The sequence below is a fragment of the Rhizobium croatiense genome (genome assembly GCF_019793465.1).
In the GTDB taxonomy this organism is placed as follows: Bacteria; Pseudomonadota; Alphaproteobacteria; order Rhizobiales; family Rhizobiaceae; genus Rhizobium; species Rhizobium croatiense.
Map to the genome: position 1 here is coordinate 1 of NZ_JAILYJ010000001.1, position 115,343 is coordinate 115,343.

General features: G+C 61.8%; 103 protein-coding genes and 5 pseudogenes (1 of these 108 running past the window's edge). 41 read left to right on the forward strand and 67 right to left on the reverse strand.

Annotation, left to right across the window (positions count from 1 at the left end; all coding sequences use genetic code 11):
- The 5 genes and pseudogenes from K6M89_RS00005 to K6M89_RS00025 form a co-directional block, all read right to left on the reverse strand.
- Positions 1 to 292 (reverse strand): annotated as a pseudogene (locus tag K6M89_RS00005) (ThuA domain-containing protein); the annotation flags it as partial.
- Positions 293 to 354: 62 nt separating this feature from the next.
- The gene (locus K6M89_RS00010; RefSeq protein ID WP_222137958.1) at positions 355 to 1,380 is read right to left on the reverse strand and encodes an ABC transporter ATP-binding protein; all 1,026 of its coding nucleotides are present in this window, start codon (positions 1,378 to 1,380) and stop codon (positions 355 to 357) included.
- A gap of 11 nt (positions 1,381 to 1,391) precedes the next feature.
- A complete protein-coding gene (locus K6M89_RS00015; RefSeq protein ID WP_097580898.1) occupies positions 1,392 to 2,222 on the reverse strand; it encodes a carbohydrate ABC transporter permease in 831 nt (276 codons plus the stop codon).
- A complete protein-coding gene (locus K6M89_RS00020; RefSeq protein WP_222137959.1) occupies positions 2,222 to 3,208 on the reverse strand; it encodes a carbohydrate ABC transporter permease in 987 nt (328 codons plus the stop codon). The genes K6M89_RS00015 and K6M89_RS00020 overlap by 1 nt, the downstream gene beginning before the upstream one ends.
- A 67-nt stretch (positions 3,209 to 3,275) precedes the next feature.
- Entirely contained in the window at positions 3,276 to 4,541 is a 1,266-nt protein-coding gene (locus K6M89_RS00025; protein WP_222137960.1) for an ABC transporter substrate-binding protein, read from the reverse strand.
- 268 nt (positions 4,542 to 4,809) lie between these two features.
- Between K6M89_RS00025 and K6M89_RS00030 the strand changes: the two genes are divergently transcribed.
- Positions 4,810 to 5,823: a substrate-binding domain-containing protein gene (locus K6M89_RS00030; protein ID WP_097580901.1), complete on the forward strand. Its 1,014-nt coding sequence runs from the start codon at positions 4,810 to 4,812 to the stop codon at positions 5,821 to 5,823.
- 132 nt (positions 5,824 to 5,955) lie between these two features.
- Here the strand turns inward: K6M89_RS00030 and repC are convergent, their stop codons facing one another.
- The 7 genes and pseudogenes from repC to K6M89_RS00065 form a co-directional block, all read right to left on the reverse strand.
- Positions 5,956 to 7,260: a plasmid replication protein RepC gene (gene repC / locus K6M89_RS00035; protein ID WP_222137961.1), complete on the reverse strand. Its 1,305-nt coding sequence runs from the start codon at positions 7,258 to 7,260 to the stop codon at positions 5,956 to 5,958.
- Between the two features lie 154 nt (positions 7,261 to 7,414).
- Positions 7,415 to 8,416: a plasmid partitioning protein RepB gene (gene repB, locus K6M89_RS00040; RefSeq protein ID WP_222137962.1), complete on the reverse strand. Its 1,002-nt coding sequence runs from the start codon at positions 8,414 to 8,416 to the stop codon at positions 7,415 to 7,417.
- A gap of 2 nt (positions 8,417 to 8,418) precedes the next feature.
- Positions 8,419 to 9,612, reverse strand: coding sequence for a plasmid partitioning protein RepA (gene repA / locus K6M89_RS00045; RefSeq protein ID WP_097580904.1), 1,194 nt, complete (start codon positions 9,610 to 9,612; stop codon positions 8,419 to 8,421).
- Between the two features lie 276 nt (positions 9,613 to 9,888).
- The gene (locus K6M89_RS00050) at positions 9,889 to 11,202 is read right to left on the reverse strand and encodes a hypothetical protein (protein ID WP_222137963.1); all 1,314 of its coding nucleotides are present in this window, start codon (positions 11,200 to 11,202) and stop codon (positions 9,889 to 9,891) included.
- Positions 11,203 to 11,319: 117 nt separating this feature from the next.
- Entirely contained in the window at positions 11,320 to 11,724 is a 405-nt protein-coding gene (locus K6M89_RS00055; protein WP_222137964.1) for a type II toxin-antitoxin system VapC family toxin, read from the reverse strand.
- Positions 11,721 to 11,954 carry an AbrB/MazE/SpoVT family DNA-binding domain-containing protein gene (locus tag K6M89_RS00060; protein ID WP_097580907.1) on the reverse strand — a complete coding sequence of 78 codons (234 nt, stop codon included), beginning with the start codon at positions 11,952 to 11,954 and terminating at the stop codon, positions 11,721 to 11,723. Before K6M89_RS00060 ends, K6M89_RS00055 begins: the two co-directional genes overlap by 4 nt.
- A 67-nt stretch (positions 11,955 to 12,021) precedes the next feature.
- Positions 12,022 to 12,772 (reverse strand): annotated as a pseudogene (locus tag K6M89_RS00065) (SDR family oxidoreductase).
- Positions 12,773 to 13,112: 340 nt separating this feature from the next.
- Between K6M89_RS00065 and K6M89_RS00070 the strand changes: the two are divergent.
- The 4 genes from K6M89_RS00070 to K6M89_RS00085 are packed head-to-tail and all read left to right on the forward strand — an operon-like array spanning position 13,113 to position 17,662.
- Positions 13,113 to 15,950: an MASE1 domain-containing protein gene (locus K6M89_RS00070; protein WP_222137965.1), complete on the forward strand. Its 2,838-nt coding sequence runs from the start codon at positions 13,113 to 13,115 to the stop codon at positions 15,948 to 15,950.
- Positions 15,947 to 16,588 carry a response regulator transcription factor gene (locus K6M89_RS00075; protein ID WP_222137966.1) on the forward strand — a complete coding sequence of 214 codons (642 nt, stop codon included), beginning with the start codon at positions 15,947 to 15,949 and terminating at the stop codon, positions 16,586 to 16,588. The genes K6M89_RS00070 and K6M89_RS00075 overlap by 4 nt, the downstream gene beginning before the upstream one ends.
- Positions 16,589 to 16,590: 2 nt before the next feature.
- Positions 16,591 to 16,968, forward strand: a complete 378-nt coding sequence (locus tag K6M89_RS00080; protein WP_097580910.1) for a response regulator transcription factor — start codon at positions 16,591 to 16,593, stop codon at positions 16,966 to 16,968.
- Position 16,969: 1 nt separating this feature from the next.
- Positions 16,970 to 17,662, forward strand: coding sequence for a response regulator transcription factor (locus K6M89_RS00085; RefSeq protein ID WP_097580911.1), 693 nt, complete (start codon positions 16,970 to 16,972; stop codon positions 17,660 to 17,662).
- 22 nt (positions 17,663 to 17,684) lie between these two features.
- On the opposite strand, the gene K6M89_RS00090 is transcribed toward K6M89_RS00085, so the two are convergent.
- On the reverse strand, positions 17,685 to 17,906 hold the full coding sequence (locus tag K6M89_RS00090) for a hypothetical protein (RefSeq protein ID WP_222137967.1): 222 nt from the start codon (positions 17,904 to 17,906) through the stop codon (positions 17,685 to 17,687).
- Positions 17,907 to 17,975: 69 nt separating this feature from the next.
- Between K6M89_RS00090 and K6M89_RS00095 the strand changes: the two genes are divergently transcribed.
- The 3 genes from K6M89_RS00095 (at position 17,976) to K6M89_RS00105 (ending at position 19,789) form a co-directional block, all read left to right on the forward strand.
- Positions 17,976 to 18,335: an ArsR/SmtB family transcription factor gene (locus K6M89_RS00095; protein WP_222138351.1), complete on the forward strand. Its 360-nt coding sequence runs from the start codon at positions 17,976 to 17,978 to the stop codon at positions 18,333 to 18,335.
- Between the two features lie 133 nt (positions 18,336 to 18,468).
- Positions 18,469 to 19,134 (forward strand): nitroreductase, encoded by a 666-nt coding sequence (locus K6M89_RS00100; protein ID WP_097580913.1) that lies wholly within the window; start codon positions 18,469 to 18,471, stop codon positions 19,132 to 19,134.
- Positions 19,135 to 19,216: 82 nt separating this feature from the next.
- Positions 19,217 to 19,789, forward strand: a complete 573-nt coding sequence (locus tag K6M89_RS00105; protein WP_096769936.1) for an NADPH-dependent FMN reductase — start codon at positions 19,217 to 19,219, stop codon at positions 19,787 to 19,789.
- Between the two features lie 295 nt (positions 19,790 to 20,084).
- On the opposite strand, the gene K6M89_RS00110 is transcribed toward K6M89_RS00105, so the two are convergent.
- The 12 genes from K6M89_RS00110 to K6M89_RS00165 form a co-directional block, all read right to left on the reverse strand.
- Positions 20,085 to 21,026, reverse strand: a complete 942-nt coding sequence (locus tag K6M89_RS00110) for an ABC transporter ATP-binding protein (protein WP_222137968.1) — start codon at positions 21,024 to 21,026, stop codon at positions 20,085 to 20,087.
- Positions 21,027 to 21,048: 22 nt separating this feature from the next.
- Positions 21,049 to 21,684 (reverse strand): ABC transporter permease, encoded by a 636-nt coding sequence (locus K6M89_RS00115; RefSeq protein WP_222137969.1) that lies wholly within the window; start codon positions 21,682 to 21,684, stop codon positions 21,049 to 21,051.
- Positions 21,681 to 22,313, reverse strand: a complete 633-nt coding sequence (locus K6M89_RS00120; protein WP_222137970.1) for an ABC transporter permease — start codon at positions 22,311 to 22,313, stop codon at positions 21,681 to 21,683. The genes K6M89_RS00115 and K6M89_RS00120 overlap by 4 nt, the downstream gene beginning before the upstream one ends.
- A 37-nt stretch (positions 22,314 to 22,350) precedes the next feature.
- Positions 22,351 to 23,169, reverse strand: coding sequence for a phosphate/phosphite/phosphonate ABC transporter substrate-binding protein (locus K6M89_RS00125; RefSeq protein ID WP_222137971.1), 819 nt, complete (start codon positions 23,167 to 23,169; stop codon positions 22,351 to 22,353).
- A gap of 5 nt (positions 23,170 to 23,174) precedes the next feature.
- On the reverse strand, positions 23,175 to 24,179 hold the full coding sequence (locus K6M89_RS00130; RefSeq protein ID WP_222137972.1) for an ornithine cyclodeaminase family protein: 1,005 nt from the start codon (positions 24,177 to 24,179) through the stop codon (positions 23,175 to 23,177).
- A 118-nt stretch (positions 24,180 to 24,297) separates the two neighbouring features.
- Entirely contained in the window at positions 24,298 to 25,185 is an 888-nt protein-coding gene (locus K6M89_RS00135) for a glycine betaine ABC transporter substrate-binding protein (protein WP_376744685.1), read from the reverse strand.
- Positions 25,186 to 25,299: 114 nt separating this feature from the next.
- Entirely contained in the window at positions 25,300 to 26,805 is a 1,506-nt protein-coding gene (locus tag K6M89_RS00140; protein WP_222137974.1) for an HAL/PAL/TAL family ammonia-lyase, read from the reverse strand.
- Positions 26,802 to 27,569 carry a histidine utilization transcriptional repressor HutC gene (hutC, locus tag K6M89_RS00145; RefSeq protein WP_222137975.1) on the reverse strand — a complete coding sequence of 256 codons (768 nt, stop codon included), beginning with the start codon at positions 27,567 to 27,569 and terminating at the stop codon, positions 26,802 to 26,804. Before hutC ends, K6M89_RS00140 begins: the two co-directional genes overlap by 4 nt.
- Positions 27,566 to 28,417: a MaoC family dehydratase gene (locus K6M89_RS00150; RefSeq protein WP_097580923.1), complete on the reverse strand. Its 852-nt coding sequence runs from the start codon at positions 28,415 to 28,417 to the stop codon at positions 27,566 to 27,568. The genes hutC and K6M89_RS00150 overlap by 4 nt, the downstream gene beginning before the upstream one ends.
- Positions 28,414 to 29,220: an SDR family NAD(P)-dependent oxidoreductase gene (locus K6M89_RS00155; protein WP_222137976.1), complete on the reverse strand. Its 807-nt coding sequence runs from the start codon at positions 29,218 to 29,220 to the stop codon at positions 28,414 to 28,416. The genes K6M89_RS00150 and K6M89_RS00155 overlap by 4 nt, the downstream gene beginning before the upstream one ends.
- A complete protein-coding gene (locus K6M89_RS00160; RefSeq protein ID WP_222137977.1) occupies positions 29,217 to 30,767 on the reverse strand; it encodes an acyl CoA:acetate/3-ketoacid CoA transferase in 1,551 nt (516 codons plus the stop codon). Before K6M89_RS00160 ends, K6M89_RS00155 begins: the two co-directional genes overlap by 4 nt.
- A gap of 98 nt (positions 30,768 to 30,865) precedes the next feature.
- Positions 30,866 to 31,891, reverse strand: a complete 1,026-nt coding sequence (locus K6M89_RS00165; protein WP_222137978.1) for a YeiH family protein — start codon at positions 31,889 to 31,891, stop codon at positions 30,866 to 30,868.
- 101 nt (positions 31,892 to 31,992) lie between these two features.
- Between K6M89_RS00165 and K6M89_RS00170 the strand changes: the two genes are divergently transcribed.
- Positions 31,993 to 32,916 carry a LysR family transcriptional regulator gene (locus tag K6M89_RS00170; RefSeq protein ID WP_097580926.1) on the forward strand — a complete coding sequence of 308 codons (924 nt, stop codon included), beginning with the start codon at positions 31,993 to 31,995 and terminating at the stop codon, positions 32,914 to 32,916.
- 106 nt (positions 32,917 to 33,022) lie between these two features.
- On the opposite strand, the pseudogene K6M89_RS00175 reads toward K6M89_RS00170, so the two are convergent.
- The 7 genes and pseudogenes from K6M89_RS00175 to K6M89_RS00205 form a co-directional block, all read right to left on the reverse strand.
- A pseudogene (locus tag K6M89_RS00175) lies at positions 33,023 to 33,410 on the reverse strand (GMC oxidoreductase); the annotation flags it as partial.
- 213 nt (positions 33,411 to 33,623) lie between these two features.
- Positions 33,624 to 34,811 carry a galactarate dehydratase gene (locus tag K6M89_RS00180; protein ID WP_097581057.1) on the reverse strand — a complete coding sequence of 396 codons (1,188 nt, stop codon included), beginning with the start codon at positions 34,809 to 34,811 and terminating at the stop codon, positions 33,624 to 33,626.
- A gap of 12 nt (positions 34,812 to 34,823) precedes the next feature.
- Positions 34,824 to 35,020: pseudogene (locus K6M89_RS00185) on the reverse strand (mandelate racemase/muconate lactonizing enzyme family protein); the annotation flags it as partial.
- A gap of 32 nt (positions 35,021 to 35,052) precedes the next feature.
- Entirely contained in the window at positions 35,053 to 36,774 is a 1,722-nt protein-coding gene (locus tag K6M89_RS00190) for an ABC transporter ATP-binding protein (RefSeq protein ID WP_097580927.1), read from the reverse strand.
- Between the two features lie 7 nt (positions 36,775 to 36,781).
- Positions 36,782 to 37,903 carry an ABC transporter permease gene (locus tag K6M89_RS00195; RefSeq protein ID WP_097580928.1) on the reverse strand — a complete coding sequence of 374 codons (1,122 nt, stop codon included), beginning with the start codon at positions 37,901 to 37,903 and terminating at the stop codon, positions 36,782 to 36,784.
- Positions 37,904 to 37,912: 9 nt separating this feature from the next.
- Complete coding sequence (locus K6M89_RS00200) at positions 37,913 to 38,899, reverse strand: ABC transporter permease (protein WP_097581058.1); 987 nt, start codon at positions 38,897 to 38,899, stop codon at positions 37,913 to 37,915.
- A gap of 114 nt (positions 38,900 to 39,013) precedes the next feature.
- Positions 39,014 to 40,954: an ABC transporter substrate-binding protein gene (locus K6M89_RS00205; RefSeq protein ID WP_222137979.1), complete on the reverse strand. Its 1,941-nt coding sequence runs from the start codon at positions 40,952 to 40,954 to the stop codon at positions 39,014 to 39,016.
- A 371-nt stretch (positions 40,955 to 41,325) separates the two neighbouring features.
- Between K6M89_RS00205 and K6M89_RS00210 the strand changes: the two genes are divergently transcribed.
- From K6M89_RS00210 to K6M89_RS00255, 10 genes are all read left to right on the forward strand, one after another.
- A complete protein-coding gene (locus tag K6M89_RS00210) occupies positions 41,326 to 42,033 on the forward strand; it encodes a FadR/GntR family transcriptional regulator (protein ID WP_222137980.1) in 708 nt (235 codons plus the stop codon).
- 20 nt (positions 42,034 to 42,053) lie between these two features.
- Positions 42,054 to 42,884, forward strand: a complete 831-nt coding sequence (locus K6M89_RS00215) for an NAD-dependent epimerase/dehydratase family protein (protein ID WP_222137981.1) — start codon at positions 42,054 to 42,056, stop codon at positions 42,882 to 42,884.
- On the forward strand, positions 42,881 to 43,768 hold the full coding sequence (locus K6M89_RS00220) for an SMP-30/gluconolactonase/LRE family protein (protein ID WP_222137982.1): 888 nt from the start codon (positions 42,881 to 42,883) through the stop codon (positions 43,766 to 43,768). The genes K6M89_RS00215 and K6M89_RS00220 overlap by 4 nt, the downstream gene beginning before the upstream one ends.
- A gap of 22 nt (positions 43,769 to 43,790) precedes the next feature.
- Positions 43,791 to 44,741: a dihydrodipicolinate synthase family protein gene (locus K6M89_RS00225; protein WP_097580933.1), complete on the forward strand. Its 951-nt coding sequence runs from the start codon at positions 43,791 to 43,793 to the stop codon at positions 44,739 to 44,741.
- Between the two features lie 143 nt (positions 44,742 to 44,884).
- Positions 44,885 to 46,471 (forward strand): ABC transporter substrate-binding protein, encoded by a 1,587-nt coding sequence (locus K6M89_RS00230; protein WP_222137983.1) that lies wholly within the window; start codon positions 44,885 to 44,887, stop codon positions 46,469 to 46,471.
- A 5-nt stretch (positions 46,472 to 46,476) separates the two neighbouring features.
- Entirely contained in the window at positions 46,477 to 47,571 is a 1,095-nt protein-coding gene (locus K6M89_RS00235) for an ABC transporter permease (RefSeq protein ID WP_222137984.1), read from the forward strand.
- Between the two features lie 4 nt (positions 47,572 to 47,575).
- Positions 47,576 to 48,511, forward strand: coding sequence for an ABC transporter permease (locus K6M89_RS00240; RefSeq protein ID WP_222137985.1), 936 nt, complete (start codon positions 47,576 to 47,578; stop codon positions 48,509 to 48,511).
- Positions 48,508 to 49,362 carry an ABC transporter ATP-binding protein gene (locus K6M89_RS00245; protein WP_222137986.1) on the forward strand — a complete coding sequence of 285 codons (855 nt, stop codon included), beginning with the start codon at positions 48,508 to 48,510 and terminating at the stop codon, positions 49,360 to 49,362. The genes K6M89_RS00240 and K6M89_RS00245 overlap by 4 nt, the downstream gene beginning before the upstream one ends.
- Positions 49,359 to 50,102, forward strand: coding sequence for an ABC transporter ATP-binding protein (locus K6M89_RS00250; RefSeq protein ID WP_222137987.1), 744 nt, complete (start codon positions 49,359 to 49,361; stop codon positions 50,100 to 50,102). The genes K6M89_RS00245 and K6M89_RS00250 overlap by 4 nt, the downstream gene beginning before the upstream one ends.
- Before the next feature lie 167 nt (positions 50,103 to 50,269).
- The gene (locus K6M89_RS00255) at positions 50,270 to 51,187 is read left to right on the forward strand and encodes a DMT family transporter (protein WP_222137988.1); all 918 of its coding nucleotides are present in this window, start codon (positions 50,270 to 50,272) and stop codon (positions 51,185 to 51,187) included.
- Between the two features lie 2 nt (positions 51,188 to 51,189).
- Here the strand turns inward: K6M89_RS00255 and K6M89_RS00260 are convergent, their stop codons facing one another.
- Positions 51,190 to 52,440 (reverse strand): DUF763 domain-containing protein, encoded by a 1,251-nt coding sequence (locus K6M89_RS00260; RefSeq protein ID WP_222137989.1) that lies wholly within the window; start codon positions 52,438 to 52,440, stop codon positions 51,190 to 51,192.
- A 90-nt stretch (positions 52,441 to 52,530) separates the two neighbouring features.
- Between K6M89_RS00260 and K6M89_RS00265 the strand changes: the two genes are divergently transcribed.
- Positions 52,531 to 54,048: a phospholipase D-like domain-containing protein gene (locus K6M89_RS00265; protein ID WP_097580941.1), complete on the forward strand. Its 1,518-nt coding sequence runs from the start codon at positions 52,531 to 52,533 to the stop codon at positions 54,046 to 54,048.
- Here K6M89_RS00265 and K6M89_RS00270 read toward each other — a convergent pair.
- Positions 53,995 to 54,957, reverse strand: a complete 963-nt coding sequence (locus K6M89_RS00270) for a lysylphosphatidylglycerol synthase domain-containing protein (RefSeq protein ID WP_222137990.1) — start codon at positions 54,955 to 54,957, stop codon at positions 53,995 to 53,997. The genes K6M89_RS00265 and K6M89_RS00270 overlap by 54 nt on opposite strands.
- Before the next feature lie 123 nt (positions 54,958 to 55,080).
- On the opposite strand from K6M89_RS00270, the gene K6M89_RS00275 reads away from it, so the two are divergent.
- Positions 55,081 to 55,809, forward strand: coding sequence for an endonuclease/exonuclease/phosphatase family protein (locus tag K6M89_RS00275; RefSeq protein ID WP_222137991.1), 729 nt, complete (start codon positions 55,081 to 55,083; stop codon positions 55,807 to 55,809).
- A 78-nt stretch (positions 55,810 to 55,887) separates the two neighbouring features.
- On the opposite strand, the gene K6M89_RS00280 is transcribed toward K6M89_RS00275, so the two are convergent.
- The 13 genes and pseudogenes from K6M89_RS00280 to treZ form a co-directional block, all read right to left on the reverse strand.
- Positions 55,888 to 56,139 carry a hypothetical protein gene (locus K6M89_RS00280; RefSeq protein WP_097664542.1) on the reverse strand — a complete coding sequence of 84 codons (252 nt, stop codon included), beginning with the start codon at positions 56,137 to 56,139 and terminating at the stop codon, positions 55,888 to 55,890.
- Positions 56,140 to 56,221: 82 nt separating this feature from the next.
- Positions 56,222 to 56,725, reverse strand: coding sequence for a hypothetical protein (locus tag K6M89_RS00285; RefSeq protein WP_222137992.1), 504 nt, complete (start codon positions 56,723 to 56,725; stop codon positions 56,222 to 56,224).
- Between the two features lie 130 nt (positions 56,726 to 56,855).
- Positions 56,856 to 57,119, reverse strand: coding sequence for a hypothetical protein (locus tag K6M89_RS00290; RefSeq protein WP_010026897.1), 264 nt, complete (start codon positions 57,117 to 57,119; stop codon positions 56,856 to 56,858).
- 100 nt (positions 57,120 to 57,219) lie between these two features.
- Positions 57,220 to 57,450 (reverse strand): hypothetical protein, encoded by a 231-nt coding sequence (locus tag K6M89_RS00295; protein WP_097581059.1) that lies wholly within the window; start codon positions 57,448 to 57,450, stop codon positions 57,220 to 57,222.
- Positions 57,451 to 57,661: 211 nt separating this feature from the next.
- A pseudogene (locus tag K6M89_RS00300) lies at positions 57,662 to 57,909 on the reverse strand (hypothetical protein).
- 67 nt (positions 57,910 to 57,976) lie between these two features.
- A complete protein-coding gene (locus K6M89_RS00305) occupies positions 57,977 to 58,378 on the reverse strand; it encodes a hypothetical protein (RefSeq protein WP_222138352.1) in 402 nt (133 codons plus the stop codon).
- Between the two features lie 135 nt (positions 58,379 to 58,513).
- Positions 58,514 to 58,675 (reverse strand): hypothetical protein, encoded by a 162-nt coding sequence (locus K6M89_RS00310; RefSeq protein WP_170964797.1) that lies wholly within the window; start codon positions 58,673 to 58,675, stop codon positions 58,514 to 58,516.
- Positions 58,676 to 58,755: 80 nt separating this feature from the next.
- The gene (locus tag K6M89_RS00315) at positions 58,756 to 58,944 is read right to left on the reverse strand and encodes a hypothetical protein (protein ID WP_222137993.1); all 189 of its coding nucleotides are present in this window, start codon (positions 58,942 to 58,944) and stop codon (positions 58,756 to 58,758) included.
- Between the two features lie 9 nt (positions 58,945 to 58,953).
- Entirely contained in the window at positions 58,954 to 59,136 is a 183-nt protein-coding gene (locus K6M89_RS00320) for a hypothetical protein (protein WP_222137994.1), read from the reverse strand.
- An 11-nt stretch (positions 59,137 to 59,147) separates the two neighbouring features.
- On the reverse strand, positions 59,148 to 59,363 hold the full coding sequence (locus K6M89_RS00325) for a hypothetical protein (RefSeq protein WP_222137995.1): 216 nt from the start codon (positions 59,361 to 59,363) through the stop codon (positions 59,148 to 59,150).
- Between the two features lie 89 nt (positions 59,364 to 59,452).
- On the reverse strand, positions 59,453 to 59,653 hold the full coding sequence (locus tag K6M89_RS00330) for a hypothetical protein (RefSeq protein ID WP_064685548.1): 201 nt from the start codon (positions 59,651 to 59,653) through the stop codon (positions 59,453 to 59,455).
- A gap of 15 nt (positions 59,654 to 59,668) precedes the next feature.
- Positions 59,669 to 61,576: a 4-alpha-glucanotransferase gene (gene malQ / locus K6M89_RS00335; RefSeq protein ID WP_222137996.1), complete on the reverse strand. Its 1,908-nt coding sequence runs from the start codon at positions 61,574 to 61,576 to the stop codon at positions 59,669 to 59,671.
- 26 nt (positions 61,577 to 61,602) lie between these two features.
- The gene (gene treZ, locus K6M89_RS00340; RefSeq protein ID WP_246642289.1) at positions 61,603 to 63,360 is read right to left on the reverse strand and encodes a malto-oligosyltrehalose trehalohydrolase; all 1,758 of its coding nucleotides are present in this window, start codon (positions 63,358 to 63,360) and stop codon (positions 61,603 to 61,605) included.
- A 181-nt stretch (positions 63,361 to 63,541) separates the two neighbouring features.
- Between treZ and K6M89_RS00345 the strand changes: the two genes are divergently transcribed.
- Positions 63,542 to 63,823 carry a type II toxin-antitoxin system ParD family antitoxin gene (locus K6M89_RS00345; RefSeq protein WP_010028205.1) on the forward strand — a complete coding sequence of 94 codons (282 nt, stop codon included), beginning with the start codon at positions 63,542 to 63,544 and terminating at the stop codon, positions 63,821 to 63,823.
- Positions 63,823 to 64,128, forward strand: a complete 306-nt coding sequence (locus tag K6M89_RS00350) for a type II toxin-antitoxin system RelE/ParE family toxin (RefSeq protein ID WP_222137998.1) — start codon at positions 63,823 to 63,825, stop codon at positions 64,126 to 64,128. The genes K6M89_RS00345 and K6M89_RS00350 overlap by 1 nt, the downstream gene beginning before the upstream one ends.
- A 74-nt stretch (positions 64,129 to 64,202) precedes the next feature.
- Here K6M89_RS00350 and K6M89_RS00355 read toward each other — a convergent pair whose 3' ends face one another.
- Together K6M89_RS00355 and K6M89_RS00360 are read right to left on the reverse strand one after the other, a co-directional pair.
- Positions 64,203 to 65,876: a response regulator gene (locus K6M89_RS00355; protein ID WP_222137999.1), complete on the reverse strand. Its 1,674-nt coding sequence runs from the start codon at positions 65,874 to 65,876 to the stop codon at positions 64,203 to 64,205.
- A 10-nt stretch (positions 65,877 to 65,886) separates the two neighbouring features.
- Positions 65,887 to 72,189, reverse strand: coding sequence for a HAMP domain-containing protein (locus K6M89_RS00360; protein WP_222138000.1), 6,303 nt, complete (start codon positions 72,187 to 72,189; stop codon positions 65,887 to 65,889).
- 202 nt (positions 72,190 to 72,391) lie between these two features.
- Here K6M89_RS00360 and K6M89_RS00365 point away from each other — a divergent pair, with 202 nt between their 5' ends.
- A complete protein-coding gene (locus tag K6M89_RS00365; protein WP_222138001.1) occupies positions 72,392 to 72,856 on the forward strand; it encodes a hypothetical protein in 465 nt (154 codons plus the stop codon).
- A 26-nt stretch (positions 72,857 to 72,882) separates the two neighbouring features.
- The gene (locus tag K6M89_RS00370; RefSeq protein WP_222138002.1) at positions 72,883 to 73,164 is read left to right on the forward strand and encodes a hypothetical protein; all 282 of its coding nucleotides are present in this window, start codon (positions 72,883 to 72,885) and stop codon (positions 73,162 to 73,164) included.
- Between the two features lie 114 nt (positions 73,165 to 73,278).
- On the opposite strand, the gene K6M89_RS00375 is transcribed toward K6M89_RS00370, so the two are convergent.
- Positions 73,279 to 73,533 carry a hypothetical protein gene (locus K6M89_RS00375; protein WP_222138003.1) on the reverse strand — a complete coding sequence of 85 codons (255 nt, stop codon included), beginning with the start codon at positions 73,531 to 73,533 and terminating at the stop codon, positions 73,279 to 73,281.
- Here K6M89_RS00375 and K6M89_RS00380 point away from each other — a divergent pair.
- From K6M89_RS00380 to K6M89_RS00410, 7 genes are all read left to right on the forward strand, one after another.
- On the forward strand, positions 73,532 to 74,449 hold the full coding sequence (locus K6M89_RS00380) for a metal ABC transporter substrate-binding protein (RefSeq protein ID WP_222138004.1): 918 nt from the start codon (positions 73,532 to 73,534) through the stop codon (positions 74,447 to 74,449). The genes K6M89_RS00375 and K6M89_RS00380 overlap by 2 nt on opposite strands.
- Entirely contained in the window at positions 74,446 to 75,345 is a 900-nt protein-coding gene (locus K6M89_RS00385; protein WP_222138005.1) for a manganese/iron ABC transporter ATP-binding protein, read from the forward strand. The genes K6M89_RS00380 and K6M89_RS00385 overlap by 4 nt, the downstream gene beginning before the upstream one ends.
- Positions 75,345 to 76,202: an iron/manganese ABC transporter permease subunit SitC gene (sitC, locus tag K6M89_RS00390; RefSeq protein WP_141507425.1), complete on the forward strand. Its 858-nt coding sequence runs from the start codon at positions 75,345 to 75,347 to the stop codon at positions 76,200 to 76,202. Before K6M89_RS00385 ends, sitC begins: the two co-directional genes overlap by 1 nt.
- On the forward strand, positions 76,199 to 77,044 hold the full coding sequence (locus K6M89_RS00395) for a metal ABC transporter permease (protein WP_222138006.1): 846 nt from the start codon (positions 76,199 to 76,201) through the stop codon (positions 77,042 to 77,044). The genes sitC and K6M89_RS00395 overlap by 4 nt, the downstream gene beginning before the upstream one ends.
- Positions 77,045 to 77,199: 155 nt before the next feature.
- Entirely contained in the window at positions 77,200 to 78,225 is a 1,026-nt protein-coding gene (locus tag K6M89_RS00400) for an ABC transporter substrate-binding protein (protein ID WP_222138007.1), read from the forward strand.
- Complete coding sequence (locus K6M89_RS00405) at positions 78,222 to 79,262, forward strand: FecCD family ABC transporter permease (protein WP_097580959.1); 1,041 nt, start codon at positions 78,222 to 78,224, stop codon at positions 79,260 to 79,262. Before K6M89_RS00400 ends, K6M89_RS00405 begins: the two co-directional genes overlap by 4 nt.
- Positions 79,259 to 80,020, forward strand: a complete 762-nt coding sequence (locus tag K6M89_RS00410) for an ABC transporter ATP-binding protein (RefSeq protein WP_222138008.1) — start codon at positions 79,259 to 79,261, stop codon at positions 80,018 to 80,020. Before K6M89_RS00405 ends, K6M89_RS00410 begins: the two co-directional genes overlap by 4 nt.
- Positions 80,021 to 80,038: 18 nt before the next feature.
- On the opposite strand, the gene K6M89_RS00415 is transcribed toward K6M89_RS00410, so the two are convergent.
- Complete coding sequence (locus K6M89_RS00415) at positions 80,039 to 80,506, reverse strand: Lrp/AsnC family transcriptional regulator (RefSeq protein ID WP_097581061.1); 468 nt, start codon at positions 80,504 to 80,506, stop codon at positions 80,039 to 80,041.
- 155 nt (positions 80,507 to 80,661) lie between these two features.
- Here K6M89_RS00415 and K6M89_RS00420 point away from each other — a divergent pair, with 155 nt between their 5' ends.
- Positions 80,662 to 81,837, forward strand: a complete 1,176-nt coding sequence (locus K6M89_RS00420; RefSeq protein ID WP_222138009.1) for an amino acid aminotransferase — start codon at positions 80,662 to 80,664, stop codon at positions 81,835 to 81,837.
- Positions 81,834 to 83,462, forward strand: a complete 1,629-nt coding sequence (locus K6M89_RS00425; RefSeq protein WP_222138010.1) for a thiamine pyrophosphate-dependent enzyme — start codon at positions 81,834 to 81,836, stop codon at positions 83,460 to 83,462. Before K6M89_RS00420 ends, K6M89_RS00425 begins: the two co-directional genes overlap by 4 nt.
- A gap of 7 nt (positions 83,463 to 83,469) precedes the next feature.
- On the opposite strand, the gene glgB is transcribed toward K6M89_RS00425, so the two are convergent.
- The 4 genes from glgB to K6M89_RS00445 form a co-directional block, all read right to left on the reverse strand.
- Positions 83,470 to 85,680 (reverse strand): 1,4-alpha-glucan branching protein GlgB, encoded by a 2,211-nt coding sequence (gene glgB / locus K6M89_RS00430; protein WP_222138011.1) that lies wholly within the window; start codon positions 85,678 to 85,680, stop codon positions 83,470 to 83,472.
- Positions 85,677 to 88,958: a maltose alpha-D-glucosyltransferase gene (gene treS / locus K6M89_RS00435; protein ID WP_097580964.1), complete on the reverse strand. Its 3,282-nt coding sequence runs from the start codon at positions 88,956 to 88,958 to the stop codon at positions 85,677 to 85,679. Before treS ends, glgB begins: the two co-directional genes overlap by 4 nt.
- Positions 88,959 to 92,186, reverse strand: a complete 3,228-nt coding sequence (locus K6M89_RS00440) for an alpha-1,4-glucan--maltose-1-phosphate maltosyltransferase (RefSeq protein WP_222138012.1) — start codon at positions 92,184 to 92,186, stop codon at positions 88,959 to 88,961.
- Positions 92,187 to 92,303: 117 nt separating this feature from the next.
- Positions 92,304 to 92,540, reverse strand: coding sequence for a hypothetical protein (locus K6M89_RS00445; protein ID WP_222138013.1), 237 nt, complete (start codon positions 92,538 to 92,540; stop codon positions 92,304 to 92,306).
- A 64-nt stretch (positions 92,541 to 92,604) separates the two neighbouring features.
- Between K6M89_RS00445 and K6M89_RS00450 the strand changes: the two genes are divergently transcribed.
- The 3 genes from K6M89_RS00450 to K6M89_RS00460 all read left to right on the forward strand — a co-directional run bounded on the left by K6M89_RS00450 (position 92,605) and on the right by K6M89_RS00460 (position 94,709).
- Positions 92,605 to 92,967 (forward strand): hypothetical protein, encoded by a 363-nt coding sequence (locus tag K6M89_RS00450; protein WP_222138014.1) that lies wholly within the window; start codon positions 92,605 to 92,607, stop codon positions 92,965 to 92,967.
- A gap of 63 nt (positions 92,968 to 93,030) precedes the next feature.
- Positions 93,031 to 93,912 (forward strand): MBL fold metallo-hydrolase, encoded by an 882-nt coding sequence (locus K6M89_RS00455; RefSeq protein ID WP_222138015.1) that lies wholly within the window; start codon positions 93,031 to 93,033, stop codon positions 93,910 to 93,912.
- 23 nt (positions 93,913 to 93,935) lie between these two features.
- The gene (locus tag K6M89_RS00460; protein WP_222138016.1) at positions 93,936 to 94,709 is read left to right on the forward strand and encodes a phosphotransferase enzyme family protein; all 774 of its coding nucleotides are present in this window, start codon (positions 93,936 to 93,938) and stop codon (positions 94,707 to 94,709) included.
- Here K6M89_RS00460 and K6M89_RS00465 read toward each other — a convergent pair whose 3' ends face one another.
- Positions 94,710 to 95,753 (reverse strand): magnesium and cobalt transport protein CorA, encoded by a 1,044-nt coding sequence (locus tag K6M89_RS00465; protein ID WP_222138353.1) that lies wholly within the window; start codon positions 95,751 to 95,753, stop codon positions 94,710 to 94,712. It abuts the gene before it with no gap.
- A gap of 132 nt (positions 95,754 to 95,885) precedes the next feature.
- Positions 95,886 to 96,596, reverse strand: a complete 711-nt coding sequence (locus K6M89_RS00470) for a DUF4272 domain-containing protein (RefSeq protein ID WP_222138017.1) — start codon at positions 96,594 to 96,596, stop codon at positions 95,886 to 95,888.
- A 200-nt stretch (positions 96,597 to 96,796) separates the two neighbouring features.
- Between K6M89_RS00470 and K6M89_RS00475 the strand changes: the two genes are divergently transcribed.
- Complete coding sequence (locus K6M89_RS00475; protein ID WP_222138018.1) at positions 96,797 to 98,680, forward strand: methyl-accepting chemotaxis protein; 1,884 nt, start codon at positions 96,797 to 96,799, stop codon at positions 98,678 to 98,680.
- Positions 98,681 to 98,770: 90 nt separating this feature from the next.
- On the opposite strand, the gene K6M89_RS00480 is transcribed toward K6M89_RS00475, so the two are convergent.
- From K6M89_RS00480 to K6M89_RS00500, 5 genes are all read right to left on the reverse strand, one after another.
- The gene (locus tag K6M89_RS00480; RefSeq protein WP_222138019.1) at positions 98,771 to 100,222 is read right to left on the reverse strand and encodes an NCS1 family nucleobase:cation symporter-1; all 1,452 of its coding nucleotides are present in this window, start codon (positions 100,220 to 100,222) and stop codon (positions 98,771 to 98,773) included.
- A 157-nt stretch (positions 100,223 to 100,379) separates the two neighbouring features.
- Positions 100,380 to 101,534, reverse strand: a complete 1,155-nt coding sequence (locus K6M89_RS00485) for an alpha/beta hydrolase (RefSeq protein ID WP_222138020.1) — start codon at positions 101,532 to 101,534, stop codon at positions 100,380 to 100,382.
- Positions 101,535 to 101,610: 76 nt separating this feature from the next.
- Positions 101,611 to 104,682, reverse strand: coding sequence for an efflux RND transporter permease subunit (locus K6M89_RS00490; RefSeq protein WP_222138021.1), 3,072 nt, complete (start codon positions 104,680 to 104,682; stop codon positions 101,611 to 101,613).
- Positions 104,679 to 105,764: an efflux RND transporter periplasmic adaptor subunit gene (locus K6M89_RS00495; RefSeq protein WP_222138022.1), complete on the reverse strand. Its 1,086-nt coding sequence runs from the start codon at positions 105,762 to 105,764 to the stop codon at positions 104,679 to 104,681. The genes K6M89_RS00490 and K6M89_RS00495 overlap by 4 nt, the downstream gene beginning before the upstream one ends.
- Positions 105,761 to 106,834 carry an efflux RND transporter periplasmic adaptor subunit gene (locus K6M89_RS00500; protein WP_222138023.1) on the reverse strand — a complete coding sequence of 358 codons (1,074 nt, stop codon included), beginning with the start codon at positions 106,832 to 106,834 and terminating at the stop codon, positions 105,761 to 105,763. The genes K6M89_RS00495 and K6M89_RS00500 overlap by 4 nt, the downstream gene beginning before the upstream one ends.
- Positions 106,835 to 106,944: 110 nt before the next feature.
- Here K6M89_RS00500 and K6M89_RS00505 point away from each other — a divergent pair, with 110 nt between their 5' ends.
- Entirely contained in the window at positions 106,945 to 107,577 is a 633-nt protein-coding gene (locus K6M89_RS00505; protein WP_222138024.1) for a TetR/AcrR family transcriptional regulator, read from the forward strand.
- Positions 107,578 to 107,754: 177 nt separating this feature from the next.
- Positions 107,755 to 108,792, forward strand: a complete 1,038-nt coding sequence (locus K6M89_RS00510; protein WP_222138025.1) for a LacI family DNA-binding transcriptional regulator — start codon at positions 107,755 to 107,757, stop codon at positions 108,790 to 108,792.
- A 143-nt stretch (positions 108,793 to 108,935) separates the two neighbouring features.
- Here the strand turns inward: K6M89_RS00510 and K6M89_RS00515 are convergent, their stop codons facing one another.
- Complete coding sequence (locus K6M89_RS00515; RefSeq protein ID WP_498072960.1) at positions 108,936 to 109,958, reverse strand: AraC family transcriptional regulator; 1,023 nt, start codon at positions 109,956 to 109,958, stop codon at positions 108,936 to 108,938.
- A gap of 177 nt (positions 109,959 to 110,135) precedes the next feature.
- Here K6M89_RS00515 and K6M89_RS00520 point away from each other — a divergent pair, with 177 nt between their 5' ends.
- Positions 110,136 to 111,287: an ROK family transcriptional regulator gene (locus K6M89_RS00520; protein ID WP_222138354.1), complete on the forward strand. Its 1,152-nt coding sequence runs from the start codon at positions 110,136 to 110,138 to the stop codon at positions 111,285 to 111,287.
- A gap of 204 nt (positions 111,288 to 111,491) precedes the next feature.
- On the opposite strand, the gene K6M89_RS00525 is transcribed toward K6M89_RS00520, so the two are convergent.
- The 4 genes in view from K6M89_RS00525 to pglB are tightly spaced (at most 13 nt apart) and all read right to left on the reverse strand, a layout consistent with a single transcriptional unit that may run on beyond the window.
- Complete coding sequence (locus K6M89_RS00525) at positions 111,492 to 112,538, reverse strand: carbohydrate ABC transporter permease (protein WP_438826577.1); 1,047 nt, start codon at positions 112,536 to 112,538, stop codon at positions 111,492 to 111,494.
- A 13-nt stretch (positions 112,539 to 112,551) separates the two neighbouring features.
- The gene (locus K6M89_RS00530) at positions 112,552 to 113,538 is read right to left on the reverse strand and encodes a carbohydrate ABC transporter permease (RefSeq protein ID WP_222138028.1); all 987 of its coding nucleotides are present in this window, start codon (positions 113,536 to 113,538) and stop codon (positions 112,552 to 112,554) included.
- A gap of 2 nt (positions 113,539 to 113,540) precedes the next feature.
- Positions 113,541 to 114,647, reverse strand: a complete 1,107-nt coding sequence (locus K6M89_RS00535; protein WP_222138029.1) for an ABC transporter ATP-binding protein — start codon at positions 114,645 to 114,647, stop codon at positions 113,541 to 113,543.
- Positions 114,635 to 115,343: the 3' portion of a polygalacturonase PglB gene (gene pglB, locus K6M89_RS00540; protein ID WP_222138030.1), read on the reverse strand. 656 nt of this gene lie beyond the right edge of the window; 709 of the gene's 1,365 nt are visible here — the last part of the coding sequence; its start codon lies beyond the right edge, outside the window; its stop codon occupies positions 114,635 to 114,637. Before pglB ends, K6M89_RS00535 begins: the two co-directional genes overlap by 13 nt.

Consider the following 115,343-nt stretch of genomic DNA (forward strand, 5'->3'; position numbering starts at 1 on the left):
CCAGCAGGCCCATGCCCTCCCAGACGCGCCTGGCGACACGCTCGACGACGACGTCGGAGACCGCCCCATGATCCTTGTGGCCCCACCAGGTCAGCACATCGGTTTCGGCAAGCCGGGCTTCGCTGAGGCCATGTTCCGGCTCCTGCAGCGTCGCAGTCGTCGCCGAGATGGCGGGATCGGCATTCAGCGCATTCGCGATCGTCGTATGCATGCCCTCGGGATAGATGCCGCGGACGATCTCATTGGTATTCTCGTGGATGTTTTCACCCCACACAACGGTGCGTATGGTCACGTCGTTTTCTCCTTGTCGTTAAAACGGATCGAGTCTTGGGAGGAACATCGATCCTGGGAAGCTCAGGCAGCCTGCATGGATTGACGCTCGAGCGCCCGGCCCGAACGATCGAAACGGTGGATGTGGCCGGCAAGCGGGGCAAGGCCAAGCACCTGGCCCGGCTCGTGACGGGAGACACCGGCCTCGCGCACTATGAGCGGCTCGTCTGCCCCGATATCCACATAGACGAAGCTATCGGAGCCGAGGATTTCCGAATGGATGACCGTGCCGCTCCAAACCGGCGACTCGGGCGCGATGCGAACATGCTCCGCGCGCACGCCGATCGTATGGCTGCCATAGGGCTCTGCCAGTTCACCCGACAGGAAATTCATTTTCGGCGAGCCGATGAAGCCGGCCACGAAGAGCGAATTGGGGCTTTCATAAAGCTCCAGCGGCGTGCCGATCTGCTCTACGACGCCGTCCCGCAACACGCAGATCCGATCGGCGAGCGTCATGGCCTCGACCTGATCATGCGTCACATAGATCATCGTCGTGTTGTGCATGCTGCGATGAAGCTTCGCGATTTCGAGCCTCGTCGCGACGCGAAGCGCCGCATCGAGATTGGACAGCGGCTCATCGAAGAGAAAGACCTTGGGATCGCGGACGATCGCCCGGCCGATTGCAACGCGCTGACGCTGTCCGCCGGAAAGCTGCCGCGGCAAGCGCTCGAGGTACGATGAGAGCTGCAGCATGCCGGCCGCCTGTTCGACGCGCTGGCGGCACTCGTCCTTGGTACGTCCTGACAGTTTCATGCCGAAAGCCATATTGTCGAAAACCGTCATATGCGGATAGAGCGCGTAGGACTGGAACACCATGGCGATCCCTCTCTTCGAGGGCGCGTGCTGGTTCACCATCTTGCTGTCGAAGGAGAGGGTCCCCGACGTAATGTCCTCAAGGCCGGAGATAAGCCTGAGCAGCGTGGATTTGCCACATCCCGACGGCCCCACGAAGACCATGAACTCGCCACGGCGGATGTCCATCGTCACGCCCTTGATCACCTCGAAAGCGCCGAAGCTCTTGCGGATGTTCTCCAGTCGTATCTCTGCCATGTCCTACTCCCTCAACCCTTGACGCCGCCGGCGGTCAGCCCCGAAATGATCCGGCGCTGGAATATCAAAACGAGCACCACGACCGGCACGGTGACGATCACCGAGGCCGCCATGATGTTGCCCCAGGGGATTTCGAATTCGCTGTTGCCCGAAAGCAGGGCGATGGCGACCGGAACGGTACGCTGTGTATCCGACGACGTGAAGGTCAGCGCAAAAAGGAACTCGTTCCACGCGGTGATGAAGGCGAGCAGCCCTGTTGTCACCAGCGCCGGCCACATCAAGGGCATGAACACCTGGGTAACAATGACCCATGGCGAAGCGCCATCGACGATCGCCGCCTCCTCGATCTCGATCGGCAATTCGCGCATGAAGGTCGTCAGCACCCAGACGGTGAAGGGCAGCGTAAAGATCATGTAGGAAAAGATCAGCGCGAAGGGCGTGTTGAAGATGCCGATCCAGCGAATGAGTTCGAAGAGGCCCGCAAGGACGGCAATCTGCGGAAACATCGACACCGAAAGGATCGTCAGCATCAACAGCGCCCGTCCGCGGAAATGCACCCGTGCCAAGGCGAAGGAAGCGGTGATCGAAAGCAGGAGCGACGCTGAAACCACAACGCAGGCGATCATCGCGGAATTTGCAAGACTGCGGACGAACCCGCCCTGGCCCATCACGGACGTATAGTTGCCGAACGAGATCGAGGTCGGCCAATAATCGACTTTGAAGAGGGCCGTGCCGGTCTTCAGGCTCGTGAGGATGGCATAGTAGAACGGAAAGACCGCGATGATGACGATGAGCGTGACGAGCAGGTAGAAGAGTGTATTTCTGGCGATCGACAGCAGCATCAGCGTTCCTCCCCGCCGAGCCTGACGCGGCCGAGCCAGATATAGAAGACGGTAACGGAGGCAATGATCAGGAAGAGCACCGTTGACGCAGTGGCGCCATAGGCGAACTTGTCGAAGTCGAACAGGTTCTCGCGTGCCATCACCGACATGGTCTTCGTCTGTGCATTGTTCGGCGTCAGGACATAGATCAAATCGAAGATGCGCATCGCATCCAGCATCCGGAAGATCACGGCAACCATGATGGCCGGCCGGATCAGCGGCAGCGTCAGACGCCAGAACACCTTGACCGGATTGACGCCATCGATCTTGGCAGCTTCATAGATGTCGCCGGGAACCATCTGCAGTCCGGCAAGGATCAGCAGCGCCATGAAGGGCGTCGTCTTCCAGACGTCGACGATCAGCACCGCGACCATCGCTGTCTCAGGATTGGCGGTCCAGGCAATCTTCTCAGTGATAAGGCCGAAGCCGAGCAGGATCTCGTTCAGGATACCGAACTGGTCGTTGAGCATCCAGGCCCACATCTTGGCCGAGACGATCGTTGGGATCGCCCAGGGAATGAGGATTGCGGCTCTTACAATGCCGCGCCCGACGAACCGTGCGTTCAACACCAGCGCGACGATCAGCCCGAGCACGGTCTCGAGCACCACCGAAAGTAAGGTGAACTTGGCGGTGTTCCAGACCGCCTTCCACCAGACCGGATCGGCAAGCAGCCCGCGAAAGACGGTCCTTCCGCTCTTCAGCGTCACCCACGACAGATAATTGTCAAAGCCGACGAACCGCGCGTTACCAAGATCGTTGAGCGACGCATTCGTAAAGCTGAAATAGATCGTTCTGAACAGCGGCCATCCGGCGACGATTGCCAGGATCAGCAGCGTCGGCGCCAGAAACACCCAGGCCGATCGAATGCGCTCGGATCGCAGCTCCGTAGAGGCTCTCAGAATGGAAACCCTCGGTTCAACTGCTTGCGGAACTACGATTTCGGTCATGAAACGCCTATCCCCGTTCGCTCGTCCGAAGTCTGGACCGGCGGCCTGAGGCCGCCGGTCGGAAACCTCACCAGGCGTCGCCCTTGAGGGTCGTCAGGTCGGCTTCGAGAAGTTCGAGGTTCTCGGCAGCCGAGCCGCTGCCGGACAGCGTGTTGTGCACCGCCGTCCAGAACTTCGAAGACACCTCGTTGTACTTCACCTTGGCCGTCGCCGAAGGACGCGGCACAGCGTTCTGGAATATCGGCTTCCAGTTCGGCATGAAGGGCTGCGCGACGGCAACATCCTTGTCGTCATAAAGGTCGGTCAATGTCGGCAGATTGGACAGCTCGACGGCACGCGCCTTCTGAACCTCTTTCGATGCCAGGAATTTTACGAGCGCGATGGCCGCTTCCTGCTTTTCGGAATATTTCGAAACCGCCAGGTTCCAGCCGCCGAGCGTCGAGGACGGCTTGTCGCCGGCGGTCGCTACCGGCAGCGTCATCACGTCGAATTTGCCCTTCACGGCGCTGTCGGCACCATTGCCGAGGGAATAGGCATAGGGCCAGTTGCGCATGAAGACGGCGTTGCCGGTCTGCCAGACGCCGCGCGATTCTTCTTCCTGATAGGCGAGCACGCCGGGCGGCGAGATCGTGCCGATCCAGCTCTTGGCGCGGTCAAGCGCTGCTGCCGCCTTGTCGTTGTTGATCGAGATCGTCCCGTCCGGCTCGACGATCTGGCCGCCACCCGACGACTTTACCCATTCCAGCGCGTTGCAGGTCAGCCCTTCATAGGAATTGCCCTGGAAGACGTAGCCCCAGAGATCCTTCTGTCCGGCCTGGCGTTCCTTGTCCTGAACCTCTTTGGCGGTTGCGGCCATCTCGTCCCAGGTCTTCGGCGGCTGCTTGCCGTATTTCTCGAGCAGGTCCTTTCGGTAAAACAGCGCCGGAGCATCGGTAAACAACGGCAGCGCCACAAGCCGGTCGTTGACTGTCTGCGAGGCGACGATCGACGGGAAAAACTGGTCGACCACGTCCTTGGTGGCATCCTTGAGATCGATGAATTGATCGGCAAGCTGCGGCGCCCAGATGACGTCGGTCTGATAGACATCGATGTCCTTGTTTCCAGCGGCAAGCCACAAGCGATATTGGGAGAACTGCTCGCTGCTCGATGACGGCATGGTGACGATCTTCACCTGATTGCCGGTCTCCTTCTCGAAAATTGCGAGCTGCTTATTCAGGAATTCTATGCTTTTTCCCGTGGTGTTAGCGGCAACTGAAATTTCGGCGGCCCGGATCGGGCCGGCGGCCGCGATAGCGACGCCGAGCGCCGACAAGCCTAATGCAAACTTTTTCATAATCTCCTCCCAGAAATTGAAATCGATTTGGCCAACAGAACATTGCAGAAGGCCACCACGGCGTCAAGCCGCAAATAGAGCACTTTTCAGTTGTTACAAATGGCAATTCTGGCGCTATATACAGCTTAAAAGGCAAGTTCTGACGTCTACGGGCGACATGTTGAGACATCAGTATTGAAATCGATTTCAATTGCCGCCGAATTAGGCGCTTGCCCGTTGCGTATCGCCAGCGCATCGTCCATTGATTGCCGGGACAAAGAAGACACCGATGAAACTTCGTGAATTTGCAAAGCAGCTTGGACTTTCTCCGACGACGGTCAGCCGTGCGCTCAGCGGCTACCCGGAGGTGAGCGAAGCCACGCGTGCCCGGGTTGCGAGCGAAGCAATGCGGCTTGGCTATCGCCCCGATATCAATGCCGTGCGGCTAAAGACCGGGAGAGCCGGAGCGATCGGCGTCATGATGGCGCGCTCGGGAGAAATCCATTTCGCTGAATTCATGTCGGGCATGGCGCAGCGCCTGGAAACCGCCGATACGGATATTCTGATCACGCCTATTACCGCGCATAACGACGACGACGAGATGCAGGCCTACCGACGTCTGGTCGAAAGCCGCCGCGTGGACGCGATCATCATTCATTCGCCTCGTCCGAAAGACCCGCGGATCGAGCTACTGAACAGTCTAGGCCTGCCTTTCCTGGTTCACGGCCGCTCCGAGACGGAACAGGTTCACGCCTGGCTCGATATCGATAATGAAAGCGCGGTGCGGAGGTCCACCGATCACCTGTTCGACCTCGGGCACCGCCGCATCGCCATGATCAATGGCCTCAGGGGCAAAACCTATTCGATCCATCGCGAACAGGGTTTTCGGACCGCCCATCAAGAGCGCGGGCTCATCGCCGATCCCAACATGATGGTCTGCGATAAATTCTCCGACGAGAGCGGTTTTCGTCATGCCCGCTCTTTCCTGGAGAGCGCCAATGCGCCGACCGCCATCGTTGCCGGCTCTACGATGACGGCGCTTGGCGTTTACCGCGCCGTCCGCTCGCTTGGAATGACGGTCGGGCGGGACGTCTCCGTGATCGCCCATGACGACGTCTTCCCTTATCTGACGGCCGAAAATATGGTGCCGTCACTCTCGACAACACGATCTTCCATGCGTGCTGCGGGCACACGTTGCGCCGAGCTGACGCTGCAGCTTATTGCGGGGCGCGCTGCCGAGGAGATCCACGAATTATGGCCGGTCGAGCTGATCCTGCGAGAAAGCACTGCGGCCCCGCGCTGACAGGTGCAGAACTCTGCTTCAGCGGGAGATGGCAACGCCCGCGGCACCTCTCGCACCAGATCTGCGAACCAGCTGGCGATCGGAGTAGGATTTCCCGATCGCAACACCCAACTGCGTTGCGGCCGAAGTCCACTAACCGGCATGGCGTTTCGTTCCACCATTGGCCCTGACGAGCGCCATCAGCATCGGACCGATCGCAAATTCGCCTCTCTCGGTCCTGCGGGTGAGATCGCGGAGATAACCGCCGGGCGAGTTGATATGGCCTCCTCGTTCCAGGATGCAGGCGATCACGGTGGCGGCGTTTTCCGGCCCCATGCCGGCGCAGGCATCCTCATAAGCCGAGGGGCTGACGCCGAGCATCGAGCGCACGACGACGGCGGCCGACATCAGGTCGCGCCAATTGCCGATCGTTCCGCCGGGACCGTAGTCCAGAATGGCGGGGCAGGCCTGCAGGACAAGGCCGAGCGGGAAGGATTTCAGGCTGTGGCCGGCGATAGGATTGGCCGCACTAGGCATTTTGCCACCCGGTCGGGCGTAAGGCCTCGGCGGTTTCAGCCTTTGCTCATCTGACGGCTCGGCCATCCCGTCATTGGTTGTCCCTGCCTTTTCGCCCTGCTTCGTGTCGAAGCTTGGTTCAAGTTCATAAGTGGAGTCGGGGTTTGAATTCTGTTTGTGACGCTCAATTTGAGACTCATTGGCGTCTATTTTTTCTCTTTTAATGTGCCTTTCCAGCAGGTTGACGGCTTCGTCGCGCAGCAGCTCCATCTCGTCGAGCAACGTAGCCAGTTCTTCGACGCCTCCTACCCGCGGAATCCTGGCGACAAGATCGCGAAACATCATCGTCATCTGCTCCCAGTCGCCGGGAACCGCTTCGTCGATAGCCGCCGACACCAGCTTGGAGATATCGCGCCGGCAGACCGTCAGGCGTTCTTTTGTCGCCCGGAGCAGCTCCCGCTCGGCGATCGCCTGCGCCGCGAGGTTTTCAATTTCGACTGCGCGGGCCAGAAGCGGCGCAACGCTGAAACCGAAGGCCTCGCCGATCGCCCCTGCCCTGTCGCGGCGGGCGTAGCGCTTTCCATTCGGGCTGTCCTTGCGCAGGATCAGGCCGGCCTCGACCAGGACGGCAAGGTGACGTCGCAGCGTCGCCGGCGTCATGCCGCGGGCGCGCAGCGAAAGCTGTGCATTCGAGGGAAAGACGATCAGACCTTTCTCCTCGGAGATTTCATCGTCGGGATAGAAGGTCAGCAGCGCATCGAGCACCGTCAGCGCCCGATCGGTTACGCCGAGCGCCGGGCGCGCCTCGCAGATCGCCCGGAACAGCTTCCACTTGCTGCGCTTCATCCCCGGCTCGATGGTCTCGGCCAGCTGCTGGCTTGCCAGCATGCCAAGCGACATCGGCCGCCGCCCAAAGGGCGTCGTCACATATCCACTCTCCATTTGCCTTCACCTTCGTTCAGGCAAAAGAAAACCATCCACCAATTTGGTGCCTAAGACGCTTGACTGTGATTCGTGGAAATGCGATTCTCGATGTGCTTAAGATCTGAGAAGGGCTTCCACGACGGCGTCGTTGGGGGCCTTTTTCTTTTGCGCGCTACGCTCCTCTGTGCTTTTTGAACTCCTGGAACAGGCCTTGCAGCCTTTCCTGGACGAATTGATCGAAACCGGGCGCCGTCTTGCCGTCGAAGACGAAAGTAGCGCCGGATGCTGTCTTCTTGATCATCACAGGCACGCCGCTGACTTCGGATTTGACCGACGCCGGCTTTGGCGCCGGCGTCTTCTTCGTCGCCAAAGCGAATGCCTGGTGAAACCGCTCGTCGCTTGAAATCTTGCGCGCGTCGTCCGCGGACAACTCAGCGATGATCCCGCTGATATCGGCGCCCTCGAGCCGCTCTCCGAACTCCCGCCACCGCCGGCGACCGATATCGGGTGCAGCGCCAATGGCGTTGATCAGCTCCAAGGGCACCTGCCGCAAGACAATCAGCATTCTCGACAGCGCCGCCTTATCCACGCTGAGAGCGGCCATGATGGTGTCGCGCCCGAAGCCGCGTTCCTCGAGCCGCCACGCGAAGAGCGCGCGCTCGATATAGGAAAGGTTGGTCCGGGCGCTGTTTTCCTGTCCCTGGCTTACAACCAGCTGGCCGTCGGTGAGATCGCGAACGACAGCGCGCACGCGGATGCCGATCTCTCGGGTGGCTGCCAGACGGCGATGGCCGTAGGCAACCTGATAGCGCCCCTTTGTCTCGGGATGCGGACGCACCAGGATCGGAACCTGTTGCCCATGTTCGCGGATCTGCTCGACAAGCTCGGCCAGTTCAGCTGCGTCGATCGCCAGGCGGTCGCTGACGAAGGAGGCGTCGATCAGGCCGGGATCAAGCTCGACGATCATCTGGCCCGCCGCAAGCTGCCGTTCCAGCTCGCTCGCCCGTTCCATTTTCTCGGTGATGTTGCCGAGCGTCTTGGTAATGCCGCCGACCGGCCCCCCGACACGCTCCTGCGGCACGAAGCCGGCGATCGGACGTTTGTCGCGCGGCGCGATCGATTCCACCCTTGCCGGGCTCGGAGCGGAGATTTCGATGAGATTCTTGCGCGCCATTTCTATCTCCTTCCCCAGGTGGAGCGAATATGCGCTTCGATCTCACCATTCACGAGATTCAGCGACTCCAGCGCCCGGTCATAGGTTCCGCGCGTGAATTGCGACCGCTCGACCTCATAGAGGGTCTGCTTGGTGACGCCGGCATCGGCGACGGCCGTCGATTTCACCATGGCGTTATGGAGCATGCGATTGCCGAAGATCGCCCGCATGAAGCCGGTCATCTGGCTCTGCGGTCCGTCATTCGGCTCGAACCGCGTCACGAGATAGCGCATCCAGTCGTAGCTGGTGCGCCCGCCGGCCTTCTCGACGACCGACATCAGCTCGCTCGTCATCGTCAGGAACTGCGACATCGACATGACGTCGAGCATCTGCGGGTGGACCGTGATCAAAACGGAAGTTGCGGCGCAGAGCGCCGACATCGTCAGGAATCCCAGCTGCGGCGGGCAGTCGATGACGACGACATCATAAAGGCTTTCTATCTCCGTCAACACCTCGCCGATACGGGCAAAGAACATCGTCTCCGCCGTCCCCGACGCCATCGCCTTCGGCGTCTCGTGCTCGAATTCCATCAATTCGAGATTTCCCGGAATGAGATGCAGATTGGGCGTGTATGTGGCGCGCACGATATCCGCGATCGGGCGTGGTGCCTCGTATCGGATCGCCCCGTAAATCGTCTCGCCTTCGCCGACGTCGAACTCCGGCTGATGACCGAAAAGGGCAGATAAGGACGCCTGCGGATCGAGATCGACGGCAAGCACGCGATAGCCGCGGAGAGCCATGAACTGCGCCAGATGTGCCGCCGTGGTGGTCTTGCCCGAGCCGCCCTTGAAATTCATGACGGAGACGATCTGGAGCTTTTCTCCGGGCCTGCGGACCGGCACATATTTCGGCGTTCCGTTTCGCTCGTCGAGAACTCGGCGGATCCGGTCCATGTCGATTGCGCTGTAAAGCCGACGTCCGTTTGCAAGCGGATCGGGCCCGTGGCCATCCGCAGCGACCTGCCTGAGATAACCTTCACCGATGCCGATGAAGGCTGCGGCTTCCGCAGGCGAGAAGGTCCTGATCGTCTTCTGGGAAAGCGGCGGAAAGATTTTCGCCTGATGCTGCTGAAGTTGATAGGACAACTCCTTCGCATCTGTTGCCAGAAGCGACGGGAGATGCTCTTGATCGTCTTGAAGAGCAAGACTCGGCTGCATGATCGTTTTCCCAGGTAACTGCGCAATTTTGAACGAAAGCGCTTCAGTTGCGCAGTTACTATATGCCGCGATTCGTGACCGAATTACAAATGCTTAACCAAACCACGCCGCGACGCACACCAAACAGGTTCCGGAATCTGGCAAATTCGCGAACGGATCGGCGGGTGATTCGCATCCGCGCGGGGGCTGAAGAGCAAGGCCTAGGCCATCGGTTATGCACATGAAATTCATGAAATTTTTGCGAGGCCGCGGGCGGAATGGAAAGGCCCGAGCCGACTATTGCCCGTCATCCTTCAGATAGTTGTTGCCGTTGATCACCAGAAGCCCATCCGAACCCTTGTCCGGCCCGAAAATGCTCAGGCTCTCCGTCTTACCGCTCGCGTCAGTCAGATCGAGGCGATAGCCGGAAAGCCTATAGCGTCCGCTGGAGCCGGGCCGATCGCCTGACGCGGTCACACCCGTCCGCGACTCGCCGATTTCGTTCGTCATTGAGACGCCGGACCAGCGGCTGCGTTCGAAGGTGCCGTTTTTATGCAGCGTCAGCGTATTGCTGGAGGCAACCGATCCCGACGAGGTCGCAGTCATGCCGCTCGAAGCGAAGTTGTAGACCCATTCGCCGTCGAGCTTGGCGCCATCCTCGAACGGCGGCACCGCACGATACTCTTCTTCGTCGATCACCAGGTCGTCGCCTTTTTTGGAAAACGGCTTCGTCTCGATCTCGATCGTGCCGTAGGCAGAGGTGACGCTGCGCGTTTCGATCGATCCGCCGGAGGAGAAGAAACCACCGCCGATGAGTTTATAAAGGCCGCAGTCGGAGGGGTTTTCCGTGCAGTGCTCGGTCATGCTGCGGCCGCCCTTCGGCAGCTCCGTGCTGAACAGGCCCTTCGGATCGAACATGGTGATCTCGCTATCGGAATAGAAATCCACGCCGCCGAAGAGATTCGGGCGGACACCGGTATCGAGATGAGTGAAAACGCCATCGAGCCCGCCGTCGTCGCTCGCGGGAGCGAGATCGAAATCCGTGTCCGAAGGGTCAAGCTTCACCGAACGCACGAGAGCCTCGAACTCGGCCTTGGCGCTTTGGCTTCTGTCGCCTTTAAGGTTCAAGAGCACGAGCTGCAGATAGGCCTGCCGCTCGCCACTGGCGATGCCGACGACGATCTGGCTGATGCTGACATTCTTCTGGTGGACGCAGCAGCGTTCCTCCACTCGGATATCGTGGCCGTTTATCGTGACGCCATAATATTTAATCAGGATATCTTCCTTGGCCATGTCGGGCAGCGTTGCGACAAAGGTCTTCACTCCGGCCGAAAGGGAATTGCGCCCTCTCGCAAGCGGCTTGGTTATCTGGATCAGAGCGCTGCCGCGCTTGTCATCCCCGGTTTCGGGAAAATCCTTCTGCAGCATGAAAAGATCGCCTTTGCCGGCCTTCCTCCAGCCGGAAGCGGCATCGGGCAGCGTCACCGTCAGCCCGCCAATATCGGCGGGCGCGGCAAACGCCTGCGGGCAGGATAAAAGGCAGAAGAGGACAACAACGAGTTCCAAGACCGATCTGATCCCACGGGTCCGCTCGATGTCCCTATTGCCCATGCGCCCCTCCCCTGCCGTTTCGGCGACCGCCGGCGGGATTTGGAGCTGGACCGGAGCTTTTCAACCCTGGGCTTCATGAAGATTTATTGAATGTGCCGCACGCCGCAAAGCGCCGGCTTAAAAATCGGGCGATATCAATATCAGCGAGGGGAAATAAGTGCGGTAGCGCCCGACATCCCGCGTCAAGAGCGGCAGTTGCTGCACGGCTGCATGAGCGCCGATGAAGAAATCGGGCAGCACACCGGTGCGTGATCCACCTGCCTGGCGATATTGCGTGAAGACTTTACCGGCAAGGAACAGGGCGGCCTTCGGCATCGGCGCCATATCGAGGCCGGCTTCCTCGATAAAAGCTTCCAAAGCTTCGATCCTGTCGTATCGCACCGCAAGTTCGGCGTAGATGACGTCGTTGACCAGCAAGGGGCCTTCTATGCTCGCCGTCTCGAGCTGGGCAATCGACCAGTCTGCCCATTCCGGGTCGTCCGTCACGAGATCCAGAAGAACATTGGTATCTATAAGCGTCACGGTTCGCCGCGCGTCAAAGCCATGATGGCATCTGTATCGAGGCCTTGTCCGGCATGGCCGCGCAGCCTCTCGAAGCGGCTGGCCGGGCGTTTCTTGTCGGCGCGCACGAGAACCACGCTGCCATCGGCAGCGCGATGAAAATCGACCTTGCTACCGGGAACGATGCCGAGCATGTCTCGGACCGGCTTCGGAATGGTTACCTGCCCCTTCGCAGTAACGGTCGTGGCCATTCTGGCACCTTTGTAATACTCTCCTTTCGAAGGGTATTACCTCGCGCTGCAAATTTCAAGCCGGCCGTTAGGCGGCCATCGATTGGAAGAGCCAGTCGGAGAAGGTCTGGCTCGCCGTGCGTGCGCCAGCACCGGGAAGCAGTACATCGCCGGTCAATTCGACGTCGAAATAGGAAACAGCTGGATCGGTCGTCACCGGCCGTTGGTCTTCGTTTGCGGCGAGATATATTCGCGCGATTTCGTCGATGCCGAACTGTTCCGGGCCGCCGATCTCGACAATATCGCCGACGGGAGCTCCCGCTGCCAGCTCCATCAGAAACGCGGCGACGTCACCGGCCGCGACCGGCCTCATCGCCGCCGGTGGCAACCGAAGGACGTCGCCATCGGCACCGATGTCGATCAATCCGCTGATGAGTTCGTAAAATTGCGTCGAGCGGAGGATCGTATAGGGTCGGCCGGACGCACGGATGAGATTTTCCTGCACCATTTTGGCGCGGAAATAATCGCTTTCGACGAGGTAAGGCGTGCCGACGACGGAGAGCGCGAGATAATGCCTGACGTTGGCACCGGCCGCAACGGCGAGCAGGTTCTTCGTCGATGTCCTGAAAAAATCACGCCGAACTGTCGCCGAATGATGCGGCATTGGTGACATCGATGACGATTTCGTTTCCCGCTATCGCCGCTTCGAGGCCCCTGCCCGTCACCGTATCGACGCCAAGCGATAAGGATGCGGCGGTGACATCGTGGCCCGCCCGGCGCAACTTCGCCGTGAGTTGCGTTCCGGCAACGCCGCTTGCTCCCGCTACCATGATCTTCATATCGGCACCCTCTCCATCTCTGCCCAATGCCCGCGGTTGGGCCGACAATGACCGTAAAGTTGGAGACCTTCCATCGTGCCTGAGGTCCGGCGTCCTACCCCTTGAGCATAGTGGAGCCAGCCTCCGGTATAGGGTGCGCCATCGGATAAAGCGGTCCCCCGCATCCCTCTTCGCTCCAATATCCGGCTACATCCCCGCGCAATGCATGGGTTTCCATGAGTTGCGGTTGTGGTGAGGCAGGATTACGGTTCGTAACATGAGCTCGCCGGCCCCAAAATCAAAAACCATCGCAGAAAATGCTGACGACCCCCCGGTTATTTCCGTCCGGCAGGAGCAGTTGATGATGAGCGTCTGGTCGCACCGTCCGAAGCTTTTGCATCTGGGCTTCTTTGTTGCGGCTTATGTGCTTGCCTGCGGCTTTGCTCAGTCTCTTGCGATCGTGCCTGGAACCGGCATTTCCATCTGGCCGGCGAGCGGACTTTTCATCGCGACGCTTATTCTCAGCTCCGGCTACAGCTGGCCGTGGTGGGTACTGGGTGGCTGCCTGGCAGAGATGTTCAGCAATGTCCTTTGGTTTCACAGCCCACCCATCGCCGCCTTCCTGATTTATGTCGGCAACGCCCTGGAAGCGCTGGTGGGAGCCTGGCTCGTCAACCGCGCCCTGACACGGCCGGTGCGGCTGGAAAGCCTGCAGGAAGTCCTTGCTTTCGTCGCGCTGGGCGCCGGGGTTGCCCCGATCGTCAGCGCGACTCTGGGAAGTGCGACGCTTGCCTGGTTCAGCATCCTGTCACAATCCTTCGTGACGGCATGGCCTCTGTGGTGGATCGGCGATGCTACCGGCGTCCTCATCGTGGCGCCGCTGGCGCTGGTCGTGCTCCACAACTGGCGGGGCAGACCGCAGCTTTCGACCACACAGTGGATGGAAGCCTGCGTTCTCGGCCTGATATTTCTAGCCATTGCCGCTCTTTCGCTGAGCGGCTACCTGCCTTTCGCCTATATCATCATGCCGCCGCTTCTGTGGGCCGCGGTCCGCTTCGAGTTCAAGGGCGCGGCGGTGTCACTCGTGCTGCTGGCGCTGATAACGGCAATCTTCACGATAACGGGCGCCAGCCAATTCGCCGGCGATCCGGAGGCCCAGAAACACAAGCAGATCATGCTGCAGCTCTTTCTGGCCATCTCGGCGCTTTCGGCGCTCATTGTCGCCGCCATTTCCCGTCAACATCAGCTGGCAGCGCTTTCGCTGCGCCAAAGCGTGGAAGCGTTGCGCGAACGGGAACGTGAGCTCTCACAACTCGTCGACATGGTCCCGGCCCAGATCAGACGGCTGACACCGACAGGCGAGCCTGTCTTCTTCAACAAGCGCCTGATCGACTTCTTCGGCCTCGACGTCGGCGACATGGATCAGCCGGGCGTGAGCCGTCTCTCGGCCGTCATTCATACCCTGGTTCATCCCGATGATGCACCGAGGCTGCTTCAGACGGTTCATCGTTCCCTCGTCAGCGGCGATCCCTTCTCGATCAAATACCGCATGCGCCGCTTCGACGGAGCCTATCGCTGGGTCGACGGTCGCGCCGAGCCGCTGCGGGACCAGAACGGCACGATCACGCAATGGTACGTCATCTCTGTCGATATCGACGATGAGATGCGCGCGCAGGAGGCGTTGCGCGAGCGGGAACGCGAGCTCTCGCAACTGGTGGACATGGTTCCGAGCCTGCTCTGGCGGCTTGATCCGGACGGCACACCGACCTTCTTCAACCAGCGCCTGATCGATTTTCTCGGTCTCGATATCATCGATATGGAAACGCCCGGTGTGAGTCGGCTTGCGGCCCTGATCGAGGCCGCCGTCCATCCTGACGATGCCGCCGGCCTTACCGAAGCACTCCACCATTCCCTCGCCACCGGCGAACGCTTCTCCAAGCAATATCGCCTGCGGCGCGCCGATGGTGTCTATCGCTGGGTCAGAGGCAGCGCCGAGCCGCTCAGGGACGAGAACGGGCGGATCATTCAATGGTACGGCCTGACGCATGACATCGACGATCAATTGCGCATCGAGGAGGAGCTGCGCGAGAGAGAGCGCTCGCTCTGGCGGATCGTCGAAACCCTGCCGGCAATGATCGATTGCGCGGCTCCCGACGGAGAACCGGTATACCGCAACCCCCAGCTGCGCGACTTCCTCGGTTATAAGCTGGAAGAACTGGACGGCAAGGGAAAGACCCGGCTGGACGGCACGCTCGACGCCGGCGTTCATCCCGACGACGTGGCGAGCGTCAAATTGGATTATGCCCATTCATTGCGCACCGGCGAGCCCTATGCGCGCCGGCATCGTCTGCGGCGGTTCGATGGCGAATATCGCTGGGTCGAGACACGCGCTGCGCCGATGCGCAATGCCGAGGGCGTCATCGTCCAGTGGAATGTCATCTGCCTCGATATCGACGGCGAAGTTCGGGCGGAGGAAGATCTGCGTCAGGCGCGAGAGGGCCTTGCGCGGGCGAGCCAGGTGGCGAGCCTTGCCGAGCTTTCGGCCTCGATCGCCCACGAGGTGAACCAGCCGCTCGCCGCCGTCGTCGCAAACTCGCATGCCTGCCAGCGCTGGCTGATGGCCGACCCTCCGAATATGGAGCGAGCGCAGAGGACGGTCGAGCGCATCATCCGCGATGCCAACTCGGCGGCGGATGTCGTCAGCCGTATCCGCGCCCTGTTCAAGCAATCCGCAGACAGGAGGGTCCATACGGCGCTTTCGGGAGTCATCAGCGAGGCGCACAACCTGATGGCGGACGAAGCGGTGCGCCGGCGCGCCCGGATCGAGGTCGCGGTCGATGGCAACCTTCCACTCATCGCCGTCGATCGCATCCAGATCCAGCAGGTTCTGATCAATCTCATCCGCAACGGCATCGAGGCGATGGACGCCATTGCCGGCGACAAGGTGATCGAGATGCGCGTGCACCATGTGGGCAATGCCATCCAGACCGAAATCAGCGATCGCGGCCGGGGGATCGAGTTTCCCGAGAAGATGTTCGAGCCGTTCTTCACGACCAAGGAACACGGCATGGGCATGGGTCTGGCGATCTGCCGCTCAATCGTCGAGCTGCATGGCGGACGATTGTGGGCAGAGAAGAACAATCCGCACGGAGCAACGTTGATCTTCACCTTGCCGATAGAAACGAAGGCGGCATCATGACGGCCGATGACCATATCGTCTTCATCGTCGATGACGATGAACGCATCCGTGAAGCGCTCGGCGAGCTGCTGGATTCGCACGGCATGCGCGCCGTTGCCTTTGAATCGGCCGGCGACTATGTGAGAGCAGACAAGCCCGATATGCCCGCCTGCCTCATCCTCGATATCGAGCTGCCCGACATTAACGGCCTCGATCTGCAGAGGCAGATCGCCGACAGGGACCATCCGCCGATCGTCTTCATTACCGGGCATGGCGACATTCCCTCCTCCGTGCGCGCGATCAAGCATGGTGCAGTGGATTTTCTGACCAAACCGTTCAGTGACGCGGACCTCTTAAAGGCAACCCATGCGGCACTCGCCGAGGATCGGGAAAAGCGATCGGGACGCGCCGAGCTCGACATGCTGAAACGACACTATCTCGACCTGACGCCGCGCGAGCGGGAGGTGCTGCCGCTCGTGGTCAGCGGTCTTCTCAACAAGCAGGCGGCAGCCGAACTCGGGATCAGCGAAGTCACCCTGCAGATCCATCGGAGAAATGTGATGCAGAAGATGGCGGCGGCCTCGCTCGCCGATCTCGTGCGGATCGCGGAGAAACTGGAAATACCGATTACCCACTCGCGCCGGGTGGGGGGGAATTGAACATGAACGAGACAAGACATGTGGTCGCAATTGTCGATGACGATCCAAGACTGCTGGAATCGATGGGCGACCTTCTGGAATCGGCCGGTTACGTGGCCCGCGGTTTCCCGTCGGCGGGCTCGCTGCTCGTCAGCGGGCTGTCGGACCTCGACCTGCTCATCACCGATATTGGAATGCCTGGCATCGACGGCTTCGAGCTCCGTGACCTGGTGAGAAAATCGCGTCCCGAGTTGCCGGTGTTCCTGATCACGGGCCGCCACGAGATCGCCGATCAAGGCCGCGCTCAGGGAGGCGGTGGATTCTTCCGCAAGCCCTTCGATGCGCAGGCCCTGCTGACGGCTATCGCCAATGCTTTACGTGAATCGAGAGATGGAGGGTGACATGAGAGTTGACCAGCCGTTGCTGCGGAGATCGGCGCCGTTATCATTGCAATGCAGATATCAAGAGGACCAGCCGCTCGTCATTATCGTCGATGACGACGCATCGGTACGTGAGGCCCTGTCCGAGCTGATCTTGTCGGCGGGTTTTCAGCCGGTCAGTTTTGCCTCGACTCGAGAATTGCTTGACGCCGACATATTGGAAAACCCCGGCTGCCTGATCCTCGATGTGCGCATGCCGGGGGCAAGCGGCCTTCACCTGCAGAGCCAGCTGGCCGAAAACGGCATTTCCAAGCCGATCATTTTTCTGACCGGCCACGGCGACATTCCGATGACCGTCCAGGCAATGAAGGCGGGTGCTGTGGATTTTCTCACCAAACCGGTGCGGGATCAAACGCTGCTCGACGCCGTCACTGCGGCCATTGCGATGGATGCCGAACGACGGGCCGAAGCCGCAATCGCCAAGCGCAATGTCAAACGCCTGGAGACGCTGACACAGCGCGAGCGCGAAGTTCTGCACGAAGTGGCGCGCGGACGCCTCAACAAGCAGATCGCCTTCGATCTCGGCATCAGCGAGGTAACGGTCAAGCTGCATCGCAGCAATGTCATGCACAAGATGGAGGCCGCCTCGATCGGTGAACTGATCCGGGCCTGGGAAACGCTGCCGGCGCAAATGCGGCAAGCCGGCTCGCGTTAAAGCGCGTCGCATCAAAATTGATTCATGCTGCGCGCTTGAGCCCTTTGTTTTGATGCATGTCGTTGTCCCGGAACCGCTGCACATTTCCGGGCGACATGCATTCGCTCTTTTTGCCTGACGCTTTCCAATAACGAAGAATACCGGCCACGCACGCGAGCTTCCTGTCCATTTTATGCGCGTCGTATCCGATTCGCGTTGAAAAAGACGACGCGGCGCCGGCAATGGGTTTCGGCTTCGCACCCATGCGTTATCTCTAAATTAAAGCTCAAGGATATGACCTCATGTCCGGCTTGATTCCATAAGGAGATCGCGCCTGAACAATCGATCGTCAGCCACGCCTTCCCCAGAAACCAACGCTTTCGACATCGAAGCAACCTTCTTGTCGGCCATGGGGAACGCCAAACGACTGCACATTCTGCATCTGTTGACCGAGGGAGAGGTGTCGGTGACAGATCTGGCCGATGAAGTGGGATTGAGCCAATCTTCGACTTCCCAGCATCTGGCAATTCTTCGAGAACACGGACTCGTGCAGACGCGAAGGGCTGCCCAGACGATCTATTATTCCCTTCAATCCGACACCGCGAGGACGATGCTCGATACGCTCGCCGATATCTTCGGATCGCGCCGTCACTCCGCGGGAGACCGCGTCCGAGCCGGGCAGCTGACGAAATGACCATGTTGCTCTTGCCGCTCAATCCCTGATGAACGTTTGATGTACGCCTCCTAGACCAGGGTGTGGTTACGCCTCCATTGCGAATGGAGATAATGAACCACATCAGCAACGGAAGGGTCAGGAGAAGGCGATCATGGACGTCTATGAGGCAGTCACAAGCCGACGGTCGGTGCGCGGGTTCAAAGACAAGCCCGTGGCACGGGAGACACTCGAGCGCGTGCTGTCCGCCGCGGCTTGGTCGCCGTCAGGATCGAACATCCAGCCGTGGAACACTTACGTGATGACCGGCGCGTCGCTGGCCGAGCTCAAGACATCCGCCATCGAGCGCGTGGCCCACGGCGACCCCTGGGACAAGCGGCAGTACGAGATGTACCCCGCCGCGCTCAAGTCCCCTTACGGAGAGCGCCGATCCGCCTTCGGCAGGGAGCGCTACAGCGCGCTCGGCATTACCCGCGAGGACTGGGAGGCGCGCCAGCGGGCGGCAATCGCCAACTGGAACTGCTTCGGCGCGCCCGCCGCCCTGTTCTGCTACATCGACCGTGACCTGGGCCCGCCCCAATGGGCCGATGTCGGCATGTATCTGCAGACCGTCATGCTGCTGCTGCGCGCCGAAGGACTGCACAGTTGCCCGCAAATGGCATGGTCACAGGTTCGCGAGACGGTTGCGGAAGCCCTGTCACCGCCGGACGGGCTCATCCTCTTCTGCGGCATGTCGATCGGGTACGAGGACCCCGCAGTCAGTTTTGCCCGGACGGGCCGCGCGCCTCTCGCCGAGACGGTCACTTTCGTCGATGAGTAATACCTGCGCTCAAGGAACAAGAGACCCCTTCCATGCTTCCTGCGTATGATGTCCTTTATCATCCGCAATATTGGAGAACGCCATGACCACGCATAAAGTCGGTTATCTCATCGGCAGCCTCGCCAAGGGCTCGATCAATCGCAAGCTTGCCAAGGCGCTGGTGCGGCTCGCCCCGCCGGAACTTGAAATGTCAGAGATATCCTTCAAGGATCTGCCGCTCTATAGCTACGACTATGACGCCGACTACCCTCCGGCCGGCAAAGCATTCAAGGCGGCAATCGCGGCCGTCGACGCCGTGTTGTTCGTCACGCCCGAATACAACCGATCCATACCCGGCGGGCTGAAAAACGCCATCGACTGGGCAAGCCGCCCCTACGGCACCAACTCGTTCACGCGCAAGCCGTCAGCGGTCATCGGCACCTCGCCGGGCGCGATCGGCACCGCAGTCGCCCAGCAGAATTTGCGCAGCGTGCTCAGTTTCTGCAATTCTCCCCAGATGAATGCCCCGGAAGCCTACATCCAGTTCACACCCGGGCTGATCACCGATGACGGCGAAGTCACGAACGAGGCCACCGCCGACTTCCTTCGCAAGTTCATGCAGGACTTCCATGTCTTCATTGCAAGGGTTCGCTCAGTGCTGCCGAAAGATGCTTAGAGCATAAAAGAAGCTGGCCGCTCATGCGGCAGCAGCCAGTTTTCGGTTTTCAAATGACGTCTTTAAGCGAAGGCGTAGGAGCCGGCCGGCCGCTTCGGCACGCGCCGCTGCCAGTGGGACAACGGCCAAGAATGAACGAGCGGAGTTGACGTCAATCCGGCCGACACTACACGATCCCATTGTGTGAAACCCATCTACGGCCTCAGACAGGCGATCGGCAATCCATTTCAGCACGCGTGGGCAGCATTGGCGTATTGGCGTCGAACACAACCGCTGCGGTTTTTGCCGGAATTTTCTATAGCCGATTGGCGCGCAACAAAGTGTCACGAGACAGATATCCCGCAAGCGTCCCATCGGCTGACCTGACATGGAGGCCCGGCATCTCGCCGGAGAGGATGAGCGCCAAGGCGTCGTGGACCGTGGCGCCAGCGGCGATCTCGGCATCGCCGTTGGACGGTTCCGGCCCGGTCATGATCGTCGATACAGCAATCAAACTCAGCCTCTTTATGGCTCGGTCGGGGCCGAGGAAGTTCTCGACGAATTCGTTGACGGGACGCGCAAGAATTTCCTGCGGGCTATCATATTGAAGAAGGCGGCCATCCCGCATGATCGCGATGCGATCGCCCATCTTGATGGCCTCGTCGAGGTCGTGCGTGACGATGACGACGGTCTTCTTCACCTTCCTGAGAATATCGCGGAATTCGTCCTGAAGCCGAACGCGGGTGATCGGATCGATCGCGCCGAACGGTTCGTCCATTAGCATGATTGCAGGGTCGGCGGCGAGCGCGCGCGCGAAACCGACGCGCTGACGTTGCCCACCCGACAATTCGTGTGGCAGGCGCTGCCGCATGATGGCCGGATCAAGTCCCACCAGATCCAGGAGCTCATCGACCCGGCGATCGCTGCGCGCCTTTTCCCAGCCGAGAAGCCGCGGCACGGTCGCGACATTGCGTGCGATCGACATATGCGGAAACAGACCGACCTGCTGGATGACATAACCGATGCTGCGGCGCAGCTCTCTCTGATCGACCCGGGCGATATCTCTGCCATCGACCAGCACCCGTCCCGCCGTGGGTGTCTCCAATTGATTGATCATGCGCATGGTCGTGGTCTTGCCGCAGCCCGAAGGACCGATCAGGGCAACCGTCGTGCCGGTTTCGATCAGGAGATCGAGATTGTCGACCGCATGCTGGCCGCTTCCGTCGTAATTCTTCGTAACATGGTCGAGATGAATCATCCTGATATCCGCTTTCGGCCGCTTAGCGCCGTTGAGTGAAGACGCGCTCCAGGGCGCCGAACGCCAATTCCGCAAAGATCGCCAGCAGGGCTATCGGGACCGCTCCGACGAGAAGGCGCGGCATGTTCATGATGGCAATGCCGGCATTGATGAAATCGCCAAGCCCGCCGCCGCCGATGAAGGAGGCCAGCGCCGCCCCGCCGATGACCTGGATGGCACTCGTCCTGACGCCTGACAGGATCGCGGGAACGGCCAGAGGAAGTTCGATCTCCCACAGCATCTGCCTGGCGCTCATGCCCATTCCGTCGGCCGCATCGATCACCGAGGCGTCGATCTCCCGGATGCCGATGATCGTGTTCAACAACAATGGCGGCACGGCAAGGACGATCAGGGCGATCACCGACGGCAACAATCCGATGCCGAGAAAGGGCATCGTCGCCGACAGGATCGCAAGGCTCGGTATGGAGCGCAGGGCGCCGGCGATATTGACCACGGCAAAGGCAGCGCGAGGTGCCCGTGCGACGACAAATCCAAGTGGCACGGCAATGACGAAGGCGATGCCGAGCGATAGGACGCACATCAGCAGATGGCGATTGATAGCGTTGAAGAAAGTGCCGGAGTTGTTGAAGATCCAGCTGAATGCATCGATCACGATCATGCCGCTTTACCTCCACTGCGCCGACGCAGCAGCTTTTCGAACGATGCAAAACAGTAGTCGGCAAAGAGCGCCAGAAATGACGTCAGCAGCCCGCCTGCTATGATCTTTTCAGGAAACCGCTGGTCGATACCTTCGAAAATGATGACGCCGAGCCCGCCGGCATTGATATAGGCGGCAACGGTCGCGATGCCGATGACCGTCACCATGGCGATGCGGATACCGCCGACGATATAAGGCATCGCCAGCGGCAGCTCGACTTCCCAGATCCGCCGTGCCGTGCCGTAGCCCATGCCATTGGCAGCTTCGAGTATGTCACGCGGAATTGCCTGGAAGCCCATGCCGATATTGCGGATCAGGATCATCAGCGAGTAGGCGGCAAGACCGGTAATAGCGGGCGCCGCCCCGATACCCATGATGGGAATGAGGAGCGCAAACAGCGCCAGACTAGGCACCGCAAACAGGATACCGGTGACGATGACAATGGCCGCAAAACTCCGCGGCCGCCTTGCCGCCCATATCCCGACGATCAGCGAGATCACCAGGGCAATGCCGACCGAGGAAAAAACGAGATAGAGATGCTCCAACAGCGCTTCGAGTAGCCGGTCGAGATGTTTAGGGACCCATTTCATTGTCGAGACCTTCGCGTCCGAGCGCTCGTTCGCCTGTCTACCATGCGATCCCCAATCTGCGATCGGCGTCGCCGGCTCTCTGCGGCAGGACATCGTAGGCGGACGGAGCGACCGCCGAAAATCGTCTGAGGCCGAGTCGTTCCAAAACCGCCGTTCCCTCGGGTGTTTTATGCAACGTCACCAGGCTCCGCTGTAACGCTGTGGCGAGATCCGCGGGTAATGTTTGTGCAGCAACCAATAGCGGAGCGGGAAGCGGATCGGTCGTCGCAAGAACATGCAGACCATCGATCGCGTCGTGTTCGTGCATCGACAACAATTGAAAGGCATAAGCGTCGATCGCGCCCGCATCGATCCTGCCATCCTTGAGGGCTGCGACGATGCCTGAAGGATTGAGCAGCGGTCCAACCGTTGTGCTCTGCTTCATCTTGCCGGGAAACTGGCCGGCGAGGTAGGAGCGCACCGCGTGGTAACCCGATTGGGAATCACGCACGGTCCAGCCCCAGCGTGCCGCAGCAAGATCCGCCACCGCGTTCACCGGGCCGGTGGAGGCGACGAGGATGTGGCTGGCATAGAGCGGCTGATCCAAAGACCATGCCTCGCTCGAGACGGGTGCGGCAAGCACAGTCGGCCTTGCTCCTTCAGGCATGCGTGAAAACGGATAGCCGCACATGAAGACCGCGCCCATGTCCGGCCTCGCCCACAATTCCGACAGGGGGGCTGGCGCTGCATGAGCGATGATCTCGAGCTCGATGCCGGAACGCTCGCTGACCAGCGCAAGCAGCGTGTCCCACAGGCCGCGAATGCGCGGACTGAGATTATACATTCTCGAACAGGCGATCGGCTTGGACATCACCATGGCAATTATGCGAACCGCAGGCGCTGGCCGATATTCATCTCTCTGGCCTTCTCCACCATGGCAGCACCGAGCGCCACGTCGGTCGTGCTGAGGCCGCGGTGCCAGAACAGGATCGTCTCCTCGTCGCTCTCGCGGCCGGGTTTCATGCCGCAGACGATCTGGCCGATTTCGGCATGCAAGTTCTCGGCCGTCACCTTGCCCTCATCGACGTGACGACGAAGCGCTCCGAACGGCTTGCCGGGGCCGCATTGTCCCCAGTCATCGACGACGACCTTGTCGATGATATCGGTGAGATCGAATTCAAGCGCGCTCATCGTGCCATAGGGCACGACGAAGGCTCCCTTCTTCACCCATTCGGTCTTGAACAGCGGCGCCGGTTCCGGCAGGCGGCTGGCCTCGACCATGATATCGGCGCCCTTGAGGCAATCCTGCCAATTGTCGGTGACGATGATCCTCTTGCCGAGATCCTTCTCAAGACGCTTTGCGAAGGCATCGCGACTTTCCGGACGGCGCGAATGCACGCGGATTTCATCGAAGTCGAAAAGATGATCGAGAAGGCGGACATTCCAGTAAGAGGTTCCGCGGGCACCGATATGGCCGAGAATCTTGCTGTCCTTGCGGGCGAGATATTTTGCGCCGAGGGCGGTCACGGCGCCCGTGCGCATGTCGGTGATATCAGTTGCGTCGATGATGGCCTTCGGCACGCCCGTGTTCGGGTCGAACAGGTTGAGGACCGCAAGCTCCGAAGGCAGGTCGACTTTGTAATTGTCGACGAAGTCACCGACCACTTTGACGCCGGCATAGTTCAGCGCTTTGACATAGCCGCGAAGCACGTTGAAATGGCCTTTGTCGGAGCTCTCCGGCACAAGATGGACGCGCGGCTCGATGACGGTTTCGCCCCTGCCCTGCGCATCCAGCGCCTTCGCCACAGCATCGAGAATCTCGTCATTCGTCAGCGCCAGTGCCTTGGCATCGAGGGCGTTGAGGTAATCGATCCAGATTTCCTGCATTTCCTGCTTCTCCACATTCCTGCCCGGCTGCTGAACGGACGGATTTCGAACAAAACCCTATGAAGGATGACCGCGCCAGGTCGCGGCCGGATTGATATCCGGCCGCGGGGCATGACAATCACTTCGGCAGCAGGCCGTTTTCCTTGAGGAAATCGACCGCCACGTCCTTGGCTTCCTCGTGATCGGTCTCGACCTTGGCATTGAGGACCCGCATTTTCTCATTATCGAGATGGGTGCCGACCGCTTCCAGCAGTTCGGCAACTTTCGGATTGGCCTTCAGCACGTCCTGGCGGACGACGGGGGCCACGTAGTAGGGCGGAAACAGACCCTTGTCGTCTGCCAGCGGCACGAGGTTCTTCGAGCCGATCTGCCAGTCGGTCGCCGCACCATTGGCGACGTCAATTTCCTTTTGTTCCAGCGCATCATAACGAAGACCAAGCTTGGCAAACTGCTTGAACTCCTTGAACTCGGCGTCGTAAACACGCTTCAGGCCGGGCAGCCCGTCGGCGCGGTCCGGAAATTCAGCGCCGCCACCGAAGACCAGGGTCTTGGAAACCTTGGCGAGATCCGACAGGCTCTTCAAGTTGTTGGCCTGCGCCGTTTCCTGCCGGACCACGATGACATAGCCATTGTTGATGCCGCTCGGCTTCAGCCAGGTGAGGTTGAACTGCTTGGCGTAGAAATCCTTGACCTGCGTGTAGACCTTGTCGGCATCGGTCGACATCTCACCCTTGACGACGGAAGCGAGCGCCGTGCCGGTATATTCCGGATAGAGATCGATCTCGCCGGCCACCAATGCCTGGTGAGCAATCAGCGTGCCGCCGAGATTGATCTTGCGCTCAACAGTGACGCCGGCATTTTCCAAAACGGCGGCGTACATTTCGGCAAGGATAAACTGCTCGGTGAAATTCTTGCTGCCGACCTTGATGGTCTCTGCGGCTGCAGGCTGGAACATGGCGGCTGCCATGATGCCGGCTGCAAGGATGCATTTTGTCCAATTTTTCATAGTCATTCCCTCTTGTTGACTTTTCAATGAACGAACCGACAGCATTCCCCAGAATAACCGTCAGCATGACCGGTCGGCGCCCTGCCCTTCTTGCCGGGGCAGTGGCGAACCGGCTTATTGCGGGCCAGGCCCGATCAATGCGGCAATTGTCGCAAAATCCGGCCCTTGCGCGCGATCCTCTTCAAGCGGCGGGACGTGGTTGCGTACGAAAGCATAGGCTTGCGCCGATCCCTTGCCCAATTCGCCTGAGACGCCTCTGAGCTCGACGGCCTGTACCGAGGCGATCAGTTCGATAGCGATCAGATAGCGCAGGCGCTCGATGATCGCCTGCGTCTTTGCCAAAACGCTCGGGGCCATCGACGCCTGGTCTTCGATGCCATCGGCGACGGGAAGGGGCGAAAGCGAAACGGGCATGGCCAGATGACGGATTTCGGCTTCCATGGCCGAGACGGTCTTTTGCACGGTCGCAAAACCGGTACGGCTCTGGCCCATCGGGGTCAGGAAGCGTGGGAGGTCGGACATGCCGGGCGACATGATTTTCATGATCCGATAGGCGGTGCCTGCCGCGCAATGCGCCATCGCCTGCCCCAGCCTTTCCCAGGCGAGCACAAAGGCGGTCATGTCAAAATTGCCGTGTGAAAGAATGACGCCCTCGGATGCGATCACGACAGGATTGTCGCTGGAACTGACGAGCTCAATCTCGGTCGCCTGCCTTGCCTCGTCGATCGCATGCCTCAACGCACCCCAGACCTGCGGTGTGCAGCGATAGCTCAAAGGATCCTGGAGACGTCTTGCTGCATCGGCGGCGAGCAAGGAGCTTCCCGAAAGCAAATCCATCAATTGAGCGGCGACACGGCGCTGTCCAAAGGCCGGTCTCGCGGCTAGAGCGCGGTCGTCGAAGACGCTGACATTGGCCCGGAACGCTTCGAAATTCACGGCAATCGCCTTCAGAGACCAGTCGAAGAGCTGCTCGATATCCTCAAGCGCCAGACAGGCGAGGCCGATGGAGAGACTGTTGGCCACAACAAGCGCATGCCCGTCCTTCGGCGCCAATTCGAGGGGCTTCAGGCCTGCCCTTTCAAGGGCGATGGCGGCCGGCAGCACTTCGCCGCCAAGCTCGATCTCGCCGAAACCCAGAAGCCCCCGGCTCATATGGGCAAGCGGAGCCAAATCCGCCGCGCCGATCGAGCCCAGTGACGGGACGACAGGATGCACACCTGCATTGATGGCGGCAATCAGACCCTGGAGGACTTTCAGCGAAACGCCGGAGCCGCCCGCCGCCATGCCGGCGGCCCTGACGGCCATCATCGCCCGCACGGGTTCCTGGGCAAGCGGTTCTCCGACGCCGACCGCGCGGGCTTGCGGCACACGCATCTGGAACGCCACCAGATCTTCCGTTGCAAGTCGGGTGTCGACCCCTGCTCCAAGTCCCGTGGTCAGCCCATAGACCGGCAGATCGCTTTCCGTATAGCGGTCGACGACGGCGCGCGCGGCGACAATCCGGGCCTCGACCTCGGCGGAGACCTCGATCCTTGCGTGACGACGGGCAATTGCTGCGATGTCCTCGATCGTCGGCGGCGCCGCGCTGAAGATGATCGATGGAGAATTGGTGGCGCTCACTGTTTCTCTCCGAGAATGGCGACGGGCCTGGAGGGCCCCTTGGTGGACCGTGCTTCCAGCCGATATTGCGCGCCGGGATAGTATAACAGCGCGCAGGTAACGACGGCCTCGCCTGACCAGGTTCTTCGAAAGACGCGCAGGCAAGGGTGATCATTCTTCAGGCCGAGAAATTTGCGGATGGCCCTATCCGGTTTGACGGCCTGGACGATATGTTCGAACGCCGTTATCGGTGCGACCTTCGTCAGATATTCGTGCGGTGTCATGCTGCCGAAGTCGGCCGACAGATAGTCCGGCGCGACCAGCGGATTGACGTAGCGCTCCTCGACCTGAATGGGCTGGCCGTTTTCCACGTGGACGATCAGCGAATGCATCACTTCCGCGCCGAGGGTGAGTTCGAGCGCGTCGGCGACATTGGCATCCGCCTTCATCAAGCCGGCCTTGACCACCACCGCCTTGTGCGTGTGCCCCCGCTCCAATATTTCGTCGGCTATGTTGCGAATTTGAAGCAGATCGACATCGAGGTGCTTTGGCGACACGAATGTTCCGATCCCGGCGGATCGTTTGAGAACGCCCTCGAACATCAACTCCCGCAGCGCCCGGTTCGCCGTCATGCGGCTGACGCCGAATGCCGCCACCAGTTCGCTTTCGGAGGATACCCGGTCTCCCGGCTGCAGCTTGCCCTCGGCGATGTCGGCCAGGATCTGCTCCTTGATCCTGATATAATGGCGTGCCTCGCCGGCGGCGGGTTTGAGCGCTTTCGTCATGACAACCTCGCCACGCCATTGTCGAGGATGATAGCGCCCCGCGAAGCAACGAGCCCCCTGAAGCGAATCTCGGCACCGTTGCGCCATATCTGCAGGGTGATCGTTTCCCCGGGAAAGGTCGGCGCGCTGAAACGCGCCGCGATCGCGCTCAAGCCAGTAGCCATGCCTGGATCGATGGCAGCGACAATGGCGTAGCCCGCATGGCCGAAGCTGCACAGCCCATGCAGGATCGGCCGGTCAAAGCCGCTTCTGCTCGCTGCCTGCGGGTCGACATGCAGCGGATTGAGATCACCGTTCAGGCGATAGATGAGAGCGGCGTTTGCCGGTATGTCGACATTGAATTCGAAGTCCGGCTCTCCGTCCGGGACTTTGGGCAAAGGTTCAGGCGCAGATCCCGCCGAACCGCATCCACCGTCGCCGCGGCAAGCATTCGTCTGGACGATCGTCGCGATCGGCTCATCCCCGTCCGCGGTTGTGATCAGGCGCTCGAAGCTGACGAACATTCCCTTTTCAACGCCGCGATCGACTACCGAGAGGACGCGTGAGCGAGAGATCAGTCGCACATCGAGTGGGACCGGGCGGTGGATCGTCAGGCGATGTTCGGAGTGCACGAGACGCGCCCAGTCGACGCCCGTCTGCTGCATCCAAGGTCCTGGATGCGCTACGATATTGGCAAGGGTCGGCGCGGTCACGAGATCGCGTTCATAGACATAGCTCAGCGCCTTTTCGTCGAGCGCGTTGGAGCCGTAGCCAACCGAGAGCGCGTACAGGATGGCATCTCTTGCGGTGACCACATGTGTTGCTTGCGGCACCGGGTAATCGAGGATGGATTGGGCCGACAGCGTCACGATGCGGCGCCCCCGGATGTCGCGGATTTGCGAACGCCACCGGACAGGCGGATGCCGCCGTCAACGGACAGCAATTCGCCGGTAACGAAGTCTGCACCCTGAACAAGCCAGACAATAGCGCCGGCAACGTCTTCCGGCGTCGCGACCCGGCCGAGCGGCGCGGTTTCCGAAAATCGCTTGGCAATGGCTCCATAGGCGTCCGGCCCGAGCGTGTCGCGCATCCAGCGCGTATCGATGATGCCGGGACAAACGGCGTTGACACGAATGTCGGGACCGCAGGTGCGCGCCAAAGCCAAGGTCAGCGCATTCAACGCGCCCTTGGAGGCCGTATAGGCAAGCGAGCTGCCGCCGCCCGTAAAGGCAACGTTGGATGAGACATTGACGATCGCACCGCCGCCGCTGCCCCGCATTGCAGGCACTGCCGCCCGGCACATCTGATAGGCGCCGATGACGTTGACACCGAAAACGTTCTGGAAATCTTCGGCCGACAGCGTCTCCAGATCGAAAGGATCGGATATGACCGTCATTGCGGCATTGTTCACCAAAGCGTCGAGACGCCCCCACCGATTGACGGCAACCGCGACCATTCGGCGGCAAGCCGCGTCATCGGCAACATCGGCCTGGACGACCTCCACCTCCGCGCCCAGGCTGCGGCAGATATCGCCGGTCTCATCGGCCTCTTTCTTGCTGCGGCTGTAATTGACGACCACCCTGGAACCGCCCTCGGCGAATTGTTTTACGCATGCAGCGCCCACACCCGTTGCCGAGCCCGTGACGATGATGGCGGCTCCATCGATTTTCATTTGGCAAAGTCCTTCATCGCATGGGTCGAAAACAGGCGCGCATCCATCTGCTTCAACTGATCCGACACTGCGACGCCCTGCGGCAGGCGGTCGAGAACATGAGCGGCAAGATCGATGCCGGGGGCAAACTCCGTCAGCGTCAAGCATCCGTCGATCACCCGAAAAACGGCCCGCTCAGTGACGACGAGCTGTGACTGTCCCTCCGGTGCAAAGGCCGGGCTCGAACTGACCTGGTCGACAGCCTCGACGATCTTGCAAAGGCGGCCGTCCTGGATGATGTCGAGCCTGCCGTCGGCAACCGCAATCTCAGCGCCGCCAGCCGAAAATGCGCCGAGATAGACAACATGCTTGACCGTCTGCGAGATATTGGTGAAGCCGCCGACCCCGACGATGGAGTTGTTGAAGCGGCTGACATTGACCGCCCCGTGCCGATCCACCTCGGCCATGCCGAGAAAGGCGATATCGAGGCCGCCGCCGTCGTAAAAATCGAACTGCGATGCCTGTGGGATGATAGCGGTCGGATTGACGGCGGCGCCGAAGGACAGCTCCTCGGCCGGTACGCCGCCGATGACGCCGGATTCGATCGTCACCGTATAATCGTCGAATCCCTCTTCGCTGGCAATGCGGCCGATCCCGGCCGCAATGCCGATGCCGAGGTTGATCGTCGGGCGATGGAGGGTCGCCAGTTCCAGGAAAGCACGGCGCTGAATAATCTTATCGGCCGACAGCGGCGCCGGCTGCAGACGGCTCACCGCCATCCGGACGCGCCCGGTATAGGCGATATTGTCCGTTTCGGCGAAGCTGACGCCGTGCTGGGCCGGATTTTCGCAGACGACGACATAATCGACCAGCGCCGCCGGGATGCGAACATCGTTCGGCTGCAGCGAGCCGCGTTCGGCAATCCGCTTGACCTGCACGATGACGATACCGCCGGAGTTTCGGCCTGCTTGGGCCATGGCGAGCACGTCGAGCGGAAAGGCTTCGTCCTCGAGGGTGATGTTGCCGTCTTCGTCGGCCGTCGTTCCGCGCAAAAGCACGCAGTCGAGCGGCATCGAAGGATAAAGCAGCCATTCTTTGCCGCGCAGCGACACGCGCTCGACAAGCGCGCGCGGCGTCGTCGCATTCATGCGACCGCCGCCATGCAGCGGGTCCATGAAAGAGCCGAGCCCGATATGGGTGATCACCCCAGGCTGACCGGCGGCAATTGCACGATAGAGCTGCGCGATGACGCCTTGCGGCCAGCAATGCGCCTCGATTTTTTCCTCGATCGCCATCCTGCCGAGGCGCGGCGTTCCGCGCCATCCCCCGGCAATCACGCAGGCGACGAGGCCGTCATAGCCGAAATGCCCCATGCCGCGCGTCTGACGATCGCCCGTGCTGGCAGCAAACAGAAGTCTCAGCTTACGGGGTTTTCCGGAGGCGAGGAAACGTTCCTCGACCGCGGCCGTAATGGCCTCGGGATGGCAGCACCCTCCAAAACCAGAAGCAGCGACAGTCATCCCGTCTTCGAGAAGATCCGCAGCCTGTTGTGAAGAGATGATCCGCATGACGATCTTTGCTTCTCCGTCCTGTATATACAGGCTAGCCGCCGATCGTTTGGAAGGCAACCGGAATCTTTGCCGGTATTTTGGGCAAATCGCCTCGATCAGCGGATGTCAAGCAGGCCGATCAGGCAAAGCCCGAGAGCCCCCAGCGCCAATAGCGACAGCGCCGCTGCGGCGAGGACACGACCGCCGGTATGGCCGACGGATCTGACATCGACGGAGAGGCCCAAAGCGGCCATGGCTGTGACGGTGAAGGCGGAAGAGACCGCCGACATACCCGGCAGCAGCGCCGCCGGGATCGCGTCAAAGGAGCGAAGCGTCACCATGGCTGCAAAACCAAGAATGAACCAGGGTAGAACATGGCGGAGATTGACTGCCGAGCCGCCGGGACGGCGACCATGACCTGCGGCAAGCAGAAGGATGACGGGTCCGAGCATCATCACGCGGATCAGCTTGACCAGTGTGCCCACCTGGGTGCTGACGGCTCCGGCAGAGGCCGTAGCCGCCAATACTTGCGGGAGCGCATAGGCTGTCAGCCCTGCGAAAACGCCATATTGTACGGCGCTCAAGCCCAGGAACAGATGGAGGAGCGGTAGCGTCAGCACTGCCCCGATGCCAAGCAACGCGGTAAAGGCTATCGAAGCGGCGATATCGTTCGGTTTGGCGCCGATCACGGGCGCTGCGGCGGCAATTGCAGAATTGCCGCAGATCGAGTTGCCGCAAGCAACCAAGGTCGCCAGGCTGGCCGACAGCCCGAAGAGCCGCCCGATCAGAAAGCTGCCGGCTAAAGACAGAGCGACCAGAACAGCAATTCCGCCGACAAGCGGCAGCCCGGCCTGCCTGACGGCAGCCGTGCTGAGCGAGGCGCCGAGCAACACGACGGCGATTTCGAGAAGCGTCTTGGCGCAGAAGTGAATGCCGGGAATGAACGTCTGTGAAAGGCAGACCGAAGAGCGCACGGCAATGCCGATCAGAATGGCAAGCACGAGGCTCTCGACCCAGTGCGCGCCGAAAATCATCAGCTGTAACTGCTCAACCAGATGCGCAGCCAGCGTGACCGCGGCACAAAGAACGAGTCCCCGCAGAAAGGTGGGAAACGACAGAGAACGGGAGGCGGAGACCAACATCGGCAAGACCTTGCGGAAGAACTGCACTGTCCCACACGCAATTGTCGAATTCTATTGAATAGTTTAGCATGGTTTATTCTGCAAAATCGAACGATTGAATCATGACGTTTGAACAACTCACCATATTTGTCGCGGTTGCGGAACGCGAACACCTGACTAACGCCGCCTCCGCAATCGGGCTGACGCCGTCGGCCGTCAGTTCGGCCATCCGCAATCTCGAAGCCTCCTACGGCGTCGAGCTTTTCCATCGTGTCGGACGCCGCATAGAGCTGACATACGAAGGACGGGTGTTTCTGGGCGAGGCGAGAGCCACGCTCGCACGCGCAAAAGCCGCAGCACTCGTCTTGTCCGATCTCGGCGGTCTGCAGAAGGGTGAGCTGGTGGTTTTTGCCAGCCAGACGATTGCAAGCTATTGGCTGCCGGCGATGCTTATGCGTTTCAAGATCCGCTATCCGGGCATCGACCTCAAGCTAATGATCGGCAACACGGCCACGGCGGCCAAAGCGGTTCTCGATGGATCGGCCGAAGTCGGTTTCGTCGAAGGCAGCGTTGACGAGCCGGCCCTGCATGTTCAGCCCCTTGCCGAGGACGAACTCCTTATCGTCGTCGGTCCGCGCCATCCCTGGGCGCGTAGCAAACCGATCGCACCGGCGGAGCTGGTTTCAGGCACGAAATGGGTCATGCGGGAAAAAGGGTCCGGAACCCGGTCGGCGTTCGAGGCGGCGATTTCCAATCTCGGCATTGGCCCCGCAGATCTGGCAGTCGCGCTCGAGCTGCCGTCGAACGAGGCCGTCATATCGGCAGCAAGAGAAGGCCTCTGCGCAACGGTCGTTTCCGGCGCCGTGGCCGCGCCACTATTGATGCAAGGGCTGCTGGTAAAAGTGCGCTTTCCCCTGCCCTCCCGCCAATTTGCAATCCTGCGGCACAAACAAAGGCACTCCAGTCGCGCCTCGTTGGCGCTGGAAACGATTTGCCGCGAGGACAAAGCTGCCGAAGTCCAAAATCGGGATGACTGGGCGCTTTAGATCGAGAGCAGTTCAGTTTTCAACGGAAGCGCAGAACCGCTCCATCCCTTTATTTTGTGGGTAATTCTCCGCAAAATCGCTTCGCGCTTTGCCAGGGAAAACCGCTTTACGCCCCGGATAGAATGCCTCCGCAGCCATCGGCAATCATGATTACGGGCGAGTTGGTATTGCCCGACACGATGGTCGGCATGATGGAGGCATCGACCACCCGCAGGTTCGCCACCCGTGAACCCGCAATTGCGGATCGACAACCGCCATCGTGTCGCTGCCCATCTTGCAAGTACCGACCGGCTGGAAGATCGTCGTGGCGATGTCGCCGACACGGCGGATCAACTGGTCACTCTGGCAGTCCGTGCCCGGCAGCATCTCCTGCGGCCGGTATTGCGAATGGCGGCGGCCTCTATCAGCCGGCGAGCATGCCTGACCGATTTCACCGCGACCATCCGCTCGCCGACGGTCGAAAGATAATTCGGGCGGATTTGCAGTGCCAGGGAAGGGGTCGGGGCCGCCAACATGCACTTTCGCCGGCGATTAGTCGCCTGCGCTCAGAGGTAGGCCCTTCGATAACGCTTGCGTATGATAGGTCCTCTGGCATGCGAGACGTTGGAGAAAGCCATGACCACGTATAACGTCGGTGTCGCCTAGCAACCAGGGAAATGGCTGCTGCTATGCGGCAGCAGCCAGTCCCGGTTTTTGGAGCGGCGTCTCTAAGCGAAGGCGTAAGAACCGTCCGGCCGCTTCGGCACACGCCGCTGCCAGTGGATATAGCCTTCCTCCTCCATTGCCTTCTCGTCCATTTCGACGCCCCAGCCGGACCGGTCGGGACGCAGTTCGAGATAGCCGTCCTTCGGCAGATAGGGATCGACGACGTAGCGGGTCTCTCCCTGGCGCTTCTCGACATCGAGGCCGCCATAGACATAGGCCTGGCCCTTCGGCAGCCGGTATTCGAGGATGCGGAAATTCTGCGCCGCGGCCGAAAAATGCACGTTGACCGCCGTCGCCAGCGGCCCCATCGGGTTATGTGGAGCGACACCGACGAAATAGGCTTCGGCGAGCGTGGCGATGCGGCGCATCTCGCTGATGCCGCCGACGACGCAGATATCCGGCTGGATGAGATCGGCGCCCTTGACCTGCAGCAGACGCAGGAATTCGTTCCTGTTGTAGAGCGACTCGCCGGTCGCAAGCGTGCAGTTGAGGCCCTGTTTCAGATCGCCCCAGGCCTCGATATTCTCGGGACGCAGCGGCTCCTCGAAAAACAGCGGATCGTAAGGCGCCAGCGCATTGCCGAGCTGGCGCGCCGCGATCGGCTCGAAAATCTTCGCGTGAGCATCGAAGGCGATCTCGTATTCGTCGTTGACCGTTTCACGCAACGAGCGGAAATAATCCGCCGAGGCCTTCACGACATTGCCCCAGCGATTGGAGTGCATGTCGATCCGCCAGGGGCTGAGCTTGAAGGCGGTGAAACCCCAGCCCTCCTTCAGGCGGTCAAATTCCTCACGGGCGGCCGGCGCATCGGGCGCGGTGTAGACTCCGGCATAGACCTTGATCCGATCACGCACCTCGCCGCCGAGCAGCTTATAGACCGGCACGTTCGCGGCCTTGGCCGCCAGATCCCACAGGCAGTGATCGAGCGCGGAGATCGCGGCAAGGCCGAGCGCGCCCGGCGGGAAGCGGCTTTGCTGGATCAGCAGATTGACCAGATATTCGACGCGCGTCGGGTCCTGGCCGGAGAGAAAGCCGTAGAGATAATCGAGCAGCGGCGGCAGCGCCTTGTCGGGGCCATGATTGTAGCATTCGCCCCAGCCTGTCAGCCCGTCATCGGTATCGAGCGCGACGATCACGCGCGGACGGTCCTTGTCGCGGGTCATGAACACCCGCATGCGGTCGATCTTCATCATTCTGTCCTTCTAGCGATTGAAATAGCTGCGGCGCGCCACGCGCGTCTGCACGTAGACATGTTCGTTGTCGGTTCCGGGATTGTAGGCGCCGGCGGCTTGCGGCACCGAGACATTGCCGCCGCTCGGAAGCGGGCGACGAATTCCTCGTCGATATCGCAGCCCAGCCGTTGGTCGGAAGCCCAGTTCGGGGGATCGGGCTGGCCGACATGCATGAGAAACGTGCGGATTCCGGTGATTTTCATCTCTGAGAACTTCCATTCTTCAGACTATCCGGCGCGACGTAGCGGAAACGCCCGGAATGATCGCGGTCGCGCGGATCGGGGCGCGGGATCGCCGAGATGAGCGCCTGGGTGTAGGCGTGCTCGGGTGTGCGGCAGACCTTCTCCGCATCGCCGATTTCGACGAGCTGGCCTTTGTACATGACGCCGACACGGTCGCACATGTAGCGGATGACGCCGATGTCATGGCTGATGAAGATATAAGCGAGGCCGAGTTCGTCCTGCAGGCGCATCAGGAGATCGAGAACCTGCGAGCGCACGGAGACGTCGAGCGCCGAGGTCGCCTCATCGGCAACGATGACACGCGGATTGAGCGTGATGGCGCGGGCAATGCCGATGCGCTGGCGCTGGCCGCCGGAGAATGCATGCGGATAGCGTTCGCGCGCCCTCGGATCGAGGCCGACTTGCTCCATGAGATGGCAGACGCGCTCGTCCAGCGCCCGCCCCTTTGCAACGCCGTTGACCAGCAACGGCTCGCCGATGATCTGGGAAACGGTCATGCGCGGGTTGAGGGAACCGAACGGATCCTGAAACACCATGCGCAATTCGCGCCGTGCGGCGGCAAGCGTCTGGCCCTTTGCCGTTGCCAGATCGATGACCTCGCCGCCGGCGCGGCGGTAGAGGATCTCGCCGGCAGTCGGATCGAGCAGCCGCATGATCGAACGGCCCATCGTCGTCTTGCCGGATCCGCTTTCGCCGACAATGCCGAGCGTCTCGCCTGGCAGCAGCGAAATGGAAACATCGTCCAGCGCTTTCAATTCGCCGAAATTCATCGACAGATTGCGCAGTTCGAGGATCGGCGCCGCCGTCCTGTCGAGCGGTGCGCGGGCCAGCCGGATTTCGGCCTTCTGCTCCAGCTTCAGCACCGAACCGATCAGCATGCGGGTATAGTCGTCTTTCGGCGCATGAAAGATCTGCTCGACCGGCCCATATTCCTTCGCCACGCCGTTGTGCATCACGAGCACGTCGTCGGCGATCTGCGCCACGACGCCCATGTCATGCGTGATGAAGAGAACGGCCATGCCGTTGGCCTTCTGCAGCCGGGCGATCAGGTCAAGAATTTCGGCCTGCGTCGTCACGTCGAGGGCCGTGGTCGGTTCGTCGGCGATCAGCAGCTGCGGTTTGCAAGCAAGCGCCATGGCAATCATCGCGCGCTGGCGCATGCCGCCGGAATATTGGAACGCATAGCGATCCAGCGCTTTTTCCGGGAAGGGAATCTCGACCTGCTTCAGCAGCGATATGGCCTCCGCCCGCGCCTCCGCCTTGCTCATCCTGGTGTGCAGACGAAGCGCCTCGACGATCTGGTTGCCGACCGTGTGGATCGGCGACAATGACGACATCGGCTCCTGGAAGATCATTGCGATGTCGCGGCCGCGGATCGCCCGGATCTGGCGTCCGCGCGGATTGAGACTGGTCAGATCGGTCGAGCCGCCGTGCCGATCGTTCAGAACGATCGATCCGGCAGCAATACGACCGGGCACATCGACGATCTGCAGGATCGAACGGGCCGTCACGGACTTGCCGGATCCGCTTTCGCCGACGACACAGAGCGTCTTGCCCGGTTCGATCGAGAAGGACAGATCGTTGACGGCGCAAAAGACGCCGGTGCGCAGCGGGAACTCGACCGTCAGATTTTTCACCTGGAGCAGCGGCTTGCCGGCAAGGGATACGATATCGGTCATGCCGGCCTCATTTGTTGTAGGGATCGGCCGCATCGCGCAGGCCGTCGCCGAGAAGGTTGAGCGCCATCACGGCGACCACGACGGCGCAGCCCGGCATGAAGAGCCATGGTGCGGTGGCGATCGAGCGAATGTTCTGGGCCTCGCGCAGAAGCACGCCCCAGGAGATGGTCGGCGGCTGCAGACCGAGCCCCAGGAAGGAGAGAGAGGTTTCGGCAAGGATCATTGCCGGCACCGCCAGCGTGATCGACGCGATGATATGGCTGGCGAAACTCGGCAGCATGTGGCGAAAGATGATGCGCCTTTCGCGAACGCCGTCGAGCCTCGCGGCGGCGACGAATTCCTCGGTGCGCAAGGACAGGAAACGGCCGCGAACGACGCGGGCGAGCTGCGCCCAGCCGGTCAGCGACAGGATGATCGTGATCATCATGTATTGCAGCGTCGCAGGCCAGTCCTGCGGCAGCGCCGCGGCCATCGCCAACCAGATCGGGATCGTCGGCAGCGACAGCACGAAATCGATCACCCGCTGCAGGAAGAAATCGATGCGGCCGCCGTAGTATCCCGAGATGCCGCCGAGCACGATACCGAGCATCAACGAGAAGAAGACGCCGACGAGGCCGATCGACAGGGAGATCTGCGAGCCCTGCACCGTTCGGCTGAAGACATCGCGCCCCAGCCTGTCGGCGCCGAACAGAAGCAGCGGCGTCGTCTTGTCGGGCGAGGCGATCAGATGGATGTTGGTCTTGAACAGGCCGAACACCGAATATTCGTAGCCGCGCCCGAAGAACTGGACGTCGACACGTTTTGTCGTGTCCTCCTTGAAGATGGCCGCCAGCGTTTCCGGATCGCGGGTCAGCTTCATCGGATAATAATGCGGGCCGAAGGAGAACCCGTTCTCGGTGTCGATCAGATGCAATTTCTGCGGCGGATGAAAGGTCGCCCGGGCATTTTGCAGGTTCGGGTCGTTGATGGCGAAGAAACCGGGAACAAGCGCAACAATGTACATCATCACGGTGACGACGAGCGCCACCATGGCCAGCCGATGCCGGCGGAAAGCCCACCATATGAGCTGCCACTGCGATGCGACGGCGGCGCGATCCGGCGGAATATTTGTAACGGTGATGTCGGCCATATCAGGCTCCTATTCCAACCGGATGCGGGGATCGACCAGCGCAAGCAGGATATCGCTGATCAAAGAGCCGATCAGCGTCAGCGCGCAGATCAGCAAAACGAAGGCGCCTGCGAGATACATGTCCTGGGCCATCAGCGCCTGCAGCAACAAGGGTGCTGCCGTCGGCAGGTTGAGAACGATGGCGACGACGACCGAGCCGGAAATGAGGTTGGGCAGCAGCCAGGCGATCGTCGAGATGAACGGATTGAGCGCGATCATCAAAGGATATTTCATCAGCAGCCGGAACTCGGACAGACCCTTTGCCCGTGCCGTCGTCACGTAAGGCTTCGGCAGTTCATCGAGCATGTTGGCGCGCATGACGCGGATGAGGCTCGCCGTCGACGAGACGGCAAGGATGATGACGGGAAGCCAGAGATGCGAGAAGAGATCGACCATCTTGGCGAAGCTCCAGGGCGCATTCTCGTATTCCGGCGAAAACAGCCCGCCGACATCCTGGCCGAATTCGACAGCCGCGACATACATCAGCACCAGCGCCAGCAGGAAGGACGGAACGGCCAGGCCGAAGAAGGTGAAGGCGGTGAAGAAATAGTCGCCGATCGAATATTTGCGCACGGCGGAATAGACGCCGATCGGCAGCGCGATTGCCCAGGTGGCGATCAGGGTCGACAAAGCTAGAACGAGCGTCAGCGCCATACGCTCCCAGATCAGATCCGAAACGGGCTGCTGCCATTCGAAGGAAATGCCGAAATCGCCGCGCGAGAGAATGCCCCACATCCATTTGAAATATTGGATGAGCATCGGATCGCCGAGGCCGAAGCGTTCGCGCAATTGTGCCGCGGTGTTCTGATCGACGATCTCGTTGGAGGCTGCCAGCGTCGCAATATAGGTCGTGACATAATCGCCCGGTGGCAGCTGGATCAGCACGAAAGCCAGGAAGCTGACGGCAAACAGGGATGGAATCATCCATAGGAAGCGTTTGGCGATAAAGACCAGCATGAAGGCGCCTCTTGCATTGAACGCTGCCTGCCGGGCCTTGCCGGCCAGCAGGGCCGGCAAGGGGGAAGGCGACCGAGGAAAGCGCCGTGCCGTCGGTACGGCGCTCAATCAAAATCAGCTCGTGAAGGTGAATTGCTGCGGCATCGCAGGTCCCGGATTGGGCCAGGACCAGCTGTCGGGTTCCTTCTCCGGAACATTGCGCAGATTGTTGCGGATGATGCCGAAGCCGCCGACGGCCAGGCAAAGGCCAACGGTCTCGAATTCCTCTGCCGCGATGTCGAAGATCTGCTTCATGATCGCGCCGCGCTTGTCGAGATCGGCCGTCGAACGCGCTTCGTCGAAAAGCTTCATGCGCTTCTTCTGGCTTTCCGGCGGTTCTTCGCCGCGTGCACCATTGGAGGTGTACCAAAGCGTCCACGGAATGGCGTAACGCGAACCCTGCGGATGGAAGGCGAAGAAATCGCGCGGATCGAGCATCGGATCGAGACCGCCAGGACCCGGCCACACCGCCGCATCATGGGCGTTGTCGTCGCCGCGGGTGTAATAGAGCGCCCGCTCGATCGTGTTGACCTTCATGTCGATACCGATCTGAGCCCAATGCGCCTTGACCAGTTCCAGGGCATCGACGAGGTCGGGATAGAGGGTCGGAATGACGTCGATCGAGAAGAAGACCTTCTGGCCGTCGTGCCGGAGGCGGAAACCGTCGCCGCCCTTCTTATAGCCGGCCTCATCGAGCATCGCGCCGGCTTTGTCGGCGTCAAATTCGGTGAATTGGCGCGCGTATTTCTCGTTATACCACGGATGGGTCGGACGCGGCCCGGCCTGGTAGGGCTCGCTTTGTCCGAAATAGACGATGTCGATAAGCTCCTGGCGATTGATGCCGATCGACAGCGCTTGCCGGAACGACTTGTCCGCAAACATCTTGCGCATGGCAGGATCTTTGTGTGTGATATTGAAGTAGATCTGGCACTGTTGCGAGGCCGAAGGCACGAGCGTCAGCAGCCGATAATCGCCCTTTTCCATGTTCTTGGACAGCGTCGGCTTGTTGGCGAGAACGCTGATATGACGTTCCTGGATGTCGATCTTTCCAGAGATGACGTTCAGCATCAGCGATTCGACGTCCTGCGAGATGCCGAAGTTGATTTCGTCGATATAGGGAAGCTGATTGCCCGCGGTATCGACCTGCCAGAAATACGGATTGCGGGTCATGACGACGCGGGTCGCGCCGCCGGCATAGGGCTCCTTGACAACCCATGGATCGAGTGTCGGCTTGTCGACATTGCCCCACCGCGACGGGATCTCGATGTCGCCGCAGCGGCTGCGGAACAGCTCCGTCCAGCTGGTGACACCCGCCTTCTTCACATCGGCCTCGATGTTGGGATTATATTTCGGCAGGAACTGGCTGCAGTAATGCTTCGGAAAGAGCGTCGGGTGCTGGCCGAGCGGCGTGGCAAGATTTTCCAGATAAAGCGCGTTGGCCGCCGCAAAGGTGAACTTCACCGTGTAATCGTCGATCTTCTCGACGGTGACCGGCTTGCCGGCGACGGCAAGCTGCGCCGGCGTGGCGCTGTAAAGCTCGGTATTCTTGACGCAGTCTTCGATCGCGAAAACGATGTCGTCGGCGGTGAAGGGATGACCGTCGGACCAGCGCACGCCTTCGATCAGATGGAAGGTGAATTGCGTCGCGTCGTCGCTGACCTCCCAGCGTTCGGCGAGGTTCGGCTGGACGGCGGTGAATTCCAGGTTCCAGCGCACGAGGCTCTGGTTGCCGACCATGCGCAGAATGCCGTTATGGTCCGATGAACCGCGCAGGCCGCGCCGCAGCGAACCGCCATAGGTGCCGACATTTTCGAACGGCGTCACCACCATCGGCTTTTTCGGCAAGCGTTCGGCAAGCGGCGGCAGTTTTCCGTCCTTGACGAGCTGCGCCAATGCCGGCGCTTCACCTCCCGGGGCAGCGAAAGCGCGACCGGTGACAGACAGCGCTGCGACGCCGGCCATACCGCCAAGCACGGCGCGGCGGGTGACACCGCGCGACAGAATTTCATTGGGCATCGAGTTCCTCCCTGTTTTAGACCGGCGCAGCTCTTGTACCGGCTGGTGCGGCGGTCTCCCAACCTGCCGTTTCACGCCCTCCTCGGCGCTACGGAGGAAACCATAGCCACGTTCCCAGATGATTACAAGAGTTGACAGATAATTACAGATTCGATAGCGATGCAGCATCAAAACGCCCCGCTCCGGTCCGTTCCGAGGCGGATTATGAGTGAAAAGGCCGCCGATCTGTCATATGCTGTAGCCTGCCACTTTGCGGCGGGAACAGCGTGGCGCCATTTCGGCGCATGGGCGAGAGACATATTCGGAGCCAGCCTGCCGGCTCGAAAGAGCAACGACTGAAATGCCGCGCAGCGGGGGAGAAAAGGACGATAATGACTGTCGATGCCGTTTCCAACAGAGGCGCAACGCGCTTCAGCGACATCATCTACGAGAAGATCGTAGGGATGATCGCGGACGGCACCTTTCCCATAAACGAGCGGCTGCCTTCGGAGACGAAGCTCGCCGGCGATTTCGGCGCGTCGAGACCCGTCGTGCGCGAAGCGCTGGAGCGGCTCAGAACCGACGGCCTCGTCGTCTCGCGCAAGGGTTCGGGCTCTTACGTTCGGCAGCGGCCGGATTCATCGATGCTGACAATGGTTCCGGTCGGCTCGCTGGCAGACGTCCAGCGGTTCTTCGAATTCCGCGCCGGCCTCGAAGCCGAGGCGGCCGAGCTAGCGGCACGCAACTGGCAGCCGGCCGACAAGGAGCGGATAACGGCTGCACTTCTCTCGCTCGAACAATGTCTGCGCAACGGCGAGCTCGGCGCCGAGGAGGACCAGGCCCTCCACGACGCAATTGCGGCGGCGACAGGCAACCAGTTTCACATCAACGTTCGCGAATGGTTCAAGCCGCATTTCGCCATAGGCCATTCCGTGACGCGAAGCCTGAGCCTGAAACGGACGCCGGAGCAGATCCGCAGCGTCCAGGACGAGCATGCGGTGATCGTGGAGGCGATCTTCGCGCGGCGGGAGGCCGAAGCGCATGACGCGATGAAGAAACACATACTGAATGCGCGCGCCCGCATGTTTCAGGGGGTTTGAGCGACAATGGGAGGAAGACGATGAGACGGATCGCCATGACGGGTGCTGCCGGACGCGTCGGGACGCTGCTGCGCCCGTTTCTTCGGCAGCATGTCGAACATCTTCGCTTGATCGACATTCATGAACCTGCGGATTTGGCCGAGAACGAAAGCTTTGTTGGCGCCGATCTGTCAAAGCTCGATGAGGCGACGGCGGCTCTGGCTGGCGTCGAGGGCGTCGTTCATCTCGCCGGTCTTGCAGGCGGCGTCGACATGAACGCGATCTTGCAGGCGAATGTCCTCGGCACCTACAATGTTTACGAGGCTGCCCGGATCAACAAGGTCGAGCGGGTGGTCTACGCCTCCAGCAACCATGCGACCGGTTTTTATCCGCGCGGCCAGATCATTTCGCCACTCGATCCCATGCGACCGGACAGCCCCTACGGGCTTTCCAAATGCTGGGGCGAGCTGGTGGCGGGGCTCTATTACGACACTTCGGGCATCCGTTCTCTTTCCATCCGCATCGGCAATGCCGGCACCTATCCGAACAGCGAGCGATCGATCGCGATCTGGATCAGCGCGCGGGATCTGGCGCAACTCGTGCGGATCGGGTTCAGCCATCCTTCGATCGCCGCAACGGTCGTCTACGGGGTTTCCGATACGGACGAGAAATGGTGGGACAACGGTCTGGCGGCGAGACTCGGCTACCAGCCGCAGGACCGGCCGCGCGATCACGCCCATATCGAGGATGGCGCGGAGGGAGCCGTCGCCCGCGCATTCCAGGGCGGCGGTTTCTGCGAATTCAATCACGACGGCACCATTCGCATGCGCGATGGCGAGGGTCTCGCCAAAAACCCGGAGACGGTCTCGTGACGGCGCCGCGCATCATTGAGCCGAAGATCCGTTCGGTGCTGCAGCAGCCGCTGACGGTCGGTGAATCGCCCGTGTGGGACGAAGAGACCGGTGCTCTCTGGCTTGTCGACATCCTGGCGCCGGCAGTGCTGCGGCTTTCCCCGGAAGGCACGGTCGACCGCTTCGCAATGCCGGCTGCGGTCGGCTGCCTCGGGCTTTGCCGTGACAACAGGCTTGTTGTCGGTCTTCAGACGGGCGTCCATCTCTTCGATCCAGTCTCGGGCGACATCGAGTTTCTTTGCGATCCGACCGGGCGCCACGTCAACGGCCGCCTCAACGACGGCAAGGTCGGTCCGGACGGACACTTCTGGGTCGGCTCGATCAGCGAAGCCAAGCCGCAGATGAATGACGCCGCACTTTTTCGCGTCGGAGCCGATGGCAGCGCGCGCGCCGTCGCGACTGGCCTAACGAGTTCCAACGGCCTCGCCTGGTCGCCGGGCGGCCGGCGGATGTACCACTCCGACAGCCGGCAATGTTTCCTGCAGTCCTTCGACTTCGATCCGGCGACGGGCGAGCTCGGCGAAGCACGCCGGCTTCGCAGCTTCACCGAGGAAGAGGGGCGGCCGGACGGCGCGGCCACCGATCGCGACGGGTTTTACTGGAGCGCCGGCGTCTCTGCCGGCCGTCTCAATCGGATATCGAGCGAAGGCGAGATCGTCGAAATCTATCATCTGCCGGTGGCGGCGCCGACCATGCCATGTTTCGGAGGGCCCGATTTCAGGACGCTCTTCGTCACCAGCCTGTCGACGGACCGTACCGGACGTTTCGAGGCCGGCACGGTCATCGCCTTCGACGTGGATGCGGAGGGCTTGGCGCCGTTCCGCTTCGGCAATCACTCATTTTGATGGAAAGCGAACGGGGAGAAGAATGAGCATCGCAATCATGCGCAAGGCGCTGACAGGCGTGTCGGGCGTTCCCGTCACAGCCTATGACGGAAAAGGCGACGTCGAACCGCGTATCACCGCGCAGGTCTATGGGCGGGTGGCGGCAGCCGGCATTCACAACATCGTCGCCGCCGGCAATACCGGGGAATTCTATGCGCTGACGCCGCAGGAAATCCGGATCGTCCACGAGGCGGCGGTATCGGGCGTCGACGGCAGGGCGCCGGTGACGGCGGCGATCGGCCGGTCGCTGCGCGAGGCGATCGGCATGGCGAGGGATGCGGCGGCGATCGCGGCTTCCGCCGTCATGTCGCACCAGCCCGTCGATCCCTTCGCCGCACCTTCGGCTCAGATCGATTATTTCTGCAATCTCGCCGATGCCTGCGTCCTGCCGCTCATCGCCTATGTCAGGGCCGAAGGCTTTGCGGTCGCCGATATCGTCCGCCTCGCAAACCACGGCAACATTGCCGGTATCAAATTTGCCACAACCGACCTGATGCTGCTGTCGCGCGCGATCCCGGCGGCCGATCCGAACGGTGCGCTCTTCGTCTGCGGGCTGGCGGAGAGCTGGGCGCCGACCTTCACCGCTGCCGGCGCGCGGGGCTTCACTTCCGGCCTCGTCAATGTCGCGCCGAAGCTCTCGCTTGCGGTCCACGATGCGCTCGAAAAAGGCGATTTCGGGCGCGCGAGGGCGATCGTCAACAAGCTCGAACCCTTCGAGCGGATGCGGACCAAATTCCGCAACGGCGCGAATGTCACCGTTGTGAAGGAGGCCGTCACCTATGCCGGCCTCGACGTCGGGCCGGTGCGCGTGCCAGGGCTGCCGCGGCTCGACCAACATGACCGCGAGGAGCTTCATCGATTGCTGGAAGGCTGGGAGGCCGATGGCGACATTCGATCCGACCCGGGCCGGCAGGACGCAAAGGCGGCCGGCTAGAACAGGGCGATTTAGGCCGGTCGGTCTAATTTCGCTTCCGATTAAGAGTTAGGCATGGCGCCGGACCACGCGCTCCCGCTTTTCGGCACCATGCTTTGAGTTCGACACGATTTTGACAAGCGACAGGATTGGGAGGTCTTGAAATGCTGAGACAAGTACTGACGACGATCGCAATCACCGGTGCCCTGATGGCAGCGCAACCCGCTTCGGCGGCATCGCCGCCCAACATGCTGGTCATCGGCACCAATCTCACCGGCATCCGAACACTCGATCCGGCTCAGAACAACGCCCGCACGGTGTCCGAGCTGATCTCGAATCTTTACGACAATCTCGTGCAACTCTCGCCCGACGACCTCAAGACGCTAAAGCCGATGCTTGCGACGAAATGGGAGGTCTCGGCCGACGGTAAGCTCATCACGCTGACCTTGCGCGACGACGCGGTCTTCCAGAGCGGCAACAAGGTCACCGCCGAGGATGCGGCCTGGTCGATCCAGCGCGTCATCAAGATGGGCCAGGTCGGCTCCACCGACGTCGCACTCTGGGGCTTCACGGGCGATAACGTCGAAAAGCTCGTTCGCGCCAAGGACGAGCATACGCTGGAGATCGAGTTGCCGCAGGCGGCGAATACGGATCTCGTTCTCTATTCGCTGGCCGGCTCTTCGATCGGCATCGTCGACAAGAAGACGGTGTTGTCGCATGAGGCAAACGGCGATTTCGGCGGCGCCTGGCTTTCGGCCAATTCCGCCGGCAGCGGTCCGTTCAGCCTGGCGCAGTGGCGTCCGAACGATGTGGCGATCTTCAATGCGCAGCCGAAATACTGGGGCGGCAAGCCGGCCATGGCGCGCGTCGTCGCCCGCCACATCCCGGAGTCCGGCAACCTCCGGCTCCAGCTCGAAGCCGGCGACGTCGATGTCGGCCAGTATGTGGCAAGCGGCGATCTCGATGCGCTCGCCACCAATAAGGACGTGGTGATCGAGAACGTCCCCGGCCTTGGTTTTTACTATATCGCCCTCAACCAGAAGGACCCCGATCTGCAGAAGCCGCAGGTTCGCGAGGCCTTCCAGCATGCCTTCGACTGGAAGGCGATCTCCGGCAACATCATGCGTTATACCGGCTTTCCCTGGCAGTCGATGATCCCGCGCGGGATGATCGGCGCGCCGGAGGAGGCTGCCGTGCGCTATGATTACGACCCCGCCAAGGCCAAGCAGCTGCTGGCGGAGGCCGGATATCCCAACGGCCTGAAGAAAGTGCTCAATCCCTCGGGAGCCCCAACCCTGCCCTTCGCCGAATCGCTGCAGGCGAGTGCGCGCGCCGCCGGTTTCGATCTCGATCTCGTGCCCGGCGAGTTCACGCCGGCCTTCCGCGAGCGCAAATTCGAGGTGCTGCTCGGCAATTCCGGCGCCCGCCTGCCCGATCCCTTCGCTGTCGCCACGCAATATGCCTTCAACCCCGACAATAGCGACGAGGCGCGCCTCGGCAGCTATTATCTCTGGCGCACCGGCATGAAGGTGGACGAGCTCAACACGCTCATTGACCAATCCATGCGGGAACGCGACACGGAAAAGCGCACCGACATCTTCAAGAAGATGGACGGCATCTATGCCGGCATGGCTTCGCCGCTCGTCATCTTCTTCCAGCGAACCGACCCCTATGTCATGCGCGCCAATGTGAAGAATTATCACGGGCACACGACATGGTCGACGCGCTGGCACGATGTGACCAAGGAGTAGAGCGCGTGGCGAGCGCCGATCTGACATCGAAGCGGGAAGGCCGCCGGCCGGGAGGGAGCGGGTTCGCCGAGGCGGCCCCGCACCCTCTGCTGAGCCTGCTGCGGCGGCTGGCGGGACGCGTGGTGGCCGTCGTGACGACGCTGCTCGGCCTGCTCTTCCTGACCTTTTCGATGGGCCGCCTGCTGCCGGCCGACCCGGTGCTTGCTATCACCGGGGCGGAAGTCAGCAAGGAGGTTTACGACCGCGTCTATAACGAGCTCGGCCTCGGGCAGCCGATCTGGATGCAGTTCCTCTCCTATGTCGGCAAGATCGCCACCGGCGATCTCGGCATGTCGGCGACGACAGGCCAGCCGATCCTGACCGATCTGATGACGATCTTTCCTGCCACCATCGAGCTTGCCATCATCGCCATGATCATCGGAGCGATCGTCGGCATTCCCTTGGGCATCACCGCTGCGGTCCGGCGCGGGACGATCATCGACCACATCGCCCGGATCGTCGCCCTTGCCGGTCATTCCATCCCGATCTTTTGGACCGGCCTGATGGCGCTCTTTATCTTTTACGCCAAGCTGAAGCTCGTCGGAGCGTCGGGCCGGGTCGACGTCTTCTACGATGGCCTCGTCACCCCCATGACCGGTTTTCTCTTGATCGATGCGGCGATCGAGGGCCAATGGGACGTGTTTCACAATGCGCTCGGCCATATCATCCTGCCGGCGGCAATCCTCGGCTATTACTCCGTCGCCTATATCAGCCGCATGTCGCGAAGCTTCATGCTGGAGCAGCTCAGCCAGGAATATATCATCACCGCCCGGGCAAAGGGGCTCGGCACCCGCAAGGTCGTCTGGCGCCATGCCTTCCGCAATATCCGCGTGCAGCTCCTGACGATCCTGGCGCTGACCTTCGGCGGCCTGCTTGAAGGCGCGGTGCTGATCGAGACGGTTTTCGGCTGGCCGGGGCTTGGCCAATACCTCACCCGCGGGCTGCAGATGAACGACATGAACGTCGTGATGGGCTCGGTGCTGACGACCGGCGCCGTCTTCCTGACGATCAACATCCTGTCCGACGTCCTCTATCGCATCCTTGATCCGAGAACACGGTGACGCCATGACGATCTCCACCGAAGACGCAGACACCACCCATGCCGGCGGCTTTCGCAACTGGCTGCACGCGTCCGAGCCTCAGGGCTGGTTCCAGTCGTCGGCGCAGCAGATCCATCAGGGCTGGCAGAAATTCAGCCTTCACCCGCTCGGCCTTGCCGGCCTCGTCATCATCGTGCTGCTGATCGTCGTGGCGACGGCGGCTCCCCTGCTCACGAGCTACGATCCGATCGTTCAGGACATGGCGGGGCGGCTTGCGCCGCCTTCCGCGGAACATTGGCTCGGCACGGACAATTTCGGCCGTGACGTCTTTGCGCGCGTGATCTACGGCGCCCGCACGACGCTCTACATCATCATGCTGGTCACGATCATCGTCGCGCCGCTCGGCCTGCTGATCGGCACCTTCTCCGGCTATTTCGGCGGCATCATCGACGAGATCCTGATGCGCATCACCGATATCTTCCTCTCCTTCCCCGGGCTGGTGCTGGCGCTCGGCTTTGCCGCCGCTCTCGGCCCCGGCATCACCAATGCGATCATCGCCATTTCGCTGACGGCCTGGCCACCGATCGCGCGGCTGGCGCGGGCCGAAACGCTCAGCCTGCGCAAGGCGGATTATATCGCCGCCGTGCGCCTGCAGGGCGCGACCTCGATCGCGATCATCACCCGCCACATCCTGCCCATGTGCATTCCCTCGGTGATCGTGCGCGTCACGCTCAATATGGCCGGCATCATCATCACGGCCGCGGGTCTCGGCTTCCTTGGCCTCGGCGCACAGCCGCCATGGCCGGAATGGGGTTCGATGGCCGCCAGCGGCCGCGAATTCATGCTCGACAGCCCCTGGGTGATCGCCGCGCCCGGCATCGCCATCGCGCTCGTCAGCCTCGCCTTCAACCTCGTCGGCGATGCGCTGCGCGACGTGCTCGACCCGAGAGGTTCGGAATGACGCAGCCCCTGATCGATATCCGCAACCTCGAAATCGCCTATGGCGGCGGCCACATGCGCGCAGTGCGCGGCGTGAGCTTTACGCTCGGTCAGGAAAAGCTCGGCATCGTCGGCGAATCCGGATCGGGCAAATCCACCGTCGGCCGGGCAATCATGAAACTGCTGCCGCCGACCGCCATGATCAGCGCCGAGCGGATGCGCTTTCACGACCTGGATCTCCTCAAGGCGAACGAGCGGACGATGATGACGATCCGCGGACGGCGGATCGGCCTCATCCTGCAGGACCCGAAATATTCGCTCAATCCTGTCATGCGGATCGGCGAACAGATTGCCGAGACCTACCGCTTCCATCATCCCAAGGTGAGCGCGAAAAAGACCTACGCCCAGGCGCTCGACATGCTCGAAGCTGTCCAGATCCGCGATCCCGAGCGCGTCGCCCGCCTCTATCCGCACGAAATATCCGGCGGGATGGGCCAGCGCGTGATGATTGCCATGATGCTGATCGCCGAACCGGAGGTGCTGATCGCCGATGAGCCGACCTCGGCGCTTGACGTCACGGTAAGGCTGGAGATCCTGGCGCTGCTCGACGAACTCGTTTCACGCCGCAATCTCGGCCTGATCTTCATCAGCCACGACCTCAACCTCATCCGCAATTTCTGCGATCGCGTCCTCATCATGTATGCCGGCCGCGTCGTGGAAGTGCTGGAGGCACGCGATCTCGACAAGGCCAGACACCCCTATACGCAGGGACTGCTGGCATCGCTGCCGACGATCGAGAATCCGCCCGCCCGGCTGCCGATCCTGAAGCGCGATCCCGCCTGGCTGAATGACCTCGCGGAGACGCAGCGATGATCCGGATCGACAATCTCACCATCCGCTTCGGGCACGGCCAGCGGCCTGTCGTCAAAGACGTAAACCTTGCCATCGAGAGCGGCACGGCGTTCGGCTTGGTCGGCGAATCCGGCTGCGGCAAGTCCACGGTTCTTCGGGCACTTTCCGGCCTCAACGCCAACTATGACGGCCGGATCGCCCTCAATGGCGAGCCGCTGGAGCGCCAGCGCAGCCGGCCGTTCTATCGGCGGGTGCAGATGGTGTTCCAGGACCCTTATGGATCGCTCCATCCGCGCAAGACCATCCGCTCGCAGCTGCAAGAGCCGCTGCGCAACCAGGGCTTGGACCGAAATTCCGTCGATGTGAACGTCGTGCTTCGTTCGGTCGGCCTCGACCCGGCGCTCAGCTACCGCTTTCCGCATCAGCTCTCCGGCGGGCAGCGGCAGCGCGTGGCCATCGCCCGCGCCCTGATGCTGAACCCCGACGTCCTGCTCCTCGACGAGCCGACCTCCGCACTCGACGTCTCCGTCCAGGCCGAAATCCTCAATCTGCTGCAGGACCTGCGCAAGGAGCGCGGCCTCACCTATCTCCTCGTCAGCCACGATCTCGCCGTCGTCTCCCACATGTGCAGCCGTGTCGCGATCATGGAAGCCGGCGAGATCGTCGAACAGGTCGATATCGAGGCCTTGCGAAGGGGCGCGGTCGAACATCCCTATTCGCAACGCCTGCTGCGGGCGAGCAGGATGTATGGCAGGGGTTAGCTCCCCCTCTAGCCAAAAGACGGCTTGCAGTCCCAATTGCGACCGTTTCGCTCGACGATGCCGGCCGCCCACCATCTGTACACCAGTGAACACTTGACATCGGCCCTGTTAAGGTCGAAGCCGCATTCGGCCGCGCATGCGCGGCCGTTTGTGCGAGGATTCCGGGAATGAAGACCAAAGCGGCCGTCGCCAATACAGGAAACCTGATCATGACGGGCGTCGTGCTGATGCTGCTCGGCGATCTGCTGTTTGCGCTGAACGATGCGATGGGCAAGTGGCTGATGACGAGCTTCGCCGTCGGCCAGGTGCTGGTGATCCGCTCGCTCGGCGCTTTCATCGTGCTCGGACCGATGATCGCACGGCAAGGGCCGATGGCCTTGTTCCGCGTCGAGCAGAAAGGCCTCCAGTTCATGCGGGTGGCCATGGCGACCGGCGATGTCGCCCTGTTCTATGCCGCCGTCGCCTATCTGCCGCTCGCAGACGTCATGACCTTCTATATGGCCGGGCCGATCTACATAGCGGCACTCTCGCATTTCTTTCTCGGGGAAAAGATCGGCTGGCGGCGGTGGCTCGCCGTTCTGGTCGGCTTCGCAGGCGTCGTCATTGCGCTGCGCCCCTCGACGGCGATGCTGTCGCTTCCCTCCCTCTTCGGCCTTGCGGGCAGCTTTTCCTTCGCGCTCTCGCTGGTCATGAGCCGCTATCTGCGCTCCACCAGCGACACGACGCTGGTGACATGGCAGACCGTCGCCGCCCTTGTCACCGGCATCGCCTTGAGCATCGGCCACTGGCAGCCGGCAACACCGGTCGATTGGTCGGGCATGCTGCTGCTTGGGATCGTCGCCACCTGCGCGCATCTGCTCATCACCCGCTCGCTGAAGCTCGCACCGGCATCGCTGCTGGCGCCCCTGCAATACACACTGCTGCTCTGGGCGATCGTGCTCGGCTACATTTTCTTCAACGATATTCCCGACACGCAGATCGTCATCGGCGCCGCCATCATCGTCTTTGCCGGGCTCTTCATCTTCCATCGGAAGAACCTGAAGGAGACGGTGCCGGCCGAAGCCGTCCCGCCCGACGGGCACTGAAATCAATCGTCCGGGGCCGGTGGCGCTTCCCAGCCGAAGACGCTGCGGCCGCCGAAATCGGCGGATTGACGGAACTCGCCGGCGATGATCTCCTTGAGGTCTGGGCCGGTCACGTAGCGTTCCATCTGCCGGGCCTGTTCGTCGAGGCGCTTCAGCGCCTGCAACTCCTCCTCCCGTCCAAGCTTGCCCTTCAGCACCGCCGATTTCATCACGCCGATCGTCTCGTCATAGACCTTGAGCGGGACAGGGAACGGGTGACGGTCCTTGCCGCCATGGGCGATCGAGAAGCGCGCCGGGTCGGAGAAACGGCAGGGCGCACCGTGGACGACCTCCGCCACCATCGCCAGCGCCTTCACCGTGCGAGCGCCGACACCGGGAACGAGCAGCAGTTCCTGAAAATCCGTCGGTCCGCGATCGGCCGCCGCGGCGAGATTTCCATGCAGGCGGCGCATATTGACATCGCTCTCGCGGACATCGTGATGGGCGGGCATGATCAGGTGCGGCAGCATCGGCTGTTCGGCCGGCTCGGGCTCCGGTTGCTCGGCGCGTTGCAGCGCGGCCGCCTCGCGGACGATCCTGTCGGGACCGAGGGTGGCCAGCAGATCGAGCTGCCCGCGCCGCGAGCGCTCGGCGCGCTTGTCGGCGAGATTGACGATCTCGCCCTGGCTGCGTCCTTCGATTGCCGCATGCGGCGAGTCGACGAAACTTTCGAGCCCTTCCGACAGCCAGTGGTAGCGGCGGGCCTGCCGCCGGTCGCCGTTCATGCCCTGCTGCACGACCACCCAATGACCGTCATCGGCGACAATGAAACCGTGAAGATAAAGGTCGAACCCATCCTGAAGGGCGGCACTGTCGACCTTGGCGATCAGACGGCTGGTCGTCGCCAGCCCCTCCCCGTCAAGGCCGACGCGCTCGCCGATCGAGACGAGCTCCTGCGGTGTCTTGCGCGAGTGCTGGCCGCGTCCGCCGCAGACATGCAGTCCGAGTTCGCCGGCGCGCGGTTTCAGCCCGCGCTTCAAGGCGCCGAGAACGCTTGTGGTGATGCCGGAGGAATGCCAGTCCATGCCCATGACGGCACCGAAGGACTGGAACCAGAAAGGGTGAGCGAGCCGGCGCAGAAACTCATCGCGACCGTAATGATGAACGATCGCCTCGGTGATCAGCGCGCCGAGCCGCGTCATCCGGTCGCCGAGCCAATGCGGCACGCGTCCCCCATGAAGGGGAAGATCGGCGCTGCCTGCTCGCTGTGACATTTCTTTTCCTTACATTTTCCCTCGCCGGCTGCGATCGGGAACTCGGGAAACTCCCGGGCGTTTGCTTTCAGTCGAAAGGCCGAGGCAACCATGACCGCGTTAGAAACCATGCTCAATCAACCCTACCTGCTTAGAACAAAAGCGCAACAGCCAGGCGGCGGTGAAAAACAGGAACTGGAAGGCTACGCCGAAAAAGCCGCCTTCCTGATCAATGGCAACCGGTATTTCGCCGAACTGGCGCGCGCGCTGCGGCAGGCGCGGCGCAGGGTCTGGATCGTCGGATGGGACTTCAATCCTGATATTCCGATGGAGCCGGAAAAATCCGGCGAAACCTTGGCCGAGCTGCTGCATGCCCTGGCAGAGGCAAATCCGGCGATCGAGATACGCATCCTCATCTGGACGCTCGGACCGATCTATTCGGGAAAATCCCTGCAGGTGCTTCGGAAGAAAAACTTCCCGAGGAATGCCAGGATCGATCTGCGCTTCGATCTTCAAAACACCGTGCGCGGCTGCCATCATGAGAAACTCGTCTGTATCGACGATGCCGTCGCCTTCATCGGCGGCATGGACCTGACGTCGCGGCGATGGGATACGAGAAGCCATCGCGCCAAGGAGGCGCTGCGACGTGATCCCGAAGGCGTGTCCTACGATCCGCTGCATGACGTTCAGGCGATGGTCACCGGCGACGCCGCCAGGCTGATCGGCGATATCGCGCGGCGGCGCTGGGAAAACGCCACCGGCGAAAGCCACGGATCGCTTGCCGAGAGCTACCCTTTCACATGGCCGGACGATCTTGCCGTTTCGCTGAAGCAGATCCCCGTCAGCCTCGTGTTGACGGAGCCGGCGACGATTTTCCGCACCGGGATCAGCGACGGCATCGCCTCGACACTCGATGTCATCGCTCGGGCGCGGCGGCAGCTTTACATCGAAGCGCAATATCTCGCCTCCTTCCGCATCGCCGACGCCCTCGCCGCGCGGCTGCAGGAGGAAGATGGCCCCGAGATAGTGGTCATCTGCACGCGCCGTTCGCATGGCCTGATCGAAAAACTCTTCATGGGCGGCAATCGCGACCGCGTCATCCGTCGCATCAAGCGCGCCGATCGCGCCAATCGGTTCAGGGTCTATTATCCCGTCGTGCCCGGGCCGCCAGTGCCCGGGCCGTCAATGTCCGGGTCGCCAAAGGACGACGAGGTGGACGTGCTCATCCATTCCAAGCTGATCATTGCCGACGACGAACTGATCCGGATCGGCTCCTCCAATCTCAACAACCGCTCGGAGGGATTGGATTCGGAATGCGACATGCTGCTCGAGGCCGGCAATGACGAACATCGCCGCCGAATCGCGGACTTGCGCGATCGCCTGCTGGCCGAATATCTCGGAACGACCACGGAGACCTTTGCCGCGGCCTTTGCACGGAGCGGCTCGATCATCCGAGCAATCGATAAGCTCAACGATGGGCCTCGGGGCTTGCGGGAATTTGCTGTCGATCTGTCGGGCAGTATTTCGCCGATAAGAGGCACCGCGTTCTTCGACCCGGCCCGGCCCTTCGGGCTCCTAAACCGACTGGGCCTCGGCGCGCTCTTCCGTCTCCTCGTCCGCCCCGCGTGATCGACGCCGGAAGATCAGTTCGCTGACGACAAGAAGCGTGATGCCGAGCGCCAGCGGAATGAAAAAATAGCTGCAGCGGAATGCAATCAGCGCGCCGATCGAGGCCTCCTGCGGCACGACATAGGAGACCGTCGCCTCGAGTACGCCGAGACCGCCGGGGACATGCGTCGCGAGGATTGCGGAATTGGCGAGCACGTAAGCCGTCACCGATTTGAAGAAGGCAACGTCGCCGAAGACCGAGAGCATCTGGTGCAGGCAGGCGGACACCAGCATGAAATTGATCGTCCCGACCCCGATCTGGGCAAGCGCGATCGAAAATCGCGGCAGTTGAAACGACCAGTGCCAGAGCCGCAGCCTACCGCGGATGAAAAACGCCAGCCCCGCATAGACGACCGGCACGACGAGCGCCAGCAGACCGAAAAGGCGGGTGCTCGCCGGGTCGATGCGCAGCAGACGCGCGGCATCGCCGGGATTGACGATCAGGGCAAGGCCGCCGAGCGTGATCAACCCGAGGCCGACGGTGACGCCGCAGAACAGGATGATCTTCGCCACGTCCACGGCCGTCAGGCCCCAGCGGGAATAGTAGCGATAGCGGAAGGCGCCGCTGCTCAGTCCCGCAAATCCGATATTGTGGCCGAGCGAAAGGCTGATGAAGGAGGCGAGCACGATCTTCCGGTAAGGCAGGGATTTGCCGAGCGAGCGGATCGCCAGCAAGTCGAAACAGCTCAGGCATAAATAGGATGCCGCCGCAAACAGGAGTGCTGTGCAGAAGCTCGGAAAAGGTATGCTGCGGACCGATTGAACGATCTGCTCCAGGCTGTACTGGCGGAAGATCCGATAGAGAAGAAAGCCCGCGATACAAAGGGCGGCAACGAGCAGTCCATTCCAGATTGCGTTTTTCAGACTCATCGATTGTCCGTTTCGAGGTGCGAGCGCCATGGCTCGATCATCTGGAACGATCAAAAGAGTTTTGTGTTCCCCTCGGGGAGAACGAACCCTGTCTCTCGAGGGGAGACCAGCTTTAGCGGGCCTATGCCGGATAGATCGATCAAGCTCCTGACCTATAACGTGCACAGCTGCATCGGCAACGACCGGAAGCTCGACCCCGGCCGCATCGCGTCGGTCATTGCCGAGGCTGGAGCCGATATCGTCGCCCTGCAAGAAGTCGATGTCTTGAGACGTCGGACCGGCGGCGTCGATCAGGCCCATGCGATCGCCTCGCTGCTGAAGATGCAGGCGCATTTCCATCCGGCGCTGTCGGTTGCCGAGGAGCAGTATGGCGATGCGATCATCACCGCGCTGCCGACAGGCGCGGTCAAGACAGGCCCTCTGCCCTCCATCGGCGAACAGCGCGGCGCGCTTTCCGTCGAAATCCTGGTCGGCGACAGGAAGCTCCTGGTGATCAACACCCATCTAGGCCTTCGCGGGCGCGAGCGCATCCGGCAGATGACGACGCTGCTCCACGCGGGCTGGCTGCGCGGCGCGGCGAACGAACCTCTTCCCTGCATTCTCTGCGGCGATTTCAATGCCATTCCATCATCGGCGACGTATCGACTTGCCGCGCGGTCGTTGAAGGATGCCCAGCTCGCAGGCAAGGCCGCGGCGAAAGCGACCTTTCCCTCCCTCTACCCGCTGATGCGTCTCGACCACATCTTCGTCACCGACGATCTCGTCGTCAAAAAGGCCACTGTCCTGCAAAATCGGCTGACGCGGATCGCCTCGGACCATCTGCCTCTGTTTGCGGAAATCGGTTTCGCCTGAGGACGTTTCTGCAGCTGATCGACCAGTTCCAGCTGGAAGAAACGGACAGGCGTGGCGTGGCCGCTGCCGGAGGGTGAGTCAGTGACGGCTGTAGAGCGGCGGCGTCACATCTTCGTCTGCGAGGTCGGGATAAAGCTGCCTGCGGGTGCGGGCGAGCGCTTCTGCCTCCCGGCGATTCCGTTCCAGCAGAACGGCGGTGACGTCCTTAAAGGGCTCGCCGTCCGACAAGGCGACGCGGACGGTACCGCCCTGCGAGAGGAAGTCGCAGAACGACCGCATCGAGCGAAGACGCGTCGTAATCTCGATATAGCGGTCGTCATGTCCAGCCATATTCATCTCCCTTCCAGACCGTAAGATGGCGCGAACACTTCGGCGAGAAGATGGCGCTCGTTTCAGCCCATCCGGTCGGACATCAATCTCTGGCAAGCTTCCGGTTGATCGCAGCGGCGGCCAGGGGCAGCGCCGCGGTCGCCACAGCCCCGAGAGGCAAACGCCGAATCCCCCTGGTGACGACGAAGGCCGCTGCCATCGCGCCCGCCAGCTTGAGCCATGGCCGGTCACCGAGTTGGGCATGGGCGCTGGCATCGGCCCAGCGAGCATTTTCGGTCAAGACGGTTGCGGCCTGCCGCCGGATCACCTGCAGACGAGCCTGGAGGTTTTCGAGCTCTTCCCGCAACTCCCTGAGATGGCCTTCCAGAGCATGTCCTTCGGCGGTCTCGACGGTTTCCGCCACATAGGCGTCGAACGGAATCTCCCCGCCAAGCGTCGCGAGATAGGCGCGGTATTCGGCCTCGCTCGCGAAACCCTCGCGCCTGATGAGGTCAGGATTGATGTCTGCCTCTTCTTTATTTGCGAGCGGGATGCCGGCGTCGTCGAGCCTATTGTCGGCGCCAGTGCCGGATTCGTTCTTGAACATGATGCGTCTCCCGTGTTTCCTCACCGCAGAACGCCCGATGGGCTCAAATTGATCCCACTCGCCGACCTGGCCCTGCGGGCTCACGCATGTCGCTGCCGCAAACCGCTGCACACTTTTTGCGCGACATGCCTTAATCAAAAAGCTCGCCGTGTCCAATCTGCTCCCGCTTGCCCGGCACCTCGCTGATGATCGGATCGTCGGCAGGATCGGGATCTTTTCTGTTGGCCTCGTTCAAAAATCGCGCGGCCTCGAGGAATGCGACCGATATTTCCTCGGTCCCCCATCCGGCTTCATTGGCGGCAGCAATCAGCTTTTCCAAAGCGTCGCGTGCAGCAGCGCTCGCTTCTTGGAAGCGCTGAGCGGGAGCTTCGGCTTTCGGCCGTGGAAAGGTCATCGTCTTCCCTCCATAGACTGGCTATCGAGGATGAACGCAGTTCCCGGGAAATGGATGCACGATGAGGACGATTTAGCTGCGGATGCGCCGATTTTCTCTCTCAGATGACCGTTCGCAACAGAAACGGGGAACGCTCCAGCGGACGCTGGGCGAGGATTCTGAGCATCGCCGAGCCCTGTATGCCGGTCGTGGTGCGCGAGCGGCCATCATGATAGACGACCGTCATGACCTGGCCACGAATATCATAGCGTATCTGCGCGATCGTCCGGGTGTGAACCGGAAATATAAATTCGTCGGGCTCGGATATCTGCCCGGAGGTCTCCAAAGTCATCGCCCATGCCCCAACGATAATAGCGCCCCTGCCCCTCATTTTCCGCGTTCCAAAGCGCATCCGGCCTGGAAATCGGAAGCGCCGAACGCCCCAATCAAGCACATATTGCCTCCACGGTCGCGTGACATCGGCGTGACATCCGATCCGTGTTGGAAAAACTGTTTTATAACATCAACTTAGGAAATCGCGATGCGCTGCTAAAGTCACGCGATCAGTGCAACGTTTTCTCTAACGCGTGGCCGTGAGCGGCCTGCGGCCAGCATTCGATGTGAGTGCGAGCGACCGGACCGCCTCGTCCACGCCAAAAATCACGTCGCTCAACCGTTCGATCTCACGATCCAGTTCATACACCTCCGCCTCGTCGAGGTCATCCCCGTCAAGCAGCCGCCTCGCCGCTTCGATCAAGCGTTCCGTCCGCCCGACGATAGTAAGAGCGCTGCGTATAATGATGTCGAGCATCCGGTTTTCCCTTGGCGCGTGACAGAGCCTCGGGCAAAATCGGGGTGCTGACAATCCTGAAATCTTGTCAGATCCGCTGGCGCATCCTGTCGTAGAAGTCCCTGACGTCTCGCAAGGCGGATGGCTCGCGACGCGGCGAGGAGAGATGTGAGGCAAAGGCGAACACACCCGCGACAGCAGCCACGAGCATAACCGTTGCAAGCGGATAATGTTTGACCACGGCCTCGGTCTGATGGATCGCTTTTCCAGCACTGTCCTTCGCCGATCGCCCGGCCTCCAGCACCTGCTGCTGGAGCATGTCGATCTGTTTCCGCAATGTGCTCAATTCCACGCGCAGGTCCTCTTCGGGCTGCCGGGGGATGCCGACGGATGCGGTGTTGGTATCGATAATGGCTTTCGGCACCGGTTCGCCGAGCTTGGCTCGGCTGGTGTCGAGGGTAGTCGTCTCACTGTTCTTGCGCCGCGGCATTTTCACATCTCCCAAAATCAACATTTCCGACCTCGCGGTCCCTCCATGGAACTGCTTTGATGATCGATTGACAGCGCATGTCGCGACCACGCACAAGCTGCCTCGCGCTCGCGCCTCAATGATATTGTCGGACGCCTAAAGCTCGTCGCTGCGACGCCTTACCGCGTGCTTCAAAGCCAACAAGTGTCTGCGCCGCTCCAGCATGTAGTCGGCATAACCGACGCAGATAAACAGCAGTGTCGGGCCGGCGTAGATGACGATGAGAGCCAATGCAACAAGGATGAATGCGGTCGTCATGGTCTGTCTTCCATCATGTTGATCCTATGAAGCGACGGACCTCATCCCTTCGGCTGGTTAGTCCGCCGCCAGTCTGCCCCTCACTTCCGCCGCGGGTCGTGGCCATGGTGGCGATCATGCTCGCCGCCACCGCCGGAGACCTTGCTTTGCGTGCGTTTGTCCGGCTCTGCTGCCGGCTTCTGAATGTCGAGCGGCGCCTTGGCATTTTCATGCGAAGCGCCCGGACCGCCCTGGCGGATGGTCGCGGCGCTCTTCTTGGACGTAGACATCGATGCCTCCTAGCGGTCCTGCTGATGGCCCTGATGGCTGGTATTGATCTTACTGTTGCCTTGCTGACCCTTCTTATCCGGGTCTTCGCCACCGCTTGCGATTGCGGCGTCTTCTGCCTTGGTCTTCGTCGGCTTGCCTGCGCCCTTGCTGCTGACGTTGCCGGCTGGAATCGGAGGTAGCCTGCTGCTCATCACGCCTCTCCTCAGTCGGGGTCTCGGTTGGAGCTGTGATCCGAATATTGCTCGGTCTGAACCGTCTTGCCGTCCAGGCCGCGCTCCTTGGAATGTTGTGTCTTGTCGCGGTTCGACAGGACCATATTTCCAGGAAGCTGCTCTTCTTTGAGATCGGTCATGGCGCCGCTGCCGTCACCTTTTCCCTTCGCGCCAGCGCCGATATGTTTCCGGTCGGCATGTGCCATGGTTTTCTCCTTGGTCGTATCAAACAATCCAGTTCCACCGAGGTTCCGGGATCGAAGGCAAGTCAGCCGGGTGGACCGCCAGGACGACCCTACCGCTCGTCGAGATGCCGCCGCAACTCGTCCTTCTGGATGAAGCGGTCGGTATTGCCCGGCTCGTGATCGGGATGCGATATTTCGACATCGAGATCATCGGGAAGCGCGAGCGCCTGCCTGGCGTTCATGATGCCGAGAGGGACACGCCCTTCTTCGGTATCCACCGCGACTTCGACCAGCTGTTTCTTGGAAATCATCTCGGCGATCCTTTCCTATCTATTCAGAATCCGCCGGCGTCCTATTCGTTCCCTTGCCACTTGATTTTGCGGCCTTTCCGCGCGCATCGCCTCCGTTACGCGCTGGACGAGCGGGCACGACATCATGTCCTCGAGCGAAACCGACAGCTTCGGCTTCCAATTCGGATAGCTGTCGCTAGTGCCGGGAATATTGGTCGGGGTTTTCTCATCCGTGAGATCGGCAAGGCGAACCGCAACGAGAAGGGATGGGGTTCTGGCGATGAAGCGATAGGCGTTGACAGTCAGCTGCCTCAACGCCTCCCGACTTGCCCTTGCGTCAAGACGCTGCGGCAAGCCGAAACCGGCGGCCCTAAGCGCCGCCTTCAGGCGTCGCCGCTCGTGCTTGCGGTGCTCGAGATGCTTTTCAGTGAGATCCGGCGGCACGATGCCGTGCTCGCGCCGGTCCTGAATGTCGGCGCCGCGCCACCAGCCGGCCAGGGTCTGATGATCGTGCGTCGAAATGCACGCCAAGGCAAGAATGGGATAGGCAGCCGCCGGCTTGAAGCCGTCGTCGTCCTGTTCATAGGAAAGGATCCGATAAGAGAGAATTCGGGCCGCCGCCAAATCATCTGGCAGGTCTTCGGGGATCATCCCCAAGGCTTCGCCAATGACGAGGCATCGATGCTCGGCCGACGTCTCGGCAAGGATCCGCAGGAGCCGATCCTGCGGATAGCGGACATAGCCGCCGCCCTCCGGGCTGGCGCCGAGCGGCACCAGAAAGAGGCGGCGAAGCGCCGGGACATGGTCGATGCGGATCGCGCCCGCATAGCGCATGGCGGCGCTCACCATACGACGGAAGGGAGACGTTTTCCCCGATGCGATCGTGGAAGGCAGATAGCCAGCAAGATGCCAGTCCTGCCCGTCGATGGCGAAGGGATCGGGAGGACTGCCGACGGTGGCCTCAGAAATATAGACATCCGGCTCGCTCCATGTCGCTGAGCCGTCAACTGCTTCGCCGACGGCAAGATCGAGATAGAGCCCGATCCGCATGCCGGCCTTCCGCGCCCGCTCGGCCGCCTGCATCAGCTGCCGGTGGGCGAGCCATTGCAGCCACATATGGAAGCACACATCGTCTTCATGTTCATGTTCGAATTCGGCGACGGCAGCGCTGTCGCGGCGCTGGAAATCGGACGGCCATTGCTGCCAGCCGGCGCCTGCGCCACGAGCCGCCATGGAAAGCGACAGGCATTCGAAAAGAGCGTGCCGCCGCAGGCTGTCGCCGCCTTGCTCGACGAAGGCGTCGAAATCCCGGGGATCATAGGCCTTGTCGGTCGCGGCTCGCGCCCGCCACTCCGGCCAGAGATCCCGCAGCGCTTCAAGCTTGGTTCGTGCGACGCCGGCGTAATCCACGAGCTCGGTTCGGCGAAGGCGTTGCAATTGCCGCTCGAGGTCGGCATTGCCGGCAAAGCCCGGCAACCGGTCGACGGCGATATGGAGCGGGTTGAGATGCTGGCGGCTCGAGGGCTCATAGGGGCTGCAGCGATCGGGATCGGCGAGAAAGGGCGCGTGAAGCGGGTTGAGACCGATGAAATCGGCGCCAAGTGATCCCGCCAGATCTGTCATAGTGGACAGATCCTCGAAGTCCCCGATGCCCCAGTTGCGCGCCGAGCGAAGCTCGTAAAGCTGTAGGCTGATGCCCCAGACGCGCGTGCCGGACAGAAAATCCGGGAGGTATGATCTTGGGATCTCCTTGAGCGTCGGCTTCGGCTCCTGCCGCGTCCCGGCCGTCTCGCGCTCAGCCGCTGCCGACAAGTCGACCTTCAGTGCCGAAAGCAGCTTGCGCTTGGTCGCGCTGGAGATCGCCACTTCCCGATTGTCGGGACTGGGCCTTGTCGGGCTGATGCCGTGCCGACGGGCGAGCCTTTCGATCTCCGCGGGCCTCATGGTTCGATCGCCTTCATCTCAGCCCCTTACGCTTTGCTGATGCTCCAGAGCACCGTCCAAGGTGCAAGATCGCCATCGTCATTGCGGCCGAGACGGAAGATCGTCTCGCCGTCCTCATGCTGAGGGCCGAGCGTCGCGGCCTCGTCACTGATATTGGCGCTGAGGTGAAGGCGCCGGTCGCCGGCAAACGTCCAATCCACCGCCACTGCAGTGCCGGCCGACCGGTAAGCCGCTTGTCCGGCGCCGCCTTTCAGCAAGGGAATGATTCTTTGATGTCGCAGATCGAGAAGCGTCCTGTAGAAATCGAGGGTCTCCGAGGAGGCGCGTTTCGACCAATCGAGCTTGGCGGCAGCAAAGGTCGACGGCGCCGTCGGGTCGAGAAGCTCGTCGGCATCGAAGCCCGGCAGGCGCGACAGTTCCTCGCGCCGGCCTTTGCGGACTTTGTCGTTCAGATCCTCGTCGAAATCGCAGAAAAACGGAAAAGGCTCTTTGGCGTCCCATTCCTCGCCCATGAACAGCATCGGGATCTCGGGCGCCAGCAGGTAGATTGATGTGACGGCCTTGATGGCATCGGCCGGGCTCGCGGCCATGATGCGGTCGCCGAGCGCCCGGTTGCCGATCTGGTCATGGTTCTGGATGAAGGACACGAAGGCGGTCGGCGGCAGGTGGCCGCTCGGCTTGCCCCGGCTCGCGCCGCGATAACGCATATGCTCACCCTGGAACACGAAACCTTCCGCCAGCGCGCGGCCGAGCTTATCGGCATCGCCGGCGTAGTCGGCATAATAGCCGAAGATCTCGCCGGTCGCAGCGATATGCAGCACATGGTGCAGGTCGTCGTTCCACTGGGCCGTGAACAGCCGCGCCGCGCCGTTCTCATCGCGCTGCAGCAGGTCGCTGTCGTTCTCCTCGTTCTCGACGATCAGATGAACCTGCCGGTCGCCGGCCGCTGCCCTGACACGACGGGCCAGCGCATGAAGAAGATGTTCCCTGCTGTCGTCCTTGATGGCATGGACAGCATCGAAGCGAAAACCATCGAGCCGGAACTCGGTGATCCAATAGAGGGCGTTCTCGATGATGAATTCGCGGATCATCTCGGAGCCGTCGCCGTCATAATTGACGCCGTTGCCCCAGGGCGTCTTGTGATGATCGGTAAAGAGGGGCGCGTAGGACGGGATATAGTTCCCGTCCGGCCCGAAGTGATTGTAGACCGCATCGAGGAAGACCGAGATGCCGCGCTCATGCGCCGCATCCACCAGCTCCATCAAATCTTCGGGCCGGCCGTAGCTGCTGTCGGGCGCATAGGGAAGCACGCCGTCGTAGCCCCAGCTATAGCGGCCCGGGAATTCAGCGACCGGCATGATCTGCAGCGCCGTCACGCCCAGCTCCCGCAGATGGTCGAGACGCTCGATCGCAGCCCTGAAAGTTCCCTCCGCTGTGAAGCAGCCGATATGCAGTTCGTAGATGACCATTTCTTCCCAAGGCCGGCCGGTCCATTCGCTGGTGTTCCAGCGATAGGAAGAAAGGTCGACCACTTCGCTCGGACCATGCACATCCTGAGGCTGGAAGCGTGAGGCCGGATCGGGAACTTCGAGACCATCGGGCAGCACGAAACGGTAGCGCGTGCCGGTTCCGGCATCCGCGACCATGCAGCGATGCCAGCCATCGTCGTCCGCCTCCATCGGACGGGGATCCGCGCCTTCGATCCTCAACGATACGCTTTCGTGCAGAGGAGCCCAGAGGCGGAACAGAATGCCGTCTTGGCTGAATGCGGGGCCGAACGTCATTTTGGTCAAGGGAGAGCCTTTGATGAATGGACGGGATCTGGGTAACTGTCGCGGGAGCAAAAAGTTTCGTCTGCAAGCCGGATGTGGAAAGCTGCGGCTGTCAGCGGTGTTTCGGCTGAGGAAGAGTAGGATTCCATCCCATCATGTGCTATTAAGATGCAGATCAATAGGAGTGCAATCGATGCGTTCGACGCAGCAAATGAGCATCACGCTGCCCGTGGAAATGGCGAAGCTGGTTAAGCAGCGAGTGTCCAACGGCGATTACGCCTCAGAGAGCGAAGTCATTCGCGAAGGTCTGAGAGCTTTGCAAGAACGCGAAAACGCTGTCGAGCATTGGCTTCGAACGGAAGTTGCGGCCACCTATGACGCGTATAAGGCCGATCCCACTAAAGCTAAACCCCTCGATGAGGTCTGGAGGCGCCTTGAAGCGCGCATGGACGAGATCGATCGGGAAGAGGATTGATGAAGCACTATCAAATCCGCCTGACCGATGAGGCGGAGCTGGATTTGGCGCGTATCTATGGTTTCGTTCGTACAAAATCCGCGTCTGCCGCTGTCGCCCGCGATTACGTGGCCCGCATCAGGACCTTCGTGGGTGGGTTCGAGATGTATCCAGAACGCGGCAGCCTCCGTGATCATGTTCGCCCAGGCCTGCGTATAGTCGGCTTTGAGCGCCGGGTAAGCGTAGCGTTCGTTGTCGAGCCTACCGAGGTCGTTATCATCCGTATCCTCTACGCCGGCCAGCGGTTTGAAAGCGAGGAAAGCTAGCAGCTTTGGACTAATCAGAATCGCACGCTGCCCGCCTATCAAATATGATCCGCGCCTGCCACTCGCTTCGTCCATCACGCCGCCGCGACTTTGTCCCGGAGCGCTTCGTCCATGGCCGCCTGAAGCTGCTCTTGGGTGAACGGCTTCGTCATCCTGAGCATCCGGCCGAGCCCCTGGTCCTCGGTAAGCTCGACATAGCCGGACGCGAGGATCACGGGCAGGTTGGGGAAAGCTGCACGAAGGTGGCGCGCGAGCTCGGCGCCGGTCATGCCCGGCATGGCGTGATCGGTGATAACAAGATCGCACTCCTGTCCGCCGGCGAAGAACTCCAGAGCCTGGGAAGCGGAAGCCGCTTCCCACGGCAGGTGTCCAAGGTCCTCCAACATCGCCACGGTTCCGGTCCTGACGAGCGCATCGTCGTCGACGACAAGAATGGAAAGCGATCGCGACACCGGCTTCACGGGTTCTTCGGCCGCCGGCACGACCGCCGGCTGCGCCTTGGTGAAGCTCTCGGCGACGGGCAGCCAGAGGGAGACGGTGGTGCCCTTCCCTCTCGTGCTCGAAATCTGGATCGAGCCGCCCGATTGCGCTGCCAGGCCGTGCACCATCGACAGGCCGAGACCGGTGCCCTTGCCGATCCCCTTGGTGGTGAAAAATGGCTCGGCGGCACGCAGGACCGTCGCCTCGTCCATCCCCTCGCCATCGTCCGAGACCGATATTTTGATGTAATTCCCGCCCGCAAGGCCGGTCGGCCGTGCCTCTTCCGCCGCCGCGGCGACTGTCACCGCGCCGCCGCTTTCGAGCGCATCCCGTGCATTGACGAAGAGGTTGAGCAGCGCCAGCTCCAGCTGGTTGCTGTCCACCAGCAGCGGCGCCAGATCCGCCGGGATGCACTTTCGGATCTCGACGCGCGGCCCCACAGCCTTAGCGAGCAGATCCTCGACGTTTTCGAACAGCCTGAGGAAGTCGACCGCCTGCGGCTTCAGCTCCTGTCGGCGGGCGAAGGCGAGCAGGCGCTGAGTGAGCGCCGTGCCGCGCTCGGCCGCCTGGATGGCGTTGGTCACCAGGCGTTCGCTGCGCTCATCCGCCGGCAGGCGCTTCTTCAGCAGGCTGAGACTGCCGAGCACCGCCATGAGAAGATTGTTGAAGTCGTGCGCAACGCCGCCTGTGAGATGACCGATCGTGTCGAGCTTCTGCGCTTCGAAGAGCTGCGCCAGCGCCTCCTCGCGCTCGCGCGTCCGTTGATCGATCCGGTGCTCGAGTTCTTCATTCAGCTGGCGCAACTGCGCCGCCGATGTTTCGAGCTCGGCGGTGCGCTGGTGTACCCTCGCCTCCAGCTCGGCATTCAGGCGCTCGAGTTCCCGCGTCTTCCTGTAGAGATCGGCAAACACCCTGACCTTGGCCCTCAGCACTTCGGGCACGATCGGGACGGAGACGTAGTCGACGGCGCCGACCGCATAGCCGCGCAGCCGGTCCGGTTCGGCCAGCATGACGGCGGAGACGAAGATGATCGGCGTATTCTGATAGCGCGGATGCTGCCGGATCATGCTGACGAGCTCGAATCCGTCCTGTTCAGGCATGCAGACGTCCACGAGGATGACGGCGATTTCGGTGCGCAGCAGGTGCTCGAAGGCTTCGCGGGCCGATTGCGCCTTGATGAGATTTTCCTCGAGCTCTTCGAGAATGACCTCATAGCTCAGGAGCTTCGCGGGCTGGTCGTCGACGAGGAGGATGTTGACGGGGTTCATGGCCGGATCCTCAGCGGTGCAGCCACATGCGCAGAGCCGACAGGAGCTGCTCGGTATTGACGGGCTTCGCCAAGTAATCCGACGCGCCCGCCTCCAGGCATTTCTCCCTGTCACCCTTCATTGCCTTGGCCGTCAGCGCCAGGATCGGCAACCGCCGGAAGCGGGGCTCCGAGCGGATGACCTGCATCGTCTCGTAACCGTCCATCCCGGGCATCATGATGTCCATCAGCACGATCGCAACGGAGGGTTCGTTGTTGATGACGTCAATGGCTTCGCTGCCGGTCGTCGCGGTCAGGACCCTCATGCCGCGGCGCTCCAGCACGCTGCTGAGTGCGAAGATATTGCGGGCGTCGTCGTCGACGAGCAGCACGGTCTCGCCGACGAGATCCTCGTCCGAACTATGCAGTTCCCGCAACGTCGCCTGCTTTGCCGCCGGCAGATCGGCAACGACCCGATGCAGGAACAACGCCGTCTCGTCGAGAAGCCGCTCGGGGGACTCGACACCCTTGACCACGACGCTGCGGGCCATGCTGTGGAGCGTCGCGTCCTCCTCCGCAGAGAGCTCCCTGCCGGTGAAGACGACCACCGGCACCTCGCCGATCTCGGCATCGTCGCGTATCTGCTCCAGCACGTCGAAGCCCGACATATCAGGAAGAGAAAGGTCGAGCACCACGCAGTCGGCGGAATTGCGCCGCAAAGCGGCAAGCGCCTCGGATCCCGAGCCGACGCTGGTGATGTCGATGTCGTCATGTCCGAGAAGCGCAGTGACGCTCAAGCGCTCCGCCTCGTCGTCTTCTACGAGCAGCAGCTGCTTGCGGCGCGGCTCGGCATAGGCCTTCAGGCGCGACAGCGCCTTGCCGAGACCTTCCGGCGTCGTCGGCTTGCTCATGAAGGCGAAAGCCCCGCGCGTCAGCCCATGCTGCCGATCCTCGTCCAGACTGATGATCTGCACCGGAATATGCCGCGTCTGCGGGTTCTGCTTGAGCTGGCTCAGCACTGTCCAGCCGAGCATATCGGGCAGGAAGATATCGAGCGAGATCGCCGATGGCTTGTAATCCTGCGCGAGCGTCAGGGCGTCGCTGCCGCGCATCGCCACCAGCACCTTGAAGCCATTGTCGCGGGCGAGATCGACCAGGACGCGGGCGTAATGCGCGTCGTCCTCGACGACCAGCAGCACCGAGTCACCCGTCACGATCCGGTGGCGATCGTCTGCGACATGTTCGGTAGGCTTCTCGGCGCGGCGGCTTGCCGCTGCCTCGGCGAATTCCACGACATTCGCCGGCGGCGAAACCGGCCTGGGTGCAACCGCACCGGCGCCGACATAGGTGAGCGGCAGGTAGAGGACGAAGGTGCTGCCGACGCCAGGCGTGCTGCGCAGCTGGATCTCGCCGCCGAGCAGGTTTGCCAGTTCGCGGCTGATCGCCAGCCCGAGGCCGGTGCCGCCATATTTGCGGCTCGTCGAGGCGTCCGCCTGCTGGAATGCCTCGAAGATGATACGCTGTTTCTCCGGCGGGATACCGATGCCGGTATCGACGACTTCAAAGGCGATCACCGACGGCGCGTGCCGGAGCGAGGGGTGATCCGACGACCAGCCGCTCGTCGCCGATGCGACGCGAAGCGTCACGCCGCCCTGCGCGGTAAACTTGAAGGCGTTCGACAGCAGGTTCTTGAGGATCTGCTGGAGCCGCTTCGAGTCGGTGATAATGCTCTTTGTGACGTCGGCGCCGACCTCGACCGCGAAGGACAGGTTCCGCGTTTCCGCTTCGTGCCGGAACGGTCGCGCCATCACTTCGAGCAGATTGTTGACGAAGATCTCCTCGGCATCGACCGAGACCGTTCCGGACTCGATCTTGGAGAGATCGAGAATATCGCTGATGAGGTTGAGCAGATCGGTGCCGGCGCCGTGGATCGTCTTGGCGAACTCGACCTGCTTGCCCGACAGGTTGCCGTCGGGGTTTTCCCCGAGCTGCTGGCCGAGGATGAGGATGGAGTTCAGCGGCGTGCGCAGCTCATGCGACATGTTGGCGAGGAATTCGGATTTGTATTTCGAGGTCAGCGCCAGTTCGGTCGCCTTTTCTTCCAGCGCGCGCCGCGCCTGCTCGATCTCCTGGTTCTTGGCCTCGACTTCGACGTTGCGTTCCTCGAGCTGCTGCGCCTTCTGCCCGAGCTGTTCGTTGGTCTGCTGCAGTTCGCGCTGCTGCGTTTGCAGTTCGGCGGCGAGCTGCTGGGATTGCTTCAGTAGGCCTTCGGTCTGCATTGTCGCTTCGATCGAGTTGAGAACGATGCCGATCGAGGTCGTCAGCTGGTCGAGGAAGGAAAGCTGCAGCTCGGTGAATTCGCCTGCGGAGGCGAGTTCGATAACCGCCTTCACCTGGCCCTCGAAATGCACCGGCAGCACGATCGCGCTTCTCGGCAGAGTGGTGAACACGCCGGAGCTGATCGGTACGACATTGTCGGGCAGATCGGTGACCAGGATGCGGCGGGCATCGCTCGCGCACTGGCCGACGAGGCCCTGGCCGAAGTCGAGCCGCGGCGGATGCGCCGCCTCGCCCCCTTGTGCATAGACCGAGAGCAGCGACAGGAACGGCTGGCTCTCGTCGGCATCCACCTGGTAGATGACGCCCTGATGGGCGCCGACCAGCGGCGCCAGCTCCGACAGCAGCATCTTGCCGACCAGCGTCAGGTCGCGCTGCCCCTGCAGCATGTTGGTGAAGCGCGCCAGGTTGGTCTTCAGCCAGTCCTGCTCGGTGTTGCGCTCGGTGGTGAGCCGCAAATTGTCGATCATCGTGTTGATGTTGTCCTTGAGCTCGGCCACTTCGCCGCGCGCATCGACCTTGATCGAGCGTGTCAGGTCGCCCTTGGTGACGGCGGTCGCCACTTCGGCGATGGCGCGCACCTGCGTCGTCAGGTTGGCGGCGAGCAAGTTGACGTTGCCCGTCAGATCCTTCCAGGTGCCGGCCGTGCCCGGCACGTTCGCCTGGCCGCCGAGGCGGCCCTCGACGCCCACCTCGCGCGCCACCGTGGTCACCTGGTCGGCGAAGGTGGCAAGCGTGTTGGTCATGTTGTTGATGGTTTCGGCAAGGGCGGCGACTTCGCCTTTGGAGGCGACGGTGAGGTTCTGCTTCAAGTCGCCGTTCGCGACCGCCGTCACCACCTTGACGATGCCGCGCACCTGCTCGGTGAGGTTGGCGGCCATGACGTTGACGGTATCCGTCAGGTCCTTCCAGGTTCCGGCGACGCCTGGCACCTGCGCCTGGCCGCCGAGCTTGCCCTCGGTGCCGACCTCGCGGGCGACGCGCGTCACTTCGCCGGCAAAGGCGTTGAGCTGGTCGACCATGGTGTTGATGGTGTTCTTCAGTTCGAGGATCTCGCCCTTCACATCGACGGTGATCTTGCGCGACAGATCGCCGCGCGCCACGGCCGTCGTGACCTCGGCGATGTTGCGAACCTGGGTCGTCAGATTGGCGGCGAGCAGGTTGACGTTGTCGGTCAGGTCCTTCCAGGTGCCGGCGACGCCGGGAACAACGGCCTGACCGCCAAGGCGGCCATCGGTGCCGACTTCACGGGCCACACGCGTCACTTCGCCGGCGAAGGAACGAAGCTGGTCGACCATGGTATTCAGCGTGTCCTTCAGCAGCAGGATTTCGCCGCGCACGTCGACGGTGATCTTGCGCGACAGGTCGCCATTGGCGATCGCGGTCGCCACCTCGGCGATGTTGCGCACCTGCGCCGTCAGGTTGCCGGCCATCGAGTTGACGCTGTCGGTCAGATCCTTCCAGGTGCCGGCCACACCGGAGACCTGCGCCTGACCGCCGAGCTTGCCTTCGGTGCCGACTTCGCGGGCCACACGGGTGACTTCACCGGCGAAGGCGTTGAGCTGATCCACCATAGTGTTGATGGTGTTTTTCAGCTCGAGGATTTCCCCCTTCACGTCGACGGTAATCTTGCGCGACAGGTCGCCGCGCGCCACGGCGGTCGTCACTTCGGCAATGTTGCGAACCTGGCCGGTCAGGTTGGAAGCCATGGAATTGACGTTTTCGGTCAGATCCTTCCAGGTGCCGGCGACACCCGGCACCTGCGCCTGGCCGCCGAGCTTGCCTTCGGTGCCGACTTCGCGAGCGACGCGCGTCACTTCCGAGGCGAAGCGGTTCAGCTGATCCACCATGGTGTTCAGCGTTTCCTTGAGCTCGAGGATTTCGCCTGAGACCGACACCGTGATCTTCTTCGACAGGTCGCCGTTGGCGATGGCGGTCGAGACTTCGGCGATGTTGCGCACCTGCGCCGTCAAATTGCCGGCCATCGAGTTGACGCTGTCGGTCAGGTCCTTCCAGGTGCCGGCGACGCCGAGCACATTCGCCTGGCCGCCGAGCCGGCCTTCCGTGCCGACCTCACGCGCCACGCGCGTCACCTCGCCGGCAAAGCCGTTCAGCTGGTCGACCATCGTGTTGATGGTCTCCTTCAGCTCCAGGATTTCGCCCGAAACCGGGACGGTGATCTTCTTCGACAGGTCGCCCTGGGCGACCGCGGTCGCGACTTCGGCGATGTTGCGCACCTGGCCGGTGAGGTTGGAGGCCATGGAATTGACGCTGTCGGTGAGGTCCTTCCAGGTGCCGGCGACGCCGCGCACATTGGCCTGGCCGCCGAGCCGGCCTTCGGTGCCGACTTCGCGGGCGACGCGCGTCACCTCGCCGGCAAAACCGTTCAACTGGTCGACCATCGTGTTGATGGTTTCCTTCAGTTCCAGGATTTCGCCCGAAACCGGCACGGTAATCTTCTTCGACAGGTCGCCATTGGCGATGGCGGTCGAAACCTCGGCGATGTTGCGCACCTGCGCCGTCAGGTTGCCGGCCATCGAGTTGACGTTTTCGGTCAGGTCCTTCCAGGTACCGGCGACGCCGCGCACATTGGCCTGGCCACCGAGCCGGCCTTCGGTGCCGACTTCGCGGGCGACGCGCGTCACTTCCGAGGCAAAGGCGTTCAGCTGGTCGACCATCGTATTGATGGTTTCCTTCAGCTCGAGGATTTCGCCCGAGACCGAAACGGTGATCTTCTTCGACAGGTCGCCATTGGCGATGGCGGTCGAGACTTCCGCGATGTTGCGCACCTGTGCCGTCAGGTTCGAGGCCATCGAATTGACGTTGTCGGTCAGGTCCTTCCAGGTGCCGGCGACGCCCGGCACCTGCGCCTGACCGCCGAGCCGCCCCTCGGTACCGACCTCGCGGGCGACGCGCGTCACCTCACCGGCGAAGCCGTTCAGCTGATCGACCATCGTGTTGATGGTTTCCTTGAGTTCCAGGATTTCGCCCGAGACGTCGACGGTGATCTTGCGCGACAGGTCGCCGCGCGCCACGGCCGTCGTCACCTGGGCGATGTTGCGCACCTGGGCCGTCAGATTGCCGCACATGGCATTGACGCTATCGGTCAGATCCTTCCAGGTTCCGGCGACGCCCGGCACCAGCGCCTGGCCGCCGAGCTTGCCTTCGGTGCCGACCTCGCGGGCCACACGCGTCACTTCCGAAGCGAAGGAGCGCAGCTGGTCGACCATGGTGTTGATCGCTTCCTTCAGCTGCAGGATTTCGCCGCGCACGTCGACGGTGATCTTCTTGGAAAGGTCGCCGTTGGCAACGGCGATCGTCACCTCGGCGATGTTGCGCACCTGTGCCGTCAGGTTCGACGCCATCGAGTTCACGCTTTCGGTCAAGTCCTTCCAGACGCCGGTCACCTCGGGCACCTGCGCCTGGCCGCCGAGTTTTCCGTCGGTGCCGACCTCGCGGGCGACACGCGTCACCTCCGAGGTGAAAACGCTCAGCTGCTTGATCATCGTGTTGACGATATCGGCCGAGCGCAGGAATTCGCCCTTGAGCGGCCGGCCGTCGACGTCGAGGGGCACGGTCTGCAGCAGGTCACCCTTGGCGACCGCGGTGATCGTGCGCGTCACCGCCGTCGTCGGCCACAAGAGATCGTCGATCAGGCCGTTGATCGATCCTTCCATCTCGGACCAGGACCCATCGGAAAGGCCGAAGCGCACCCGCGTGCTCGTTCGCCCGTCGCGGCCGACGACCTGGCCGACATGTTCGAGCTGCTGGGCCATGCGCTGGTTGGCGGCAATAATGTCGTTGAGGGCGTCGGCGATCTTGCCGGTGACGCCGGTGAGATCAGAGCGCATTCGCACGGAGAAATCACCGCGCCTGACCGCGACCAGAACCTCGAGAAGCGCGCTGGCCTCATCGAACGCCATGGTTGTGTGGTTTTGCCCATTGAGGCTCTCTACCGCAGCGTTGTCACGCGCGAATTCGCCGGTTTGGTTGCTCACGAAAATCCCCCTCTTCGACGACCGGTAATTTAGTGCTCAATTTGGAAAATGGTATGGGCCATCCCCGGTAGAGCCTATCATGATTTATTATTCAAAATGAACTTAAGAGCTGCATAAACCCAAAGCCCTATACGAAGCCGGCTTTGCCGTTTTTCGCGCAGGCTGGAACCGTTCTCCGCCGGCCGTCGTTTCCGTCCTGACAATGGAGAGCGACATGTCGAACGTCTCGAAGACCGGCAAGGAAGAGATCAACAACGCGACCAGCCCGACCACCTTTGGAAAATCGGTCGAAAGCCAGGCGCAGATCCAGGATGCGGCGGCGGAAGCCTCGCCCGATGCCGGCGATGAAATGCTCAACATCTACCGGCTGGAACCGATCGCCGCCCCCGACGATCCGAGATGGGACAATGCCCCCGGCCATGGCATCGTTGTCGTCGCCGCCAGAACGCCTGGTGATGCCAGGATCGTCGCCGCGGCGCGCGAACTCGATTTCATGGAAGTGGATGCGGCGCCCGCCGAGGATGTGACGACGGCCAATGCAAGTGCCTTCCGCGATGACAAGCTCTATACTGTCATCGAGATCGACCGGAACAGGCGCGATATCAAACGCGGCATTGTCGAGGGTACGGTCTCGGTCGACACGATCCGGTCGGTTGAACCGGATTAGAGCCCGCCTCTTTCATTGGAGTTCTCATGAATACCGCCAATCTGCAGCTCAAGGGCCTGATCATGGCGATGGCGTCCATATGCGACGCAATCGTCGAGAAAGAACTGCTCACCCGCCAGGAACTCAATGCCGCGCTGTCGAAAGCCATGAGGGCTATCGAGGAAGACGACGATCATGAGCTGTCGGACGCCAACCGCGCTGCGATCCTGTTTCCTATCCGTGTCTTGCAGCTTGCGGAGCAGGCCGCCGGAAAAGGCGAGCAGCGGACTTTTTCGGACTATGCCAAGCTCGTAGGAAAGCTGAGCTGAGCGTGTTCGAGGGATTTACCCTTGAGCCTGTCGATGTCGAGCCCGGGCCGGCTGCGGATCCACCACGGGGCCGGGCTTGACCGTGGCAGCCTGACGGCGTTCCGAGGAAAACCCTCAGCACTTTCCCACGCGATCCAGGCGTTTCTTGAAACCTGTTGATATGTCCAGCGCCGCATGCGGGTTGATTTCGTCTGCGATCAGCGACCTCTTCGAAAATCCTTGTTGCAATTCAGTCGCAATTGCAGAATAGATAGATACGAGGCTCATCAGCAATAATTGCAAATGCGTCGCATTTACATCGGTGAACTTGTTATCGGCCGTCGCTGTGCGTGCCGAACGGTTGATGAGGCAAGAGAAGGGAATATTCATGCTTAGTTGCCTAAGACGCAGAGTCATAACCGGGATGGTGGCCGTTGCCGCACTCGGCCTGGTGGCCGGCGGTGCCGCCGCGCAGGAGAAATTCAAAGCGGTGACCACCTTCACCGTCATTGCCGACATGGCAAAGAACGTTGCCGGCGATGCCGCGATCGTGGAATCGATCACCAAGCCCGGAGCCGAGATCCACGGCTATCAGCCGACGCCGGGTGATATCCAGCGGGCGCAGGGCGCCCAGATCCTCTTGTCGAACGGCCTCAATCTCGAGCTGTGGTTTCAGAAATTTTTCCGGAACCTGAAAGATGTTCCCGACGTCGTGGTCTCCACAGGCGTCGAGCCAATGGGCATCAGCGAAGGCCCCTATAGCGGCAAACCGAATCCGCATGCCTGGATGTCGCCGAAGAACGCGATCATTTATGTCGACAACATCCGCGATGCCTTCGTCAAATACGATCCTGAGAATGCCGAGGTCTACAAGGCCAATGCGGAGGCCTACAAGAAGGAGATCGAGGCGACCGTTGCGCCGATCCGCCAGAAGCTGGGTACCATCCCCGAGGATAAGCGCTGGCTTGTATCGAGCGAAGCGGCCTTCTCTTATCTCGCTCGCGACTTCGGCTTGAAGGAACTCTATCTATGGCCGATCAATGCCGATCAGCAGGGCACGCCGCAACAGGTCCGCAAAGTCGTCGATGCCGTCAGGGCCAACAAGATCCCTGCCGTGTTCAGCGAGAGCACGGTATCGGACAAGCCGGCCCGGCAGGTCGCCCGTGAAACCGGCGCCCATTATGGCGGCGTTCTCTATGTCGACTCCTTAAGCGAAGCCGACGGCCCCACGCCGACCTATATCGACCTGCTGCGCGTCACCTCCGACACCGTCGTCAAGGGCCTTGCCGAAGGCCTGTCGCAATGAACGCGATCGCTTCCCCTGTTTTCCCCGCATCTTCGGATGCGGGTGCCGGCATCGCCGTGACGGACGCCACGGTCACCTATCGCAACGGCCACACGGCGCTGCGCGACGCCAGCTTCCAGACCCCCACCGGCACCATCACCGCGCTTGTCGGCGTCAACGGTTCCGGCAAGTCGACCCTGTTCAAGGCGATCATGGGTTTCGTGCGCCTCGCCAGGGGCGAGATTTCGGTGCTCGGCATGCCGGTCGAACAAGCGCTGCGGAAAAATCTCGTCGCCTATGTGCCGCAATCGGAAGAGGTCGACTGGAATTTTCCGGTGCTGGTCGAGGACGTCGTCATGATGGGGCGCTACGGCCACATGGGGATGATGCGCATACCGAAAGCGGTCGACCACGACGCTGTGTCCAAGGCGCTCGCCCGCGTCAACATGAGCGAATTCCGCAAGCGCCAGATCGGCGAGCTTTCCGGCGGTCAGAAGAAACGCGTTTTCCTCGCTCGCGCGCTGGCGCAGGACGGTCGCGTCATCCTGCTCGACGAACCCTTCACCGGTGTCGATGTCAAGACCGAAGAGGCCATCGTCAAATTGCTCCACTCGCTACGCGACGAAGGCCGGGTGATGCTGGTCTCGACGCACAATCTCGGCAGCGTGCCGGAATTCTGCGACCGCACGGTGCTGATCAAAGGTACGGTATTGGCCCACGGACCGACAGACGAGACCTTTACGCAAGAAAACCTCGAGAAAACCTTCGGCGGCGTGCTTCGCCATCTCGTGTTGAATGGCTCCGGGGGCAAGCCATATCCCGTCGGCATCCTCACTGACGACGAGCGGCCGCTGGTCCTGCGGGAGGGCAAACTGCTCGCGCCTGCCCCGGCGGACGGAAGCGGAGAGCAAGGCTGATGGCCGCCATTCTCGAACCTTTCACCTATGACTACATGCTGAACGCCATGTGGGTCTCGGCTCTTGTCGGCGGTGTCTGCGCCTTCCTTTCCTGTTATCTGATGCTCAAGGGCTGGTCGCTGATCGGCGACGCACTCTCGCATGCCATCGTGCCGGGTGTCGCCGGCGCCTACATGCTCGGACTTCCCTTCTCGATCGGCGCATTCTTCTCCGGCGGCCTTGCCGCCGCGGCGATGCTCTTCCTCAACCAGCGCACCAAACTGAAGGAAGACGCCATCATCGGCCTGATCTTCTCCTCCTTCTTCGGGCTTGGCCTGTTCATGGTATCGCTGAGACCGACTGCAGTGAACATCCAGACGATCGTGCTCGGCAACATCCTCGCAATCACGCCCGAGGACACGCTCCAGCTTGCCATCATCGGCTTCGTTTCGCTCGCCATCCTGCTGGTGAAATGGAAGGACCTGATGGTCGTCTTCTTCGACGAGACCCACGCCCGTTCAATCGGGCTCAATCCAACGCGGCTCAAGATCATGTTTTTCACGCTGCTGTCGGCCTCGACGGTGGCGGCCCTCCAGACCGTCGGCGCCTTTCTCGTCATCTGTATGGTGGTGACGCCGGGCGCGACGGCTTACCTGCTGACGGATCGTTTCCCGCGACTGCTCGTCATCGCCGTAGCGATCGGGGCGGCGACCAGCTTCGTCGGCGCCTATGTGAGCTATTTCCTCGACGGCGCGACCGGTGGCATCATCGTCGTTTTCCAGACGTTGATCTTCCTTGCCGCCTTCTTCCTGGCGCCCAAGCACGGAATGCTGGCGAGCCGGCGCAGGGCTGCTCAAGCGCTGGAGACATCTCCATGAACGGTCTCGCCGCCTTGCTGGTGCCGTTCCAGTTCGATTTTATGATCAACGCCCTGATCATCTCGGTGCTGATCGCCATCCCGACTGCGCTGCTCTCCTGCTTTCTCGTGCTCAAGGGCTGGGCATTGATGGGCGACGCCATGAGCCATGCCGTATTCCCGGGCGTAGTGATTGCCTATATCGCCGGCTTTCCTTTCGCAATCGGCGCCTTTGCGGCCGGAATGGTCTGCGCGCTTGCCACCGGTTTCCTCAAGGATAACAGCCGCATCAAGCAGGACACGGTGATGGGCATCGTATTTTCGGGCATGTTCGGGTTCGGCCTGGTTCTTTATGTGAAGATCCAGTCCGAGGTGCATCTCGATCACATCCTCTTCGGCGACATGCTCGGCATCGGCTTTCCCGACATCGTGGAAACGGGAGCCGTTGCGCTACTGACGGCCACCATCGTCGCCATCAAGTGGCGTGACCTGCTGCTGCACGCGTTCGACCCGGCGCAGGCGAGAGCGGTCGGGCTGAGGGTGAACCTGCTTCACTACGGCCTGCTCTGCCTGATTTCATTGACGATCGTGGCAGCGCTTCGGTCGGTCGGCATCATTCTCGCCATCTCGCTGCTGATTGCACCAGGCTCCATCGCCTATCTGCTGACGCGCCGCTTCAGTACGATGCTCGCTTTTTCGGTCGCAATCGCGGTGATCACGGCTTTTGCAGGCGTCTATCTCTCCTTCTTTATCGACAGCGCGCCGGCCCCGACCATCGTACTTCTGTTCGCGATCGCCTTTATTGGAGCCTTCCTCCATGCCACGCGCAAGGCCGCACGGATCGAAACCCAAGAGGCAAGCTGAGGATGAACGACCGCCTGCCTCCGGAACGGAGCCTGCGCCCGCCGCATGTCCGGTGCTGTCGATTTTTGCGATAAGTTGATTTAATCGGTCTTGTTTTCCGGCTGCTCCTGTGGCTATACCCCGGCCGCATATACTCACGCACCGGGGATTTCTTCGTGACCAACCTCAAATCGCTCCTGGCCGCCTGCGGCCTCTCCGCCCTGATCGGCCTTGCGGCAACGCCGTCTCTGGCGGGTTCGACCACCTATCCGCTGACGCTGGAAAACTGCGGCGCAGAGGTGACGTTCAAGAAGGCACCCGAGCGGGCGATCGGCCTTGGCCAGAACAGCGCGGAAATCCTGCTGCTGCTCGGCCTTCAGGACAAAATGGTCGGCACTGCCTTCTGGCCGAGCAAGGTGCTGCCGCAGCTCGCCGAAGCCAATGCCAAGGTCAAGCTCCTGACCGTCGAGATGCCGACCTTTGAATCGATGCTTGCCGAAAATCCCGATTTCGTCGCGGCGGCGCTGCCGAGCCTGGTCGGACCAAGCAGCAAGGTCGCCAAGCGCGAGGATTTCGACAAGGTCGGCGTTGCCACCTATCTCTCGCCCAGCACCTGCCTCAGCACCAAGGATGTCAAGGACCAGTACGGCAGCCGCGCCGAGCTCTGGAACATGGATCTTCTCTACAAGGAGATCGACGAGCTCTCGCAGATCTTCGACGTCGCCGATCGCGGCCAGGCGCTGATCGCCGATTTCAAGGCCCGTGAAGCCAAGCTGCGCGGAAGCGTTGCCAAGGACAGCCAGAAACTGTCCTACGTCTTCTGGTTCTCCAGCCCCAGCCCGTCGGCCGATGCCTATGTCGGCGGCAAGAACGGCGCCTCCGGCTTCATCGCCGACCTGCTCGGTGGACGCAATGCAATCACTGCGGATGCGGAATGGCCGACCATCGGCTGGGAAGGCATCATCGCCTCCAATCCCGATGTCATCGTCGTCGCCAGCCTCGACCGCAACCGCTGGGAACTCGACAAGCCCGAGGCCAAGATCAAGTTCCTGAACACCGATCCGGCCGTCAGCCAGACCCCTGCGGTCAAGAACAAGGCGCTGGTCGTCATGGACGGCCAGGCGATGAACCCGACCATCCGCACGATCTACGGCGCCGAACAGGTGGCCGAGCAGCTGAAGGCCCTCGGTCTGCTGAAGTGACCGAGGCGGGACGTCTCTTCCGGCAGCTGGGAGCGGTCACCGCACTGCTTCTGGCTTCCCTTTGCCTCATCGCTGTCGCCATCGGCGTCAGCGTCGGAATCGGCGATCTGCCGATTCCGCTTGCGACCACATTCTCCGCCGTCACCAACCGGCTCGGCTGGACCGCGGTCGAGCTCAATCGCATTCACGAGACTGTCATCTGGGACTATCGCCTGAGCCGGGCGCTCGTGGCCGCCTTCTGCGGCGCCGGGCTGGCGCTGTCGGGCGCCATCATGCAGTCGCTGCTGCGCAACCCGCTTGCCGAACCCTACGTGCTCGGCATCTCCGCCGGAGCCTCCACCGGCGCCGTCGCGATCGTCATCCTGGGGCTCGGTGCCGGCGCGGTGTCGCTATCGGCCGGCGCCTTTGCCGGCGCCTTTGCAGCCTTCTTCTTCGTGGCGCTGCTTTCGAACGGCACACGCGGCGGCGCGGACCGCACCATCCTTGCCGGTGTCGCCGCATCGCAACTCTTCAACGCATCGACCTCCTACATCGTCACCACTTCGGCCAATGCGCAGCAGGCCCGCGACGTCATGTTCTGGCTGCTCGGCAGTTTCGGGGGCGTGCGCTGGCCGGAATTCGCGCTGGTCTCGATCGTCGTCGGCATCGGTCTCGTCGCCTGTCTGCTCTACGCCCGCGTGCTCGACGCCTTCGCTTTCGGCGACGAGGCGGCCTCCTCGCTCGGCGTCAATGTCGGTCGCGCGCGAATGGCTCTCTTCGCGCTGACCGCAATGATGACGGCGACGATCGTCAGCATGGTCGGCTCGATCGGCTTCGTCGGGCTTGTCGTGCCGCATGTCGCCCGCTTCATCGTCGGGCCGCTTCATATCCGCCTGCTGCCGGCCTGCGCCATTGCAGGGGCGATCTTCATGGTGTTCGCCGATATCGCCGCCCGCGCCCTCATTCCCGGCCAGATCTTGCCGATCGGCGTCGTCACCGCCTTGGTCGGTGTTCCCTTCTTCTCGATCATCCTCTACCGGTTTCAGCGCGCGTCATGAGCATCAAGGCCGACAACCTCACCTGGAAAATTGGCAGAAAGACCATCCTGGACGGCGTTTCCATGGAGGCTCAGCCCGGCCGGATGCTCGGCCTGCTCGGGCCGAACGGCTCCGGCAAGACCTCGCTGCTGCGGCTTCTCGCCGGCCTGAAGCGGCCGCATTCCGGCCGTGTCACGCTCGACCGCAAAGATATCGGCAAGATCAGCCGCCGCTCGATCGCCCGGCGCATCGCCTTCGTCGAGCAGCATGCCACGACCAATGCCAATCTGAAGGTCGTCGATGTCGTCAAGCTTGGCCGCTTCCCGCACCGCTCCATGTTTTCCGGCTGGACCAGGTCCGACGAAGAGGCGGTCGAAGCGGCACTCGCCCGCGCCGGCATGGCGGAGAAACGCGACGACCGCTGGCAGAGCCTGTCTGGCGGCGAAAAGCAGCGCACCCATATTGCCAGGGCGCTCGCCCAGTCGCCGCAGGAGCTGATCCTCGACGAACCGACAAACCATCTCGATATCCAGCACCAGATCGGCCTGATGCGGCTCGTCTGCGGCCTGCCGATCACCAGCATCGTCGCCCTGCACGATCTCAACCATGCCGCCATGTTCTGCGATGAGCTGATCATCATGCAGCAGGGCAGGATCGTCGCCTTCGGCGCGCCTGAGGATGTGCTGAGCGAAAAGCTCCTGCGCGAGGTCTTTTCCGTCGAGGCCCGCATCGAAGCCTCGCCTCATCATTCACGTCCGCACATCCACTATCTCAGATGAGAGCGGCTGACGCCGCCCTCACGTCACGATCTGCAACGGCAAAGCGGTGGTCTTCTTGATCGTTTTCAGGACGATGCTCGACTTGACCGAGGCCAGATTGTCGGTGACCCGGATCATTCTTTCGAGAAACTGGCTGAGATGGTCGAGGTCGCGCGTCATGACCTTCATCAGAAAATCGGCGTCGCCCGTCTGCGAATAGCATTCCAGGATTTCCGGTGCGGTTTCGATGAAGCGATGGAGCCGCTCGTTTCCCCCCTCCGTATGGGCTCTGAGGCTGACAAGCGTATGAGCGACAACGCTGAAGCCCAGCTTTGCAGGATTGAGGATGGCCACGACACTCTGAATGTACTGCTCGTTGCGCAGCCTTTCCAAACGGCGTGCACATTGAGTGGCGGAAAGATTGACCTTCAGAGACAGCTCGCTCTGCGTCACTTCGCTGTCTTGCTGGAGGGCGGCAAGCAATTTGATATCGAACTGGTCAAGCACGGCCACAGATCCGAAATGAGGTGAATTTCTGCGCATTGTAGCGGAAAAGCGCCGATTGTCTGCATGGACGCGCTGAAATGGGAAGATAATCGCAGAAATTCGCCGGAGAAGTTCAGTTAATCTCCGACCCGGAGTTACGGAAACGAGGTGAACTTGTGTTTGACCAATTGAATAACCGGCCAGCCGACAGCCTGCTTGCACTCATCAAGGCCTTTCAGGCCGACGATCGCACCGGAAAGATCGACCTCGGCGTCGGCGTCTATCGCGACGCCATGGGGCGTACGCCGGTGATGCGCGCCGTGAAGGCGGCGGAGCAGTTCCTTCTCGAAACCCAGGACAGCAAGAAATATCTCGGCCCGGAAGGCGATCTGCAATTCGTGCAGCTGCTGAAGCCGATTGTTTTCGGAAAATCGCCGAAAGTCGACCGCTGCCTCGTCGGCATTCAGACGCCGGGCGGTAGCGGCGCGCTGCGTCTCGGCGCCGAGCTCATCCAGACGGCAAATCCATCGGCAAAGGTTCTACTCGGGACGCCGAGCTGGCCAAATCATGCGCCGATCTTCAGTTCGGCGCGTTTGGCCGTAACGGACTATGCCTTCGTCGACCTGACGCTACAGCAAGTCAAATTCGACAGCGTCGTCGACGCCCTGTCTTCCGCTGCGGAAGGCGATGTCGTCCTCCTTCACGGGTGCTGCCACAATCCGACCGGGATCGATTTCACCATCGAGCAGTGGCGACAGATTACCGAGCTTCTGGTTGCGCGCAGGCTGGTGCCGTTCATCGATCTTGCTTATCAGGGGCTTGGCGACGGTCTAGAACAGGACGCCGCACCGACTCGCATGATCCTCGACGCGGTCGACGAGGCGCTGATCGCCTATTCCTGCGACAAGAATTTCGGCCTCTACCGCGAGCGTGTCGGCGCGCTCTATGTCATGACCCGCAACAACGATGACATCGGCAAAGCCGAGAGCAACATGGCCGCACTTGCCCGCGTGAACTGGTCGATGCCGCCCGATCATGGGGCCGCCGTCGTCAGGACCATTCTCGAAAGTCCCGAGATGTCGGCGATGTGGCGTGCCGAGCTCGACGAGATGTGCGAACGCGTCAACGGCAACCGCGCCGCACTTGCCGCCGCCGCTCCCGATCTTGCCTTCATCAGCCGGCAGCGCGGCCTGTTCTCCAATCTTTCCATGTCCAGGGAAACGGCCGCTGCCCTCCGTGCCAGACACGGCGTCTACATGGCCGATTCCGGCCGTATGAACCTTGCGGGCATGCAGCCAACCGATGCCGGCGCCATCGTCACTGCACTTCGCGCCGAAGGCTGCCTGAAATGAGCGGGAAAGAAACCACCGGCCAGGCGATCGCCCGTTCGCTCGTCGCCCATGGGATCGACACGGTGTTCGGCATCCCGGGCGCCCACATGTATGATTTCAACGATGCCCTCTACGGCGCCCGTGACAAGATTCGGTTCATTCACACAAGGCACGAACAGGGCGCCGGATACATGGCCTACGGCTATGCCAAATCCACCGGCCGGATCGGCGCCTATACCGTTGTCCCCGGCCCCGGCCTTCTCAATTCCGGCGCCGCCCTCTGCACCGCTTACGGCGCCAACGCCCCGGTGCTCTGCATCACCGGCAACATCATGTCCCACCTGATCGGCCAAGGCAGAGGACAGTTGCACGAACTGCCCGACCAACTCGCGACGATGCGCGGAATTACCAAGACGGCGGAGCGTATCAATCACCAGTCCGAGACCGGCTCTGTGATGGCCGAGGTCGTCGGCAAGATGCTTTCCGGCCGCCGGGGCCCGGGCGCGATCGAAGCGCCATGGGACGTGTTTGGCCAATCCGGCCCCGAAGTCGATCTTCCCATGGGCGCGAGCGCGCCTCATCCGGCCGTCAACCCCGATCGGGTCGCTGCCGCAGCGGCACTGCTATCAGGCGCCAGGAATCCGATGATCATGGTCGGCGGCGGTGCGGCAGATGCCGGGGCCGAGATCGCCGCTCTTGCGGAACTGCTGCAGTCGCCCGTCACCTCGCATCGCTCCGGCAAGGGCATCGTCGCCGACGACCACCCGAACTATCTGAATTTCGCCGCCGCCTACGAATATTGGAAGAAGGTCGACGTTCTGATCGGGATCGGCAGCCGGCTCGAATTGCAGTTCATGCGATGGAAGTGGCTTCCCAAGGGTCTCAAGATCATCCGCATCGATATCGATCCGACCGAAATGGTTCGTCTCAAGCCCGATGTCGGCATCGTCGCCGATGCCGCGCCCGGAACGCAGGCGCTGATCAATGCGCTGGCAGGTCCCCGCCGCGAGGATCGCACCAGCGAGTTCGCCGAACTCAACAACCAGGCCAGATCCCGTTTCTCAGGCGTGCAGCCGCAGCTTGCCTATCTCGATGCCATTCGCGAGGCTCTTCCAAGAGACGGCTTCTTCGTCGAGGAGGTCAGCCAGATGGGCTTTACCGCCCGCTTTGCCTTCCCGGTCTACGGCCCACGTCAGTACGTGACATGCGGTTATCAGGATAATCTGGGTTTTGGCTTCAACACGGCCCTGGGCGTGAAGGTCGCCAATCCCGATAAAGCCGTGGTTTCGGTTTCCGGCGATGGCGGTTTCATGTTCGGCGTTCAGGAGCTTGCCACCGCCGTCCAGCACAAGATCGCCGTCGTCGCCGTCGTCTTCAACAATTCGGCCTATGGCAATGTCCTGCGCGACCAGAAGCAAGCGTACGAAGGCCGCTATCTTGGTTCGGACCTCACCAATCCTGATTTTGTCGCCCTCGGCGAAAGCTTCGGCATCCGGTCATTCAAGGTAACGAGGCCCGGAGAATTGAAAAACAGGATCGAGGAAGCCCTTTCTCTCGACCAACCTGTTCTCATCGAGGTTCCGATCGAAAAAGGATCCGAGGCGAGCCCCTGGCCTTTCATTCATCCGGCGCCGCACGCCGAATAAATCCCTGTCACGGCGACGGCCCCTCAAGAAAAACCGTCGCCAGCGGCGGCAGCGTCAGCGACAAGGAGAACGGCCTGCCGTGGGCCGGCACGGATTCACTCGACAGCGCGCCGTTGACGAGGCCGGAGCCGCCATATTCCTGCGCATCCGTCGTAATCCGCTCGATCCACACGCCATCGTCAGGCACACCGATCCTGTAGCCGTAACGCGGCACCGGCGTGAAATTCGATAGGACAAGGACCGCTGAAGAGCGGTCCTTGCCATAACGGAGCATGCCGAGAACGGAATTGACAGCGTCATCGGCAGCCGCCCATTCGAAGCCCTCGGGATGAAAATCGCCGTGCTGCAATGCCGGCTTGTCGCGGTAAAACGCGTTCAGATCCTTCACCAGGCGCTGGATGCCGACATGGGCCGGCCGGTCCAGCACATCCCAGCTGACCGAAGCGTCGTGGTTCCATTCGCCCGGCTGGGCGACTTCACTTCCCATGAACAACAGTTTCTTGCCGGGATGGCCCCACATGAAGGCGAGATAACTGCGCAGATTGGCGAATTTCTGCCAGTCGTCGCCCGGCATCTTCGTCAGCAGCGAGCCCTTCCCGTAGACCACCTCGTCATGGGAAATCGGTAGCATGAAGCGCTCGGAATAGGCATAGATCATGCCGAAGGTCATCGTGCCGTGGTGATAGCTCCGGTAGACGGGATCCTTCTCGATATAACTCAGGCTGTCGTGCATCCAGCCCATGTTCCATTTGATATCGAAGCCCAACCCGCCCTCTTCCGGCGGTTTGGTCACACCTGGCCAAGCCGTCGATTCCTCGGCGATGGTCATGGCGTGCGGGCAACGTTCGTGAACGATGCTGTTCAGGTGCTTGAAGAACTCCACCGCCTCCAGGTTTTCACGACCGCCATACCGGTTGGGGATCCATTCGCCCTCGTTGCGGCTATAGTCGCGATAGAGCATCGAGGCGACGGCGTCGACGCGCAACCCGTCGACATGGTAGCGCTCGAGCCATTCGAGCGCGCTGGCGATTAGGAAGCCTTTCACCTCGTTGCGGCCGAGATTGTAGATCATCGTATTCCAGTCGCGATGAAAACCTTCGCGCGGGTCCTCGTGCTCGTAGAGCGCGCTGCCGTCGAAGCGGGCAAGGCCCCAGACGTCGGTGGGAAAGTGAGCCGGCACCCAATCGAGGATGACACCGATACCGGCGCCATGACATCGGTCGACGAAATAGGCGAAATCTTCCGGCGTTCCGTATCGGCCGGTCGGGGCAAACAGCCCGAGCGGCTGGTATCCCCATGAGCCGCCGAAGGGATGCTCCATGATCGGCAGCAATTCGATATGGGTAAATCCCATGTCGCGGACATAGGGAACAAGCCGCTGGCTGAGCTCGGCCCAATCGAGATAGCTGTTGCCGTTCTGCCGGTCGCGAAGCCAGGAGCCGGCATGCACCTCGTATACGGAGATCGCGTCTTCGAGTCTCGCCTGCCGGTCGCGGCTTTTCATCCAACCGTCATCGGTCCATCGAAACGGCGTCGACGATGCAATGATGGAGGCGGTGGACGGGGCCGCCTCGCTTGCCCGCGCGACGGGATCGGCCTTTTGCGGCAGGCAGGTTCCCTGCGCGTCGATGATCTCGAACTTGTATCTTTCACCGGGGGCGAGACGTGGGACGAACAGCTCCCATACGCCCGCCGATTGCCTCAACCGCATCGGATTGCGGCGTCCGTCCCAAGCGTTGAAGTCGCCGACGACCGAGACACGCCGCGCATTCGGCGCCCAGACGGCGAAACGAACGCCCGGTATATCGTCAATCGACATCGCCACGGCGCCGAGCGTCCGGCTCAGGCTGTAATGGGTCCCCTCGGATATCAGGTGAAGGTCGAGTTCCCCGAGTAGAAGACCGAAGCTGTAGGGGTCCTCCGTGACCTGCTCCCCATCCGGCCATTGGATCCGCAACCGGTATCCCATTCTCGAACCCGTCGTCGCTGCGAACAGGCCGGAGGGGTGAGCGATGCTGAAAGGCGTTACCACCCTGCCGCTCGCCGCCTCGATGAGATCGATCGCTTCGGCGCCTGGCAGATAGACGCGCACGATGGTCATCCCGCCACTCTCGTGCGGTCCGAGGATCGAGAATGGATCGCCATGGCGCCCCTCGATCAAGGCCCAGAGCGCATCGTGTCCGATGCCTGCGAGAAGTTCCGAACGTTCGATATTCATGCATTGACCCCCGCTAAGCGCGATGCGATTTCGGTAAGGCCGGCGAGCGGGATCGGCAGCCACTTCGGCCTGTTGCGGGCCTCATAGGCGATCTCGTAGGCGGCCTTTTCGAGAAGAAAAGCATCAAGAAGCCTCCGTCGTTGATCGGGCGGCATGGCGAGCGCCTTCGACGCCGACACCGCCTGCCAATAGGCATCGATAAAGGCCGCCTCGGCGTTGCGTCCGAAACGGGCGATGGCGTCGCGGCGGACCTCATTTTCATGTTCGGTGACAGCGTCATTATCGAGTTGGGCGGTGGCGACGAGATAGCTCAGCGACCTGAGAAGGCCGGCGACGTCGCGCAAGGGAACCGTCTTGGCGCGGCGCTCGGCCAGATTTTTCGCCGGCTCGCCCTCGAAGTCGATGATGACAGCATCGCCCTCGCTGACCAGGATCTGGCCGAGATGGAAGTCGCCATGGGTGCGCGTCATCAGCGCGTGGCGGGCGTTCTCCGCCAGCGTCGCGGCGAGCTCGACCAATTCGGAGCGGCGCTCGAGAAGCGGGGCCGCGAGCAGGTCGATCGCCGGATCCGCTCCCACCGCGCGTTCGGAGAGCTTCGACAGCGCATAGGAGACCTCGCCGGCAACTGCCTTTTTGATCGCCTCGACTTCACTATCGCCGGCGACGACCGGGCTGAAGGCCTCATCCGCATTTTCTCCGGCAAGCACGACATGCAACTCGCCCAGTCTCAGGCCGACCATCGCGACGAAGCTGATCAGCGGACGGAAGACGTCGTCGCCCGGCTGGACGGCCGGGTCGTTCAGTACAAGCTCGTCGGCGGCACGGCGAAGATTGTTCAGCATCCAATTCCAGGCGTCGCCCTGGTTGCGGATCGCGCCCTGGACGATGATCAACGTCGAGCGGCGCCCACCGGAATCGGTATGCGCGACCTCGCCGAGCAGCGGCGCCGTGTGGTCGTAGCCGGCACGGGTGAGAAAGCGGGTCATCTCGACTTCCGGATGGATGCCGGGAAAGATGTGTCTGATCAGCTTGATCATCGCGACGTCGCCGACGATCAGCGAGCTGTTCGATTGTTCGGCCGAGAGCCAATGGACCGGCAGATCGTCGGTTATGGCGAGGCGGTCGAGCCGTTCCGTGCCGAAAAATTCCAGCGTGCCGGTGCGCCCGGTGGTGCGCGAACGGTCGGCAAGCCCGCGCAGGATGCCGCGCGCCATCGGCTCGACGGCAAATCCATCCGTCAGGAAGCCGACGCGCCTGCCCTGGCGCACGCGCGCAAGCGCCAGCTGCTGGGTCAGCGCCGACGGCTGTGCATCATCCCAGGCGACCGTCAGCGGCAGCTGATAGGATTCGCTGTGGTTCGGCAGCACGACTTCCAGCTCGCCGAGCACGACGCCGTCGGCAAAGGGGATCGGCGTCGCCGAGATCAGCCTCGCCGCCTGCAGCGGCTGGTCCTTCGCCCCGAACCAGCGCCGCCTGGAGAGATAGGCGGGCAGGATTTCATTGCTGAGGACGCGCGCATGCCCGGGCTCGTCGACGAGGTCGAGCAACCCGCGGCGAATGACCATCGTCACGAAATCGGGAAGCTGTTCGGGTGGCGCCGTGCGCCAGGCCGGCGGATCGGCATCGGCCTCCAGCTGGAACCAGAAGAAGCCATAGGGCGGCAGCGTCAGGAGATAGGTCAATTGGCCGATCGGCGGAAATGGCGACATGCCGGTCAGTTCGATCGGCACGCGGCCTTCAAAGCTCGACAGGTCGAGCTCGACCGCCTGCGGCAGCCGCGAGAGGTTTGCGACGCACATCAGCGTCTCGCCTTGATATTCCCTGAGATAGGCGAGGATCTTGCGGTTCTCCGGCGAAAGGAAGCGCAGCGAGCCGCGCCCGAAGGCCGGATGGCGGCCGCGCAGTGCCAGCATCTTGCGCGTCCAGTTGAGCAGCGAATGCGCGTCGGTGCTCTGCGCCTCGACGTTGACGGCCTCGAAGCCATAGAGCGGATCGGCGATCAGCGGCAGCACGAGGCGCGCCGGGTCCGTCCGGGAAAAACCGCCATTGCGGTCCGGCGACCATTGCATCGGCGTCCGCACTCCGTCCCGGTCGCCGAGATAGATATTGTCGCCCATGCCGATCTCGTCGCCGTAATAGATGACGGGCGTTCCCGGCATCGAGAGAAGAAGCGCGTTCATCAGCTCGATGCGGCGGCGGTCGCGCTCCATCAGCGGCGCCAGGCGCCGTCGGATACCGAGATTGATGCGGGCACGCTTGTCGGAGGCATAGGTCTCCCAGAGATAGTCGCGCTCGGCATCGGTCACCATTTCGAGCGTCAGCTCGTCGTGATTGCGCAGGAAGATCGCCCACTGGCAATTCTCCGGAATCTCCGGCGTCTGGCGCAGAATATCGGTGATCGGGAACCGATCCTCCTTGGCGATCGCCATGTACATGCGCGGCATCAGCGGGAAGTGGAAGGCCATGTGGCATTCATCGCCGTCGCCGAAATACTCGCGCGTATCCTCCGGCCACTGGTTGGCTTCGGCCAGCAGCATCACGCCGGGATGAGTGGCATCGAGGGCGGCGCGGATGCGCTTGAGGATCCCATGGGTTTCCGGCAGGTTTTCGTTGATCGTCGCCTCGCGCTCGACGAGATAGGGGATCGCGTCAAGACGAAAACCGTCGATGCCGGTCTCCAGCCAGAAGCGCATTACCTTCAGCAGTTCCTCCATGACAAGCGGGCTGTCGAAGTTGAGGTCCGGCTGGTGGGAATAGAAGCGGTGCCAGTAATAGGCGCCGGCCACCGCATCCCATGTCCAGTTGGATTTTTCCGTGTCGAGGAAGATGATGCGCGTTTCCGGGAATTTCTGATCGCTATCCGACCAGACATAGAAATCGCGCTCGGGTGAACCCGCCGGCGCCTGGCGCGCGCGCTGGAACCAGGGATGCTGGTCGGAGGTGTGGTTGATGACGAGTTCGATGATGACGCGGATATTGCGCTGGTGGGCGGCGTCGACGAAGGCCCTGAAATCCTCCAGCGTCCCATAGTCGGAGCTGACATTGCCGTAGTCGGCGATGTCATAGCCGTCGTCGCGGCGCGGCGAGGGAAAGAAAGGCAGGAGCCAGATGGCATTGACGCCGAGCGCCGCGATATGGTCGAGCTTGGCGTGCAGACCGGCAAAATCGCCGACGCCATCGCCATTGGCGTCGTAGAACGACTTGATGTGCAGCTGGTAGATGATCGCATCCTTGTACCAGAGCAGCGGCTCGGTGTTACCGGTATTCATCGTGTCCATTCATGCCTCCGCTGCGCGAACGCGCCAGATCGCAAAGGGCAGAATCTGAGGATTGAGACTGATAGTCTGCCGTTTGCCGTTCCACCTGAAACGATGCCCACCAACCAGATCCTCGGCGTCGAGCGCGCCGCCGTCCCCGAGCGACCACTTCCAGAGCGGCAGCTCGACGTCGCTCTGCTGGAAATTATGGGGATCGAGGTTGATCGCGATCAGCAAAACATTGTCGCGCGCACGGCTCGCCTTCTCGAAGAACAGGATGTTGTCATTCCAGGCAGGGAGCAGCGTCAGCCCGAGGTGCGAATGCAGCGCGATGTTTTCGTTCCGGATGCGGTTGAGCATCCTGATTTCGGCAATGATGTTGCCCGGCCGGTCGTAGTCCCAGGCTCGGATTTCGTATTTCTCGCTGTCGGCATATTCCTTGCGCTTGGCGTCGGGGCGCCCCTCGCACAGTTCGAAACCGTTATAGACACCCCACAATCCCGACAGGGTGGCGGCGAGTGCGGCACGGATCAGGAAGGCCGGGCGCGGCGCGTTCTGCAGAAAATCCGGGTTGATGTCATGGGTGTTGACGAAGAAGTGCGGGCGGAAGAATTCCTTCGGCGCCGTCTCGGTCAGCTCGCGCATATATTGCTCGAGCTCCCATTTGGCGTTGCGCCAGGTGAAGTAGGTGTAGGACTGGGAGAAGCCGATCTTCGCCAGCCGGTACATCACCTTCGGTTTGGTGAAGGCTTCCGACAGGAAGACGACATCGGGATGGCGCGCCCTGATATCGCCGATCAGCCATTCCCAGAACGGAAAGGGCTTGGTGTGCGGATTGTCGACGCGAAACAGCTTGACGCCCTGGTCGACCCAGAGCTGGACGATATCCCTCAGCTCCACCCATAGGGAAGGCAAGGCGTCCTTCGTGTAGAAATCGACATTGACGATATCTTCGTATTTCTTCGGCGGGTTCTCGGCATATTTGATCGTGCCGTCGGGGCGCCAGTCGAACCAGCCGGGATGCTCCGTCAGCCAGGGATGATCCGGCGAGGCCTGGATGGCGAGGTCCAGTGCAATCTCCAGCCCATGCCGGCCCGCCTCCTCGACCAGCCGGCCGAAATCCTCGAAATCGCCGAGCTCGGGATGGATAGCGTCGTGCCCGCCATCTTCCGAGCCGATGGCATAGGGGCTGCCGGGATCGCCGGGTGCGGCCTTCAGGCTGTTGTTGCGCCCCTTGCGGTTGGTCGAGCCGATCGGGTGAATGGGCGGGAAGTAGAGCACGTCGAAGCCCATGCCGCGAATATCGGCCAGCCTCGGAATAACGTCGTCGAAGGTGCCGTGCCGGTTCGGATCGCCGCTCTGCGAACGCGGGAAGATCTGGTACCAGCTCGCGAAGGCCGCCTCCTTGCGTTCCGCATCGACGGCGCTTGCCGTCGAGCGAAGCCGGAATGGCCGCTTGTCAGCCTTGTTCATCAGCTCGGATGTCTCGGGATCGAGCAGGATCGCCGTGCGCTCGGGATCGGAAGCCTTTTCGAGACTGTCGATCAGAGCCTGCAAGCCGGCGCCGAGCGCTGCCGGCGCTTGCGCCTTCGCGGCGCGAACGAGGTTCAATCCCTCCTGGAGCTCCAGCTTCAGGTCCAGTCTCGCATCGTTCTTCTTGGTCAGCTCGTAACGGAAGATCGCGAACGGGTTCTTCCACGCCTCGACGGCGAATTCGTAACGCCCCATGCGCTCCAGCAGGAATTCGGCCCGCCAGCGGTCGTTCTCGACCAGTTGCATCGGCGTCTCGTTCCACTCCGCCATGGCGTCATGCGGCCGCCAGAGCAGGACGGCTGCGAGCGGGTCGTGACCATCGGCGAATATATCCGCCTCGACGGTGACGGTCTCGCCGACCACGCGTTTGACAGGAAAGCGCCCGTCATCAACCCGCGGCACGATGTTTTCGATGGCAAGCCGCGCCGACGCCGTCGCCTGCTCGACCTCGAGGGCGGGCCTGGATGTGATCGGCTCCGGCGCCTTGCCTTCAATCACCCGGGTCTCGCCTGCCCGCAGACGCAGGGCCGCGCCATCGGCGGCGACGGGTAGAAAACCGGAGGCGGCCTCGCGAAGCGCCGTCACCGGCGCAGGCGCGCTTCGCCTGAGGTCCCGGTTGAGCAGGATGAAGCGCACATCGGACGCGCTGCGAAGATCCTGCGCCTCGGATTGGACAAGCACCGAAACCGGCCCGCTGGCATTGCGGATCAGGCGAAGCGACGGAGCCCGCGTCTTGCCGGCCTTGCCGATCTCGCTGTTGGCAAGACGGATCTCGGATGAGATGTCGAAGGCGAGATCATGACGCAGCTTGCGCAAGCCAGAGCCATCGCCATGCGTCGGATCAAGCGGCGTCGCCGCACCATATTCGAAACCCATGGGAACCATGAGGCCGCCGCCGAGCGAAGCGGCAAGCCGCAGCGCTCTGATGGCGCGCCGCTCGAGGATTTCGCGGCTCTCGGTTCCATGCGCGATACGCTTGGCGAAAGGCGGCTCGGGAAAGGCGATCTGCCATCCGAGCGGCTCCTGGATACGATGCTCCTCGACGAACCATCTCTCGTCGAGATCCCACCAGGCCATCGATGAAAAACATCCCGCGAAACCCGCATCGGCGATGGCGCCTCTCACCGCAAAATCGGTGCCGGGCGTCCAGGCGAAGAATTGCACCTCGGCCTTCTCTCGCACGCCCGCAATCAGCGATTTGAAAAAGGCCGGTGCCGCCCGATCGATCCCGAGCACCCTATACCCTGAGAGGCCGGCGTCGGACAGACGCTGCAGCCGCTCGGTCCATTCCACCAGCAGCTGCGACTGCTGCTCCGCCCCCACCGTGGTCATCGGCTCCGGCGGGTCGAACGGCGAGCGCCGGGGGTCGACGGGGTGATAGCTCGCTTGTGGGTCCCGCGCTTTCCCATCGAGCATCAGGTCCATCATCAAGCCGACGCCGCTCCTGCCGGCGACCTCCGCCAGCCGCGACACTCCATCCGCAACCGCGCTTTCGAGCTGCAGTTCAGGATCGAGACGATCAAAGTCTTGAGAGGAAAAGACGCTGCATTCCCCGCCCCTGCTAAAAAGGGGCGCCGTGAGCACATGGTCGAAACCGATATCCGCCGCATGGTCGAAAACCTCGCGCCATGCATCGGCCCCTTGGAGGAGCAGCGGATTGACATAATAAATCCGGGGTGGGGTGCTGAGTGCACCCTGCTTCACAGAGAATAACATCGGCCGCCGCCTCGCGTTTGCTTTTCAGGCAAACTTCCTTTGGCGGAGGTTGTTCCACTCAACACGTCAATTCACGGCTGTAGGGGCGTCGCTGCCGGCATCGGATGCCAGCTCCGCTCAATCACATTGGTAGGTCACGCGCGCCCTGTCGAACCGGCGCGCGGTGATATCTTCCGCCTGCCGATCTTTGGATGCGCCCAGTGGAATTTCATCCTCTTCGCTCTCGGCCGTAGTCGGGAGAATGGCGGGTCGCGCCCGCGCGGCGAGACGGAATATGACGCCATCGGGCAGATCGGTTTCGTACAAGGAGAGAAAAAGGGCCTCACGATTTGCCGGTAGAGATATTGCCGCCATGCGCTAAAAGATTCCCTGATCTGTTTCCGAATTCAGAAATTAGCGAGCGGTTGAGAGCGCAGCAATGCTTCGATCCATACTCTTCACTGTCGCCCTGTCTGCTTGCGTAACATGCCTCGCCTCCTGGAGCATCGACACCGATCGCTCGACGCAAGCCAAGCACGGCCTATTCGAAATCCGCGAGGAGGCAAGGCGCTTCATCACGCAGGAGAACGCCAAAGGGCGCGAGCAGTGGGACGTGCTGGAACCCAATGCGAAGGTGCTGGTTCCGCGTTGCGCGGTGCCGCTTCTGGCTCAATGGACGCCGAAAAGCCTCGGCCGCTCGAAAGCCAGTGTGACGGTCATATGCTCAGCCGCCGTGCCGAACGGCGTGATGAGGCGGTGGGATGTGCATGTACCGGTGGTGCGGAAACCTGCCCGTGCGTAGAGGAAGCAGGCTAACATTTGAGATATTGATGAAATTCTCGCGATTATACAAAGGCCACCGGACGTGAACCCATCGATAGAATTTTGCTCCTATCCCGAACTCGACGAGCGGATCGTGATCGTCAGGGCGGGAGACGAAGTGGATGCCGTGTTTGTCAGGACCGAGAGGTTCAACGTGCTGATCGATACGCTCGGCACGCCCGAACTCTGCAGAACTGCCTTGGATCTGCTGGAGGAAAAAGCCGAGGCCCGTCCGCTGATCGTCGTCAATTCGCATATGGATTGGGATCATTTCTGGGGAAATGCCGCCATTGCAGGGCGTGCTCCGATTATTGCGCATGCCGCAGCCCTCGACCGCCTACGCGATCCCGCGACACAGCAGGTCCTGACGGACAAGGCCGGCGAGGAATCGCGGTTTCGCGATGTGGATATCATCGGCCCCGACATCACTTTCTCCGGCTCGATGGTTTTGAACGGCGGCGATCTGACGCTCGAACTCATTCACACGCCGGGGCACACGCCCGACCATCTCGCCGTCTGGATTCCCGAACTGCGCATCTGCCTCGCCGTCGATGCGGTGGAATATCCCATTCCCGAGGTCTGGAGCAGAAGTGCAGATGATCTTCGCCTGATCCGCTCCTCGCTTGAGCGTATCCGCGACCTTGATGCGAGGCTGGTCATCCCTGCGCACGGCAGGACGTTCTCTCCTTCGACGGCCGATGAGAACCTCGCCTATTTCGAGACCCTGGCCGATCGTGTCGGCAGTTTGAGCGAGAGCCGGCTCGCGGACGCTCAACTCAGCAGCGCGAGCGGGTTCAGGCTGGAAGACTTCGTTGCCATTCCGGACGACATGCCTTCAGATACTTTGGCGTTCTACCGGAACTGCCATGAGACAAATCTCGGCGCCACGGTTCAGGCTCACATTGAAAAGCTGAAATCCGCATAACTGTCACACAGGGAGGCCAGGACGTGAAATTGTTGGAGGGCGGGCGGACCGGGCAGATCTGGCGCGACGGCAATAGCGTGATCAGACCATCAGGCGCCTGGACGCCGACGGTGCATCGGTTTTTGCGCCATCTCAGGAATAGAGGCTTCCGGGCAGCGCCGGAGCCCATCGCGATATCAGCCGAAGGCGAGGAAGTCGTCAGCTACGTCGCCGGGCGCGTCTGCGAAGACCTCAGCGATCCCTTTGTCGGATCGGAGCGCATGCTGATATCGGCAGCGAGGCTTCTGCGCGAGTTTCATTCGGCCTCCGAAGGTTTTCTGGAATCGGATGGTGAGATCAAGGCATGGATGCTGCCGCCGCAGGAGCCGCGGGAGATCGTCTGCCATGCAGACTTTGCGCCCTATAACGTCGCCACCGTAGATCACGAGGCTGTCGGGATCATCGACTTCGACACCGCTCATCCCGCGCCACGCCTGTGGGATCTAGCCTATGCGGTCTATCGCTGGGCGCCCCTCTCCGATCCTGCCAATCGGGCTGTCGTATTTGATCTCGACGAGCAGCTGCGGCGGGCGGAAATCTTCTGCACCGCCTATGGAGCGACGGTCGAAGAACGGTGCCGGCTTCCGGAAATGATCTGCAGGCGGCTTCAAGCCCTCGTCGACTTCATGCTGGCAAGTGCCGCAGCCGGAGACGCGACCTTTGCCGAGGATGTCTCGGCGGGAGACGCACGCCTCTATCTGAACGACATCGGCTATGTCGGCATGCACCGGGATCGGCTCTGGAAAGCGCTGTTTTAACTAAAGCCACTTCCTCCGCCGGAAGAAGGTGAACAGGCTGAGGCAAAGGACACCGATGACGCCAAGCACGACGAAATAGCCGTATTGGAACTTCAGTTCCGGCATATCGTCGAAATTCATCCCGTAAATGCCGGCGATCGCCGTGGGGACGGCGAGGATCGCCGCCCAGGCGGCGAGTTTGCGGGCAATCGCAGTCTGCTCCGTCTGGCCGATCATCACGCTCGCCTCGAAGGCGAAGGCCAGCACCTCGCGCAGCGCGTCGATATCTTCCTGCACCCGGCGCACATGATCGGTCACATCGCGAAACAGCGACTGCAGCGTCGGATCCATGCCGGGGAGGTCGATGTGCTCGTATCGCCGGCAGACATCCACCAGCGGCACCACGGCGTTGCGCAGCCGCAAGAGCTTGCGCCGCAAAAGGTAAAGCCGTTCGATGTCGGATTTTGCCAACTGTTCGCGCAGCACCAGATCCTCGAGCTTCTCGACCTCCTCCTGCACGACCTCGATGACGGGCATGTAGTTGTCGACGATGAAATCGAGGATGGAATAAAGGATGTAGTTCTCGCCATGGGCAAGCGCGGTAGGCGTCGCCTCGCATCGCTGCCTGACCGCCAGGTAGGAAGAGGACTCTCCATGGCGAACGGAGACGACATAGCCCCGACCGACGAACAGATGCGTTTCGCCGAAGATGATCTCGCCATCCTTCATATGGGCGGTGCGGGCGACGATGAACATCGCATCCCCGTAAATCTCCAGCTTCGGGCGCTGATGGGGCTGCGCCGCATCCTCGATCGCCAGCGGATGGAGATTGAACTCGGCTTGCACCTGGTGCAGCAGCACTTCATCCGGCTCATGCAGGCCGATCCAGACGATGGCATTCTCGCGGCTGCGCCATTCGCCGGCTTCCCCTATCCTGATGTCGCGAATGCGCTGCCCCTGCTGGTATACGGCGGCAGCCACCACGCCCCGCCGCTCTTGCCGCGGCGATGCAGAGCCGCTGCCGGCCTGCGGGGAAACACTGTCCGGATCCTTCAACCGTTCCAAATTGTGCCGTCCTCCATTTCCAGACATGGCCTCGCCGTGGCCGGCCTCCTCGCCGATCCGCGTGGTGGCGATCATAATGCTATTTCACCCAATATGCATCCGCCTTGGAAGCTCATTCGGCGCAGGACGGCATCAAGTATCGGTGGAAATATCGTCCCAGTCCTGGCCCATGTAGCCGATCAGCCAATTGAGGGCGTAGTGGCGTTCGTAAACGACGCCCTTGTTCAACCCCGCCGGCGGCTCCTCGCCCTTCAGCCGCGCGTTCACGACAGCCCAGTCGTAGCGGTAGATCAGGTCGGCGGCGTCAAGCAGGTCTTTCTGCGGGCGCAGCTTGGCGCGGCGCAGCAGCCCGTCTGTTCCCAGTTCACGGAGCGTGTTCGCGATGAACGGAACATCGCAAATGTGGTCCGGACGTTCGAGCTCAGGTGTTATTCCGAGCGCCCACAACATGACATGCACGCCTTCGTAGCGCCAGGTGAAGTTCACCCGATCCTGCTCCGATGGATCGGGATCGTCCATGAGCGCCCGTTCCTTGGGGGTCAAGAAACTTGCCGCATCGAACTGCCGAATGAGGGTCTCGCCCATCGCGTGATCGCCGGTCTCGCCTTTCACGGCAACGATAGCAAGCGCGATACCACGCTCAACGACAGCTTTGTTATCACGGCGGCTGCTGTCGCTCTCCGCCTCGATCGTCGGCAGATGATCGATCGTCGGCACGCCCTCCGACTGAAGCTGGGCGATAGACCGGGCTTTGCGGGCCTGCGTCTCGTCCGGGGTTTGAGAAACGGCCGCCTGTACCGGAAGGATCAATGCAAGAAAGACTGAAAATATGCGCTTCATCATTATTGGCTCCTGTCATCCCTGGCGTCTATCGATAGGCATTTTCCTGTCTGAGCGGGATCATGAACACGCAAGGGGCGGCGAGTTTCCGGAAAACTGGTAAACGGCCCTGTTACATCCCGGAACACATCGTTAAATTTTTTTCGTTACAAAGGGATCACGTCAAGCCGGTATGACGCCGGGACCGTTCGATGGGGACTTGAATGCGTCGTCCAAACATAAAATCGAGTTTGCTGTTGATCTTCAGCGGCATCGCCCTCCTTTTCGGTCTTGTCGCTTATCTCGCCGTCGATGGTCTTCGAAATACCAACGGTTCCACCGAGGAAATCGCGACCCACTGGCTGCCGAGCGTGCAGGCTTCGCAGGCGATCAATCTCGACATGACGAATTTGCGCCTCGCCTACCGCGATCACGTCATCGCGCAGACCGAGGCGGAGAAAAAGACGCGCGAAGAGTCCATTGCCGTCGCCGAGAATGCCATTCGCAGATCGGTGGACGCCTACCTTCCGCTTGCTTCGTCCGACCACGAGCGCGAGCTGATCAAGACGATCAAGGAGAGCGTTGAGGGCTACATCGCCAGCACCTCGCAATTGCTCGCCCTTTCGCGCGCCAACAAGACCGAGGAAGCCGGGCAATACCTGGGCGCGGGGATGCGCTCCTACTCGGACACGCTGAAGGAAGCGACGGCGAGCCTCGTCGAACTGGATGTCAGCGGCAGCAACAAGGCTGCCGAACTCAGCAAGGAAACCTTCGCCTCGATAGAATTCTACCTTCTTGCCGCGATCGGATTTGCGGGATTGCTCGTTCTCGGCGCCGTCGCCTTCGTGCTGAAGAGCATCGCCAACCCGATCACCGGCATCACCGTCTCGATGCGGCGCCTGGCCGAGGGGGACACCGGCTCGGAAATCCCCTTTGCCGACCGCGCCGATGAGGTCGGCTCGATGGCTGCGGCAGTAGAGATCTTTCGCCAAGCGGCGATCACGAACAAGCGGCTGGCGCTGGAAGCCGAAGAAAACCGCAACAAGGCGGAGGCCGAGCGTGTTGCCGCCCAAAAGCAGGCGGAAGAAGACGCTTCGGAGCGGCTGCGCATTGCCACCTCGGGTCTTGCAGCCGGTTTGAAGCGGCTCGCCGCGGGCGACCTCGCCTTCCAGCTCAACGAGACCTTCGCTCCCGATTTCGAGGCGCTGCGCCACGACTTCAACCAGTCGGTAACGCAGCTCGGCGCGACGCTGAGAGCAATTTCCGAAAGCATCGGCACGATCGACGAAGGCACGCGGGAAATTTCTTCCGGCGCCAGCGATCTTTCCAAGCGCACGGAGCAGCAGGCCGCCTCGCTCGAGGAGACCGCCGCCGCCCTGGAACAGATCACCGCCAATGTGTCGAACTCCAGCAAGCGGACCGAGGAGACACGCACGGTCGCCACCGAGGCAAATCGCAGCGCCGGGATCTCCGCAGAAGTCGTCTCCCATGCAGAGGAAGCGATGGAACGCATCGAGACCTCGTCGCAGCAGATTTCCAACATTATCAGCGTCATCGACGAAATCGCATTCCAGACCAACCTTCTGGCCCTGAATGCCGGCGTCGAGGCGGCGAGAGCCGGTGAGGCCGGCAAGGGTTTTGCCGTCGTTGCCCAGGAAGTGCGCGAACTCGCACAGCGCTCCGCGAGCGCTGCCAAGGAAATCAAGGGCCTGATCCAGAACTCCTCGAAGGAGGTGGAAAGCGGCGTCAAGCTGGTGCGCGATACCGGCCAGGCCTTGAAGACCATCGGCGGTTTCATCACCCAGATCAATCACCATATGGATTCGATCGCCACGTCTGCGAAAGAGCAGTCGATCGGGTTGAGCGAAGTGAACGTCGCGGTCAATCAGATGGACCAGACCACACAACAGAACGCAGCGATGGTGGAACAGTCGACGGCGGCATCCGACTCGCTCGCGCAGGAAGCCCAGAAGCTTCGCGAACTGATCGCCCAGTTCAGGCTCGACGATGCGGCCCACGGCCAGTCGGCAGCTCTTCGCTCGACGGCGAGGACGATGGCGCAGCCGACAACCCGCGCGGCCATCCATGCGGTGGCGGCAAGCCGCTGAACAGGGGCGAATGACGGATCCCTACCCTGACGGCCGCTCACGCAAACATAATATGAAGGCGCCCGGCCAGGACCGGACGCCTTCATTTCATCATGACGCGAAGGCCGGCTTGCGCCGCGCGCCCATTCTCAGCACGAAATAAATCGCTCCGCCAATGGCGACGCCGAAGAACCAGCCATAGGTGCCCCACCAGTCCGGCAGGATCGAGGTGAAGGTCGGCAGGATCGAGGAAAACAGTGCGCCCACCGCAAATGCGATGAAGGCGTTGCCGTGCCATCCATTCTGGAACCGGAACTCGCCATTCTCGTGGTAGAGCGCTTCGACGTTCAGTTGGCTCTTTCGGATGAGGTAGTAGTCTACCATCATGATGCCGAAAATCGGCCCCATCGTCGATCCGATGAAATTGACGAAATGCGCCGCACCCGTCTCCCAGGGTGCAAACGGATAAAGCACGAGCGCGATCAGCGCGGCAATGTATCCCCCGCGTTTGAAGTTGATCTGACGCGGGAAGACATTGGCGAAATCGAATGCCGGCGACACGAAGTTCGCCACGACGTTGATGCCGAGCGTGGCGACTGCAAATGTCAGCGCGGCAAGCAGCGCGAGGAACCAGCTATCAAATTTCGCCGATATCATTTCCGGATGCAGCAGCACCTCGCCATAGACGGTGAAGGCCGCCGTGGTCGTGACACCCGCAACAAGGCAGAAGGCCAGGAGATTGATCGGCAGCCCCCAGAGATTGCCTTTCCTGAGCGCCTTTTCGCTCGTCGCATAACGCGAGAAATCGCAGAAGTTCAGGTAGAGCGCTGCGAAATAGGTGATCCAGGTGGCGGCCACCGCGGCAAGCGCCGCAAACGAGCCGGGCTCGCCCGGCACGCCGGCATCTTTGGTCTTTTCGATCAGCACATCGCGCGGGATTTCCGAACCGAACGAGAAGGTGCCCGACTTGACGACCAGATAGACGGCCAGGATCAGCATCATGATCCAGACGGCGGGGCCGGCCCAATCCTGGAACTTGCGAACCGTCTCCATCCCCCGCTGAATGATCAGCAGCTGCAGCGCCCAGACGATGACGTAGCAGATCAGTTCGAGGGTCGAGTGGCCGAGCATGTGGCTGTTCTGATGGAAGGCGAGCAGGCTCTCGTTCCTGATCAAGAGGGCGACGATGGCGCCGGATGCGGCGGCGGTCTGCGCGCCGTACCAGAAGCAGGCGACCACCGCCCGGACCAGTGCCGGGACATTGGCACCGAAGGTACCGAAGGAGGCCCGCGCCAGAACCGGAAAGGGCACGCCGGTGCGCACGCCGGCATTGCCGACCAGGCTCATCAGAAAGAAGATCACCAGGGAGCCGATGCCGATGGCGATGACGAAATTGACGAAGCTGCCGCACAGCAGGAACAGGCTCGCCGCCAGATAATAGCCCCACAGGCTGTGGACATCGGACGTCCAGACGTTGAAGATGCTGAACGCACCCCATTTACGCTCCGCGGCGGGTGCAAGGTCCTCGTTATACAACGAGGGAGACGGATCTCGAATGCTCATGAATGCCCTCCCATATCCCCTGTGGCGACTCGACCACGGGAGGAAGTCTGCGCCTCATTTAGGCATCTGACAATTTAATAGTCACATTGTACACAATGCTGATGGCCGCACTGTACAGATGCCTCCGGGCAGCGCCGCGGAAAGCTTTAGCCGCCGCCTATCGAGCGGCGGCGACCCGTCCGGCCAGTCGAAACGGACTTGCGACCGCCGCGCCGGCGGCATCGAAGACGAAGGCGCCGACGTCGCCGGCGCTCGTGCGCCGGCCGCTCTCGAAGGAGGCGAGCTGGGCGCCGAACTTGGCAAGCGATGCATAGCGATCGTGCCCCAGCCCGTCGGATGCTTCGATCGACGTGATGTCGATAACCCGAAGCCTTTCCTTCATGGCAGCCTCCTCGATGACGGGATCATTGATATCGAGACGCCCGACGCGCGGGCGCTCTCCCGCGATGAAGCTCGATGCCACGAGCGCCCGATCATCCTTCGAAACCAGGAGGGAGATCGGGATCGGCATCTGGCCGATATCCGTCAGCTGGGAGCGGAACACGTCGACGTCGATATCGGGGGCGGCGAGCACCACTGCCAACTTTCCGACGACCTCGTCGCGGTGCTGCAGCTTGAGCTGCCGTACCGTTTCCATCACCAGGAATCCACCCATGCTGTGTCCGAACAGAATGATGCGCTTCACCTTGCCCGAGGCCGAAAGCGACGTGACGAGAGAGTCGAGTTCGCTGCGCGAGGAAAGCGCGGCGTCACGGTCGGCGACATATCCCGCGACCGATGCGGCCGAAGGCCAGGAAAACAGGATCGGGGCGCCCGGTATCTTGGCGTCCGCGGCGATCTGGGCGGTGCGATAAAGCGCCTCCTGGTAACTGTAGTTATAGCCGTGCACGAAGATGCCGATGGTGCCGTCAGGTTGCACGGATCCCAGCGCCTGCTTCACGAAGGCGTCCTTCGGCAACGGCTTGCGCTCGACGACGGCAAATTGCCGTTCCGGGTCCGGCTTCACCGTCGGGTAGACGATCGCCGTGTCCTTCCTGCCGGGTGGAACGGAAAACGTGAATTGCTCGTATGTGAGGTTCGCTGCCCATGTGCCGCCAAACCCGCCCCTTGCGCTATCGGGCGCTCTGTTGGTCGCGGCCAGGACGTTCACCCGATCCGGAACCGTTTCAGAATGAACAGGCTCACTGAGATGAACGGGCTTCAAGACTTCAGGCGATGGTCTCGTGGCGCAGCCTGCAAGCACCGCCAGGCCGATCGCTACGATAACGGCCGAGCCGGCGTTTGGCAGCCTTTGAGAGTACCGTTCCCTCATCGATTCGTTCCCCTGGAAGCCGAGCTATGCAGCCGCCGACATGGCGGCTGCATTTGATAGCCGTCAAAGCCCGTCTTCATGCTTCCGCCGCGGCGTCGGCCCGAACCCCCTCGTCCCTCGGGATTCTGAACCAGGCGACGTAAAGCGCCGGCAGAAATAGCAGGGTCAGTGCGGTTCCGATGACGATGCCGCCCATCATGGCGTAGGCCATCGGGCCCCAGAAGATCTCGCGCGAGATCGGGATCAGCGCGAGGGTTGCGGCCGCTGCCGTCAGCATGATCGGTCGCATCCGGTGTTCCGTCGCCTCGATGACCGCCTGCCACGCCGCGACACCTTCGGCGCGCAGATGTTCGATCTGCACCACCAGGATGACCGAGTTGCGGATCAGGATGCCGATCAGCGCCAAAATGCCGAGGATCGCGACGAAGCCCATGGGGGCATTGCTCAGCAGCAGCGCCGCGACCACGCCGATCAGCGCCGTCGGCGCCACCGCGAAGACCAGGAAGAGGCGGCTGAAGCTCTGCAGCTGGATCATCAGGATCGTCGCCATCGTAAACAGCATCAGCGGCGCCACGGCCGCGATCGGCCCCTGGGCTTCGGCGCTGGATTCGACCGCGCCGCCGACTTCCACCTTGTATCCGACAGGAAGGTTCTTCTGGAACTCTTCGACCTTCGGCTTCAGCTGATCGACGATCGTGGCCGGCTGCGTCGAGCCGATGACGGCTGCCTTGAGGGTGATGGTGGGTTGCCGGTCGCGACGCCAGATCGTCGGCTGCTCGAGCTCGTAGCGGAAGTTCGCCACCGCCGACAGAGGCACGACCTTGCCGTTGGAGGTGGAGAGCTGCAGGTTCTGCAACGTCTGGATGGAATCGCGCTCGGATGCCCTGGCCCGCCCGACCACGTTGACCAGGTAGATGTCGTCACGGATCTGCGTTGCCGTCGAGCCTTCGACGATGCCGTTGAGAGCGGTTGCGATGTCCTCGGAGGAGACGCCGAGCTGGCGCGCCTTGTCCTGCAGGACATCGACCTTCACCACGCGAGAGGGCTCGTTCCAGTCCAGAACCATATTCGACAGCAGCGGATGCGAACCGACCACGCCGGCAAACTGCTGGGAGATGTCGCGCACCTTCTGAATGTCAGGGCCGCTGATGCGGTACTGGACCGGCTTGCCCACGGGCGGACCGATGTCGAGAAGCTTGACGAAGGCGTCGGTGCCGGGGAACGTCTTTGTCAGATAGGCCTGCAGATCGGCCCGCACCTTATCGCGCACCTCAAGCCCCTTGGTGACAATCACCGTCTGCCCGAACGACACGTCCGGCGTCTGCACGTCGAAGGACAGAATGAAGCGCGGCGCGCCCTGGCCGACATAGGTCGTCCAGTGATCGATGTCCTTGTTGCCGGCCAGCATATCCTTCTCGAACTTGGCCATCTGCCTGTTGGTCTCGGCAATCGAGCTGTTGTGCGGCAGATTCCAGTCGATGACGAGCTCGGTTCTGTCCGAATTCGGGAAGAACTGCTGCTGCACCAGGCCCATGCCCCCGACCGAAAGGGCGAAGACGCCGACCGTCAGCACGATGGTGATCCAGCGCCAGCGCATGGCGAGCTTCAGCAGCCAGGAGAAGGTGGCGGCGAAGCGTCCCTTCTTCTCGTGATGCGACTTCATCGTCTTCGGCAGGATGGTGACGCCGAGGAGCGGCGTGAACAGCACCGCCACGATCCAGGAAACGACCAGCGAAACTGCGATCACCACGAACAGTGTGAAGGTGAATTCGCCGGCGGCGCTGTTGTTGAGACCGACAGGGATGAAGCCCGCGACGGTGACGAGCGTTCCGGTCAACATCGGAAAAGCCGTCGATGTATAGACGTGGGTCGCCGCTTTCCTGAGATCGTCGCCCGCCTCCAGGCGCGCCACCATCATCTCGACGGCGATCATGGCGTCGTCGACGAGCAGGCCGAGCGCAATGATCAATGCGCCGAGCGAGATGCGCTGCAGCGAGATGCCGGAATATTCCATCACCACGAAGGTGATGGCGAGCACGAGGGGTATGGAGATCGCCACCACCATGCCGGCGCGCAGGCCGAGGCTGATGAAGCTGATGACGAGAACGATGACGATCGCTTCGAAGAGCGCGCGGGTGAAGCCCGAAACGGCTTCGTCGACGACATGCGGCTGGTCGGATACGCGGTGGACATCGACGCCGATCGGAAGATCGGCAACGACGCGTTTCATCTGCGCGTCGAGCCCCTCGCCGAATTCCAGAAGATTGGCGCCCTGCTTCATGCCGATGGCAAGCCCGATCGCCGGCTCGCCGTTGAAGCGGAACAGCGCCGACGGCGGATCGACGTAGCCGCGCCTGATCGTGGCGACGTCGGTCAGCGGGAAGAAGCGGTCATTGATACGCAGGTTGATCGACCGCAGGCTCTCCTCGGATGTGAACTGTCCGCTCACCCGCAAGGCGATCCGCTCCGGACCGGCATCGACGAAGCCGGACTGCGTCACGGCATTCTGGGCCTGCAGGGTCTGGATGACCGACTGCTGGTCGATGCCAAGCGCTGCGATCTGGCGGGTGGAGAATTCCAGATAAATCGCCTCGTCCTGCGCGCCGATCACGTCGACCTTGCCGACATCGGGCACCTTCAAAACCTCGGAGCGGGCATTTTCGACAAGATCGCGAAGCTGGCGCTGCGTCAACCCGTCGCTCGTGAAGGCATAGATGTTTCCGAACACGTCGCCGAAGCGGTCATTGAAGAAGGGACCGACGACCCCGCTCGGAAAATCGCCCTTGATGTCGGCGATCATGTTGCGGATGCGCAGCCATGTCGGCGCGACATCCCTCGCCTTGGTCGTCGGCAGAAGCTCGACGAAGACGGTCGTCTGGCCGGCAACGGTCTCGCTCTTGGTATAGTCGAGCGATTCCAGTTCCTGCAGCTTCTTCTCGATCCTGTCGGTCACCTGCCGCGTCACTTCTTCGGCGGAGGCACCGGGCCACTGGGCCGTGATCACCATCGTCTTGATCGTGAAATTCGGATCTTCTTCACGGCCGAGGTTCAGGTAGGAGAAGGCGCCTGCGAGAATGAAGACGATCATGAAGTACCAGACGAGCGAACGGTGTTCGAGCGCCCAGTCTGAAAGATTGAAGGACTTCACTGGCTGATCTCCTGGTCGATCCTGATGGCCTGGCCATCTTCAAGTTTATGCACGCCGGCCACGACCACCCGTTCTCCGGGTGCGAGCCCTTCGGTGACACGGACAGTGCCACCGTCGACGACGTCGCCCGCGATCTTCACGCGGCGCAGCGACACCTTCTTGCCGGGCACGTCGACGATCCAGACGCTCCGGCCGTCGCTGCCGGCAAGGATGGCCGAGGAAGGCAGCACGATCTCCGGCTCCGCGGCGATGGTTGCAGCCGCAGTGATAACCGAGCCGAGCCGGAACGCTTCAGGCGGATCGGCGAGCGCGATTTTGGTTCTGCTGGTGCGGGTGGCGGTCTCCGCTTCCGGCGCGATCTCACGCACGACCCCCGAGGTGCGGATTGTCGGATCGAGTTGCAGCGTCACTTCGAAGGGCGCGCCGATCTTCAGTTTCTGAGCGGCTGCCTGCGGCACGTCGACGACGGCGTCGCGTTTGTCCGGCCGGGCAATGGTCACGACCGTGTGGCCGGCCGACACGACCTGCCCGACCTCGGCCGACGTCGCCGTCACAACCCCATCGAATTCCGCCCGAAGCTGCGCATAGCCCAGCTGCTCCTTGGCCTTGTCGAGATTGGCCTGTGCCTTGGCGACGGCGGCCGCGGCCGTCCGCCTCGCCTGCTCGGCCTCTTCGAGCGAGGCTGCCGTGCCCGAGCGCGATTCCACCAGCGCTCGCTGGCGCTGCTCCGTGGTCACCGCGTTTCTAAGCTGGGCATCGCTGTTTTCCACATCGGACTGGGCGTTGCGCACGGCAAGCTCCAGCGCCACCGGATCGATGGCGGCCACGACGTCACCCTTCTTGACGACATCGCCGACATTGACATTGCGGGCAATCATTCGCCCGAGAATCCGGAAGCCGAGTTCGGTCTCGATCGTCGGTTCGATCGTTCCCGTCAGGCTGAGGCTCGTGGCGGGCGTCTGCCTGACTGTCGTCGACAGCACCGGACGAGGCGTGTCCGTCTTCTCTTCTGCCTTCGGCGCGCAGGAGGAGACCAGGGCCGTGCCCAGCATAAGTGCGACTATCTTTAGACGAATACTCACTTGGAAGCTTCCTTGACGTAAGACACGATCTCACCGGGCCTGAGGAACTTGGTGCCGTCGGTCACCACGACCTCTCCTGCCGACACGCCCGACTTCACGACGAAGCTGCCGGTCTCGTAGCCGGCGACGTCGACCGTCCTGGCCGAAACGGCGGAGGATGCCGGATCAACGATCCAGACGGCCGGCTTGCGGTCCTTCGAGGTCATTGCCGACCAGGGCAGCTGGATGACGTCCTGCGAGAGATAGTTGAACCGGCCGACGACGGGAGCGCCCAGCGGAATGGGAGCATCGCTCGTTATCGCCACCTTGACTTTGATGGTGCCGGTGGAGGAATCGATCGTCGGCGAAATCTCACGCACTTTCGCCGTGATCTTCTGTGTCGGATCCGACAACAGAGTTACCGTGCCGTCGCCGTCGATCGGACGCAGGAAGGCGCTTTCCACCACCTCGAAGACGGCATCGCGGTCGCCATCATGGGCAAGCGTGAAGATGACCTGGGCGGCCTGCGCCACCTGCCCGACCTCGGCATTGCGGGCGGTGATTACCCCGTCGGCGTCGGCTTTCAGCTCGGTGTAGGACAGGCTGTCCTGGGCGGTTTCGAAGAGCGCCTGCGCCGATTTCGTCGATGCCTGCGCCGTCAGAAGCGCCTCTTGTGCCTGGTCGAGCGCCGCACGGGTCGTCACCTGCGTTCGAAACAGGCTCTGCTGGCGGTCGAATGCAAGCTGCGCCTGGGTCTGCTGCGCCTCGGCCGACTGAAGATTGGCCGCGGCTACATCCAGGTCGGCCTTCTGCTCTTGCGGATCGATACGCGCGAGAAGTTGCCCCGCTTTCACGGACTGTCCGACCTCGACCAGCCGTTCGATGATCTTGCCGCTGACGCGGAAGGACAGATCGGTCTGGACACGCGCCCGCACCTCTCCCGTGATCGCACCGCCCTGAACCAGCGGCTCAGCCTTGGCGACGACGACACCGACCTGCCGCGGGGTCGGCTCGGTCGGTCCGCTCTCATCGCTGCATGATCCGAGACCGATGGCGCATACGATCGCTGTGGCGATCAGAATGGTTCTCATAGTTGACCTCTTGCTCTCAACGGCAGCTTCTATATAATTGACTGACGCATTAGTCAATGAAACTTTGCGCCGCGGGGAAGAGGGCGCACGCAACAAGGGGGAGGCAGGAAATGGCAACTCAGAAGAAGCTCACGCGGGCGGAACAAAAGGCCCTGCGGCCCGTCCAGATTCTGGATGCGGCCTTCGAGGAATTCGTCAGAAGCGGTTTTGCCGGCACGCGCGTGGAAGACATCGCCGACAGGGTCGGCGTCACCAAGGGCACGGTCTATGTTTACTTCGAGACGAAGGAAAAGCTCTTCGAAGCCATGATCAACCACTTCTCCGTGCCGTTTCAGGAACTGCTCGCGATCGCCGATCGGCTCAGCGGCAGCGCTACCGACAGGCTGATTTCGATTCTCGGCCTCTTCTACGAACAAATTCCCGAGGACCGCGCGACGCGTGAGTTGACGCGGCTGGTCATCTCGGAGGGGCAGCGTTTCCCCGACCTGATCGATCGCCACCACGATCAGTTCATTGCGCCGATCATCGCCAAGATCGACGCGCTGATCCTGGAGGGCGTGGCGTCGGGCGAGTTTCGCCCAATTCCGGTGGAATTCTCCGACATCGTCGTCGCGCCCATCCTGACCACGACGGTCCTGCGGCTGATATTCGACGACCGCCGCGTGCCCACTCCCAACAAGGAGGCCTTCCTGCGGGCCTATTTCGACCTGCTGTTCAACGGTCTGCTTGCCAAGCCTCACTGATCGGCGATGGCTCCTGGCGCCCGCATTCATCGTTCGTTTGCCGCAGCGCTGCAGCCGGTTTTCGCCGAAAGTGGTAAAATAGGATGCGAGGCACGTAGCTTTTCTGAAGTATTTATGTGAAAACATCGAGTTAGCTCGTGCCTTCAAAGGCGCCACCTGAACTCGTGACGGAATAAAGTGGAACGCAAAGTCAATCTCAAGGATGTCGCGCGCGACGCTGATGTATCGCTGAGCACGGCCTCGCACGCCCTGAACGGAACCGCGCCGCTGACGATCGAAGTGCGCGAAAGGGTTCTGGATTCGGCCAAACGTCTGGGTTACCTCGACCGCCGGAGAAGGAAGGCGACGATTGCCGCCTTGCGCGTGTTGCTTCTCGCCATTCCGGGCGACGCCGCTCCGGAGAGCGACCTCAACCTGGTGAGCTGGACAATCCTCAACGGCCTTAGAAAGGAGTGCGAGCGCCGCGGCATCCGAATCGTGCCTTTCGTCAGCACTGGCCGGCGCATCGACGGCGCTGAGGTTCGGCAGATCGCGCTGTCGGAACATGCCGACGGCATCGTGGTCCTGAACGACGATCAGCCGGAACTCATCCGCAGTCTCGCTTCGGCCGATATGCCCGTCGTCATCGTCAACGGCGAGGACCCGACCATGCTGGTCGATACTGTGACACCCGAAAACCGCTTCGGTGCCCGGCTCGGCATCGAGCACCTGCTGGCGCTCGGACATCGCCGCATCCTGCACCTGACCTGGAAGGGGCGCACGACCATCCAGCGCCGCTACGACGGCTTCTCCGATGCCTATCTCGCCGCTCAGCTTCCGGTGCCCGAGGAGATGCTCGTCGAGGCCGAGGGATATGAGCCCCGGCACGGCGAAGCTGCCATCAACGCGCTGCTCGATCGCGATCGAACGATGAAAGGCGCCACCGCTGTCTTCTGCGCCGCCGACAACCTGGCGCTCGGCTGCCTGAAGGCACTGGCTGATCGCGACATACGCGTGCCCGAGGCGATCTCGGTCCTCGGCTTCGACGACATCGTTCCCGGCGAATTCAGCCGCCCGCCGCTTTCGACGGTCCGCGTGCCCACCGACAAGCTCGGTGCCGCAGCGCTCGCGCTTATCGAACAGAGGCTAATCGCCAATGACCCCCAACGGCCGGCCCATCGCCTGGAGCTCGGATGCCATCTCGTCCTGCGCGGCAGCGTCGCACCGCCGCGCTAAATGCATGTCGCCCGGAAGTGTGCAGCGGTTCCGGGGTAACGACATGCATAAAAACAAAGGGCTATGCGCCGCAGGAATCATATTTGACGCGACGCGCTATAAGCCCCGGAAGGGTCGAGATATCTAAATCCCAAAGCTCCAGTTCAGCGCAAGCGCTCCGCGCGTAGCCGGGTATCCCGCGGGCTCTCACCAAAAGTGCTGCGGTAGACAATGGAGAACCTGCCCGCATGGGCAAAGCCCCATATCGCGCAGATTTCCCGGACGGATTGCTGGTTCGTCGGATCCCGCAACTGCTCGCGGGCTGCCTGCAGCCGGATCGTGCGAAGGTAGCCGGCCGGCGAGGTTCCCCGAAAAGCTTTGAAGCCCGTCTGCAGCGCGCGCAGGGAAACACCGACATCATCGGCAACCATCGTCATGGTAAGAGGTTCCGCGATGTTGGCATGCATGTAGTCGATCGCCCGTCGGACATGCCAAGGTGCAATCAGCGACACTTTCTTTTTTTCCAGATGATCGGAAAGGCGGTGTCGGCCAAATCGGATCACCAGGTGAGCGAGGGTCTCGCTCATCGCCGCTGCGGCAAGGGGTGAAGACAGCAACGGACCGCCGTCGCGCATGCCCTGCACAACCGTCCGGGCCAGATTGCCGATGAGCTGCCCGGGCTGGGTCGAGAGAACCAGGACGGGCTCGAGGTCGAGCGACTCGGAGAGCGGCGTCTCCACCAGCGAAGAGAGCGCTCGCTTTACGACCTTCCAGTCCAGGAAGAGGACATCCGAGCGATGCGGGCCACCCTGGATCACGCGATCACCGGCCTCATGGTTGTTGGCCATGAGAAGGTGGCCGGCCCCGCTTTCGACGGTTCTCTTGCCAACCGACAAGCGAAAGGAACCTGTATACGGCATGTAGAACGCAAGATGTTGCGGGCTTTCGTCGAGCGTTCGGATTGTCCAGGAACTCTGATATACGGAATGAAACATCGTGAATGCCTCAGTCCGTCTCAAATCCGCCGCCCAGGCAAAACTCCGGTCGTTACTCAGCGGCTGTCCACCGAAAACCCCATAGCCTGCCGAAAAGGCCTGAACCATCGATTCGAAGTTCGCGCCTTCATGCGTCGGCACAAAACCGTAACCCTCATGCTCAGGAGCGCGGGCCGTATTTTCAGGTCTCAATGATCTCATGCAACTCGATTCTTTTTCCTTGCCACATGACACCTCATCTCGACTGGTATGACCAATCTCGATGAGGTAGGCAGGACCGGCGAAACCACTGATGACCTCCTGCCCGCAGAAGCAAAGCGTCCCCTTCACCTGCTTCACACTCACAGTGTAAATCAAAATGATCGGAAAATGAAGTACGTTCCTCTGGACCATGTCGCCCCACATTTCCTGCAAGACACACAACCGTCGCGAGTAGCTTCTCGCAATGAACGGGATGTCTTGCGGTTGATCTGGAAGTCACCCGGCATTGAGCGCTCCGACCTGACTGAGCCGCTCGATCTGACCCAGCAATCGCTGCACAGGATCGTTGGACGCCTTCACGAGCGGGGAATGCTCGTCTTTTCCCAATCGGAGAACCGGCGGGCGGGACCGCCGAGTCCGGAGCTGACGCTCCGAAAGGACTGGTGTCTGACGCTCGGCATCTCCGTCAACGTCGGCTCCATCGGCCTTTGCCTCATGGGTTTCGGCGAGCCGTTGGAGAATATGGAAATCCCGCAGACCGGGTCGTCGCTACCCCTGGAGATGGAGCGAATCGAAGCGGCGGTCGAAGACATTCTTGCCCGTCGCGGCGCCGGGCGGCGGGATGTTCTCGGCGTCGGCCTGGCGGTCGCCGGCCACCGCATGCTGGAGACGGCATTCAACTGTCCGCTGCCACTCGCCCATTGGTCGCTGATCGATCTGGCGCCCGTGCTTGGAGAGCGCCTTTGTCTGCCGGTTTGGGCTGACAATGTCGCCAGGACCGCTGCCTTGGCAGAAGCAATCTTCGGCGTCGGCCGCGATGTCGCCGATTTCGCCTATATCGCCCACCTTCATGGCTATGGCGGCGGCTTGGTTTGCGGGGGCATGCCATTTCGCGGCAGCTTCGGGAACGCAGGGGAATTCTCCGTTCTCTTCGGACGTCAGGATTACGACGATCGACCCGCACTCAACCAACTGCTCGAACATCTTCGCACCAAGGGGCGCCTGGGTCTGACCCTGAAGGACCTGAAGAACGAACATCTGGTGGATTGGGACGGCGTCGAGGAGTGGATCGACCGTGTCACGCCGGCCCACAATCGGGCCATCAATGCGATCTGCGCGATCTTCGACCCGGCTTTGATCGTGCTGGGCGGCGAGCTTCCGCATTCACTTGCAAGAATGCTGATCGAACGGACCGAATTCAATAATCTGCCTCGGCACGGCGCACTGCGCGACGTTCCGCGGCTTGCCGTGGCGCAGATCATCGATGCCCCCGGCGCGATCGGTGCGGCCTTGATCCCGCTCTTCGAAACCGTTTTGTGATATTTCGCCCGCAGCAGGGTGCCGGTTGCGGGCATTGCCTCACACAACATTGAAGCGGCTCAGGCGATCGAGCCTGAACCGCTCCTGTCGAAAGCGGGAGGCCACAGCTCTACCCGCGCAATGGTGCCGATGTCGAATTCGGCCTGAAGGCGATCTGCCTCGCCGGCAAGCGTTGCAGCTGCAACGCTCGTGCGCCAGCTTCGCCTACTTCATCCCCGTTCCGGCAATGCCCGTCGTGATGTATTTCTGCAGGAACAGGAACACGACGGTGACTGGCAGCAGGCTGAGGAAGGTCATCGCCAGGATATAGTGCCACTGTACCGAAAACTCGCCCTGGAAGGCGTTGAGGCCAACCTGCAGGGTGAAATTCTCGCGGCTGTTGAGGACGATCAGCGGCCAGAGGAAGTCGTTCCAGCGCCAGAGCACGGAGAAGATCGCGAGCACCGCAAGCGCCGGCGCTGTCAGCGGCAGGATGATGCGCCAGAAGATGCAGAATTCGCTCGCCGCATCGACGCGCGCCGCCTCTATCAGCTCGTCGGGAATGGTCAGCATATATTGCCGCAGCAGGAAGACGGCGGTCGGCGAAGCGATGGTCGGCAGGATGACGCCCCAGAGATTGTCGGCAAGCCCCACCCCGACGATAACGAGATAGGCAGGCACCATGACGACCGCGAGCGGGATCATCAGCGTCGAGATGATGATGACGAAAACGGTCGTGTCGCCGCGAAATTTGTATTTCGACAGGGCAAAGGCGGCCATGGCATTGACGATCAGCGTCAGCAGCGTCGCAACGACGGTGACGAACACCGAATTCTTGAGGAAGGTCAGGAAGTTGAAGCGCGTCAGAGGATCGGTATAGTTTTCGGTGGCAACCGTCATGTGCTGCACCGGCGTGATCCCCTTCACGTCGACGCTGACAGGCTGTCCTGGATTTGCCGGATCGACCATCTGGGCCTTGAGGCCGATGCGCCGGACCATCGCCATCTCACGCTGTTGGCCATCGATTGTGACTTGCCATAGGCTGAGCGGCTTGTCGAAGCCGGGCACGGCGTGCTCCACGGCGGCGCGCGGCAGCAGCGTCGGCGGAAAGCGGGTGATTTCGGCCGCCGGCTTCAGCGAGGAGAGGCCGGCCCAGAGGACGGGAACGAGCACGGCGAGCGTGCCGCCGATCAGCCAGACCCACGACAGGATATCTGTTATGTCGATGCGTCCGGCCCGGCGCGTGCGCGTCATGAAGCTGATCGGATTCAAAGATCTGTTCATCTCAGGACTCCATTCGCTTGCCGAGGCGCAGCTGTATGAGGGTGAGAACCAGAAGCACCAGCCCCATGAGAACCGAGGCGGCCGAGGCAAGGCCGAAAAGGCGAAGATCGCTGCTGAAGGCCATCTGGTAGATATATTGGACGATGAAGCTGTTGGCCGTGCCGGGGCCGCCGCCATTCGTCAGAACCCACGCCTCGTCAAAGATTTGCACGGACTTGATCATCAGAAGAATGAATACGACGAGCAGGTTCGGCGCAAGCAGCGGCAGCGTGATCCTGAAGAGCGTGCGGCGCGGCGAAGCGGCGTCGATGGAGGCTGCCTCGTAGAGTTCCTTCGGGATCGCCTGGAGGCCTGCAAGCAGGATCAGGGTGTAGAAACCCATGTGGAACCAGACCGAGACCACAACGACGAAGAAGCGCGACCAGCCGACATCGAGCAGGAAAATTTCAGGGGGCACGCCAATCATCTGGAAGAAGGCGTTCAGCAGTCCGTTGCGATCGAGGAACCATTTCCAGATCAGGCCGATGACGACGGGCGACAGCAGGACGGGGTAGAAGAACATTGCCCGGAAGAAGCCGCGCGCGAAGATCGCCCGGTTGAGGATCAGCGCCGTGATCAGCGCCACCAGCAAGGTGGCGGTAACGTTCAATGCGACGAACCAGAGCGTGTTCCATACCGCCGTCCAGAACAGCGATTCCTGGCAGGTTCCCGGCTGCAGGTAATTGCCGCAGGAAAGCAGGGCGCGGAAATTGTCGAAGCCGACGTAGGGCCGCTCCGAGACGAAGAGATTGGTGCCCCCGGTGAAGGCGTAGCCGACCGCGATGGCGATCGGCAGGAAGGTAAAGATGGCGAAGAGAACGAGGTTCGGCGCCAGAAACAGCCAGGGCATGCGCTTGCGGCCGAAGAGGCGCTCGAACGCATTCATCGGCGCCTCGACCACCTTCATCGCCGTGTCGCCCGCCTGGGAGAGCAATGCAGCAGCAGCCATGGTCAGCGCCTCCCCTGCCCCGAACGGCGGGCAAAAGCCAGGCCGCTTTCGGGATCGAACAGATGAACGCGGGCCGGATCGGCATCGATCATGATCCGGTCGCCCTGAACAGGTGCGAAATGGCCGGCTTCATGGATGATGATCTGTTCCTCCTGCCCGGCAAGATTGCCGTAGACATAGGTCTCGGTGCCGAGGCCCTCGTGATACTGGACGATGAACGGCAGGCCGCTTTCGCTGGAACGGGAGAAATGCGCGGGCCTCATGCCGGCAAGCACATCCTGCCCGACGGCAATGCCGTTGGGGTCGACATCACTGACAATCCGGCCGCCGCTGACGACATCGATGACGACGCCGCTGTCGCCGATGGCGGCGACCTTGCCCTTGATGATGTTCATGCGCGGCGAGCCAAGGAAACCGGCGACGAAGAGATTGCGCGGGTGGTCGAAGAGTTCGAGCGGTGCGCCGACCTGCTCGACCCGTCCGGCGCGCAGCACGACGATCTTGTCGGCCATGGTCATCGCCTCGACCTGGTCGTGGGTGACATAGATCATCGTCGTCTTGATCTCGCGGTGGAGCTTGGTGATCTCTGCCCGGGTCTGGACGCGCAGCGCCGCGTCGAGGTTGGAAAGCGGCTCATCGAACAGGAAAATGTCCGGTTCGCGCACGATCGCCCGGCCGATCGCCACGCGCTGGCGCTGGCCACCGGAAAGCTGCTTCGGCCGTCGGTCGAGATAGGGTTCGATCGCCAGCATCCTGGCGGCTTCGGCGATCCGCGCCTCGATTTCGGCGCGCTTGAACTTCAGGTTCTCAAGGCCGAAAGCGAGGTTCTTGCGGACGCTCATATGCGGGTAGAGCGCGTAGGACTGGAAGACCATGGCGATCTTGCGCTCGGCCGGCGAAAGGGCGCTGACGTCGCGGCCGCCGATGGCGATTCCGCCCGACGTCACCTCTTCAAGGCCGGCGATGACGCGCAGCAGGGTTGACTTGCCGCATCCCGACGGGCCGACGAAGACGACGAACTCGCCGTCCTTGATATCGAGTTCGACGTCATGCAGCACTTTGACGGAGCCATACGACTTGTTGACGGTGGAAAGTTTCAGTTCTGCCATGCCCCACTCCCATCGGGTGACGCCGTTTCCATGACGACGTCGTTTTCGTTCCAGCCTTGCGGCAACGGTGCCGGCCTATTGATCCGCACCTCGTTCATCAATATCCCGGTGACGCCGGCCACATAGGCGGCTGGCATTCCGCCGGGATAGTCCTGCAGGCCGATCACCCGGCCGTCCTCGCCGCGGGTCCAGGCATTGGCGCGTCCGCCGCCATCGGCCTTCGGCGCGAGATCGGCATTGGTCGGACGCAGGTCGTAGGTCCGCCCGGTGCCGAGCGGCCCGAGCTGCTGATCGATGGCGATCCGGGCGAGCGACACGTTGCGGATGCCCGCCGGCGCGGCCGCGATGACAGTGATCGCTCCCTCCATACGGCCGGTCACGTCCTCGACAATGAGATTTTCGACGGCGCCCGCAGGCCGTTCGGCGATACGGTCGACGATGTTGACGGTCAGCGCCTCGCCCGAACCCCAGAAACCATCCGGTGTTTCCAGGCACTCTACCGCGATACGCGAAAACCTCACATTCGATATCCGGCCGCCGTCGCGGGAGAAGATGCCGAGCGCCCTGTTGGAAGACGAAACGCTGCAGTCCTCGAACACGACGTTGCTGACATCGCCATGCGTTTCCGTGCCGATCTTCAGCGCGCAGCTGAGGCTCTGAACAGCGCAGCGGCGCACGACAATGTTCTCGCATCGT

Coding starts and splice junctions, on each gene's coding strand:
- K6M89_RS00355 (WP_222137999.1), bottom strand. CDS start 65,876: ATGAACCCCGTCAACATCCTCCTCGTCGACGACCAGCCCGCGAAGCTC.
- malQ (WP_222137996.1), bottom strand. CDS start 61,576: ATGAGGCCCGCGGAGATCGAAAGGCTCGCCCGTCGGCACGGCATCAGC.
- K6M89_RS00370 (WP_222138002.1), top strand. CDS start 72,883: ATGAATACCGCCAATCTGCAGCTCAAGGGCCTGATCATGGCGATGGCG.
- K6M89_RS00365 (WP_222138001.1), top strand. CDS start 72,392: ATGGAGAGCGACATGTCGAACGTCTCGAAGACCGGCAAGGAAGAGATC.
- K6M89_RS00485 (WP_222138020.1), bottom strand. CDS start 101,534: ATGAGGGAACGGTACTCTCAAAGGCTGCCAAACGCCGGCTCGGCCGTT.
- K6M89_RS00285 (WP_222137992.1), bottom strand. CDS start 56,725: ATGTTCAAGAACGAATCCGGCACTGGCGCCGACAATAGGCTCGACGAC.
- K6M89_RS00245 (WP_222137986.1), top strand. CDS start 48,508: ATGACGCAGCCCCTGATCGATATCCGCAACCTCGAAATCGCCTATGGC.
- K6M89_RS00480 (WP_222138019.1), bottom strand. CDS start 100,222: ATGAGCATTCGAGATCCGTCTCCCTCGTTGTATAACGAGGACCTTGCA.
- K6M89_RS00115 (WP_222137969.1), bottom strand. CDS start 21,684: ATGATCGTGATCGATGCATTCAGCTGGATCTTCAACAACTCCGGCACT.
- K6M89_RS00110 (WP_222137968.1), bottom strand. CDS start 21,026: ATGATTCATCTCGACCATGTTACGAAGAATTACGACGGAAGCGGCCAG.
- K6M89_RS00205 (WP_222137979.1), bottom strand. CDS start 40,954: ATGCCCAATGAAATTCTGTCGCGCGGTGTCACCCGCCGCGCCGTGCTT.
- K6M89_RS00190 (WP_097580927.1), bottom strand. CDS start 36,774: ATGACCGATATCGTATCCCTTGCCGGCAAGCCGCTGCTCCAGGTGAAA.
- K6M89_RS00195 (WP_097580928.1), bottom strand. CDS start 37,903: ATGGCCGACATCACCGTTACAAATATTCCGCCGGATCGCGCCGCCGTC.
- K6M89_RS00015 (WP_097580898.1), bottom strand. CDS start 2,222: ATGCTGCTGTCGATCGCCAGAAATACACTCTTCTACCTGCTCGTCACG.
- K6M89_RS00080 (WP_097580910.1), top strand. CDS start 16,591: ATGAACGAGACAAGACATGTGGTCGCAATTGTCGATGACGATCCAAGA.
- sitC (WP_141507425.1), top strand. CDS start 75,345: ATGGCCGCCATTCTCGAACCTTTCACCTATGACTACATGCTGAACGCC.
- K6M89_RS00215 (WP_222137981.1), top strand. CDS start 42,054: ATGAGACGGATCGCCATGACGGGTGCTGCCGGACGCGTCGGGACGCTG.
- K6M89_RS00325 (WP_222137995.1), bottom strand. CDS start 59,363: ATGGCACATGCCGACCGGAAACATATCGGCGCTGGCGCGAAGGGAAAA.
- K6M89_RS00395 (WP_222138006.1), top strand. CDS start 76,199: ATGAACGGTCTCGCCGCCTTGCTGGTGCCGTTCCAGTTCGATTTTATG.
- K6M89_RS00020 (WP_222137959.1), bottom strand. CDS start 3,208: ATGACCGAAATCGTAGTTCCGCAAGCAGTTGAACCGAGGGTTTCCATT.
- K6M89_RS00060 (WP_097580907.1), bottom strand. CDS start 11,954: ATGGCCACGACCGTTACTGCGAAGGGGCAGGTAACCATTCCGAAGCCG.
- K6M89_RS00305 (WP_222138352.1), bottom strand. CDS start 58,378: ATGCCGCGGCGCAAGAACAGTGAGACGACTACCCTCGACACCAGCCGA.
- K6M89_RS00530 (WP_222138028.1), bottom strand. CDS start 113,538: ATGGCTGCTGCTGCATTGCTCTCCCAGGCGGGCGACACGGCGATGAAG.
- K6M89_RS00380 (WP_222138004.1), top strand. CDS start 73,532: ATGCTTAGTTGCCTAAGACGCAGAGTCATAACCGGGATGGTGGCCGTT.
- K6M89_RS00275 (WP_222137991.1), top strand. CDS start 55,081: ATGCCGGATAGATCGATCAAGCTCCTGACCTATAACGTGCACAGCTGC.
- K6M89_RS00290 (WP_010026897.1), bottom strand. CDS start 57,119: ATGACCTTTCCACGGCCGAAAGCCGAAGCTCCCGCTCAGCGCTTCCAA.
- K6M89_RS00500 (WP_222138023.1), bottom strand. CDS start 106,834: ATGAGAACCATTCTGATCGCCACAGCGATCGTATGCGCCATCGGTCTC.
- K6M89_RS00520 (WP_222138354.1), top strand. CDS start 110,136: ATGAAGTACGTTCCTCTGGACCATGTCGCCCCACATTTCCTGCAAGAC.
- K6M89_RS00100 (WP_097580913.1), top strand. CDS start 18,469: ATGGACGTCTATGAGGCAGTCACAAGCCGACGGTCGGTGCGCGGGTTC.
- K6M89_RS00075 (WP_222137966.1), top strand. CDS start 15,947: ATGACGGCCGATGACCATATCGTCTTCATCGTCGATGACGATGAACGC.
- K6M89_RS00535 (WP_222138029.1), bottom strand. CDS start 114,647: ATGGCAGAACTGAAACTTTCCACCGTCAACAAGTCGTATGGCTCCGTC.
- K6M89_RS00030 (WP_097580901.1), top strand. CDS start 4,810: ATGAAACTTCGTGAATTTGCAAAGCAGCTTGGACTTTCTCCGACGACG.
- K6M89_RS00070 (WP_222137965.1), top strand. CDS start 13,113: ATGATGAGCGTCTGGTCGCACCGTCCGAAGCTTTTGCATCTGGGCTTC.
- K6M89_RS00450 (WP_222138014.1), top strand. CDS start 92,605: ATGCTTCGATCCATACTCTTCACTGTCGCCCTGTCTGCTTGCGTAACA.
- K6M89_RS00255 (WP_222137988.1), top strand. CDS start 50,270: ATGAAGACCAAAGCGGCCGTCGCCAATACAGGAAACCTGATCATGACG.
- K6M89_RS00250 (WP_222137987.1), top strand. CDS start 49,359: ATGATCCGGATCGACAATCTCACCATCCGCTTCGGGCACGGCCAGCGG.
- K6M89_RS00155 (WP_222137976.1), bottom strand. CDS start 29,220: ATGAAAATCGATGGAGCCGCCATCATCGTCACGGGCTCGGCAACGGGT.
- treZ (WP_246642289.1), bottom strand. CDS start 63,360: ATGACGTTCGGCCCCGCATTCAGCCAAGACGGCATTCTGTTCCGCCTC.
- treS (WP_097580964.1), bottom strand. CDS start 88,958: ATGGACACGATGAATACCGGTAACACCGAGCCGCTGCTCTGGTACAAG.
- K6M89_RS00090 (WP_222137967.1), bottom strand. CDS start 17,906: ATGGGTGCGAAGCCGAAACCCATTGCCGGCGCCGCGTCGTCTTTTTCA.
- K6M89_RS00170 (WP_097580926.1), top strand. CDS start 31,993: ATGACGTTTGAACAACTCACCATATTTGTCGCGGTTGCGGAACGCGAA.
- K6M89_RS00125 (WP_222137971.1), bottom strand. CDS start 23,169: ATGGTGATGTCCAAGCCGATCGCCTGTTCGAGAATGTATAATCTCAGT.
- K6M89_RS00315 (WP_222137993.1), bottom strand. CDS start 58,944: ATGTCTACGTCCAAGAAGAGCGCCGCGACCATCCGCCAGGGCGGTCCG.
- K6M89_RS00230 (WP_222137983.1), top strand. CDS start 44,885: ATGCTGAGACAAGTACTGACGACGATCGCAATCACCGGTGCCCTGATG.
- K6M89_RS00200 (WP_097581058.1), bottom strand. CDS start 38,899: ATGCTGGTCTTTATCGCCAAACGCTTCCTATGGATGATTCCATCCCTG.
- K6M89_RS00320 (WP_222137994.1), bottom strand. CDS start 59,136: ATGAGCAGCAGGCTACCTCCGATTCCAGCCGGCAACGTCAGCAGCAAG.
- K6M89_RS00280 (WP_097664542.1), bottom strand. CDS start 56,139: ATGGCTGGACATGACGACCGCTATATCGAGATTACGACGCGTCTTCGC.
- K6M89_RS00260 (WP_222137989.1), bottom strand. CDS start 52,440: ATGTCACAGCGAGCAGGCAGCGCCGATCTTCCCCTTCATGGGGGACGC.
- K6M89_RS00165 (WP_222137978.1), bottom strand. CDS start 31,891: ATGTTGGTCTCCGCCTCCCGTTCTCTGTCGTTTCCCACCTTTCTGCGG.
- K6M89_RS00330 (WP_064685548.1), bottom strand. CDS start 59,653: ATGATTTCCAAGAAACAGCTGGTCGAAGTCGCGGTGGATACCGAAGAA.
- K6M89_RS00410 (WP_222138008.1), top strand. CDS start 79,259: ATGAGCATCAAGGCCGACAACCTCACCTGGAAAATTGGCAGAAAGACC.
- K6M89_RS00350 (WP_222137998.1), top strand. CDS start 63,823: ATGAAGCACTATCAAATCCGCCTGACCGATGAGGCGGAGCTGGATTTG.
- K6M89_RS00440 (WP_222138012.1), bottom strand. CDS start 92,186: ATGTTATTCTCTGTGAAGCAGGGTGCACTCAGCACCCCACCCCGGATT.
- glgB (WP_222138011.1), bottom strand. CDS start 85,680: ATGAATATCGAACGTTCGGAACTTCTCGCAGGCATCGGACACGATGCG.
- K6M89_RS00240 (WP_222137985.1), top strand. CDS start 47,576: ATGACGATCTCCACCGAAGACGCAGACACCACCCATGCCGGCGGCTTT.
- K6M89_RS00265 (WP_097580941.1), top strand. CDS start 52,531: ATGACCGCGTTAGAAACCATGCTCAATCAACCCTACCTGCTTAGAACA.
- hutC (WP_222137975.1), bottom strand. CDS start 27,569: ATGACGAAAGCGCTCAAACCCGCCGCCGGCGAGGCACGCCATTATATC.
- K6M89_RS00010 (WP_222137958.1), bottom strand. CDS start 1,380: ATGGCAGAGATACGACTGGAGAACATCCGCAAGAGCTTCGGCGCTTTC.
- K6M89_RS00375 (WP_222138003.1), bottom strand. CDS start 73,533: ATGAATATTCCCTTCTCTTGCCTCATCAACCGTTCGGCACGCACAGCG.
- K6M89_RS00295 (WP_097581059.1), bottom strand. CDS start 57,450: ATGACTTTGGAGACCTCCGGGCAGATATCCGAGCCCGACGAATTTATA.
- K6M89_RS00345 (WP_010028205.1), top strand. CDS start 63,542: ATGCGTTCGACGCAGCAAATGAGCATCACGCTGCCCGTGGAAATGGCG.
- K6M89_RS00225 (WP_097580933.1), top strand. CDS start 43,791: ATGAGCATCGCAATCATGCGCAAGGCGCTGACAGGCGTGTCGGGCGTT.
- K6M89_RS00385 (WP_222138005.1), top strand. CDS start 74,446: ATGAACGCGATCGCTTCCCCTGTTTTCCCCGCATCTTCGGATGCGGGT.
- repA (WP_097580904.1), bottom strand. CDS start 9,612: ATGCAGCCGAGTCTTGCTCTTCAAGACGATCAAGAGCATCTCCCGTCG.
- K6M89_RS00475 (WP_222138018.1), top strand. CDS start 96,797: ATGCGTCGTCCAAACATAAAATCGAGTTTGCTGTTGATCTTCAGCGGC.
- K6M89_RS00135 (WP_376744685.1), bottom strand. CDS start 25,185: ATGAAAAATTGGACAAAATGCATCCTTGCAGCCGGCATCATGGCAGCC.
- K6M89_RS00180 (WP_097581057.1), bottom strand. CDS start 34,811: ATGAAGATCGACCGCATGCGGGTGTTCATGACCCGCGACAAGGACCGT.
- K6M89_RS00505 (WP_222138024.1), top strand. CDS start 106,945: ATGGCAACTCAGAAGAAGCTCACGCGGGCGGAACAAAAGGCCCTGCGG.
- K6M89_RS00445 (WP_222138013.1), bottom strand. CDS start 92,540: ATGGCGGCAATATCTCTACCGGCAAATCGTGAGGCCCTTTTTCTCTCC.
- K6M89_RS00470 (WP_222138017.1), bottom strand. CDS start 96,596: ATGATGAAGCGCATATTTTCAGTCTTTCTTGCATTGATCCTTCCGGTA.
- repB (WP_222137962.1), bottom strand. CDS start 8,416: ATGGCGCGCAAGAATCTCATCGAAATCTCCGCTCCGAGCCCGGCAAGG.
- K6M89_RS00160 (WP_222137977.1), bottom strand. CDS start 30,767: ATGCGGATCATCTCTTCACAACAGGCTGCGGATCTTCTCGAAGACGGG.
- K6M89_RS00025 (WP_222137960.1), bottom strand. CDS start 4,541: ATGAAAAAGTTTGCATTAGGCTTGTCGGCGCTCGGCGTCGCTATCGCG.
- K6M89_RS00270 (WP_222137990.1), bottom strand. CDS start 54,957: ATGAGTCTGAAAAACGCAATCTGGAATGGACTGCTCGTTGCCGCCCTT.
- repC (WP_222137961.1), bottom strand. CDS start 7,260: ATGGAGAGTGGATATGTGACGACGCCCTTTGGGCGGCGGCCGATGTCG.
- K6M89_RS00050 (WP_222137963.1), bottom strand. CDS start 11,202: ATGGGCAATAGGGACATCGAGCGGACCCGTGGGATCAGATCGGTCTTG.
- K6M89_RS00120 (WP_222137970.1), bottom strand. CDS start 22,313: ATGAAATGGGTCCCTAAACATCTCGACCGGCTACTCGAAGCGCTGTTG.
- K6M89_RS00130 (WP_222137972.1), bottom strand. CDS start 24,179: ATGCAGGAAATCTGGATCGATTACCTCAACGCCCTCGATGCCAAGGCA.
- K6M89_RS00210 (WP_222137980.1), top strand. CDS start 41,326: ATGACTGTCGATGCCGTTTCCAACAGAGGCGCAACGCGCTTCAGCGAC.
- K6M89_RS00085 (WP_097580911.1), top strand. CDS start 16,970: ATGAGAGTTGACCAGCCGTTGCTGCGGAGATCGGCGCCGTTATCATTG.
- K6M89_RS00425 (WP_222138010.1), top strand. CDS start 81,834: ATGAGCGGGAAAGAAACCACCGGCCAGGCGATCGCCCGTTCGCTCGTC.
- K6M89_RS00105 (WP_096769936.1), top strand. CDS start 19,217: ATGACCACGCATAAAGTCGGTTATCTCATCGGCAGCCTCGCCAAGGGC.
- K6M89_RS00310 (WP_170964797.1), bottom strand. CDS start 58,675: ATGACGACCGCATTCATCCTTGTTGCATTGGCTCTCATCGTCATCTAC.